95 protein-coding genes and 1 pseudogene (1 of these 96 running past the window's edge) are annotated in these 104,284 nt (G+C 61.8%); 47 read left to right on the forward strand and 49 right to left on the reverse strand.

Annotation, left to right across the window (positions count from 1 at the left end):
* On the forward strand, positions 1-1,937 hold the 3' portion of the coding sequence (locus V8J82_RS15910; RefSeq protein WP_339976447.1) for a VWA domain-containing protein. It extends 2,473 nt beyond the left edge of the window; only the last 1,937 of its 4,410 coding nucleotides appear in the window; the start codon falls outside the window, past its left edge; its stop codon occupies positions 1,935-1,937.
* Between the two features lie 606 nt (positions 1,938-2,543).
* Here the strand turns inward: V8J82_RS15910 and lpdA are convergent.
* The 5 genes from lpdA to V8J82_RS15935 form a co-directional block, all read right to left on the reverse strand.
* On the reverse strand, positions 2,544-3,941 hold the full coding sequence (gene lpdA / locus V8J82_RS15915; protein ID WP_339976449.1) for a dihydrolipoyl dehydrogenase: 1,398 nt from the start codon (positions 3,939-3,941) through the stop codon (positions 2,544-2,546).
* Positions 3,942-4,066: 125 nt separating this feature from the next.
* Entirely contained in the window at positions 4,067-4,639 is a 573-nt protein-coding gene (locus V8J82_RS15920) for a DUF924 family protein (protein WP_339976451.1), read from the reverse strand.
* Positions 4,636-5,955 carry an MFS transporter gene (locus V8J82_RS15925; protein ID WP_339976453.1) on the reverse strand — a complete coding sequence of 440 codons (1,320 nt, stop codon included), beginning with the start codon at positions 5,953-5,955 and terminating at the stop codon, positions 4,636-4,638. Before V8J82_RS15925 ends, V8J82_RS15920 begins: the two co-directional genes overlap by 4 nt.
* Before the next feature lie 63 nt (positions 5,956-6,018).
* The gene (queA, locus tag V8J82_RS15930) at positions 6,019-7,074 is read right to left on the reverse strand and encodes a tRNA preQ1(34) S-adenosylmethionine ribosyltransferase-isomerase QueA (protein WP_339976455.1); all 1,056 of its coding nucleotides are present in this window, start codon (positions 7,072-7,074) and stop codon (positions 6,019-6,021) included.
* Positions 7,074-10,367, reverse strand: coding sequence for a YhdP family protein (locus tag V8J82_RS15935; protein ID WP_339976457.1), 3,294 nt, complete (start codon positions 10,365-10,367; stop codon positions 7,074-7,076). The genes queA and V8J82_RS15935 overlap by 1 nt, the downstream gene beginning before the upstream one ends.
* 103 nt (positions 10,368-10,470) lie before the next feature.
* On the opposite strand from V8J82_RS15935, the gene bcp reads away from it, so the two are divergent.
* The 4 genes from bcp to V8J82_RS15955 all read left to right on the forward strand — a co-directional run bounded on the left by bcp (position 10,471) and on the right by V8J82_RS15955 (position 14,062).
* Complete coding sequence (gene bcp / locus V8J82_RS15940) at positions 10,471-10,935, forward strand: thioredoxin-dependent thiol peroxidase (RefSeq protein ID WP_339976459.1); 465 nt, start codon at positions 10,471-10,473, stop codon at positions 10,933-10,935.
* Between the two features lie 152 nt (positions 10,936-11,087).
* Positions 11,088-11,912: a ferritin-like domain-containing protein gene (locus V8J82_RS15945; RefSeq protein WP_339976461.1), complete on the forward strand. Its 825-nt coding sequence runs from the start codon at positions 11,088-11,090 to the stop codon at positions 11,910-11,912.
* Between the two features lie 196 nt (positions 11,913-12,108).
* Positions 12,109-13,446 (forward strand): DUF5930 domain-containing protein, encoded by a 1,338-nt coding sequence (locus V8J82_RS15950; protein ID WP_339976463.1) that lies wholly within the window; start codon positions 12,109-12,111, stop codon positions 13,444-13,446.
* Entirely contained in the window at positions 13,436-14,062 is a 627-nt protein-coding gene (locus V8J82_RS15955; RefSeq protein ID WP_339976465.1) for a bactofilin family protein, read from the forward strand. Before V8J82_RS15950 ends, V8J82_RS15955 begins: the two co-directional genes overlap by 11 nt.
* Positions 14,063-14,117: 55 nt before the next feature.
* Here V8J82_RS15955 and V8J82_RS15960 read toward each other — a convergent pair whose 3' ends face one another.
* The 3 genes from V8J82_RS15960 to V8J82_RS15970 all read right to left on the reverse strand — a co-directional run bounded on the left by V8J82_RS15960 (position 14,118) and on the right by V8J82_RS15970 (position 18,826).
* Entirely contained in the window at positions 14,118-14,912 is a 795-nt protein-coding gene (locus tag V8J82_RS15960) for a DUF2189 domain-containing protein (protein WP_339976467.1), read from the reverse strand.
* 141 nt (positions 14,913-15,053) lie between these two features.
* Positions 15,054-16,181, reverse strand: coding sequence for a peptide chain release factor 2 (prfB, locus tag V8J82_RS15965; protein WP_339976469.1), 1,128 nt, complete (start codon positions 16,179-16,181; stop codon positions 15,054-15,056).
* A 77-nt stretch (positions 16,182-16,258) separates the two neighbouring features.
* On the reverse strand, positions 16,259-18,826 hold the full coding sequence (locus V8J82_RS15970; protein WP_439650082.1) for a penicillin-binding protein 1A: 2,568 nt from the start codon (positions 18,824-18,826) through the stop codon (positions 16,259-16,261).
* A gap of 110 nt (positions 18,827-18,936) precedes the next feature.
* On the opposite strand from V8J82_RS15970, the gene V8J82_RS15975 reads away from it, so the two are divergent.
* Positions 18,937-19,533 (forward strand): class I SAM-dependent methyltransferase, encoded by a 597-nt coding sequence (locus tag V8J82_RS15975; RefSeq protein ID WP_339976473.1) that lies wholly within the window; start codon positions 18,937-18,939, stop codon positions 19,531-19,533.
* Here V8J82_RS15975 and V8J82_RS15980 read toward each other — a convergent pair.
* Together V8J82_RS15980 and V8J82_RS15985 are read right to left on the reverse strand one after the other, a co-directional pair.
* Complete coding sequence (locus V8J82_RS15980) at positions 19,527-20,735, reverse strand: N-acetylmuramoyl-L-alanine amidase (protein ID WP_339976475.1); 1,209 nt, start codon at positions 20,733-20,735, stop codon at positions 19,527-19,529. The two genes, V8J82_RS15975 and V8J82_RS15980, sit on opposite strands and share 7 nt — an antisense overlap.
* Complete coding sequence (locus tag V8J82_RS15985; protein WP_339976477.1) at positions 20,728-21,879, reverse strand: aminotransferase class I/II-fold pyridoxal phosphate-dependent enzyme; 1,152 nt, start codon at positions 21,877-21,879, stop codon at positions 20,728-20,730. The genes V8J82_RS15980 and V8J82_RS15985 overlap by 8 nt, the downstream gene beginning before the upstream one ends.
* Positions 21,880-22,006: 127 nt before the next feature.
* Between V8J82_RS15985 and V8J82_RS15990 the strand changes: the two genes are divergently transcribed.
* Positions 22,007-22,759 carry a DsbA family protein gene (locus V8J82_RS15990; protein WP_339976479.1) on the forward strand — a complete coding sequence of 251 codons (753 nt, stop codon included), beginning with the start codon at positions 22,007-22,009 and terminating at the stop codon, positions 22,757-22,759.
* A gap of 67 nt (positions 22,760-22,826) precedes the next feature.
* Here V8J82_RS15990 and V8J82_RS15995 read toward each other — a convergent pair whose 3' ends face one another.
* The 10 genes from V8J82_RS15995 to V8J82_RS16040 all read right to left on the reverse strand — a co-directional run bounded on the left by V8J82_RS15995 (position 22,827) and on the right by V8J82_RS16040 (position 33,705).
* Complete coding sequence (locus tag V8J82_RS15995; protein WP_339976481.1) at positions 22,827-25,475, reverse strand: Rne/Rng family ribonuclease; 2,649 nt, start codon at positions 25,473-25,475, stop codon at positions 22,827-22,829.
* Positions 25,476-26,128: 653 nt separating this feature from the next.
* Complete coding sequence (locus V8J82_RS16000) at positions 26,129-26,455, reverse strand: NIPSNAP family protein (protein WP_339976483.1); 327 nt, start codon at positions 26,453-26,455, stop codon at positions 26,129-26,131.
* 330 nt (positions 26,456-26,785) lie between these two features.
* Positions 26,786-28,102, reverse strand: a complete 1,317-nt coding sequence (locus V8J82_RS16005; RefSeq protein ID WP_339976485.1) for a sigma-54-dependent transcriptional regulator — start codon at positions 28,100-28,102, stop codon at positions 26,786-26,788.
* A 21-nt stretch (positions 28,103-28,123) separates the two neighbouring features.
* Positions 28,124-29,914, reverse strand: coding sequence for a sensor histidine kinase (locus V8J82_RS16010; protein ID WP_439650078.1), 1,791 nt, complete (start codon positions 29,912-29,914; stop codon positions 28,124-28,126).
* A 50-nt stretch (positions 29,915-29,964) separates the two neighbouring features.
* The gene (gene purQ / locus V8J82_RS16015; protein WP_339976489.1) at positions 29,965-30,633 is read right to left on the reverse strand and encodes a phosphoribosylformylglycinamidine synthase subunit PurQ; all 669 of its coding nucleotides are present in this window, start codon (positions 30,631-30,633) and stop codon (positions 29,965-29,967) included.
* Entirely contained in the window at positions 30,630-31,136 is a 507-nt protein-coding gene (locus tag V8J82_RS16020; protein WP_339976491.1) for a hypothetical protein, read from the reverse strand. The genes purQ and V8J82_RS16020 overlap by 4 nt, the downstream gene beginning before the upstream one ends.
* Before the next feature lies 1 nt (position 31,137).
* On the reverse strand, positions 31,138-31,368 hold the full coding sequence (gene purS / locus V8J82_RS16025) for a phosphoribosylformylglycinamidine synthase subunit PurS (RefSeq protein ID WP_339976493.1): 231 nt from the start codon (positions 31,366-31,368) through the stop codon (positions 31,138-31,140).
* Between the two features lie 22 nt (positions 31,369-31,390).
* Positions 31,391-32,152 carry a phosphoribosylaminoimidazolesuccinocarboxamide synthase gene (gene purC / locus V8J82_RS16030; protein ID WP_339976495.1) on the reverse strand — a complete coding sequence of 254 codons (762 nt, stop codon included), beginning with the start codon at positions 32,150-32,152 and terminating at the stop codon, positions 31,391-31,393.
* An 81-nt stretch (positions 32,153-32,233) separates the two neighbouring features.
* Positions 32,234-33,241, reverse strand: coding sequence for a hypothetical protein (locus tag V8J82_RS16035; RefSeq protein ID WP_339976497.1), 1,008 nt, complete (start codon positions 33,239-33,241; stop codon positions 32,234-32,236).
* Positions 33,238-33,705, reverse strand: coding sequence for a TerB family tellurite resistance protein (locus V8J82_RS16040; protein ID WP_339976499.1), 468 nt, complete (start codon positions 33,703-33,705; stop codon positions 33,238-33,240). The genes V8J82_RS16035 and V8J82_RS16040 overlap by 4 nt, the downstream gene beginning before the upstream one ends.
* A 185-nt stretch (positions 33,706-33,890) precedes the next feature.
* On the opposite strand from V8J82_RS16040, the gene V8J82_RS16045 reads away from it, so the two are divergent.
* The 3 genes from V8J82_RS16045 (at position 33,891) to V8J82_RS16055 (ending at position 35,840) form a co-directional block, all read left to right on the forward strand.
* Entirely contained in the window at positions 33,891-34,205 is a 315-nt protein-coding gene (locus V8J82_RS16045) for a DUF1476 domain-containing protein (protein ID WP_339976501.1), read from the forward strand.
* 103 nt (positions 34,206-34,308) lie between these two features.
* On the forward strand, positions 34,309-35,331 hold the full coding sequence (bmt, locus tag V8J82_RS16050) for a betaine--homocysteine S-methyltransferase (protein ID WP_339976503.1): 1,023 nt from the start codon (positions 34,309-34,311) through the stop codon (positions 35,329-35,331).
* Positions 35,331-35,840, forward strand: a complete 510-nt coding sequence (locus V8J82_RS16055; protein WP_339976505.1) for a DUF1697 domain-containing protein — start codon at positions 35,331-35,333, stop codon at positions 35,838-35,840. The genes bmt and V8J82_RS16055 overlap by 1 nt, the downstream gene beginning before the upstream one ends.
* Before the next feature lie 5 nt (positions 35,841-35,845).
* On the opposite strand, the gene V8J82_RS16060 is transcribed toward V8J82_RS16055, so the two are convergent.
* Positions 35,846-36,928 carry a PA0069 family radical SAM protein gene (locus V8J82_RS16060; protein ID WP_339976507.1) on the reverse strand — a complete coding sequence of 361 codons (1,083 nt, stop codon included), beginning with the start codon at positions 36,926-36,928 and terminating at the stop codon, positions 35,846-35,848.
* A 111-nt stretch (positions 36,929-37,039) separates the two neighbouring features.
* Between V8J82_RS16060 and V8J82_RS16065 the strand changes: the two genes are divergently transcribed.
* The 5 genes from V8J82_RS16065 (at position 37,040) to V8J82_RS16085 (ending at position 40,409) form a co-directional block, all read left to right on the forward strand.
* Positions 37,040-37,963, forward strand: coding sequence for an SGNH/GDSL hydrolase family protein (locus V8J82_RS16065; protein ID WP_339976509.1), 924 nt, complete (start codon positions 37,040-37,042; stop codon positions 37,961-37,963).
* Positions 37,964-38,081: 118 nt separating this feature from the next.
* Complete coding sequence (locus tag V8J82_RS16070; RefSeq protein ID WP_339976511.1) at positions 38,082-38,789, forward strand: corrinoid protein; 708 nt, start codon at positions 38,082-38,084, stop codon at positions 38,787-38,789.
* Positions 38,790-38,804: 15 nt separating this feature from the next.
* Complete coding sequence (locus V8J82_RS16075) at positions 38,805-39,230, forward strand: GNAT family N-acetyltransferase (RefSeq protein ID WP_339976513.1); 426 nt, start codon at positions 38,805-38,807, stop codon at positions 39,228-39,230.
* A gap of 54 nt (positions 39,231-39,284) precedes the next feature.
* Complete coding sequence (locus V8J82_RS16080; RefSeq protein ID WP_339976515.1) at positions 39,285-40,145, forward strand: EamA family transporter; 861 nt, start codon at positions 39,285-39,287, stop codon at positions 40,143-40,145.
* Positions 40,146-40,214: 69 nt separating this feature from the next.
* On the forward strand, positions 40,215-40,409 hold the full coding sequence (locus tag V8J82_RS16085; protein ID WP_339976517.1) for a hypothetical protein: 195 nt from the start codon (positions 40,215-40,217) through the stop codon (positions 40,407-40,409).
* A 55-nt stretch (positions 40,410-40,464) separates the two neighbouring features.
* Here V8J82_RS16085 and V8J82_RS16090 read toward each other — a convergent pair whose 3' ends face one another.
* Positions 40,465-40,971 (reverse strand): hypothetical protein, encoded by a 507-nt coding sequence (locus V8J82_RS16090; protein ID WP_339976519.1) that lies wholly within the window; start codon positions 40,969-40,971, stop codon positions 40,465-40,467.
* 138 nt (positions 40,972-41,109) lie between these two features.
* Between V8J82_RS16090 and V8J82_RS16095 the strand changes: the two genes are divergently transcribed.
* The gene (locus tag V8J82_RS16095) at positions 41,110-41,736 is read left to right on the forward strand and encodes a DUF1638 domain-containing protein (protein ID WP_339976521.1); all 627 of its coding nucleotides are present in this window, start codon (positions 41,110-41,112) and stop codon (positions 41,734-41,736) included.
* A 200-nt stretch (positions 41,737-41,936) separates the two neighbouring features.
* On the opposite strand, the gene V8J82_RS16100 is transcribed toward V8J82_RS16095, so the two are convergent.
* From V8J82_RS16100 to V8J82_RS16130, 7 genes are all read right to left on the reverse strand, one after another.
* Positions 41,937-43,706: an IlvD/Edd family dehydratase gene (locus V8J82_RS16100; RefSeq protein ID WP_339976523.1), complete on the reverse strand. Its 1,770-nt coding sequence runs from the start codon at positions 43,704-43,706 to the stop codon at positions 41,937-41,939.
* A 279-nt stretch (positions 43,707-43,985) separates the two neighbouring features.
* A complete protein-coding gene (locus tag V8J82_RS16105) occupies positions 43,986-44,189 on the reverse strand; it encodes a formate dehydrogenase subunit delta (RefSeq protein WP_339976525.1) in 204 nt (67 codons plus the stop codon).
* Positions 44,179-44,988, reverse strand: a complete 810-nt coding sequence (gene fdhD / locus V8J82_RS16110) for a formate dehydrogenase accessory sulfurtransferase FdhD (protein WP_339976527.1) — start codon at positions 44,986-44,988, stop codon at positions 44,179-44,181. Before fdhD ends, V8J82_RS16105 begins: the two co-directional genes overlap by 11 nt.
* Entirely contained in the window at positions 44,985-47,882 is a 2,898-nt protein-coding gene (gene fdhF / locus V8J82_RS16115; protein ID WP_339976529.1) for a formate dehydrogenase subunit alpha, read from the reverse strand. Before fdhF ends, fdhD begins: the two co-directional genes overlap by 4 nt.
* Before the next feature lie 106 nt (positions 47,883-47,988).
* Positions 47,989-49,485 (reverse strand): NADH-ubiquinone oxidoreductase-F iron-sulfur binding region domain-containing protein, encoded by a 1,497-nt coding sequence (locus V8J82_RS16120; protein WP_339976531.1) that lies wholly within the window; start codon positions 49,483-49,485, stop codon positions 47,989-47,991.
* Positions 49,482-49,940: a formate dehydrogenase subunit gamma gene (locus V8J82_RS16125; protein WP_339976533.1), complete on the reverse strand. Its 459-nt coding sequence runs from the start codon at positions 49,938-49,940 to the stop codon at positions 49,482-49,484. Before V8J82_RS16125 ends, V8J82_RS16120 begins: the two co-directional genes overlap by 4 nt.
* An 84-nt stretch (positions 49,941-50,024) precedes the next feature.
* Positions 50,025-50,909, reverse strand: coding sequence for a LysR family transcriptional regulator (locus V8J82_RS16130; protein ID WP_339976535.1), 885 nt, complete (start codon positions 50,907-50,909; stop codon positions 50,025-50,027).
* A 189-nt stretch (positions 50,910-51,098) separates the two neighbouring features.
* Between V8J82_RS16130 and V8J82_RS16135 the strand changes: the two genes are divergently transcribed.
* The 3 genes from V8J82_RS16135 to V8J82_RS16145 are packed head-to-tail and all read left to right on the forward strand — an operon-like array spanning position 51,099 to position 54,345.
* The gene (locus tag V8J82_RS16135; RefSeq protein ID WP_339976537.1) at positions 51,099-53,147 is read left to right on the forward strand and encodes an MMPL family transporter; all 2,049 of its coding nucleotides are present in this window, start codon (positions 51,099-51,101) and stop codon (positions 53,145-53,147) included.
* Positions 53,144-53,593 (forward strand): hypothetical protein, encoded by a 450-nt coding sequence (locus V8J82_RS16140; RefSeq protein ID WP_339976539.1) that lies wholly within the window; start codon positions 53,144-53,146, stop codon positions 53,591-53,593. The genes V8J82_RS16135 and V8J82_RS16140 overlap by 4 nt, the downstream gene beginning before the upstream one ends.
* On the forward strand, positions 53,593-54,345 hold the full coding sequence (locus V8J82_RS16145; RefSeq protein ID WP_339976541.1) for a hydroxypyruvate isomerase family protein: 753 nt from the start codon (positions 53,593-53,595) through the stop codon (positions 54,343-54,345). The genes V8J82_RS16140 and V8J82_RS16145 overlap by 1 nt, the downstream gene beginning before the upstream one ends.
* 26 nt (positions 54,346-54,371) lie before the next feature.
* On the opposite strand, the gene otnK is transcribed toward V8J82_RS16145, so the two are convergent.
* The 3 genes from otnK to V8J82_RS16160 are packed head-to-tail and all read right to left on the reverse strand — an operon-like array spanning position 54,372 to position 56,673.
* Entirely contained in the window at positions 54,372-55,586 is a 1,215-nt protein-coding gene (gene otnK, locus V8J82_RS16150; RefSeq protein ID WP_339976543.1) for a 3-oxo-tetronate kinase, read from the reverse strand.
* The gene (locus tag V8J82_RS16155) at positions 55,583-56,386 is read right to left on the reverse strand and encodes an N-acyl homoserine lactonase family protein (RefSeq protein ID WP_339976545.1); all 804 of its coding nucleotides are present in this window, start codon (positions 56,384-56,386) and stop codon (positions 55,583-55,585) included. Before V8J82_RS16155 ends, otnK begins: the two co-directional genes overlap by 4 nt.
* Positions 56,383-56,673: a putative quinol monooxygenase gene (locus V8J82_RS16160; RefSeq protein ID WP_339976547.1), complete on the reverse strand. Its 291-nt coding sequence runs from the start codon at positions 56,671-56,673 to the stop codon at positions 56,383-56,385. The genes V8J82_RS16155 and V8J82_RS16160 overlap by 4 nt, the downstream gene beginning before the upstream one ends.
* Positions 56,674-56,805: 132 nt before the next feature.
* Here V8J82_RS16160 and V8J82_RS16165 point away from each other — a divergent pair, with 132 nt between their 5' ends.
* From V8J82_RS16165 to V8J82_RS16195, 7 genes are all read left to right on the forward strand, one after another.
* Entirely contained in the window at positions 56,806-57,900 is a 1,095-nt protein-coding gene (locus V8J82_RS16165; RefSeq protein ID WP_339976549.1) for an isocitrate/isopropylmalate dehydrogenase family protein, read from the forward strand.
* The gene (locus V8J82_RS16170) at positions 57,897-58,952 is read left to right on the forward strand and encodes a Gfo/Idh/MocA family protein (RefSeq protein ID WP_339976551.1); all 1,056 of its coding nucleotides are present in this window, start codon (positions 57,897-57,899) and stop codon (positions 58,950-58,952) included. Before V8J82_RS16165 ends, V8J82_RS16170 begins: the two co-directional genes overlap by 4 nt.
* Positions 58,949-59,632: a GntR family transcriptional regulator gene (locus V8J82_RS16175; RefSeq protein ID WP_339976553.1), complete on the forward strand. Its 684-nt coding sequence runs from the start codon at positions 58,949-58,951 to the stop codon at positions 59,630-59,632. Before V8J82_RS16170 ends, V8J82_RS16175 begins: the two co-directional genes overlap by 4 nt.
* 428 nt (positions 59,633-60,060) lie before the next feature.
* Positions 60,061-61,113 (forward strand): TRAP transporter substrate-binding protein, encoded by a 1,053-nt coding sequence (locus V8J82_RS16180; RefSeq protein WP_339976555.1) that lies wholly within the window; start codon positions 60,061-60,063, stop codon positions 61,111-61,113.
* A 125-nt stretch (positions 61,114-61,238) separates the two neighbouring features.
* Positions 61,239-62,048 (forward strand): TRAP transporter small permease subunit, encoded by an 810-nt coding sequence (locus tag V8J82_RS16185; protein WP_339976557.1) that lies wholly within the window; start codon positions 61,239-61,241, stop codon positions 62,046-62,048.
* Position 62,049: 1 nt separating this feature from the next.
* Positions 62,050-63,483 carry a TRAP transporter large permease gene (locus V8J82_RS16190; RefSeq protein WP_339976559.1) on the forward strand — a complete coding sequence of 478 codons (1,434 nt, stop codon included), beginning with the start codon at positions 62,050-62,052 and terminating at the stop codon, positions 63,481-63,483.
* Positions 63,473-64,933, forward strand: a complete 1,461-nt coding sequence (locus V8J82_RS16195; RefSeq protein ID WP_339976561.1) for an aldehyde dehydrogenase family protein — start codon at positions 63,473-63,475, stop codon at positions 64,931-64,933. The genes V8J82_RS16190 and V8J82_RS16195 overlap by 11 nt, the downstream gene beginning before the upstream one ends.
* 126 nt (positions 64,934-65,059) lie before the next feature.
* Here V8J82_RS16195 and V8J82_RS16200 read toward each other — a convergent pair whose 3' ends face one another.
* Together V8J82_RS16200 and V8J82_RS16205 are read right to left on the reverse strand one after the other, a co-directional pair.
* A complete protein-coding gene (locus V8J82_RS16200) occupies positions 65,060-65,335 on the reverse strand; it encodes an amphi-Trp domain-containing protein (protein WP_339976563.1) in 276 nt (91 codons plus the stop codon).
* Positions 65,336-65,517: 182 nt separating this feature from the next.
* A complete protein-coding gene (locus tag V8J82_RS16205) occupies positions 65,518-66,267 on the reverse strand; it encodes a sulfite exporter TauE/SafE family protein (protein ID WP_339976565.1) in 750 nt (249 codons plus the stop codon).
* Positions 66,268-66,432: 165 nt separating this feature from the next.
* On the opposite strand from V8J82_RS16205, the gene V8J82_RS16210 reads away from it, so the two are divergent.
* The 3 genes from V8J82_RS16210 to V8J82_RS16220 all read left to right on the forward strand — a co-directional run bounded on the left by V8J82_RS16210 (position 66,433) and on the right by V8J82_RS16220 (position 73,670).
* The gene (locus V8J82_RS16210; protein WP_339976567.1) at positions 66,433-66,894 is read left to right on the forward strand and encodes a (2Fe-2S)-binding protein; all 462 of its coding nucleotides are present in this window, start codon (positions 66,433-66,435) and stop codon (positions 66,892-66,894) included.
* A 3-nt stretch (positions 66,895-66,897) separates the two neighbouring features.
* Positions 66,898-69,138 (forward strand): xanthine dehydrogenase family protein molybdopterin-binding subunit, encoded by a 2,241-nt coding sequence (locus V8J82_RS16215; protein WP_339976569.1) that lies wholly within the window; start codon positions 66,898-66,900, stop codon positions 69,136-69,138.
* A gap of 185 nt (positions 69,139-69,323) precedes the next feature.
* Positions 69,324-73,670 carry an ExeM/NucH family extracellular endonuclease gene (locus V8J82_RS16220; protein ID WP_339976571.1) on the forward strand — a complete coding sequence of 1,449 codons (4,347 nt, stop codon included), beginning with the start codon at positions 69,324-69,326 and terminating at the stop codon, positions 73,668-73,670.
* A gap of 43 nt (positions 73,671-73,713) precedes the next feature.
* Here V8J82_RS16220 and V8J82_RS16225 read toward each other — a convergent pair whose 3' ends face one another.
* Complete coding sequence (locus tag V8J82_RS16225; RefSeq protein ID WP_339976573.1) at positions 73,714-74,910, reverse strand: ROK family transcriptional regulator; 1,197 nt, start codon at positions 74,908-74,910, stop codon at positions 73,714-73,716.
* A 139-nt stretch (positions 74,911-75,049) separates the two neighbouring features.
* On the opposite strand from V8J82_RS16225, the gene V8J82_RS16230 reads away from it, so the two are divergent.
* From V8J82_RS16230 to V8J82_RS16245, 4 genes are all read left to right on the forward strand, one after another.
* Positions 75,050-76,081: a sugar ABC transporter substrate-binding protein gene (locus tag V8J82_RS16230; RefSeq protein WP_339976575.1), complete on the forward strand. Its 1,032-nt coding sequence runs from the start codon at positions 75,050-75,052 to the stop codon at positions 76,079-76,081.
* A 67-nt stretch (positions 76,082-76,148) separates the two neighbouring features.
* Positions 76,149-77,219: an ABC transporter permease gene (locus V8J82_RS16235; protein WP_339976577.1), complete on the forward strand. Its 1,071-nt coding sequence runs from the start codon at positions 76,149-76,151 to the stop codon at positions 77,217-77,219.
* A 109-nt stretch (positions 77,220-77,328) separates the two neighbouring features.
* Entirely contained in the window at positions 77,329-78,105 is a 777-nt protein-coding gene (locus V8J82_RS16240; protein WP_339976579.1) for an ATP-binding cassette domain-containing protein, read from the forward strand.
* On the forward strand, positions 78,089-78,742 hold the full coding sequence (locus tag V8J82_RS16245; protein WP_339976581.1) for a nucleoside/nucleotide kinase family protein: 654 nt from the start codon (positions 78,089-78,091) through the stop codon (positions 78,740-78,742). The genes V8J82_RS16240 and V8J82_RS16245 overlap by 17 nt, the downstream gene beginning before the upstream one ends.
* Here the strand turns inward: V8J82_RS16245 and V8J82_RS16250 are convergent.
* The 5 genes from V8J82_RS16250 to V8J82_RS16270 form a co-directional block, all read right to left on the reverse strand.
* A complete protein-coding gene (locus V8J82_RS16250) occupies positions 78,723-80,000 on the reverse strand; it encodes an FGGY-family carbohydrate kinase (protein ID WP_339976583.1) in 1,278 nt (425 codons plus the stop codon). The genes V8J82_RS16245 and V8J82_RS16250 overlap by 20 nt on opposite strands.
* The gene (locus tag V8J82_RS16255) at positions 79,997-80,959 is read right to left on the reverse strand and encodes a class II aldolase/adducin family protein (protein WP_339976585.1); all 963 of its coding nucleotides are present in this window, start codon (positions 80,957-80,959) and stop codon (positions 79,997-79,999) included. The genes V8J82_RS16250 and V8J82_RS16255 overlap by 4 nt, the downstream gene beginning before the upstream one ends.
* Positions 80,960-80,963: 4 nt before the next feature.
* Positions 80,964-81,770: a TIGR01459 family HAD-type hydrolase gene (locus V8J82_RS16260; protein WP_339976587.1), complete on the reverse strand. Its 807-nt coding sequence runs from the start codon at positions 81,768-81,770 to the stop codon at positions 80,964-80,966.
* Position 81,771: 1 nt separating this feature from the next.
* Positions 81,772-82,707, reverse strand: coding sequence for an N-acyl homoserine lactonase family protein (locus tag V8J82_RS16265; protein WP_339976589.1), 936 nt, complete (start codon positions 82,705-82,707; stop codon positions 81,772-81,774).
* A gap of 84 nt (positions 82,708-82,791) precedes the next feature.
* A complete protein-coding gene (locus V8J82_RS16270; protein WP_339976591.1) occupies positions 82,792-83,460 on the reverse strand; it encodes a GntR family transcriptional regulator in 669 nt (222 codons plus the stop codon).
* A 128-nt stretch (positions 83,461-83,588) separates the two neighbouring features.
* Between V8J82_RS16270 and V8J82_RS16275 the strand changes: the two genes are divergently transcribed.
* The 7 genes from V8J82_RS16275 to V8J82_RS16305 all read left to right on the forward strand — a co-directional run bounded on the left by V8J82_RS16275 (position 83,589) and on the right by V8J82_RS16305 (position 90,544).
* Entirely contained in the window at positions 83,589-84,677 is a 1,089-nt protein-coding gene (locus V8J82_RS16275) for an ABC transporter ATP-binding protein (RefSeq protein ID WP_339976593.1), read from the forward strand.
* A gap of 33 nt (positions 84,678-84,710) precedes the next feature.
* Entirely contained in the window at positions 84,711-86,045 is a 1,335-nt protein-coding gene (locus tag V8J82_RS16280) for an extracellular solute-binding protein (RefSeq protein ID WP_339976595.1), read from the forward strand.
* Between the two features lie 120 nt (positions 86,046-86,165).
* Entirely contained in the window at positions 86,166-87,080 is a 915-nt protein-coding gene (locus tag V8J82_RS16285; RefSeq protein WP_339976597.1) for a carbohydrate ABC transporter permease, read from the forward strand.
* Positions 87,081-87,082: 2 nt separating this feature from the next.
* Positions 87,083-88,018 carry a carbohydrate ABC transporter permease gene (locus tag V8J82_RS16290; protein ID WP_339976599.1) on the forward strand — a complete coding sequence of 312 codons (936 nt, stop codon included), beginning with the start codon at positions 87,083-87,085 and terminating at the stop codon, positions 88,016-88,018.
* Positions 88,019-88,023: 5 nt separating this feature from the next.
* Positions 88,024-89,160, forward strand: coding sequence for a Tm-1-like ATP-binding domain-containing protein (locus V8J82_RS16295; protein WP_339976601.1), 1,137 nt, complete (start codon positions 88,024-88,026; stop codon positions 89,158-89,160).
* A 35-nt stretch (positions 89,161-89,195) separates the two neighbouring features.
* The gene (locus V8J82_RS16300) at positions 89,196-89,831 is read left to right on the forward strand and encodes a class II aldolase/adducin family protein (RefSeq protein ID WP_339976603.1); all 636 of its coding nucleotides are present in this window, start codon (positions 89,196-89,198) and stop codon (positions 89,829-89,831) included.
* 149 nt (positions 89,832-89,980) lie between these two features.
* Positions 89,981-90,544: a TetR/AcrR family transcriptional regulator gene (locus V8J82_RS16305; RefSeq protein WP_339976605.1), complete on the forward strand. Its 564-nt coding sequence runs from the start codon at positions 89,981-89,983 to the stop codon at positions 90,542-90,544.
* A gap of 38 nt (positions 90,545-90,582) precedes the next feature.
* Here V8J82_RS16305 and V8J82_RS16310 read toward each other — a convergent pair whose 3' ends face one another.
* From V8J82_RS16310 to V8J82_RS16330, 5 genes are all read right to left on the reverse strand, one after another.
* A complete protein-coding gene (locus tag V8J82_RS16310; RefSeq protein ID WP_339976607.1) occupies positions 90,583-91,137 on the reverse strand; it encodes a PqiC family protein in 555 nt (184 codons plus the stop codon).
* Position 91,138: 1 nt separating this feature from the next.
* Positions 91,139-93,214, reverse strand: a complete 2,076-nt coding sequence (locus tag V8J82_RS16315; RefSeq protein ID WP_339976609.1) for a PqiB family protein — start codon at positions 93,212-93,214, stop codon at positions 91,139-91,141.
* A complete protein-coding gene (locus V8J82_RS16320) occupies positions 93,207-93,821 on the reverse strand; it encodes a paraquat-inducible protein A (RefSeq protein ID WP_339976611.1) in 615 nt (204 codons plus the stop codon). Before V8J82_RS16320 ends, V8J82_RS16315 begins: the two co-directional genes overlap by 8 nt.
* Positions 93,818-94,465 carry a paraquat-inducible protein A gene (locus V8J82_RS16325; protein WP_339976613.1) on the reverse strand — a complete coding sequence of 216 codons (648 nt, stop codon included), beginning with the start codon at positions 94,463-94,465 and terminating at the stop codon, positions 93,818-93,820. Before V8J82_RS16325 ends, V8J82_RS16320 begins: the two co-directional genes overlap by 4 nt.
* 339 nt (positions 94,466-94,804) lie before the next feature.
* A complete protein-coding gene (locus V8J82_RS16330) occupies positions 94,805-95,110 on the reverse strand; it encodes a DUF2218 domain-containing protein (RefSeq protein WP_339976615.1) in 306 nt (101 codons plus the stop codon).
* Between the two features lie 137 nt (positions 95,111-95,247).
* Between V8J82_RS16330 and V8J82_RS16335 the strand changes: the two genes are divergently transcribed.
* The 5 genes from V8J82_RS16335 (at position 95,248) to V8J82_RS16355 (ending at position 99,305) form a co-directional block, all read left to right on the forward strand.
* Positions 95,248-96,147: a siderophore ABC transporter substrate-binding protein gene (locus tag V8J82_RS16335; protein ID WP_339976617.1), complete on the forward strand. Its 900-nt coding sequence runs from the start codon at positions 95,248-95,250 to the stop codon at positions 96,145-96,147.
* Between the two features lie 4 nt (positions 96,148-96,151).
* Positions 96,152-97,096, forward strand: a complete 945-nt coding sequence (locus V8J82_RS16340) for an ABC transporter permease (protein WP_339976619.1) — start codon at positions 96,152-96,154, stop codon at positions 97,094-97,096.
* A complete protein-coding gene (locus V8J82_RS16345) occupies positions 97,089-98,030 on the forward strand; it encodes an iron chelate uptake ABC transporter family permease subunit (RefSeq protein ID WP_339976621.1) in 942 nt (313 codons plus the stop codon). Before V8J82_RS16340 ends, V8J82_RS16345 begins: the two co-directional genes overlap by 8 nt.
* Entirely contained in the window at positions 98,027-98,788 is a 762-nt protein-coding gene (locus V8J82_RS16350; protein WP_339976623.1) for an ATP-binding cassette domain-containing protein, read from the forward strand. The genes V8J82_RS16345 and V8J82_RS16350 overlap by 4 nt, the downstream gene beginning before the upstream one ends.
* A gap of 208 nt (positions 98,789-98,996) precedes the next feature.
* Positions 98,997-99,305, forward strand: coding sequence for a hypothetical protein (locus V8J82_RS16355; protein ID WP_339976625.1), 309 nt, complete (start codon positions 98,997-98,999; stop codon positions 99,303-99,305).
* A gap of 86 nt (positions 99,306-99,391) precedes the next feature.
* On the opposite strand, the gene V8J82_RS16360 is transcribed toward V8J82_RS16355, so the two are convergent.
* Entirely contained in the window at positions 99,392-100,822 is a 1,431-nt protein-coding gene (locus tag V8J82_RS16360; protein WP_339976627.1) for an HTTM domain-containing protein, read from the reverse strand.
* Positions 100,823-100,944: 122 nt separating this feature from the next.
* On the opposite strand from V8J82_RS16360, the gene V8J82_RS16365 reads away from it, so the two are divergent.
* On the forward strand, positions 100,945-101,322 hold the full coding sequence (locus V8J82_RS16365) for a DCC1-like thiol-disulfide oxidoreductase family protein (RefSeq protein WP_339976630.1): 378 nt from the start codon (positions 100,945-100,947) through the stop codon (positions 101,320-101,322).
* Here V8J82_RS16365 and V8J82_RS16370 read toward each other — a convergent pair.
* Both V8J82_RS16370 and V8J82_RS16375 read right to left on the reverse strand, forming a co-directional pair.
* Complete coding sequence (locus V8J82_RS16370) at positions 101,312-102,040, reverse strand: anti-sigma factor (RefSeq protein WP_339976632.1); 729 nt, start codon at positions 102,038-102,040, stop codon at positions 101,312-101,314. The genes V8J82_RS16365 and V8J82_RS16370 overlap by 11 nt on opposite strands.
* Complete coding sequence (locus V8J82_RS16375) at positions 102,037-102,585, reverse strand: RNA polymerase sigma factor (protein ID WP_339976634.1); 549 nt, start codon at positions 102,583-102,585, stop codon at positions 102,037-102,039. Before V8J82_RS16375 ends, V8J82_RS16370 begins: the two co-directional genes overlap by 4 nt.
* 78 nt (positions 102,586-102,663) lie before the next feature.
* On the opposite strand from V8J82_RS16375, the gene V8J82_RS16380 reads away from it, so the two are divergent.
* Positions 102,664-103,938, forward strand: a complete 1,275-nt coding sequence (locus V8J82_RS16380; RefSeq protein ID WP_339976636.1) for a S8 family serine peptidase — start codon at positions 102,664-102,666, stop codon at positions 103,936-103,938.
* A gap of 235 nt (positions 103,939-104,173) precedes the next feature.
* Here the strand turns inward: V8J82_RS16380 and V8J82_RS16385 are convergent.
* Positions 104,174-104,284, reverse strand: a pseudogene (locus V8J82_RS16385) (IS5/IS1182 family transposase); the annotation flags it as partial.

The raw sequence follows: 104,284 nt of genomic DNA on the forward strand, positions 1-104,284 counted from the left end.
AGGATCGGCGTGTGATCGGACGCCAGACGATTGAAGTGCTGCCTGTCGGTGCTTCGCTAACCGTTGCGCCCGGCACGGCAGGGGCCGAGGCCGAAGTGGGCTGGACAGGCCCCGCCAATCCCCGCGATTGGATCGGCTTCTACCCGGTCGAGAACCGCTCGAATCACAGCTACGAGGCCATCAGCCGTGTCGAGGTTATTGCCGGTGAGTCGCTGGCCCGCCTGCGCTATCCGCCCGAACCCGGCACCTATGAGCTGCGCTACGTGATGAACCAAGGCCGAACCGTTCTGGCCAGCGAAACGGTCGAGGTGCAACCGGTCACCGCCACGCTCACTGTCGCCGAAACCGCTGTGGCAGGCTCCATGGCCGAGGTGGGCTGGACCGGCCCAGCAAATCCGCGCGATTGGATCGGCTTCTACGCCCCCGATGACCGCACGAGCCACAGTTATGACGCTGTCAGCCGTGTCGAAGTCGAACGCGGTGTTCCCACGGCTCAATTGCGGTTCCCGCCCCGCGCGGGCACCTATGAGTTGCGCTATGTGATGGCCCAGGGTCGCACCGTTCTGGCGCGCGCTACAATTGTCATCACACCCGCCCAGGCCAGCCTGATCGTGCCTGACCGCCTGGATGCGGCCACGGAGGTGAGCTTCGGCTGGACCGGCCCCGCCTATCCGCGGGACTGGATCGGGATCTACGCAACCGATGACCGTACCAGCCACGGCTACGATGCATTTGTGCGCGCCGAAGTCGACGCTAATACGCCGGATATCACCCTGCGCTTGCCCGCCGAGCCCGGGACGTATGAGCTGCGCTATGTGATGAACCAGGGCCGCGAAGTGATCGCGCGGGAAACCATCGTTGTGACCGAAAGCGAGGCCTCGGTCACAGCGCCCACCAATGCGCCCGCGGGCTCAGTGATCGAAGTGGTGTGGTCGGCGCCTGCAACGGGTCGTGATTTCATCGGCATCGGTCGTGTCGGCGCCGAAGGCTCCGCCCGGTGGGAAAATTATGTCCGTGCGAGCGATGGCAACCCGGCGGAACTGCTGTTGCCCGCAGCCCCCGGCACCTACCAGATCAGCTTCTTCGAATCCGCGGGCAACACGCCCCTGGCGAGCACTCAGATCGAGGTGACCGATGTGGCCGCCAGCATCACCGCCCCGGCCACTTCTGTCGCTGGGTCGACCATCGATGTGGGGTGGACCGGGCCGGGCTATCCGCGCGACTTCATCGGCGTCGGCCTGGTCGGCGCCGAAGGCAGTGCGCGTTGGGACAATTACATCGCCGTCGATCAAGGCAACCCGCTACGGCTGCAAACTCCGCCGCGCGCTGGCACCTATGAGATCACCTATTTCATTGATCAGGACAGACGAGATATAGCGACCGCCGTGATCGAGTTGAGCCCACCCGCGGCCAGCCTCACCCTGCCCAGCACCGCGGTGGCCGGATCGACCATCGATGTGGGCTGGACCGGGCCGGGCTATCCGCGCGACTTCATCGGTATCGGCCTGGTCGGCGCCGAAGGCAGCGCACACTGGGACAATTACATCGCCGTCGATCAAGGCAACCCGGTGCGGCTTCTGACCCCGCCGCGGCCTGGCACCTATGAGGTGACGTATTTCATCGATCAGGACCGCGTGGATGTGGAGACGGTCACGCTGGACTTGACCGAGATCCCCGCCACTCTCTCCGCCCCGGCAAGTGCAGAAGCGGGCAGTGTGGTGGATGTGGCCTGGACTGGACCCAACTACGATGGGGATTTTATCGCGATTGGTCGGGCTGGCGCTGATGGCAGCGCCCGGTGGGAAAGCTACAGCGATACCGAAGCCGGATCGCCCGCGGCGTTGACCATGCCCGACAGCCCCGGCGCGTATGTGATCCGGTACTTCGTCGATCAGGATCGCGTGGTGATTGCCGAGACACCGATTACGGTGAACTGAGCAATCACCTCCCGATTTATGGCCGGCGCCGAGGAGATCTCGGCGCCGGTATTTTTTACCCGTGAGTGTAGCGAATGGCGGCAGAGCCAGGCCCCACATTGGCCGCGCGGTCAAATCCAGCGCGATCAAACGATCGGCGATGATGCAGCGTGCCGACAACCGGTTGGTTCAATGCCATATCCGATGGCGGACGCGTAGCCCTTCTCTGCCCCCCGCGATCAGTCACCTGATCCCGAGGCCTTGCGTGCCAGCGCCAGCCCTGTTGCACGGCGCGTGCGTGGTCGCGTGCGCAACCAAGCTCAAACGCAGCTTCATAGGCATAGTCCTACATGTACAATGGAGGGCCGTGAGTGAAACGACCAGCCGCGGGCTGACCCCGTAAAATCAGAACACCTAAAAGAATGCCCTCACCGGTGATCGAAATTGTTAACGCCCCCATTTCAGCGGAAAACCGCCAAAAGAAGGCGAGATCGCCCTAAAATTGTGCTTAAAAAAGCGCCGCAGGCGTCCAATGAACCGACAATGGCCAGAATACCGGCGGGCATATACCGGAATGGATGCAGGCGCTCCGATCACGGGCGCCCGCATTCCTGAATTTTTCGAAGGTTAGATGTGGATGACGCGGTCGTAGGCGTCGAGCACGGACTCGTGCATCATTTCGCTGAGGGTGGGATGTGGGAAGACCGTTTCCATCAAGTCTTCTTCGGTCGTCTCAAGCTTCTGACCAACCACGTAGCCTTGGATCAGCTCGGTCACTTCAGCGCCGATCATATGGGCGCCCAGAAGCTCGCCGGTTTTCTCATCGAAGACCGTCTTCACCAGACCCTCGGGCTCACCCAAGGCAATCGCCTTGCCATTGCCGATAAAGGGGAAGCGACCAACCTTGACCTTATACCCCTTCTCTTTCGCCTTGGCCTCGCTGAGGCCGACGGACGCGACCTGCGGATGGCAATAGGTACAGCCCGCAATGCTTTCGGGTTTGATCGGGTGGACATTGTTCTTGCCCGCGATCAGCTCGGCGACCATTACGCCTTCATGCGACGCCTTATGGGCCAGCCAGGGCGCACCGGCTATGTCACCAATCGCGTAAAGCCCCTCAACCCCCGTGCGGCAGAATTCATCGGTGACCACATGGCTCCGGTCGACCTTAACACCCAGCGCCTCAAGCCCCAGATTCTCGACATTGCCCACAATCCCGACGGCGGAGATCACGGTATCGAAGTCCTGTGTCTCGACCTTGCCGCCAATTTCGATATGCGCCGTCACTTTGTCCGCGGCACGGTCGAGCTTTTTGACCATCGCCTTTTGGAGGATTTTCATACCCTGCTTTTCAAATGCCTTCTTGGCGAAAGCCGAAATCTCTTCATCTTCAACAGGCAGAACACGGTCCATCACCTCGACCACCGTCGTATCGGCACCGAGCGTATTATAGAAACTGGCAAATTCGATTCCGATGGCGCCCGAGCCGATGACCAGCAGCTTCTTCGGCATATGCGGAGGGGTCAGCGCGGCCTTGTAGGTCCAGACGCGTTTGCCATCGGCCTCCAGCCCCGGCAATTCGCGGGCCCGCGCGCCGGTGGCCAGGATGATATTCTTGGCCGTCAGCTCTTCGGTGCCCTTATCTGTCTTGACCGACACTTTGCCTTTGGCGGGGATCGTAGCCGCCCCCATGAATGTGGTGACTTTGTTCTTCTTCATCAGGTGCGTCACACCGCCCGAAAGCTGCTTGGCCACTTTGCGGGACCGATCCACCACCTTGTCCAGATCGTAGCCGATGCCATCGGCGCTGAGGCCAAATTCCTTGGCCCGATGCATCAAATGAAAGACCTCAGAGGACCGAAGCATTGCTTTTGTCGGAATGCAGCCCCAGTTGAGGCAAATGCCCCCCATATGTTCACGCTCGACGATCGCCGTTTTCAGGCCCAATTGGCTGGCGCGGATCGCCGCCACGTATCCGCCGGGGCCTGCGCCGATTACGATAACGTCAAAATTCTGTGCTGCCATTGGGGGGTTCCTCCTACCGGGCACGGTCTCATCTCGAATTTGTTCAACGTTAAACTACTTTCCAAAGCGCGACAATTGACGCTAGGTCGCAGTCGGGGTTGCACGGAACGCATGGCATCGAAACGCTACGCCGTCTTTCGCTGCAATTGGCGTAAAATGCCTGCATACCCGCCCTCGTCCATAAACCGACGCTCGGCAGGTGTGGTCTCACGCCCCAAAGCATCGTTGCGATAAGGAAACCGCCCGAATTGGTCGATGATCATCCGGTGAGCATGGGCGTGCAGCGCGTTGTTGCCGATTTCCATCCGGGTTTCCATCAAGGCGCAACACAGATCCTGATGGGCGGGCAATTCGGAATGCATGAAAGGCATGTAGACGAATTGGCGCATGGGCTCGTCCACCTCCTGATCCCAGCCCTCATCCAGCATATGCTGGGCTACGGCGATGCCTTGGTCATCGGTTGCGAAGGCCGTCGCATCCCCCCGAAACATGTTCCGCGGGAATTGATCAAACAGCAGGATCAGCGCCAACGCCCCTTCGGCGCTTGCGGACCAATCGTCATATTCCCCGGCCCGGGCGCGCTCCCAATCCTGGCCAAATCGATCTCGGATGGTTTGGTCGAAGGCGTCATCCTGTGTGTACCAGGCGTCAGGTCCGGCCTGATCCCAGAATGCAACAATCTCGGCAGCTTTGGTCATATACGTGCCCCTTCCGGGCTTGAAGTGTCGTCCCCATCGATCTCTTCTGCGTCGCTGGCCATCTCCTCCGCTGCCTCAACATAAAGCTCTTGCGCCGCCTCAACCGCCACCGGCGAGGCCGTGCCCGGCATCACCAAGGCGTAGGGAACGGCATCGTAATCCGATTCTTCCGCATAGACCGATTGGCGCTGGCTCATCCGGAACATACCATAAACTGCCACGCAGCCTAGGACGACTGCCAAAAACAACCAAAAGCCGCCCGGCCCCATCCACCCCATCAGCAGACCCATCACCGGCGGGCCCGCAATCGCGCCGATCCCGTTGACGAAGATCAGGCCCCCGGACGCGGCGGGCATATCCTCAATCTCTAGGTAGTCATTGGTGTAGGCGATCAGCAGCGCATAAAGCGGCTGCGCAAGGCCGCCGGACAGTGCCGCCAGGATCAGCAGAGCGATATAGCTCTGCGCCAGAAAGACGCCGCCAAGCGCGGCCAAGGCGCCCAAGGCCGAGGCGCTGATGATCAGCAATCGCCGGTCGATCCGGTCCGACAGCCAGCCGATGGGGTACTGAAACACAATCGCCCCAATAAAGAACGACGAGATGAAGGCCGACAATTGCGCCAGCGATAGCCCAACCTCGGTCGCATAGACCGCAGCCATGGCAAATTGGCCCGCAAACACGCCGCCCATGAACAACATCCCGATCACGCCGAAGGGTGATTTGTCATAAAGCGCGCGCAGCGACATCGGCCGGGTCGTCTCAGCCGTGGGTGTGGGCGCCGCCGACAGAAGGATCGGCGCGAAGCTGAGCGAAACGCAGATCGACGGGATCACAAACAGCAGCCAGCCCGACGGATCGCCCGCCGCCAGGATGCCCTGCCCGGCCACCAGGCCAAACATCTGCATCAGCATGTAGGCGCTCAACGATTGGCCGCGGGTCTCGTTGGTCGAGGAATTGTTCAGCCAGCTTTCCGCAGTGACATAAACGCCCGACAGGCTGAATCCGATGGCCACCCGCAGTGCCATCCAAGCGTAGGGATCGGTGATGATCGGGTAGGAGATCACGATGGCCGAGATGAACGAGCCGAGCGCCGCGAAGACCCGCACATGGCCCACCCGCGCAATAAAGCGGGGCGCCACGCGCGATCCCCCCAGGAAGCCGACGAAATAGGCCGAGCCGATCAGCGACAATTCGAAGGTTGAAAAGCCTTCGATTGCACCGCGCACGCCCATCAAAGAGCCCTGCAAACCGTTGCCAATCTGCAGAAGAAACATGCCCAGCAAAAGCGCCCATGCGCTGCGGAATACGGTGATCATCGCGCACCTCAGTTCAGTTTACCCGTCAGGGCCGCTGGTGTCAGGGAGTCGGGCGTCGGTCTGTCAGATTCGCGACGGAATTAGCAAAGACGCGTCACCATAGGAAAAAAATCGGTAATTCTCCGCCACGGCGTGGTCGTAGATCTCGCGGATGCGATCCGCTCCCATCAGGGCGGAGACCAGCATCAGAAGCGTCGATTTCGGCAGGTGGAAATTGGTCATCAACGCGTCGGTGATTTTCCAACGATAGCCGGGATAGATGAAGATGTCGGTGGTGCCCTCAAAGGCGCGCATCGTGCCGTTCTCCTGCGCTGCCGACTCGATCAGGCGCAGGGCAGTGGTGCCCACAGGAATGATCCGCCCCCCTGCGGCCCGCGCGGCGTTCATCGCCTGCGCGGCGGCCTCGGTGACCTCTCCCCATTCGGCGTGCATACGATGGGTGGTGACGTCATGGACGGTGACCGGCAGGAACGTGCCCGCCCCCACATGCAGCGTCACGAAGCAGGTCCGAACACCCCGCGCGATCAGCGCTGCCATCAGATCTTCGTCGAAATGCAGGCTGGCGGTGGGTGCCGCAACGGCCCCGGCGCGTTTCGCCCAGATTGTCTGGTAATCCTCATTGTCCTGTGCGTCGGGCGCGCGTTTGGCGGCGATATAGGGCGGCAACGGCATCGCTCCGGCATCAGCCAATGCGACATCAAAGTCGTCGCCCGTCAGGTTGAATGCCAGGCGCAAGCCACCGTCGAGAACTTTAATATCAGCCTGTAGGCCACTGGAAAATATGATTTTCTCATCCAGCTTGAGCTTGCGCATCGGTTTTGCCAATGCCGACCAAGTGCCATCGGCCTGCGGCTCCATCAGGGTCACTTCGATCTTGGCGCGCACCTCACCGTCAGGTGTCTGCCGCGGACGGTGCCCGGTCAAACGCGCGGGAATGACACGCGTATCGTTCAAGACCAACAGATCGCCAGGGCGTAGGACCGAGGGCAGATCCGCAACGCGCAGATCCCGCGTTTCGGCACCTTCGGCCAGCAACAGTTTCGCCGAAGACCGCGGCTTTGCAGGCCGGGTCGCAATCAAACGCTCCGGCAGATCGAAATCAAAATCGCTCAGCTGCATCAGCCGTCCCCAGCACTCGCGCCGCCTTCGAAATTGGGCGGCGGGGCGCGGAAAATCTCGCGGAAAATACCGGGCGTCAAGATCGATAACGGGTTAACGGTGACCTGCGTCTGATCCCCAGCGCCAATCAAGCGGTAGTTGAAGCCAAACAGCCCCTCGCGGCGCGGCGCAAACAGTGCCCCGAAGACACCGTTCACCAGGTAGAGCGGCGACACTACGCCTTGCATTTCATAGCGCGCGGTGGCGACATCATAGACGCCATCCATCGAGATCCCCATCGAGGGGCCCACGGCGGCGCCCTCGGTCAGGACGATGCGTTCAGGCGTGATACGAAACTGCGCATCGACCTCGCCCATATTAATCCCCTCGCCGCTGAGTTGTTCCAGCAGACCGACAACCGAGATCACATTCAACAACTCGGCCATCACCGGCGCATCCCGCAGGCGCGGGTTAGTCACGGTCAATCGCCCGTCATATTGCCCCCGGTCAGGCAAAGCGGCAAGCAACAGGCTCATCTGACCCTGATACATGTTCTCGAAAATCCCGGCCGCTCGCATCACCGCGCCGCCATCGTTCGAAATCAGGCGCACCGAGGGGCCATTGGGGCCAGGGATCAGTTGGCCGGCGACAGGCGCCTCGCCATTGACGCTGCCGCGGAACTCTCCGCTCATCGAGGCGCCATCAAGTGCCGCGCGCAGACCGGTCAGGGCGATGCCTTCGGTGATCTGCAATCGGTCGAGCGCGATATCGAGCGGACCAACAGAGCCGTTGCTTGCCCCACCGGTGCCAGCCAGTGACGGCATGGTGCGGAAATCCAGCGTGCCGTCGATCACCTCGATCGCGGGTGTATCGGCACCGCGTCCGATCAAGCCGCCGCGTACATCCAGCCATTGCCCCAATTGGAAACGGGCGGCGGACAGCCGGTTCAGCGTGCCGTTATCGGTGAAATTGACGGCGCCTTCCAGCGCCAGACCGGCGCCATCGATCCGCAGATCCGTCACTTCGGGGCGCGGACCGAGCGTTATATCGGCACTGAGGCGACCGGTTTGGGCGGGCGCCATGCGCCAGGCCAGCGCCGGGATCGCCAGGCCCAATCCGTCGAGATCGGATTGCACATTCAATTGCGCCGGCTGCCCTGCCTGCAGGGCAACGCGCAAATCGGCGGGCGCTGCGCCGGAGACCAGCCAATCGGGCAATGTCACGCCGAACCGGGCGAGGCTGTCACGGTCCAAGGTCGCGCGCGCCTCCACCACGCTTCCGGGCGGCGCGTCGGGGGCCAGCAGAACGCTCCATTGCCCGGTTAGCGGCACCTCGTCCAAGGCGGCTTGCCCACCGACAGAGAGCTGGTCCGGCGTCAGCGTGACGAGGATGCGGTCGCCGGTCAGGCGGCGTTCAGGCACCAGATCGGTCGCCACGAAATCAGTCACAACGGCGTCGGCCCAGACCTCGAGCCCGGCCATCCCTTCCGCAGGAGGCCGGTTCAGCAACCGAGTGGACAGATTCACCTCGCCCGTGATCCGTCCGTCGCCAATCTCGTCAGGGCCAAAGTCGCTATCGGCCAAGACAGCGAAGGGCGGGCCATCCAGCAGATGCATCAAATCCGGCAGAGCACCCGCCAGATCCAGATCGAAGGTTGCCAATGGGCCGCGGACCGAAACATCCTCGATCACCATGCGACTGCCCGCCAAAGCGATCGGACGCCGCCCTTCGGCAGCGATGCCGCCACCATCCAGACCAACCAACAGGCGTTGGTTCAGCAGGTTGAGGAACCCCGATGCGCTTCGGATCGGCGGGGCGGCTGGCAGCGCCTGGATCTCTGCACCGCTGAAATCAAACGACAATTCGTAGTTCGGCGCTGCTGCCGGGGCCTTGCGAAACGCGAAATCCACACCCGCGACATTGGCCTGGCGCAGCCTGTCAGCCACCCACCACCTCGTATTTGGGATCGCGGTTTCGGGCCAATAGGACAGCACGGTCGCAACATCGCTTTGCGGGATGTGCGCATCCAGTGCAAGGTTCAAGCCATCGCTCCCAAAACGGATATCACCGCTGAGCATGGCGCGCATGTCACCATCGAAGATCACCGCCTGACCGATTTCGAGTTCAACCGTCTCGCCCAACGACAAACGCAGATCCAGCGCCGCCCCATCGAACACCAGTGGCGCGTCGAACAGACCTTCGGGATCCGCCATGACCTCACTGAACGCAAGTTGCGCCGTCACCAGGGCCCCATCGGCGGAGATATCGGCATGGCCGCCTGCTTCGAACGCCGCTTGCTCCGCCTGCAGCGCGATACGGTCGAACCGCGCGCGGCGCGTCTCCGGGTCGTAGTCCAGGTCCGCAGCGATCCGCGAAAAACTCAGCGGCGCCTCGCGCCCCGGCAAAGCAAGCTCACCCGCGCCCAAAATAGCCCAAGCGGAGACTTGTCCGATCGTGCCATCATCGGCCAGCCTGGCCGACATCGCGCCATCGACGGGCGCGCGGATCAGGTTCAGAAAGGCCAGGTTCGGGCTTAACGTCGCCACATCGCGCGCCGACAACGTATCGAAATCCAGTGACAGGTCCGTCACCCCACCGGTCGCACCGCGCACCATGGCGATTTCGATGCGTGCGTTTCGCCTGCCTTCAATCTGACCGCCAACATCCAAGCTGAGCTGACCGCTGTCCCGCACCAGTCGCATCTCTGCGCCGTGCAGACGCATCGCCCGCCCGCTGGTGAAATCCGACAATGTGACTTCCAGATCCTCACCGCTCACCTCTTCCAGATTGGCAAAGATCGGATTGTCGAACATCTGGTCCAAACGGGCCATCGTATCGGCCAAGCTCAGATCTGCGGCATCTTGCTCGCCCGCGAAGTCCAGATCGATCCGTCCATCTGCATCGCGCCGCAGGTTCAGGCCCGCACCTCGAATGACCACACGCTTGATGCGCATCTGTCCGCTCACCAAGGGACCAGGCGCAAGGCGGATCTGCAAGGCGGGCAAGATGGCGCGCAACTCTCCGTCCGGCGCCGTTAAGGCCACGTCGCGAAACTCCAAAGCGGGCGCTCGGCCCCCTTCAGGCAGCGCTAGAAGCATCTCACCGATCTCGATGTCGCTGGCCACCATGGCGTTGTCGATGCGCGCCTCGATACGCGCCTGCATCCCGTCAGGCAGGTGCAAGGGGGCCAAATAGAGCCGCAGCCAAGTCAGAGCCGGCAAAAGAACACACAGCGCCACACCCGCCAGTAAGGGCCAAAGCCAACGGCGGCGTCGCGCCGATGGCGCGCGCGGATCCTCTGCAGTATCGCTCACATTCTGGCCTGTTCGATTGCCTGCATCCTTACCCTTTATTCTCGCCACAAAGCGCCTAGCTTGCAAACCCGACCGAAGACATAGCACGCGAAAGGACCTGTTCATGCCCGATATCGGCCAACCCGCCCCCGACTTCACCTTGCCCCGCGATGGCGGCGGCACACTCACCCTCTCGGATCTGCGGGGAAAAGCGGTGGTGCTGTATTTCTATCCCAAGGACGACACGCCCGGCTGCACCAAAGAGGCCATCGCATTCACAGGCGCCGCCGACGCGTTCGAGACGGCCAATACGATGATTGTTGGCATCTCGAAAGACACGGCGGCAAAACACGACAAGTTCATCGCCAAACATGATTTGGGGATCGCGCTGGTCTCAGATGCCGATACCGACATCTGCGAGCAATATGGCGTTTGGGTCGAAAAAAATATGTATGGCAAGAAGTATATGGGGATCGAGCGTGCAACCTACCTGATCGATGCCGAGGGCACGATTGCGCAGATCTGGCGCAAGGTGAAAGTGCCTGGCCATGCGGAGGCTGTTTTGGAAGCGGCCCAGGCGCTGGGGTGATCCAAGCGCATCCAGTGGAACATGTCCGGTCCCGAGGCGATGCCTCGGGCCTGCGTGGCAACGCGAAAAACACGTATGCGGCGGAGCCGCGCAATTTGATGGTTGGGGGCGGCGCTTGACGGCGGCGCACCCGTCGGGCCACACCGCTGAGTATGACACCACTCGCTCAGATGGCCGACCAAGTGCTGCGCACAGCCGACGCACGCGAGAAAACCGCCCTATCACGGCGGTTCGCCGCCGAATGGCAGGCCGCGCGCGAAAACGGTGAGACGCCCCAGATCGGCACCGCGCAGCCGCCGCTCCGCCCTGCCCGACCCGACGCGCCCGAATTGCTACATCCGCGCGACGTTCCGCGCCGCAAACCCGGCACTCCGGCTGGGCGCCGCGCCATCCTCCATGCGGTGGCCCATATCGAATTGAACGCCGTCGACCTGCATTGGGATATCATCGCCCGGTTCAGTGCCACACCGCTGCCAATCGGGTTTTTCGATGATTGGGTCCGTGCCGCCGATGAGGAATCGAAGCATTTCAATCTGATGGCCGATTGTCTGGAGTCGATGGACAGCCATTACGGCGCCTTGCCCGCCCATGCCGGCATGTGGCGCGCGGCGGAAGATACGGTGGATGATCTGATGGGCCGTCTCGCCGTTGTCCCCATGGTGCTCGAAGCCCGTGGTCTGGATGTCACACCCGGCATGGTCGCCCTGTTCGAGAAAGCCGCGCCCCAAGACCCAACCGCGGCTCAGGCCGTCGAGGCGCTTCAAGTGATCTATGCCGAAGAAGTGCACCATGTCGCCTATGGCTCAAAATGGTTCCATTTCCTGTGCGGACGCCATGATCTTGACCCGAAAGAGGCCTTTCACGGACTTGTGGATAAGTATTTCCACGGCGCCCTTAAGCCCCCGTTTAACGAAGAGAAACGCGCCGAGGCCGGATTGCCGCCGGACTTTTACTGGCCCCTTGCCGAGCGCGCATAGGGATCATCTACAAGAATACTAGGCCCCATCGGCGGTTTTCTGCCGGATTTCAACGATTTTTCAGTGCGTTTTAACTGTTGGCTGTCTAATGTATTGAGCGATGAACCAGTGTCCCTTATCCCCAAGGGCGCTGGACCGACCCTAGGGGACATAATGGGTCGGACAAAAACACGTTGGGGAAGTGAGGCATAGGACAGTGACAGCTCGCTTTTTGAGCCGCTTGAATGCGGCGCTTGAACGGCACTTGCCAGAACAACGCCTGTTTCTGAAGTCCGAAGAGGGCACGCGGTTCATCCGCCTACGCCCGGCGACTCAAGCAGGCATGATTTTAGGCGGCGCAACGCTTTTGGGATGGACCGTGATCGTCACATCCTTTTTCTTGATCGATACGATTTCGGCTGGGAATGCCCGCGACTTGGCGGCGCGCGAACAGCAGATGTACCAGGAACGGCTGAACGACCTGGCGCTGGAACGCGATGCCCGCGCCGCCGCCGCAGCCGCCGCGCAGGATCGGTTTGCGCTGGCGATGGATCAGATCTCGGTCATGCAGACACGGCTGCTGGACAGCGAGGAGCGACGGCGTGAATTGGAAACCGCGGTCGATGTGATCCAAACGACCTTGCGCCGCACGATCGATGAACGCGACGACGCGCGGCTGACTGTCGTCACCCTGCGCAATGAGCTTGAGGCCGATACCGGCACCGTCCAGACCGCGGCTGCCCGCGAACGCGAGTTGGAACAGACCCTCGCCTTCCTTACCCAAGCGCTGGAATTCACCGCCCAGGAACGGGATACCGGCAATGTCTTGATTGCCGCGGCCGAAGGCGAAATCAACCGCCTTAACTTCGACGCCGCGCTGATGGAGGAGCGTCAGGATCGCGTATTCCGGCAGTTGGAAGAGGCCGTCGCCGTTTCGATGGAACCGCTGGACGAGATGTTCAGAGCGGCAGGCCTGTCCACCGACGATCTGATCGAGAGTGTGCGGCAAGGCTATTCCGGTCAGGGTGGCCCGCTGACACCGATCGTGTCGACCTCGGGCGATACACCCGATGCCCTGTCGATCCGCGCCAACAACCTGTTGGGCGCGTTGGATGAGATCAACCTGCACCGCATCGCTGCCGAGCGCCTGCCCTTCGCCTTCCCGGTCGAAGGCACCTATCGCTCGACCTCGGGTTTCGGCAACCGCCGTCATCCGATCAGCGGCACCTGGCGGCACCATGACGGGCATGATTTCGCAGGGTCCACCGGTACGCCAATTGTTGCCACCGGCGCAGGCACGGTGGTTTTCGCTGGGCGCCAAAGCGGCTATGGTAATATGGTTGAAATCAGACATAGCCATGGGTTCACCACACGATATGCCCACCTTCACCGAATTCGCGTCAGCGAGGGGGAAAGGGTCTCGCGCGGGGAGCTCATCGGTGATATGGGCAATACCGGTCGGTCCACTGGGACGCATTTGCACTATGAAGTGCGACTGAATGGAGAGCCGTTGAACCCCATGACGTTTATAAGGGCAGGACGCGATGTTTTCTAAATCCAAAATCAATGAACCCGGACCCAAACAGGGCGGCTCGTCCGATGGGTCCTCCGGTGACGGTTCGACATCCGCGTCGGGCTCAACCACGGGAGACACCATGAACAAACCCAATACTTCCTCGGCATCGGGCAGCAAATCCAAGCCGCAGCCCTCGATGCTGAGCTCGGACCTGACCATCGTGGGCAACCTACGCACCACCGGTGATATTCAGGTCGAAGGCACCGTGCAGGGCGATATCCGCGCCCATCTTCTGACGGTTGGCGAAAGCGCCAATATAGAGGGTGAGATTGTCGCCGATGACATCGTGGTCACTGGCCGTGTCGTCGGCCGTGTGCGCGGCCTGAAAGTGCGCCTAACCTCCACTGCGCGGGTCGAAGGCGACATCATCCACAAGACCATTGCAATCGAATCCGGCGCCCATTTCGAAGGCTCGGTGCAGCGCGCCGAAGATCCGCTCTCGACCGGCGCCAACAACCCTTCTCCGCGCACGCCGATCACAACCGGCGGTATGGGCGGCGGAAGCTCTGCACCCGAAACGCCCGCGGCGCCGACCGTGCCCCGCCCCGCAGCGGCGGGACCCGTGCCGACCTCCGGATCGAAATCCGACAGCTAAGCCACGGCGCGCTTCACGACATTCAAAAAACCGGGCCTTGCGCCCGGTTTTTTCATCAGGGTCGCTCAGAGACCGTTGCCAATCGATAGATATGCCACGTGGCATGGCCCAAGATCGGCAAGACCACGTAAAGGCCCAGCAGTCCCGGTAGCATCGCCAGGAAGGTCAGCCCCGCGATCACCACGGCCCAAATCCCCATGACCTTCGGATTTTGCCGCACAACAGCGACCGAGGTGATCATCGCGGTCACAAAATCGACCTCCCGGTCGAGCAAAAGCGGCAGTGACACCACCGTCAGCGAGAACAACACAAAGGCGAAAACCGCGCCAATCGCGCTGCCCACCAGCAACATGCTGATGCCTTCGGGCTGCAAAAGATACGCATAGGAGGTTGTGACATTCACCAAGGCGGACGGCCCGAGGAACAGGGCAAACAGCATGTGGGCAAAAAAAGACCAGAACAGGAAGTAGACGATCACCACCCAGGCCATGGACGGCAATTGCCGTAAGCGCTGGCGCCAGATGACCCCGAGGATCGCATTCCGCTCCCACTCGGTTTCCCCCACCTCCAACCGGCGCGATACCTCATAAAGACCAACCGCCAAAAACGGCCCCAAGAGCGGGAAGCCAACGGTGATCGGCAAAGCCCACCAGATCTGTTCGGTCACGAAGAAGAAGATGTATAGCAGCCAGCCGCCGATCACATAGACGTTGGCAAAGAACAGCCCCATCATGGGCTTGGCGCGGAAATCACGCAGGCCAAGCCGCAGGGCGGTCAGCACATCGCCGGGGCTCATCTCGCGCAAGAGAGGCGCGCCTTCTCCCACCGGATGGACGGATTGGTCGCTCATGGCAGATCCTCCCGCCAGAAGCGTACCTCACCAAAGCGAATCCCGTAAAGAGTGTGTGCGGCCTCGCAACCCGCGCCCATCGTCCGATCGATGGCTGCCCCAACGGGGTGGCTTGAGGGCGGGCGAGCCCACTCCCCTCGCTTAGTCTTCGCCCTGCGCCTCGGCGCGGCTTTTGCCGGATACATCCATCGCCAAGACCGACGCCATCAGGCCGTCCAGATTGCCATCCAAAACGCCCTGCGTATCCGAGGTCTCGAACGAAGTCCGAAGATCCTTCACCATCTGATACGGCTGCAGCACATAGGATCGGATCTGGTTCCCCCACCCCGCATCTCCAGCATTCTCATGGGCCTCGTTCACCAGGGCTGAACGCTTGTCCAGTTCCAACTGATAGAGCCGCGACTTCAGCGCCTTCATCGCGATATCGCGGTTCTGGTGCTGCGACTTCTCGGACGAGGTCACCACAATCCCTGTCGGGTGGTGGGTGATGCGCACCGCGGAATCAGTCGTATTCACGTGCTGCCCGCCCGCGCCCGAGGACCGGTACGTATCGATGCGAATGTCGGACGGGTTCACCTCGATCTCGATATTGTCGTCCACAACCGGGTAGACCTTCACCGAGGTAAACGACGTGTGCCGTTTCGCAGCCGAATCGAACGGCGAAATCCGCACCAGCCGATGCACGCCCGATTCCGACTTCAACCAGCCATAGGCGTTGTGCCCACTGATCTTGTAGACAGCGGATTTGATTCCTGCCTCCTCGCCGGGGCTGTAGCTTTGCAGATCGACCTCATAGCCCTGCTTCTCGGCCCAGCGCGTGTACATCCGCGCCAGCATACTGGCCCAGTCGCAGCTTTCGGTGCCGCCCGCACCCGAATTGATCTCCAGAAAGGTATCGTTGCTATCCGCTTCACCGTCCAGCAGCGCCTCCAGCTCTTTCGCGGCGGCATCCTCGACCAGCGCCGTCAGGGCAGCCTCGGCCTCGGCGACAACCTCGTCATCACCTTCCATCTCGCCCAACTCGATCAACTCGGCATTGTCATCGACGCCTTGCCGGATCGCTTCATAGGTCTGCATCTTGTCGACCAGGATCTGCCGGTCGCGCATCAGCTTCTGCGCCTTTTCGGGATTGTCCCACAGGTTCGGATCCTCGACCATCGCGTTGAATTCCTCCAACCGATGGGGGGCGGTGTCGATATCCATCCGCTGCCCCAGCAGGGTCAGGGAGTTGCGGATTTTTTCGATATTGGCTTGCGTCTCAGCCCGCATGGCGCATGTCTCCGGGATCACGTCCGAGGAGGCATAGACCACCCGCGCGCGACCCTCAAGCCAGGCCGCGCATCAGGTTAGTAAAGCCCACCCGAAGAGAGCGTGCCAAATCCTGTATTGGTCGGCACCTCGACTGTCTCGCCCGTCGCGGTGATCACCTGCTGACCATCGCCGCCGCCGCCATTGGCCTCGTCGGGGCGCGCAAAGATCGGGATATCAGATGACATCGCCCAGCCGCCATCGATCACCGACAAGAGCCCTTCAAACGGCGCCTCGCCAGCGCGGAACAGCTCATAGACGACATTCCCGCCCGAGGCGCCTGCGGGCAGACGCGCGCCGGAATACCGATCGATGGGATAGAATTCACCACCCTCGGGGATCGGGAATTCGCCGCCGCCATATTCCTCGATCGCCTCCAGCATGAAGCGCTGAAAGACCGGGCCGCACATGCCACCGCCGGAGGCGCCCCGGCCCAGGGTTTCGGGCTGGTCATAGCCGATATAGCAGCCCGCCACGATGTTCGAGGTAAAGCCCACAAACCAGACGTCGCGCGCATCATTGGTGGTGCCGGTCTTGCCTGCGGTCGGCACTGGTAGGTTCACCGAGCCCGAGGCCGTGCCGCGCTGCACCACACCGCGCATCATCGAGGTCAGCTGATATGCCGTGATCGGATCGATCACCCGTTCGCGCGTCGACAACACCCGGGGCGCAAAGCCCGGATCAAGCGAGGCGAGGTCACAATCAGGGCATAGTCGCTGATCGTGGCGATAGACCGTTTCTCCATAGCGGTTCTGGATCCGGTCCACCAAGGTCGGCTCCACCCGTTCACCGCCATTGGCGAACATGCCATAGGCCGCAACCATCCGGTAAAGCGTGGTTTCCTGCGCGCCGAGCGAATTGGCCAGGAACGGTGTCATGTCGTCGTAGACGCCGAACCGCTCGGCATAGCGCGCCACCGTATCCATGCCGACATCCTGCGCCAGACGCACGGTCATGAGGTTCCGCGACAACTCGATCCCTGTGCGCAGCGGCGACGGCCCATAGAATTGATTGGACGCATTGCTCGGGCGCCAGATCCCCTGTGCGGTCTCAAGCTCAATCGGCGCATCGATCACGATCGTATTCGGTGAGTACCCCGAATCCAGCGCTGCCGCATAGACGAAGGGTTTGAAGGATGAGCCCGGCTGCCGTGTTGCCTGGGTCGCGCGGTTGAACGAGGAATGCTGGTAGGAAAAGCCGCCCTGCATCGCCAGGACACGGCCCGTATGCACGTCCATGGCCATGAAAGCGCCCTGCACTTCGGGCACCTGCCGCAGGGTCCAGCGCAGGAAGCTGCCGTCGCTGTCGCGCGTCATGCGGCGCACATGGACCACGTCGCCGACGCTCAGCAGATCACCTGCCACACGCGCTTGGGACCCGCGGCTGCCATCTTCGTTCAGGGGTCTCGCCCAGGTGACGTCTTCGGCGGGGATAAAATGACCATCCTCATCGTCTTCGACGCCTTCGATCCCGATCCGGGCGGAGCTATCGCCGACCTCAAGCACCACGGCGGGGAACCAGCCTTCGATATCGCGCGGGATGCGCACACTGGCCAGAGCCTGGCGCCAGGAGCCTTCATCGCCCAAGAGGCTGGGATCAATCGTTTCGACCGCGCCGTGCCAGATACCGCGGTCGCGGTCATAGCGCTCCAACGCGCGGCGCAAAGACGCCTCCGCCACCTGTTGCAGGCTTTCATCCATCGTCGATCGGACCGCATAGCCACCGGCGAAAAATTCATCAGCACCGTATTCCGCACTCAGCTGGCGGCGAATTTCGTCGGTGAAGTAGTTGCGCGGCGGACGGTTCAGGCGGAACGGCTCGATATGGCCGCCCTGCACCGTTTCCAGCTGCGCGGCCTGGGCCTCCTCCATCTGCCGTTCGGAGATATAGCCGTTCTCATACATCTCACGCAGCACGTAGTTCCGGCGCGTGATGGCGCGGTCATAATCGGTCACGGGATGAAAATTCGACGGCGCCTGGGGCAAGGCCGCCAGATAGGCCACCTGCTCCAAAGTCAGCTCTTCGAGCGTCGCATTGAAGTAGGTCTGCGCGGCGGCAGCCACCCCATAGGAGTTCTGACCCAGGAAAATCTCGTTCAGATAGAGTTCAAGGATGCGATCCTTGCTGAGCGTGCGCTCGATGCGGGCAGCCAGAATGATCTCGCGCACCTTGCGTTCGACCGTGCGCGACCCATCCAGAAGGAAGTTCTTCATCACCTGTTGGGTGATGGTCGAGGCGCCGCGCACATCCTGCCCACGGGAGCGCACCGCATCCACGAAAGCGGCTGCAATCGCGCGCGGGTCATAGCCCGCATGGTCGTAGAAATTGCGGTCTTCGGCAGAGATAAAGGCCTGGGCGAGCAGATCCGGGATCTCGTCTGCGGGGGTGAACAGGCGGCGTTCGGTGGCAAATTCATCCACCACCATGCCCTGGCGCGAATAGATGCGGCTGATCGTGGGCGGCGCATAGTTCGACAGCGTCTCATGGTCGGGCAAACCGCGCGAATACATGAACAGCAAACCGCCGATCCCCGCCGCGGCGAACACCAAACTAAGGGTCGTCGCGGTAAAGACGATCCCAAGGAAACCAAGAATCAAACGCATAATGCCGCCCGTAGGAACCTCTAAACTGATCCCATGTTATAAAGCTCACCGTTAAGGGGGTCAAAACACGAAGGCGGCTTTCTGCCTTGGATTGAGTGCGGTAGTTTGCCTCCATGGGACCCGATGACATTCTTCCGGCCTATCGGCGCGAGGCCAGTTTCTGGGCAGAGCGGCGCAATCTGTCACTGTGGGAACGTCCGGCGCTGGAGGCTTGCGTCGCGAATCGCGCGCCGGGATTGCGCGTTTTGGATCTGGGATGTGGATCCGGTCAGCCGATTGCGGAGTGGTTCACAGCGCGCGGCGACACGGTGACCGGCGTGGATGGCGCACCAGAGATGATTGCAGAGATGCGGGCCCGGGTCCCCGCGGCGGAAGGGATCTGCGGCGATATGCGGGGCCTGACCCTGGGGCGCCGGTTCGACATCCTGATCGCCTTCAACTCGTTCTTTCATCTCAGCCCTGACGATCAGCGTGCGATGTTTCCCGTCTTTGCCGCCCATGCCGCCCCAAATGCGCGATTGCTGTTCACCACAGGCCCCAAAGCCGATGAGCGGGTCGGACAGGTCGGGCAATCGCCCGTCTATCACGCCAGCCTCGACCCGTCGGAATACCGCGATCTCTTGGTCGATCACGGCTTTGAACTGATCTGGTTTCGGCCCGAAGACCCGGAATTGAAGGGCCATTCCGTCTGGCTGGCGCGCGCCTATTGACGGCGCAACGCGTCGCGTGCGGCTTCAGCCTCGGCCCAGCTCAAGATCGCTTGCGTGATGGCACCCTGCATGCGCGCGCGCCACGCCTCATCCAGGATGTTGTCCAGATCGCCGCCCTCCGACAGGAACCCGATTTCCAGCAGGACGGAAGGGAAATCTGCCGCCTTCAGCACCGAAAAGGCGCCCTGCCCGTGCGGTCGGGAATGAAGCTCTAGCCCCTCCTCGCGGATCGCATCGACCAAAGCCGTCGCGAATCTGTCCCCGCGCGGGGCGTTTTCGGCACGCACCAGATCCATCAGCACACCCACCACCTCATCATCGGCGCCGGTCAGGTCGATGCCCTGTACCAGATCCGCGCGGTCATGCTGTTCGGCCAAGGCAGCCGTTGCGAGATCGGTCGCCTCCTCGGCCAGGGTATAGACGGTCGCCCCCCTGGCGCGGCCTTCCAAAAGCGCATCGGCATGGAGCGAAATCATCAGATCGGCATCCGCGGCACGGGCCAGCGTGACCCGCGTGGGCAAGGGCACGAACACATCAGCATCGCGGGTCATCACCACGTCAATCTGGCCCGTTCGGCGCAGCATATCTCGCAGCTCACGCGCAAAGGTCAGGATCAACTCCGCCTCGCTGTACCCTTCCCGCAACGCCCCTGGATCGACACCGCCATGGCCGGGGTCGAGCATGATCACCAACGCCCCATCATCGGGCGGCGCCTGCGCTTCGGTCACCACCGGCAGCAAGATCGCGTCCAAGCCCGGCGGCGCCCCGGCATCGGCGGCGAAACTGGCCGCATTCACAGGATCGAGCCGCAGACGCACCATCGCCGCGGCGCTGCTGTCATCCACTTCCATCGCGGCGATCATCGGCAAGAACGGCGCGTCCAGCGTCAGCACCATACGCGACCAGCCCGGTGTCGTGGCGCCGCCCACATCCACTTGGGTCACCGTCTCAGCCCGGTCGAACTCCGCAGGCAAGCCGGCAAAATCGACGGTTCGGAAATCCAAAACCACCCGTGCCGGATTGTCCAAGGTAAACACGCGGAACGGCACCGGCTGGCTCAGCGCCAGGGCGACATCCACCGCTTCGCCTGTTTGCGTCACAGCACTGTTCTCCGGCAGGACCCGCGCCAGGGCGCCGAGACCTTGGGCCGCGATAGGGCTGGCCATGCAGAGGGCCAGGAATAGTGCCAGTAACCTAACCATGCCGTGCCTCCATAAAGCGGATCAGCCGCGCGACGCCTTCTTCGATATCCGCCGTCGCCCGCGCATAAGACAGGCGCAGTGTGCCCCCGCCCCGCGCCTTGTCGAAATCGAGCCCCGGGGTCACGGCAACATCCGCCTGGGCCAGGATCTCCGCCGCGAAGGCGCGAGAATCATTGGTGAAATCGCTCACATCGACATAGACGTAAAACGCCCCGTCGGCGGGTGCGCTGCCGGATAGGCCAGCTTTGGCCAGGCCCGGCAGCAAGATGTCTCGGTTCCGGGTATAAACGGCGCGATGGGCGTCCAGTTCGGCGCGGCCTTCGGGGCTAAGCGCGCCCAAAGCCGCGATCTGGGCGGCATGGGGCGGGCAGATGAACATGTTTTGAGCCAGACGCTCGACGATCCGCACATGCTCGGGCGGTACCACCATCCAGCCCAAGCGCCATCCGGTCATCGAGAAATACTTGGAGAACGAGTTGATCACATAGACCTGATCCGTAACCTCAAGCGCCGAAACCGCTCGCGGACCATATTGCAGGCCATGGTAAATCTCGTCTGAGATCAAAGAGATACCCCGCGCAGTACAAGCGTCACTTAAGGCGCGCAGCTCCGGCTCGAATAGCATCGTGCCGGTCGGGTTGGCGGGGCTGGCCACGATCAGACCGTCCAGATCATCACTCAGATGGTCGGGTGTCGGCTGATAGCGTGTGTCGGCATGGGTTTGCAGCCCGACGGGGTTGAGCGACAGCGCGGTGAGGATCTGCCGGTAAGACGGATAGCAGGGCTCCCCCAACCCTACGCGCGCGCCTGCATCGAAGAGCGCCGTGAAGGCCAAGAGGAACGCGCCGGAGGCTCCGGCGGTCAGAACGATCCGCTCCGCAGGTATATCAATGCTATACCAATCCATGTAGAGCGCCGCGATGGCGGCTCGCAAATCGGGGCGTCCGAGCGCGACGGTGTAGCCGAGCGGCTCGGCCTCCATCTCGGCCGCCAAACGGTCACGCGCGGCCTGCGGCGCGCCGGTCCCGGGTTGCCCGACCTCCATATGGATCACATGGCGACCGGCCTCTTCGGCGGCCCGCGCGGCCTCCATCACATCCATCACGATAAACGGATCAACCAAAGCCCGGTTGGAATGTCGCATAGCGTCCCCTTATGCTGCTTGTATGGTGAAATCAGCCGACGCGCCGGGCGTCAATGGCCTGACGGGTGGCAGGGCGCGCGCGATGTGGTAAGTCAGCCCGAAGCCCGCAATTTCAGGGATCGTTAGAATGAGAAACCTATTGTTGAGCACCGGCCTGGCCGCCCTTTTGGCCCTGCCCGCCGGTGCGACCGATGTCACCGATTTGTCGGCCAGCGAACGTGACGCGTTCCGCGAGGAAGTGCGTGCCTATCTGCTGGAAAACCCTGAAGTGTTGATGGAAGCCATCGCCGTCCTGGAAGAACGCCAAGCCGCCGTCGAAGCCGAGGCGCAGGCCCTGGCCGTGGTGGAAAACGCCGATGCACTCTTCAACTCGGCCTTCGATCATGTGGGCGGCAATCCCGACGGCGATGTGACCATCGTCGAATTCCTCGATTATCGGTGTGGCTTTTGCCGCCGCGCCCACCCCGAGGTCACGGAACTGGTCGAAGGCGATGGCAATATCCGCATCATCACCAAGGAATTCCCGATCCTGGGCGAGCAATCCGTATTGGCCAGCCGCTTTGCCATTGCCACGCGCATCGCCTTGGGCGGGCAGGCCTATGAACAGATGAACGACGCCTTGATCACCATGCGCGCCGATGTGACCGAACTGTCGCTGGCGCGTCTGGCAGATGATCTGGGCCTGGACAGCGAGGCGATTTTCACCGCGATGGATGATCCGCTGGTCGAGACCACGATCAACTACAATCGCCAGTTGGGGCAGCGAATGGGCATCACCGGCACACCGAGTTTCGTGTTCGGCGATCAATTGGTGCAAGGCTACGTGCCACTGCCGAATATGCTGGAAATTGTTGACGTTCTGCGAACGGCTTCGCAGTAAGCGTTTCGAGTTTTCCACGCAAAAAGGGCGCCCCGTGAGGCGCCCTTTTTTGATATATCCTGTCCGACTAACCGCGCGACCACCAGCCGCGCCGCTTGGGCTTGGCGGGTTCCTCGGGCGCGGGCGCCGGATCCGCCGCCAAGGGCTCAGGTTCTGGTTCGGGCTGCGGTTCAGGCTCAGAGACCAGCTCGGGCTCGGGGGCCGGTTCAGGTGCGGCATTGGCCATGTCCTCAGCCACCATTGGTTCGGATTCGATCACGGGATCGGCCTCAACCGCTTGAGCCACAGGCGCCGGTTCGGGCTCAGCTGCGGGTTCGGACGCTGTCTCTGCGGCCACCTCCACAGGCGCGGCATCGTCATTGGCACCATTTTCGGCAGATGTCTCTGCTTCCGTCTCAGCGGATTTCCGGCCTCGCCCGCCACGGCGCGAGCGGCGACGTTTCTTCGGCTGCTCATCAGTCGTCTCAGCCTCGGCCTCGGGCGCGTCGCCTTCTTTCTGCGCCTCGCCGGTCTCAGCGTCAGTTGCGGGTTCGGCGTCTGCCTCCGCCGATGTCTCGTCATTGGCGCCGTTTTCGCCATTACTCCGACGGCGACCGCGCCCACCGCGACGACGACGACGGCGCTTTTTCGGCTGTTCATCGTCATCCGTCACGTCGGGGGCATCGACCACATCCTCTTCGGTCGTGTCATCGTCAATATCGTCCATCAACGCCGCATCCATCGAGATCACGGGCGCCACCGCGGTGATCTTGCGGGTCGCCGTCTTGAACTTCTCGATCTTGTAATCCGGCACGATCATCGCGGCATCGGCCTCAATCCGAATCGCCATGCCGGTGCGCGCCTCAATCGCATCGAGATAATCGCGCTTGTGATTGATCAGGAAGTTCACGATGCCGACCGGCGCGGTCAGCAGCACCTCTTTCGAGCGGCCCCGGGTCGCCTCTTCCTCAAGTTGGCGAATGATCGACAGGGCCAGGCTGTCATCGGACCGCACAAGGCCGGTGCCATGGCAATGGTGGCAGGATTGCGTGGTGGCTTCCAACATGCCGGGCCGCAGGCGCTGCCGGGACATTTCCATCAGGCCAAAGGAAGAAATCCGGCCCACCTGAATGCGCGCGCGGTCGGTCTTCAACCGATCCTTCATGCGCTTTTCGACGGCGTTGTTGTTGCGCCGTTCATCCATATCGATGAAGTCGATCACGATCAGACCGGCCAGGTCGCGCAAGCGCAATTGGCGCGCGACCTCTTCGGCGGCCTCAAGGTTGGTCTTGAGCGCGGTTTCCTCGATTGAGCCCTCTTTTGTGGCCCGGCCCGAGTTCACATCAATCGCCACGAGCGCTTCGGTGATGCCGATCACGATATAGCCGCCTGATTTCAGTTGAACCGTGGGGTTGAACATGTCGGCGAGGTAGCCTTCGACCTTGTGCTTGGCGAAAACCGGCATCGGATCGGTATGCTGTTTTACGTTTTTGGCGTGCGACGGCATGATCATTTTCATGAAGTTCTTGGCGTGCTTGTAGCCCGCCTCACCTTCGACCACGACTTCGGAGATATCGCGGTTATAAAGGTCGCGGATCGTGCGGTGGATCAGGTCACCTTCCTGATAGATCGGCGCGGGTGCGATGCTTTTCAGAGTCAATTCGCGGATCTGTTCCCATTGACGCTGCAGATATTCGTAATCGCGCTTGATCTCGGTCTTGGTGCGCTGCGCACCCGCTGTGCGCACGATCAGGCCCGCGCCCTGGGGCACGTCCAGCGCCGTCGCAATTTCCTTCAGCTTCTTACGATCAGACGCGTTGGTAATCTTGCGGCTGATCCCGCCGCCTCGTGCGGTGTTCGGCATCAGGACGCAGTACCGCCCGGCCAGCGACAGATAGGTGGTCAGGGCCGCGCCTTTGTTGCCGCGTTCTTCCTTGACGACCTGCACGAGCAGGATCTGGCGGACCTTGACGACCTCCTGGATCTTGTATTTGCGCGGACGCGGCTTGCGCGCCGGACGGATATCGTCCTGATCGTCATCATCGGCCACGGTTTCGGCGGCATCATCATCGTCATCGTCACCATCATCGGTGTCGGCGTCGGAATCGTCATCCTCAGCAGCGTCGCCCGACATATCCGGAGCCTCGTCAGATGCGTTTGCCTCGGGCGTCTCCGCATCATCCGCTTCGGGTTCGGCAACCGGCGCTTCCGCGACCAATTCCATGGGCGACAGACCTTCGACAGGGTCAGTCGTTTCTACTTCGGTCGACGGATCTTCAGCAGCCTCGCCTTGATCCAAATCCACCACATCCATACCCGAGGGCGCCTCGGCCGTTGTCACGGCATCGGTGCCATTCGACGCAGCTTTCGTCTCAGAGGATTTCCGACGGCGACGACGGCGCTTGGGTTTGGCCACCTCTTCCTCGGCCTCGGCGGCCATCGCTTCGGCATAGGCGCGTTCTTCCGCCAGCAGCGCCTCGCGATCGGCGACGGGGATTTGGTAGTAATCGGGGTGAATTTCGGAAAAGGCCAGAAAGCCGTGGCGATTGCCACCGTAATCCACAAAAGCGGCCTGGAGCGAGGGTTCGACCCGCGTGACCTTTGCCAGATATATGTTTCCTGCCAGCTGCCGCTTGTTCAGCGACTCAAAGTCGAATTCCTCAACCTTGGATCCATCTGCCACCACAACGCGGGTTTCCTCCGCGTGGGTGGCATCGATAAGCATCTTCTTTGCCATTTTATCCTTGCCCGTGACAGCCCCTGACGCGCAACGAGGCCTGGGCCTGGCGGTGCGGCGGATCGGATGTCACGTTGTCTTGCTAAGGCAATGCCCCCGGGGCAGCGGACGGCCAAGACCCTGGGTCTTGCGAGTGTCTGCGTCTGTGCACCTAAGGCGGGCATCGCATTTATCTCCGACAGGATGGGCCGTTGGGCCGCCTGTCCATTCAAGCCCCAACTCTGGGGCGGTTCGGGCGGGCCGCGCGCAGCACTTGCAGCGCGGTCCAAGTGACCTGCGCCCCCGCCCCAGCGGCGTCATCGCGCGGCGTTCGGGATCGGGGGGCAGAGAAACTGTTACATCTGACCCTGGGCCAGTTCCTTCACATTAAGGGGAGGTGACGCGGGAAGACAATGGGCAAAACGGAGATGCCCGACAGAAAGGCAGAAATGAACCGTCAGATGCAATTGTCACCTCTGGCGAATGGTGTGGACGGGGATGCCGGTGCGCAGGCCCACGCTAGATCGGCAAGGGGCCCAAAGTGACGGATGCGGCGCCCGTACTGGATGTCGAGTTCGGCGCCGTTGTCGGAGCGTCTTTGGGATCAGCCCCATGCGCGTGACGCTCGCCCTGCTCTTATTGACATGGAAGAGCCTGAGACTGCGTCGATCGCTTCAGAGGGCTTTTGAGAACGTTACCGGATCGAGTTGCAGATCGAGGATGTTGCCGACGATCGGTCCAGCGCCAGGATCACGCTGCGCCTTGATGCTCTGCCATTCTTCGTCCGCCATAAATCGAGACCAACCCTCCGCCATCGCCGTCTCACTACGCCAGCTAAGCAGGTATGCGAAAGCAGGCTTTTCGTCATGGGTCGTGGTCCACATGGCTAAGATTTTGAAGTCGTGGCTGCGCATGATCCGGGCGGCATGATCACGAAACCGATCCAAAAACTCGGGCTGGGTTTCTGGGAATAGTTCATAGATGCGCAATTGATTGATCATTCGCTTCATTTCTCCTGGCCTGATTTTATTGGATTTAAGAGCACGCTCAGCGACTAGTGCGCCCCGGAAGGTGGCTTGTCGCCGCCGCGAAGCGCTTGACGGGGTCAACGGAACGATGCGCGCGTAAATCGGGTGTCGAGGATCAACGGGCGGTGGGTGGTAGCGGGGTGGCCGGCATATCGCTTCTTGTCGCGCCAATCCACGGCTTGGGCGCCAACCGGGCCGTTCCGCCATTGGCGTGCAAGCTGACGATGCGCAGCGGATGGGCATGTGCAGAATGGTCTGTAATCTGCGCGGGGCGGTCCGCTTTGGTCCGCCCCGCCCAATGGATCAGAGGTAATCCGAGCGGCTGAGCCCGTATTTGGCCATCTTCTCGTTCAGCGTTCGGCGTGGCAGGCAAAGCTCTTCCATGACCGACGCGATGGAGCCGCGATGGCGGCGCATCGTGTTGTCGATCAACATCCGCTCAAAGGCCTCGACATATTCCTTCAACGGCTTGCCCTCGCCGATGGCTTGCGGCGCGATCTGGGTGTTGTCGGACATCAGAAGCGATGCGATGGAGCCCGAGCCGCGGCGCTGCTGCAGGATCGCGCGTTCGGCGATGTTGATCAGCTGACGCACATTGCCGGGCCAAGGCGCTTGCAGAAGCTGCGCGGCCTCTTGCGCGGTGACCTGGGGCGCGTCGGTGCCGTATTCCTCGGCGAATTGCTCCCCAAAGCGGGTGAACAGCGTCAGAATATCCTCGCCGCGCTGGCGCAGGGGTGGCAGATCGATCCGCATCGCCGCGAGGCGGTAGAACAGATCGGGCCGCAGCGCGCCTTCGCATTGGTCTGGCTCCGGCGCGTTGCAAATCGCCACGATCCGTGTCTCTGCCGGGGTGCCTTGATCGTTGATGAAGGTCAAAAGCCGCGCTTGCAGCCCTTGGCTGAGCCCTTCGACATCCTCCAAGACAAGCGTCCCGCCGCGCGCCTGTTCGACCAGGGGCTTGTCCTGATCTTCGCCCACCGGGCCGAACAGCATCGCCGCGAGGGTTTCTTCCTCATGGGCGGCACAGGAGAGCGTCACGAAATGTTTGCCCGCCCGCGGCCCCACGGCATGGAGCGCGTGAGCCACAAGGGTTTTGCCGGTCCCGGTTTCACCGGTGATCAGCACATGGCCGTCGGCCTGGCCCAGATCCAGAATATCCTCGCGCAGACGCTCCATCACCGGGCTGGACCCGATCAGCTTGCGCATCAGGACGGTGCCGTCGCTGAGTTCCTTGCGCAGCGCCCGATTGTCGAGCGTCAGGCGCCGCTGCTGACCGGCGCGCTTGGCCAGATCGGTCATCCGATCCGGATTGAAGGGCTTTTCCAGGAAGTCATAGGCGCCGATCCGCATCGCCTCGACCGCCATGGGCACATCGCCATGGCCGGTGATCACGATGACCGGAATGCCGCTATCCACGCCCATCAGACGCTTCAAAAAGGCCATCCCGTCCATGCCGGGCATCTTCACATCCGTGACGATCACGCCGGGAAAATCCGGGCCGATGCCCTTCAGCGCATCTTCGGCCGAGGCATATGTTTCGGTATCAAATCCCGACAAGGCCAGCCATTGGCTGATCGATTGCCGCATATCCTGCTCGTCATCTACGATCGCGATCTTCATGTCGCCCCGCCTTTCCCGTATCTATTCCGCGGCCTCAGGCCGCTCACCGTCAATATCGTCCCCCTGCCCCATTCCCAGGGCGGGGAGCCGCACTTCAAATACTGCGCCCGACCCATCGCCGTTGCGCGCCGTCAATCGCCCACCCAGATCATTTACGATACCGGATGAGATCGCCAAACCCAGGCCGACACCGTCGCCGGGCTTTTTGGTCGTATAAAAGGGCTCGAACAAAGCCTCCAAGTCGTCAATCCCCGGTCCAGAGTCGCGAACCGTCAAAACAACCTCGTCGCCTTCGACGATCATCAGGTCCAATTCCCGCTCATCCGCCCCCCCCATCGCATCGAGCGCGTTGCGCAGCAAATTGATGATCACCTGTTCTAGCCGCAGCCGGTCAGCCATGACCATGGCGGGCTTGCGCGGCAGGCTTTGGGTGATGTCGACCGTATCGGTGCGCAGCTGTGGCTCCATCATGGTCAAAGCGCCCTTCAGCGCTTCGCGCATATCCACCGGCTCAAGCGCGTCTCCGCCCTTTCTTGCATAGGATTTTAGCTGCCGCGTGATGGCGCCCATCCGCTCGATCAAATCGTCGATCCGCTGGAAGCTCGACGCCGCCTCATCGGTCCGGCGGCGCTGCAGCAATAGCCGCGCACCGGCGAGATAAGTCTTCATCGCCGCCAGCGGTTGGTTCAGCTCATGGCTGACCGCCGCTGACATCTCGCCCAAGGCGGCGAGTTTCTGGCTTTGCTGCAGGCTTTGTTCCGCCTCTTCCAGGGTCCGCTCGACCCGCTGACGCTCAGCGATTTCCCGCTGCAAGCGGCCATTGAGGCGGCGAAGCTCCGCCGACTCGCGCGCCAAGACCGCACTTTGCATCCGGGCGCGGCGGCTTAGAACATAGAACGCGCCCGCCAAAGCCAGCGCGAATCCCATGATTTGCAGCGCCAGAACCGAGTTTACCCGTTCCCGTACCGACGCATAAGCGGTGTAGCTAACGATCCGCCAGCCGCGAAACGGGATACGGTTTTCCAAGCGGATCGTGGCATCGCCGAAGAAGCTGGGGCTGGGATCGCCAAAGGCCCAATCACCGGTCGCCTCCAGCGCGCGCTGGATGGCGTTAGGCGGTGTGCGCAGCGCCATCGCCTCGGTCTCGGTCCGGCCGCGCCAGCGTGGCTCGGTGGACAGAATGATCTCACCCTGGGAATTGGCCAGGAACACAGCCTCGGAGGTGCCGCGCCACCGGTCGACCAGACGCGCAAGGTCGATTTCAACCAGGATCACCCCCAAAAGTCCGTCGCCGTTTTCGATCCGCCGCGAAAACGTGAAATCGAAGCGGCCTGTCTCGGGCTCGTTTGAAGTAAACATCGTATCGGGGGACCGCGTCGCCTCCACAAAGAACGGGTCGCTGTCGCGCCGTTCACTGATCCGCTGGCGGTCGGTAGCGGCCACGACACGGCCCTCGCGGTCGAGCAACAGGATCGACGCCGCGCCGATATCATCGACGTAAGAGATCAGATATTGCGACGTGTTGGTGTAGTCATTGGCCTCCAGCGAGCGGATCAGAACCGGATCGCGGGACAACAGCAAGGGCACGACCTGATGGCGTTGGATCTCCGACAGCACAGAGCCGGAGTAAATCGTCAGGCGCAGCTCGGCTCGGTTGCGGGTGGTTTCTGTGAACCGCTCGGTCAACCAAATGTTCGACACCCAGATGATCGCGATGGCGCCGCCCAAGAAAACGACCATCAGCGCCCGCAGCACCCATGGTCGCCAAATCCCCCGACGCGGCGGGGACATGGGGCGCTTGGCAAAAGTCATGCGCGAAAACTACGGCGCACGGAGGCGCGGCTCAAGAGCAGAGTAACCGATTAAGCGGCAATCAGCGCATCGGCCAGTGCGGCGAACATCGCAGCGCCATCCGTTCCGCCATGGGCAGCGTCCACGGCGCGTTCCGGATGCGGCATCAAGCCAAGCACCCGGCGGTTCGCGCTGAGCACACCGGCGATGTCGGCGCGTGAGCCGTTGGGATTGTCGCGATAGGTGAAGGCGATACGATCTTCGTCCCGCAGACGCGCGAGCCCATCGTCATCAATTTGGTAATTGCCGTCGTGATGGGCGATGGGGATATCGATATGGTCCCCCGCAGAATAGCCTGACGTGAACGGGCTCTGCGCGGTTGCAACCTGCAAAGGCTCCGCCCGGCAAACGAATTTCAGCTTGGCGTTGCGCATCAGCACGCCCGGCAGGATCTGGGTTTCGCACAGAACTTGAAATCCGTTGCACACACCCAGGACATGGCCGCCGCTTTCCGCAAAGCCAGCGACCGCGCGCATGATCGGCGATTGCGCGGCAATCGCACCGCAGCGCAGGTAATCGCCGTAGGAGAACCCGCCCGGCACGCCGACCACATCCAGCCCTTGTGGCAAACTGCTGTCTTTGTGCCAGACCATGGAAACGTCAAAGCCCGCGCTGCGGAAGCCTTCGGCCAAGTCGCGGTCGCAATTCGACCCGGGAAACACCAGCACCGCTGCCTTCATGGCCGCCGCCTCCTTGTTTTGAGCCAATCCTGCGTGCCCCCGATGGCAAACATTCCGGTCGCGAACGCCAAAGCGAGGCAGGCCAGTGTCATGGCAAAGTCACGCGGTGCTGCCTCCACGCCCCAAGCCGCTGAGCTTTGGCCGCGCAAGCGTACCTCGACTTGATCGCCTTCTCGCGGCCCGCCATGGACGGGCACGCCGTCGACACGCAGATAATCGCCCGCCCGCGGACCGCTATCGATCCTCAACAAGGCGCGCCGATTGAGGTCACCATTCGTCTGGTCAAACACCGCCCGATCGCTCAGCCAATCATCACGCTCCTGCGGCTCCATCAACCCGACAATCGTACCGGAGGCGCGGTCGTTGACCAGCGTATCGGTAAAGGACCATGCCGCGATCGCGATCGCCAGGATCGTGACAAAAGCCGAAAACCGCACGCTGATCGGGCTCAGGACCAGCCAAGCCCGCCAAGCGGGCAAGGTCGGATGGGACGCCGCCGACATCTTAGGCCAGCTCCACCCGGTAACTTTCGATCACGGTGTTCGCCAACAGCTTTTCACACATCTCGGTCACCTGCGCTTCGCTGGTGCCATCGGCCAGATCCAGCTCGATCACCTTGCCCTGGCGGACAGTGCCGACACCGTCAAATCCCATCGAACCAAGCGCCGAGCGCACGGCCTCACCCTGGGGGTCCAAAACCCCTGGCTTCAACATCACGGTCACAATCGCCTTCATACGCTTGCCCCTTTGCGTCGGCTCAATTGATCAGCGTCGGTTTCGATACGCCCGACGGCCCTTGCGGCATGACGCCAAGACGCCTGGCCACCTCTGTATATGCGTCCGCCAAATCGCCCAGGTCCCGGCGGAACACATCCTTATCGAGCTTCTTGCCCGTTTCGATATCCCACAACCGGCACGAATCCGGCGAAATCTCATCGGCCACGATCAACCGCATGAAATCGCCATCCCAGATCCGGCCAATTTCAATCTTAAAGTCCACAAGTTTGATGCCGACAGCTAACATCAAACCACTAAGGAAATCGTTAACGCGCAAGGCCAACGACACCATGTCATCCAGATCCTGCTGGGCGGCCCATTGAAATGCGATGATGTGTTCTTCAGACACGATGGGATCGCCAAGGTCGTCGTTCTTGAAATAGAACTCGACGATGGGCCGCGGCATGGGTGTGCCCTCTTCGATGCCCAGGCGCGTACAGATCGATCCGGCGGCCACATTGCGCACCACGACTTCCAGCGGAATGATCTCGACAGCGCGGATCAGCTGCTCGCGCATATTGATGCGTTTGATGAAATGTGTGGGCACACCAACGCCATTCAGGCCGGTCATGAAGAATTCGCTCAAACGGTTGTTCAGCACGCCTTTACCGTCAATCACATCGCGCTTTTCGGCGTTGAAGGCGGTGGCATCATCCTTGAAATACTGCACCAGCGTTCCGGGTTCAGGGCCTTCATAGAGGATCTTGGCCTTGCCTTCGTAGACCTTTTTGCGCCGTGCCATTGGGTGTCCTGTTCCAGTCGGTGCATATCCCCACACCGCCCCGGCGCTATAAGCCAATCGGATCAGCCCCGCAAGGCAGGCTTAGGCGTGACCGCGGCCCATCATCCGTTTGAAGAAATTCGGACGCGGCGCTTGCGTGATCACCTGTTTGCGACGCGACCGCCCCCAGCGCTTGCCGAAATACGCGGCTTCGTCAAACGGGCTTTCAGGATGGATGGCAATGAATGTGTCGAACGGGAGTGGATCCGATTTGACGCGTTTTGAGGTAGCCCCTTTCGGCAGCCATCGCAGGCGCAGCTTGTCTTCCTCTGCGCCGCCTTCGTCGCCAATTGTGTGACCTTCAGCAAACTGGTTGCCAGACACCAGCGGCAGCCACGCCATGCCCCAAAGCGTTGAACAGGACCGGTCAAGATCGTAAGGCGCCGCAACAAGCTGCATCTCGTAGCCGGTGAAATACCGCAACCCCAAGGTGCTGCCCGTCGACCAGGGGCGCCCTCGCGGATCTGCGGCCTGAAGAGAAGCAAGGCTGACGCCAACCCAGCTTCGCACGGGCCATCCATCCTCCATCGCCGTTTGGGCCATCTCGCGGACACCCTGTGGCGAGAGAAAATGATCCGCCGGTTCCCAATAAGCGCCAAGACAAATGGGCAATTCCGCGAACAGCGCCCCGACGCAAGAGGCCAGCCGTGCGGCACGAAACCGATCTTCCAATGTGTTCGATTTGGCATCGACCGACACGCACAAGTAGGACCGGTTCCGGGTGAGCGCGCCCTTGAGATCATAGTCGGCGCAGGCGAGCAACTGGCGCGGTTGCACAGCTTTAGGATCCCATATCCCATATCCCGGCAGCCGCATCATATTGACCATGATAGCATCGGCACCTCGCGCGCCCATCAAGATCGGTGCCATCGGAATGGCCTGATCGGTGTCGCAGGCGGCCGGAAAATCCATGTTTTGCGTGACATCAATGTCCAAGTCGGGGAAATCCTCCAGCAAGGCAGTCTGGATCTGGCTTGTGGTGAATTGGAGACCTTCCGAAAAGATCAGGTAGAGCGAGAAGTTCGACGCGTCGGGTGTTTTGTTGGTCATTGGACGGCCCCCGATCGCGCTTGCAGCATCTTGTTAATCTGCGCGGGACTGACGCCGCACATCTTGGCCAATCCCAGCAGCGTGCCCTGTTCCTCGGCATCGAAATCGCCGTCCGCATTGGCGATGCGGAGGGCATAGGAAATCGACTTTACCCGTTCCTCGGCGTTCAGAAAGTCGATCACCTCCGAGATCAGGTCTTCCGGATCGGCATAGCACACTTGGTCTTGAAGGGCTTCGATCAGATTGATGATATCTGTTTCTTCCGCCGCAACTGCCTTGAGAAGACTGTCGTCGGCGATGATAGCGACAAATTCTTTCGCCTCCGCCGGTTGCAACTCACCATTGGCCATTGCGACAAAGACAGACGGGATCAGCAAGGCGCGCGCCCGAGCCGCGCCCTCGCTTAGTGCAGGTCGGGGCGCCAAGGCCTTCACCTGCGCGCGCACTTGCAAAAACTGAACCACCGACGCTTTCCCTACTACTCTATGAAACCTGAAGCCTGTAGCATCACAATGAACGCGCTGGCTGGACGCACATATGACCCCTTCGCGGCCAGATCGTGGCAATTTGCCCGCCCGGCCCCTTGCCCCCGCCGCCGATGCGCGATCTAAGGGTTCATAACTGTCACACCGCCACCGGGAGGCCGATCATGTCGAGTTTCGACGACCGCGAAAACGCTTTCGAAAACAAGTACGCCCATGATGCCGAGATGCAGTTCAAGGCCGAGGCGCGCCGCAACAAGTTGATGGGTCTTTGGGTGGCCGAGGCCTTGGGCAAATCCGGCGATGACGCCACCGCCTATGCCGCCGAGGTGGTCAAAGCCGATTTCGAGGAGGCTGGACACGAAGACGTCATGCGCAAGGTGCTGGGCGATCTGGGCGGTAAGATCCCCGAAGCCGAGGTGCGCGCCAAATACGACGCCCTTCTGCCGATCGCAAAAGCACAGCTGATGGACGAGGCCTGACTCGGCCTTCTTGAACCTAGCTCATAAAAAACATGCAGATTTTCGGGATTGCTCATAATAGAGTGTCCCTGCATCTGTGGCGCATCGAAAAAGGTGCGCGCCCATGTCGAATATCCTGTCCACACTGCTGCAATCCCGCGACTGGCTTTTGGCCGACGGCGCGACAGGCACGACCCTGTTCAATATGGGGCTGCAATCGGGCGATGCGCCGGAGCTATGGAACATCGATCACCCGGACCGCATCCATGCGCTTTACAAAGGCGCGGTCGATGCCGGGTCTGACCTGTTCCTGACCAATTCCTTCGGCGGCACTGCGGCGCGACTGAAACTGCATGACGCGCAGGACCGTGTCTTCGAGCTCAACAAAGCCGCCGCCGAGATTGGCCGTGACGTCGCGGATGCGACGGGGCGGCAGGTTGTGGTTGCCGGATCCGTCGGCCCGACCGGCGAGATCATGGCGCCGATGGGCGCGCTGACCCACGACTTGGCCGTCGAAATGTTCCATGAGCAAGCCGAGGGCCTGAAAGCGGGTGGCGCCGATGTGCTATGGGTCGAGACGATCTCGGCGCCCGAAGAATACAAGGCCGCCGCCGAAGCCGCGGCGCTGGCTCAGATGCCGTGGTGTGGCACGATGAGCTTCGACACCGCTGGCCGCACGATGATGGGGGTGACCTCAGCCGAGATGGCGCGGATGGTTGAACGCCTCGCGCATCCGCCGCTGGCCTATGGCGCCAATTGCGGTGTTGGCGCATCGGATCTGTTGCGCACGGTGCTCGGCTTTCGCGCTGCGGGCAGCGAACGGCCTGTTATCGCTAAGGGCAATGCGGGCATTCCGAAATATGTCGACGGGCACATCCACTATGACGGCACGCCCGAATTGATGGCGCAATATGCGATCCTGGCGCGGAATGCGGGCGCGACGATCATCGGCGGCTGCTGTGGCACGACGCCAGAGCATCTGAGCCAGATGCGCCGCGCCTTGGAAACCACACCCCGCGCCGAAGCACCCAGCTTGGACGATATCACCGCGGCCATGGGCGGCTTCTCTTCGGCCTCTGACGGGACCGGCGATACCGCCTCCGCCCCGGCGCGCGAACGCCGAGGACGCCGCCGTGCGCGTGCCTAATGACCCGGCGCGTTGCGTTTCTGCGTGCGGTGAATGTGGGCGGCACCGGCAAGCTGCCGATGGCCGATCTGCGCGCGCTGGCCGCTGAGATCGGATTTGATGCGCCAGAGACGCATCTGGCGAGCGGCAACCTGTTATTTGGCTCAGACCTCGACGATGACATGGCGACAGCGCATCTCGAAACCGCGTTGCAGGCGCATATGGGCGCGCCCTGCCCCGTTTTCCTGCGCGATGCACAGACCTTGACCGAGATCCTGGACCAACTGCCCTTTGAGGGCGCCGAGGGCAGCCGGGTCGGCATTCTGTTCGGGTCTGAGCGCGCCATTAGCGATGATCTGGCCGCCCCGAAGCACCAAACCAGTGAAGAGTTGGCGATTGTGGCTAGGCATCTGGCCGTGCATTTCCCGGATGGGATGGGCAAATCGAAACTGGCCTTGCCGATCTTCCACCGCGCGACGATGCGGAACCGGAACACCGTCGCGGCCATCGCCAAAAAGCTCAGCCCATGAGAGCTTTAGAACAACGCCAATTGATCGCCTTTGGCCAGCGGCACCTGGAACAGGTCGGTGCGCAGGGGCGGCAATTCCACCTCCAACCCCGCGGCGCGGCGCGCGCGGGCGAAACGCTTTTGCAACAGATCGGCCCAGAGCCCCTGCCCCGTCATACGCTTGCCCCATTCGGCATCGTAATCCTGCCCGCCATGCATATCGCGGATCTTGGACATCACCTTTTCCAACCGGTGCGGATAATGCTCGGCCAGCCAATCGCGCCAAAGGCCCGCCACCTCTCGCGGAAGGCGCAAGGGGATCATGCTGACGGCCACGGCGCCCGCATCGCGCGCGGCAATCACAAGTGCCTCAATCTCATGGTCGGTCAGGCCCGGCACGATGGGCGAGATCATCACCCGCACCGGCACCCCGGCGTTCGACAGCCGCTCGACCGCCTGCAAGCGGCGCTTGGGCGATGGCACCCGCGGCTCCATCTTGCGCGCCAAGTCACCTTGAAGCGTGGTGACCGACAGTCCAACCCGCGCCAGGCCATCGCCCGCCATCTCAGACAGGATATCGATGTCACGTTCCACCAACGTGCCCTTCGTGACGATGCCTACCGGGTGGCGAAAGGCCTGCAGCACCTGCAAGATGCCGCGCATGATCTTCCGGTCACGCTCAATCGGTTGATAGGCGTCGGTATTGGTCCCGATGGCAATCACGTCGCAGCGATAGGATTTGCGGCGCAGTTCGGTTTCCAAAACAGCGGGCGCATCGGGGCGCGCCACCAGCCGGGTTTCGAAATCGAGCCCCGGCGACAGGCCGAGAAAGGCGTGGGTGGGCCGCGCGAAGCAATAGATGCAGCCATGCTCACACCCGCGATAGGGATTGATCGAGCGATCAAACGCGATATCGGGCGAGGTGTTGCGCGTGATGACGCGCCGCGGCACCTTAACACTCACCTCGGTGCGCAACGGTGGCAGATCGTCGGGCAAACCCCACCCGTCATCGACAAGCTCAGCCGACAGCCGTTCGAACCGCCCCGCGTGATTGCTGGACGCGGCCCGCGCACGGGGGCGCGGCAGCCCGGATATAGAATTCTGCGCCATGCTCAAAATGTAGAACAAAGTGCGAACATTGTCGAGAGCACGCAAGGTAAAGCTAGACAGGCTACGCCAATGTCCCTTCGCTGGCGCCACATCGATTTGGGAGGAACATTGATGAAACACCTTGCACTTGCAGCCGCCCTGGCCCTTGCGCCCATGACGGCCCATGCAGTCTCGATTGGCGCATTCACCGATCTTTACGTCTTTGGCGACAGCCTCAGCGATCCAGGCAATTTGTCGGGCGGATTTGGCAATGCCCTCTATCCCAGTGGGCAGGCCACCAATGGCGATGTCTGGGCCGCACAAGTCGGAGCCGACCTGGGGTCGGGCACCAATTACGCCGTCGGCGGGGCGACGGCGGTCGGCAACCCGACGCGGTCGGACTTCGCGGAACAGGCGCAAGCCTTCCTGGACGACGACCCGACCCTGGGCGCCAATCCCTTGGCCGCGGTCTGGTTCGGCGGCAACGATCTGCGCGTGGCGACGCCCGCGACCGCGCAAACCATTATCCAAAACGCTGTCGGCAGCATCGTGGCGAATGTTACCACCCTGATCGGCGCGGGCTTCGATTCGATCATCGTTTTCGGTTTGCCGGATCTGGGTCAATTGCCCGGCGTGAACAGCGATCCCTTCGCCTCTGCCGCCGCGCGACAGGCATCGGAAGGGTTCAACACCGCCCTGCTCGGTGGATTGGCGACGCTGGCCCCAACCGGAGCCGACATCCAGTATTTCGACACGTTCAGTTTGTTCGATCAGGTTCTCAGCAATGCGGGTGCCCTTGGCTTCACTAACGTGATGGATGCCTGCGTGACCTTCAATGCGGACGGATCAATCGCAAGCTCCTGCGCGGCAATCGATCCGGCCATCGCCAATACATATATCAACTATGACGGCCTGCACCCGACAGAGGCTGTTCATACCATCCTGGCCGACGCCTTCGTGGCGCAGATCGCGCCGGTGCCCCTTCCAGCCGGGGCGCTGCTGATGCTGACCGGCCTGGGGGGTTTGGCGCTCGCCCGGCGGCGGCGGGCCGCGTAAGGCATGATCAGGGCACCGAAGGTCGCAAGCGGTTGGAACGGCGTCGCAATTTGCCAAGTCTTTCGGTGCCTTTGCCACAAAGACTATTTCAACCACACGGCGGCGGAGGTCTGTCACAATGTCCGATGAAGAAGACGATATCATCCTATCTGAGCTGAATGACGAAGACCTCGTCGCGCAGATGTTCGACGACCTCTATGACGGTCTGAAAGAAGAGATCGAGGAGGGGGTGAACATCCTGCTGGAGCGTGGATGGGAACCTTACCGCATCCTGACCGAGGCGCTGGTGGGCGGCATGACCATCGTCGGCAATGATTTCCGCGATGGCATCCTGTTCGTGCCCGAAGTCTTGATGGCCGCCAACGCGATGAAGGGCGGCATGGCGATCCTGAAACCCCTGCTCATCGAAACCGGCGCCCCCCGCGTCGGCAAGATGGTGATCGGCACGGTCAAGGGCGACATCCACGATATCGGCAAGAACCTTGTGTCGATGATGATGGAGGGCGCCGGGTTCGAGGTTGTCGATCTGGGCATCAACAATGCCGTCGAAAGCTACCTGGAAGCGCTAGAGGCCGAACAGCCGGATATCCTGGGTATGTCCGCGCTTTTGACCACCACGATGCCCTACATGAAAGTCGTGATCGACACGCTGAACGAAAAAGGTATCCGCGACGATTACATCGTGCTGGTGGGTGGCGCGCCGTTGAACGAGGAATTCGGCAAGGCGATCGGCGCCGATGCCTATTGCCGGGACGCCGCCGTGGCGGTGGAAACGGCGAAAGACTTTGTGAAGCGCAAGCATAACCAGATGGCTGCGAGCGCCTGAGGCGGAGGCGGGTCGATGGATGTCACGATCCATCTGACCGGTCCGGATGACGCGCCCCTATTCGATTCAGTGCACGGCGATGTCTTCGACGGCCCCTTGCAGCCCGATCTGCTGGAAAGCTACCTCGCCGATCCGCGGCTACACTTGGCGATGGCCCGAACGCGGGGGCAGATCGTCGGTATGATCTCTGGCATGCACTACCACCACCCCGATAAACCGCCGCAAATGTGGATCAACGAGCTGGGCGTGGCAGGTCCGTTTCGGCGTCGCGGATTGGCCACACAATTGGTGGCGCGGTTTTGGAGCCTGGCCCGCGATTTGTCCTGTTCCGAGATCTGGGTGGTCGCAGATCCTACCGATGCGGCAGAAGGGTTCTACACAAGCCTGGGCTGGACCAGGATGGGGGAGCGATTGGCGATGTTCACAGATAGTCTGGACTAAATCGGCCGGAGGCGGCTTAGCTGCCCCCATGACTTTATCGTCCCGATCCAGATGATGCCGCCCCGCGATCTTGCGCTGGTTTTGCTGGTGGTATTTGCCTGGGGGACGAATTTCTCGGCCATGAAGCTGGCATTGGAGGATTTGCCGCCGCTGCTATTCGTGGGCCTGCGCTTCGCCATTCTGGTGCCGTTCCTGCTGCTCTTTGCGCGCCCGGCCCCTTGGACAGCGATCATCGCGGTGGGGGTGTTGATCAATTCAGGGCAATTCGGGTTCCTATTTTCCGCCATGCGCGCGGATGTGACGGCAGGCTTGGCCTCATTGATCCTGCAAAGTCAGGCGCCGCTGACAATCCTTTTGGCCAGTCTGGTCTATAAGGAAAGGGTGACGCCGACCCAGATGGCCGGGATCGCCCTGGCTTGCGCGGGCCTGATCGCCATCGGTCTCGCCAGCGGTGGCAACATCACCGCATTGGGCCTGGCGCTTGTGTTGTGCGGCGCGTTGTCGTGGGCCGTGGGCAATCTGGTGTTGCGGCGCCTTCCGGGCGTCAACATGCTGGCGCTGTTTCTTTGGGCAAGCCTTGTGCCGCCGCCCCTGATGCTGGCGCTGTCGCTCGCCTTCGAAGGCCCTACCCCGATCAGCACAATCGCGCAGATGAGTCTTCAAGGCTGGGTCAGCGTGACCTATGTGGCGGTGATTTCGACCGTCGTGGGCTACTCGATCTGGGGCTGGCTTTTGTCGCGTCATCCCGCGGCGCTGATCACGCCATTCGCGCTACTGATCCCTGTGGTGGGGATTGTCACGGCTGCATTGGTTTTGGGCGAAGGCGTGACCCTGACAGAGGCGCTGGCGGGCCTTGTCATCCTTGCGGGGATCACCCTGACAATTTTCGGGCGCCGACCAAACCAACCGCGATGATCCGTCGCGCTTGGCAGATCCATATGCCGCGCCACGTCTCGGCCTGAGACAAAACCGACGGAGCCGAGCATGTTGTCCATTCAAGCCAAGATCATCCTTGGGTTTTTCGCGTTCATTCTGGTCGGTTCGGGCCTGGCCATCTGGTTTGTCCTGGCCATCGGGAACGGGCTGATTGCGATTCTGGCGCCACTGGCCGTCGGCGGGCTGGTGACAGCGGCGAGTTTTGTCGCGCTACGCAACCGCGATGCCGGGCCATCGGAGTGACGACCCGGCATAAGATGTCCCCGCGCGATCTGCGCGCACGGGGATGTTTTGGGATCTAGCCCTGGCGTTTTTCCATATAGGCAATTGTTGCGGCAGCGACGATGGCGTAGATCACGTGGCCTGCCAGAGCGACCCAAGCGATGCGCGCAAAGCCGAGGAAGGCAGGGTTGCCCGCAAAAGCCGCGATGCCGCCGATGGCGAAGATCCAGAGCGCCACGCCATAAATCGCTGAACTGATTGACCAATGCAGGCCGGGCATGACCTTGGCAAAGATTGGCCGCGCAATATAGAGCCAGCCAACCGGATAGGCGACAAGACCAACAGCGAACAGGTGCATGGCATTGCCCCAAGGCGCGCCGTTGGGCAGACCCAGCGCCCCCAGGAACCCTCGGGCCAGCCCAACCGGCGCCAAACCGCCCAGACCCAGCAGCGGCGCAATCGCTTTGCCCCAGAGATCGAACGCCAACGTCCCGGCGGCGCCGGACAACAACAGCAGAACAAGTGTATCAAAAGAAATGGTTGGCACCGAGAAGCTGCGGGTGTTTGTGGTTGTGCTTGCCATGATCGTGGTATCCCTTATGCGTATGGTCATGTGAGTGATGGCGCGACGGCCCTAGAGTGTTGGTGTGAAAATCCGCTTAAAATCACCTCCGCTCAAGTGACGGGTGCGTGAGCGCACAGCGGAGTGAAGTCTGTTTCAATGCACACCCAAGATGACGATCTGTTCGAACACGGCATGATCACCCCACAAAAGGGGCGCATCCTGCTGCTGGCCTGTGGGGCTTTGGCCCATGAAATCCTGGCACTGATCCGCCTAAACCATTGGGATCACATGGACCTTCACTGTCTGCCCGCGAAACTTCACAACACACCGGATAGAATTCCCAACGCCGTCGAGACCGCGGTCACGGCGAAGCGCGCGGAGTATGACCGCATCTTTGTCGTCTATGCCGATTGCGGCACAGGTGGATTGTTACAAAGCCGCTGTGCTGACCTGGGCGTCGAGATGCTGGCAGGCCCGCATTGTTACGCGTTCTTCGAGGGCAACGACGCCTTTGCCTCAAGGGATGAAATGACGGCGTTCTACCTGACGGACTTTCTGGTCCGGCAATTCGACGCCTTCGTGACCCGCCCCTTGGGCCTGGATCGCCACCCGGAACTGCGCGACATGTATTTCGGCAATTACGAGAAACTCGTTTATCAAGCGCAGGTGGAGGATCCTGCGCTGACTGAGCTGGCCCGCGGTCACGCGCGCGCCCTGGGACTTCGGTTCGAGCGCCGCTTCACGGGATACGGGGATTTGTCCGTCGCTTTGAAACAGCTTTAGGGATTGCGCCGCCTTCGGCGTCGCCGGGGGGCGGGCGCCCTCGCCTACGGCTCGGGCGCCCGCCCCGCATTGTCCATAGGCCTTGCAAGGGGTGGAGATGTGTGAGGGGCTCTGCCCCCGGCTACGCCTCCCCCGGAGTTTCTTGGCCAAGATGAAAGAGGGAATTTAGAGTTGGGGGTACGAACCGGGCCCGACGCGATTTAGTGATTGTCGCGTGGCAGATCCTTGGCGATGCGCTGATAGGCGGTCGCGAGTTCCAGGCAGCCGCCATCGGCCAATTGCCCCACATGTCTGCGATAAAGCTCTTGCCAGGGGGTTTGGTGGTGGATCTCCGGCGGAGTCCAGGCGGCGATACGGGCCTGCCATTCCGCCTCGGGGACAAGCGCATTCAAGGTGCCTTCGTTCAGATCGAGCCGCACGCGATCTCCGGTTTGCAGATAGGCAAGGCCGCCACCGACCACGGATTCGGGGGAGGCGTTCAGAATGGACGGGCTTTCAGAGGTGCCGGACTGGCGGCCATCTCCTACGGTGGGCAGGTGCTTGATCCCGTCTTTGATCAGTGCATCGGGCGGCTGCATGTTCACGACTTCGGCCGAGCCGGGATAGCCGACGCACCCCACACCGCGGATGAACAAGATACAATCCTCGCCGATCTCCAGATCCGGATCGTTGACCCGGTCGTGGTAATCCTCCGGACCTTCAAACACGATGGCGCGGCCTTCAAAGGCATTGTCTTTCAGGAAGCGCGTGCGGAACTCCTCGGAGATCACCGAGGTTTTCATCAGCGCGCTGTCGAAGAGATTGCCGGAGAGCACGGCGAAGCCCGCCTCTGCGCGCATCGGGTTGGCGACGGGGCGAATGACGTCCTGATCCAGGGAGCGCGCCTGTCCCAGCGCCTCGGCGAGCGGCTTGCCCGAAGCCGTCATGACGCTGCCGTCGAGATAGCCTTCGGCCAGTAATTCCCCCATCACCGCTGGCACGCCACCCGCGCGGAAAAAGCTTTCGCCCAGATATTCACCGGCGGGCTGCATATTCACCAACAGGGGCAGCGCGTGGCCGATCTTTTCCCAATCCGTCACGTTCAGGTCCACACCGGCATGGCGCGCTAAAGCCTGCAGATGCGGCGGCGCATTGGTGGAGCCACCGATGGCCGTGTTCACCTTGATCGCATTTTCAAACGCCGCGCGGGTCAGGATGTCGGACGGTTTCAGGTCGTCTTCCACCATCTCAACGGCGCGGCGGCCGGTCAGGTAGGCCATCTCCATCCGCTCGCGGAAGGGCGCGGGGATGGCAGCCGCCCCCGGCAATGTCATGCCAAGTGCCTCTGCCAGGGCGTTCATCGTCGAGGCCGTGCCCATTGTGTTGCAATGGCCCAAGCTTGGGGACGAGGCGCAGGCCAGTTCCATGAAGTCCTTGTAGTCGATCTCACCCTTGGCAAGCAGGCGCCGCCCCTCCCAGATCGACGTGCCGGATCCGGCGCGCTTGCCTTTGTACCAGCCATCCAGCATCGGCCCGCCATTCAGCGCAATGGCTGGCAGATCGACCGTGGCCGCGCCCATCAGCATGGCAGGTGTGGTCTTGTCGCAGCCCGTGGTCAGAACGACCCCATCAACGGGATAGCCGTGCAGCACCTCGACCAGCGAGAGATATTGCAGGTTCCGGTCCAACGCCGCGGTGGGCCGTTTGCCCGTCTCCTGGATCGGATGCACTGGGAATTCCAACGGGATGCCGCCCGCATCGCGGATGCCCGCCTTGATCCGGTCCATGAGAAAGACGTGGATTTTGTTGCACGGCACCAGATCAGAGCCGGTCTGGGCGATCCCGACGATGGGCTTTTCAGCCTGCAACTCGCCCTGGGTGAAGGCCTGGTTCTGATACCGCTCCAGATACAGCGCGGTCATGCCCGGATTGTTGGGATTGTCGAACCATTCCTGCGAACGGTAACGGCGATTGGCGCGGGTATCGGACATGTCTGGTTCCATTATGTGAAACTGGGGGCCGGATGTTGGAACCTTTCTAGCCGCAACTCGCCGTGATCCTCAAGCGCTGCTGGCATCAGCGGGTCCAAAGGCGGCCATCGATGCCCAGCAGCGGGAGTGAAGCGCAACCGCCGAGGCGGGCACCGGGCCGAAGGCACGCGGCCGCCTCGGCCACGCCCAACAGGCGACCGCAGGCTTTGCCTGCGTGTCACTGGCGGGAGAGCCTGGCGTTTTCGAACAAACGCTCAGCAGCGCTCACAACAGAGAAATCTAAATAAGTGGCAGCGCATCTCGCACCAGCGGGGCCAGATCGCTATCATCCTCGGCCGCCTGCGCCTTCAATTCCGCGCGCATCTCAGGGCCCCAAAAGTCGTTCAGATGCGCCGCGACGCGCTCAGCCTGGTCGGCGCCGGGCTGCGTGGCGAAAAACGAGGCGATTTGATTGGCCATGCGGGCCAGCTTGTCATGCGACATCGATGTGACTCCGGTCGATACGGGACGGATGGGTGAAGGCCTCAAGGCGGCCCGCACGGGCAAAAGCAGCAACCGTCACGCCCGCAGCATCCGCAAGCCGCACCGCATGGGCCGTGGGCGCCGACACTGCGATCAGGATGGGGCAGCCCGCGAGCACGGTCTTTTGAACCATCTCAACCGACACACGGCTGGTCAGCACCACGGCGCCTTCGGACATGTCGAGATCTGCGCGCCCGCAGGCGCCGATCAGTTTGTCCAGTGCATTGTGACGGCCCACATCCTCGCGCGCCATGACGATCCCACGCCCCGGCATCAGCAGACCGGCTGCGTGAACCGCATGGGTCAAATCATGCATGGGTTGATGGGCGCGCAGCACATCGGGGGCAGCTGCAGCATCCGCCAGATCAATCGACCCGCTCTGCCCCAGAACCGGAAGATCGCGCAGCGCCTGCTCTAACGAGTCGATCCCGCAGAGCCCGCAGCCCACCGGCCCCATCGATGCGCGACGGCGCGCACCCAGGGCATCCGCGGCCTCTTCGGCAATCCAAAGCCGCGCCTCGATCCCGGCCTCTAACTCGATAATCTCAACGCTCTCGATCTGCTCACGCCGCGCGAACCCTTCCGTCAGAGCAAACCCAACAGCAAAATCTTCCAGATCCGTCGGAGAGCACATCATCACAGCCTGGGTCGACCCGTTGCAGGTCACCGCAACCGGCACTTCCTCGGGCAAGGAACGCGCGACATCCCGCGCGCCCTCGGGGCCAAAGGCGCCCGCGGATATGGACCGGGTCGGTGTCACTCTGCCGCCGGCAGGATGCGCCGCGACTGTTCGGCCTGGGCGTTGTAATCCTTCTGCCACTCGGTCGGGCCATTCGACAGCCCCACCTGCACCGCCGTCACCTTGTATTCCGGGCAATTCGTGGCCCAATCGGAATAGTCGGTGGTGATGACATTGGCTTGCGTATCGGGGTGGTGGAAGGTGGTGTAGACCACGCCGGGGCTGACCCGGTCGGTGATCGTGGCGCGCAAAGATGTCTCGCCCGACCGCGAGGCCAGCTTGACCCAATCGCCCTCTTTCACGCCGCGCACTTCGGCGTCATGGGGGTGGATTTCCAGAAGATCCTCGTTGTGCCAGACCGAATTCTCCGTCCGCCGCGTCTGGGCGCCCACATTATACTGCGACAGGATCCGGCCCGTCGTCAGCAGCAACGGGAAGCGAGGGCCCGAGCGTTCGTCGGTTGCGATATATTCGGTCACGATAAACCGACCCTTGCCGCGCACAAACCCATCCACATGCATGATGGGTGAGCCTTCGGGCGCCGCATCATTGCACGGCCACTGGACCGATCCGCGCTCTTCCAGCATTTCGTAATTCACATTGGCAAAGCCGGGTGTGGTGGCCGCGATCTCATCCATGATCTGGCTGGGATGCGTGTAATGCCAACCCGCGCCCATCGCATTGGCAAGCAATTGGGTCACCTCCCAATCCTCATAGCCGTTTTTCGGCTTCATCACCTGGCGTACGCGGTTGATGCGGCGTTCGGCATTGGTGAAGGTCCCGTCCTTTTCCAGGAAGGTCGAGCCGGGCAGGAAGACATGGGCGTAATTCGCGGTCTCGTTCAAGAACAGGTCGTGGACGATCACACATTCCATCGCCGCCAGACCCGCCGCCACATGTTTCGTGTCGGGGTCCGATTGCAGGATGTCTTCACCTTGGCAATAGAGCGCCTTGAACGTGCCCGCCACCGCGGCATCCAGCATGTTCGGGATGCGCAGGCCGGGCTCTGGGTCGATCTCCACCGCCCAGGCATTTTCAAAGATCTCGCGCACATCGGCGTTTTTCACATGGCGATAGCCGGGCAATTCATGGGGGAAAGACCCCATGTCGCATGAGCCTTGCACGTTGTTCTGCCCGCGCAACGGGTTCACCCCCACGCCCTCGCGCCCGATATTGCCGGTCATCATGGCCAGGTTGGCGATGCCCATCACGGTGGTGGAGCCTTGGCTGTGCTCGGTCACGCCCAGACCGTAATAGATCGCACCGTTTCCGCCGGTGGCAAACAGACGGGCCGCCGCCCGCAGCTCTTCTGCGGGCACACCGGTCAGCATTTCGGTCATTTCCGGCGAATGGCGCACATCGCTGACGAATTCGGCATATTCCTGGAATTCCTCCCAGTCGCACCGGGTGCGGATGAAGTCCTCATCGTAGAGCTTCTCATCCACGATCACATGGGCCAGCGCCGTCACCACGGCCACATTGGTGCCGGGCCGCAGCGGCAAGTGATGGGAGGCCTCGATATGGGCCGAACGCACGATATCGGTGCGCCGCGGATCAATCACGATCAGCTTCGCCCCTTGGCGCAGGCGCTTTTTCAGGCGGCTGGCAAAAACAGGGTGACCGTCGGTGGGGTTGGCCCCGATGATCACCGCGACATCGGTATGCATCACGCTGTCGAAATTCTGCGTGCCCGCGCTGGTCCCAAAGGTCTGGCCAAGGCCATAGCCGGTTGGTGAGTGACAAACCCGCGCGCAGGTATCGGTGTTGTTGTTCTGGAACACCGCCCGCGTCAGTTTTTGCACCAGATAGGTTTCTTCGTTGGTGCAGCGGCTGGACGTGATCACGCCCATTGACTTGCGGCCATATGTCTCGCGGATCGATTTCAGGCGACCCGCCGTGAAGTCCAGCGCCTCTTGCCACGACACTTCGCGCCACGGTTGGTCGATGCTGTCGCGGATCATCGGGTTCAGGATCCGGTCCTGGTGGTCGGCATACCCCCAGGCAAAGCGCCCCTTGACGCAGGAATGGCCGCGGTTCGCCTCGCCATGCTTATAAGGTGTCATCCGCACCAACTCATCGCCGTTCAACTCGGCCTTGAACGAGCATCCCACCCCGCAATAGGCGCAGGTCGTGATGACCGATCGTTCGGGCGTGCCCAATTCAATTACCGATTTCTCCTGCAGAGTCGCGGTCGGGCAGGCCTGCACGCAGGCGCCGCAGGACACACAATCAGAGCCCAGGAAATCATCGCTCGGGCCGCCAGCGCTGACCCGGCTGTCAAAGCCCCGGCCTTCGATGGTCAGTGCGAAGGTCCCCTGCACTTCCTCGCAGGCCCGCACGCAACGCGAGCAGACGATGCATTTCGACGGATCATAGGTAAAATACGGGTTGCTGTCGTCTTTCGGCAGCCATTCGGGGTTGGCTTCACCACCGGTCCGCTGTTCGAAATGGTTGGCCAGGCCGCCATTTTCAGGCGCCTCATAGCGCACGTCGCGCAGGCCAACCATCCCGGCCATATCCTGCAATTCGCAATCGCCATTGGCCGCGCAGGTCAGGCAATCCAGCGGGTGGTCGGAGATATAAAGCTCCATCACGCCGGTGCGGATCTTCTTGACCTTCTCCGATTGGGTGCGGACGACCATACCCTCAGCCACCGGTGTGGTGCAGGAGGCTGGCGTGCCGCGCCGACCTTCGATTTCAACCACACACAGACGACAGGACCCGAACGCCTCAACGCTGTCGGTCGCGCACAGTTTGGGGATCTGCAGACCCGCCTCGGCGGCGGCGCGCATGACGCTTGTGCCCTCAGGCACGGTCACCGCGAACCCATCCACCGTCAGTGTAACAGGCGCACCCACTTTGGCAGGCGTGCCCATATCACGGTCGTCGTCCCAGGGAATGATGAAATCTTTCATTGGCCTAACGCTCCGCGCATCTTCTTTGTTTCAAAAATATCCCGGGGGAGCGCGAGGGGGCTGGCCCCCTCGCTCGGGTCGCTCGGCGATTGTCGAGCGAAACCCTTCATTCCGCCGCCTCCCGCGTGACGGCAAATTCCTCTGGGAATTGTTCCAACGCGCTCATCACCGGATAAGGCGTGAAGCCGCCCAGCGCGCAGAGCGAGCCGTCTTTCATCGTTTCACACAGATCGACCAATAGCGGGATCGCCGAGGCGTCGCCCTGACCGATGCGGTCGATGGTTTCGACCCCGCGTCGCGCGCCGATGCGGCACGGCGTGCATTTTCCGCAGCTTTCCACCGCGCAGAATTCCATCGCAAAGCGCGCCATGCCCAACATATCCGCGCTATCATCGAACACGACGATCCCCGCATGGCCAATCAGACCACCCTCGCCATCGAATTCCTCATAGCCAAACGGCGTGTCGAACTTTTCCGGAGCAAAATACGCGCCGAGCGGTCCACCGACCTGCACGGCTTTTACGGGCCGTCCGCTGGCCGAGCCGCCCGCGATGTCATTCACCAAATCACCCAGCGGCATCCCGAAGGCGGTCTCGAACAGGCCACCATATTTCACATTGCCCGCGATCTGGATCGGCATCGTCCCTTTCGAGCGCCCCAACCCGAAACTGGCATAATGCGCGGCGCCTTTCTCGAAGATCACCGGAACCGTCGCCAGCGAGATCACATTGTTCACGACCGTTGGGCGCCCCAGAAAGCCCTCCAAGGCGGGCAGAGGTGGCTTGGCGCGGACGACGCCGCGTTTGCCTTCCAGGGAGTTCAGAAGCGAAGTTTCTTCCCCACACACATAGGCCCCGGCACCGACCCGCACTTCGATATCAAAGTGCTGACCGGATTGAAGAACGTCGCCCAAGACATTGTTTTCGCGTGCAATCTCAATGGCGGCATTCATCACTTCAATCGCATCGGGATATTCCGAGCGCAGATAGATGTAGCCCTTCGTGGCTCCAACCCCGAGGCCCGCAATCGCCATGCCTTCGATCAGGCAGAAGGGATCGCCTTCCATGATCATCCTATCGGCAAAGGTCCCGCTGTCGCCCTCATCGGCATTGCAGACGATGTATTTCTGCGGCCCATCGGCCTGGCGCACGGTGTTCCACTTGATCCCCGTCGGGAACCCCGCACCGCCACGACCGCGCAGGCCCGAGGTTGTGACCTCTTCGACAATTTGTTCCGCCGACATCGCCACTGCCCGGCGCAAACCGGCCAGGCCGCCATGGGCCTCATAATCGATGAGCGACAGCGGATCGGTGAGACCGCAGCGCTGGAAGGTCAGCCGGTTCTGACGCGCAAAAAATGGGATGTCCTCTACATTGCCTAGGCTCTCCGCCGATCCGTCCAAGATGCCAGCAACCGTGGCGGGCGTGACATTGCCGTACCCAATACGCGCGCCATCGCGCTCAACCTCGACCAACGGCTCCAGCCAAATCATGCCGCGGGTCCCGTTGCGAACGACCTCAACACCAGAAGCCTTGAAGGCGGCGGCGACAGCATCGGCGCCGAGTGCTTTTGCGGCGGCATCGCGGGGAACATAGACCTTCATAGCGCTACCTCTGCCAACAGATCTTCGGCAGTCGCGCGGCCTCTCAATTGTCCGTCAACCATCGCGGCGGGTCCGCAAGCACACAGGCCCAGACAATAGACCGGCTCGACCGTCAGGCGCCCATCGGCACTGGTCTGCCCCCAGGTCAGACCCAGCTTGTCCAGCACCTGCGCGCTCATCGCACTGGCACCAACGGCCTGACAGGCTTCAGCGCGGCAAATCTTCAGCACATGTTTGCCAGCGGGGTCGCGGCGAAAGTCGTGATAAAACGAAATCACGCCATGCAACTCCGCCTCGGTGATGTTCAGCGCATGGGCAATCGGCGCCCGGGCAGCGTCGGGAATACATCCAAACTCGGCCTGTACATCATGCAGGATCGGCAGGAGTGGCCCTTCAAGATCCTGATTTCTAGAGAGAATTTCTGAAACGATGGTGTCGGTTTGATCCGATGACATAGCTGGCTCCGCAGGCTGACACGTCCAGGTTGCATGCGGAGCATTGCGATTCAATATCGCAGTCCCGTTGGGCGATTGATGTTTTCAATCGGCGAGCGCGGCCGCGCGCGCAAGCAACGCCTTGAGAACCGGCGTGTGCGGTTCACGATGCGGGGCCACCAAACCGACCACGTGGCCCGGCCCTGCGCCCGAGATCTGACGGATCACCAATTCGGGTTTCCCGGCGGACAGGAATTGCGCCAGATTTTCCGGCAAAACCGTAATCCAATCGCCCGCCATGACATGTGCGGCCAGAACGACGGTGGAGTTGCTTTCCACCTGAGCTTGGGGCGCGATGCCGGCCTCCATAAAGAACTCGTTGATAATGCGGCGATTTTGCATGTCAGGGGTCAGAAGGCATAGGTTTTCGCCCTCCAGATCGGCCCAGGCAATCTCGGATTGCAGCGCAAGCGCTGAATCGCGATGGGCGACAATTGTATAGCGCTCGCGGTAAATGGCCTGCGTCGTCACCCGCCCCAATGGCTCGTTGTCGAGATAGGATAGCCCCGCCTCAACCTCTAAATTCTCCAACATAGACAGGATTTCGGACGAGGTGCGGCTGAGGATGGTGAAGCGGATATTGGGATGCACGCGAGAGAAATCGGCCGATAGCTTTGCGGCCCAGGTCAGCGCGGTGGGGATCACCGCCAAGCGCACGATCCCAGACAGTCCATGGCGCGCCGTGCGCATTTCCTGGCGGAACGTGCGGGTATCGGCCACGATCTGCCGGGCCCAGACCAGCGCGCGCTGGCCTTCCGGTGTCAGCCCCCCAAAACGTGAGCCCCGAAAAATCAGCTGCACGCCCAGCGTATCTTCCAGCTGCTTGATCCCGGTCGACAGGGTCGGTTGTGTCAGGCCGAGGCTTTCTGCGGCGCGGCCAAAATGGCCCTCCCGGGCCACGGCGATGAACATTTCGAGTTTGTTGATCATGTCGCGCAGGATAACCGAATGACTAAGAGGTTTTCAATTGAAGAACTCAATCGTTTGAAATGCGATACGCCGTCGGCAGCCGCGCCAAGCCAGCCCAGATCGATCTGAAGCAAGAGGCAACGCGCCCTTTTGCCCCCTCCGTTCGATGCGCTATCTTGCACGCCACATCAAAGAGGCGCCCGAGCAGACATGACGACAGCCCCGACCCGATCCAGCGGCCCTTTTGCCGTTTGGGCCGCTGCGCTCATTGCGCTGTGTGTGACAATCGTTGCGCTTCTGGGCGCCCAGCGGATGCAGGTCGAGGCAGACGTGGTGGCTGCCTTGCGCGGCAATTCGGATGGCTATCTGGCTTATGCCGCCTTCCAAGACCGCTTTGCCCTGGGCCAATCCGACGAGGCGCTGTTGATCCAGGCCGAAGATCTGGCCGATCCCAACACCTTCGCCGCGTTGGAAGATTTGGTGCTGGATCTGCAATTCAGCGACGGCGTCGCCGAAGTTGTCAGCCTGTTTTCGATCCCAACGCCCGGCACCACGACGCCGCAAATCCTCAGCCCGCCCGACGCTCCGCTGGATGACCGGTTCGAGGCCGTCCTGCAAACCGGGGCCGCGGCGCGCGCCTTGGTGACCGAGGATCGCAGTGCCGCGCTGTTGCATGTGATCGCCACCGATGACGCCGAGGCGGGCCAGATCGCTGCCGCCCTGCCCGCCTTGGCCGAGGCCGCCGCCCCGTTAGAGGTGCGCGCAGTGGGTCAGCAGGCAGTGGAACGGCAGATCAGTTTTGCGTTGGTCCGCGACCAGGCGGTGGTCACCCCACTGGCAATCTTGATCTGCCTGGTGGCAGGCGCATTGATCCTGCGCTCGATCCCCGCGGTTATTGTCTGCGCGGTGCCTGCGATCTGCGGGGTGTTGTGGTTCACAGGTTTGCTCGGCTGGCTGGGTCGGCCGCTGGACCCCTGGCTCGCGACCCTGCCGACGCTGGTCATGGTGCTCGCCTTTGCCGATACGCTACACCTGTTTTACGCCGCCCGGGACACCGGCCTGCGCGAGGCGATCCGCACGGTCCTACCGGCGGCGGCGATGACCTCGCTGACCTCGGCCCTTGCCTTGGCGAGCTTCGCATTTGCGGGAACGGAAGCGTTGTGGGCCCTTGCGATCTGGGGACCGGTCTCGATGCTCTGCGCCTTCGGAGCCGTGGCACTGACCTTTCCGATCCTCGCGCGCGTGTTGATGAAAGATCCGATGGCGCGTCCGGCGGGTTTTGACGGTGTGATCCGCCCGGCTTTGGCCGGGCTGCGCGCCCCGAAGGCGATTGCCGCCGCGGCGATCCTGGTGGCTCTGGTCTTGGTGCCAGCGCTGAACCGGGCGGTGCCGACATTCTCCTTGTCTGAGCACATCCGCGAAAGCAGCCCACTTGGCCAAGACTTGGCCTATATGGCGGAGGTCGGCCTGGGCTCGGCGAGCCTGTTCGTTGAAATCGCCGATGCCGATGGCGAGGCGGGCCTGAGCGATGCCGATCTTGAGCGGGTCGGCGCGGTGGCCCGGATCGTGTTGGAGGGCACCAATACCGACGACATGGCGCAGGTACCCGACCGCTTCCGCGCCGAAGATGGCCTATCCGTGGCGCTGCCGATCCTGCTGCCGCTCGATACCGATCCTGTGGCGTTTGGCGCCGCCCTGACCGATTTGCAGACCGGGCTGCAGGCGGCAGGTCTCTCCGATGTGACCGAATTGGCGGGGCAATCGCTCTTGGCCCATGAGGTTGTGCCCGACACCGTCGCTGCGATGCGGATGTCGTTCTACTTCGCGCTGGCAGCGATTGCGCTGGTTGTGGCGATTGCGCTGCGGTCCATCCCCCTGGCGCTGCTGGCCACGGCGATCAGCGCGCTGCCGATGATGGCAATTGAGGCGGTGCTTGTGGTGACCGGTATGGGCATGTCGATGGCGGGCGCCTTCGCGCTGACCGTGGCGTTCGGGATTGCGGTGGATGACACGATCCACTTCCTGAACCGCTGGCGCAGATCCCCGGCCACAGACCGATTGGCCGATGCGTTGGCCCATGCCGGGCCGCCGATGGTCGCCTCGACGCTGTTGATGACATTGGGGTTTGTGGCCACGGTGTTCAGCGCGACGGCCAGCCTGCCGGAATTTGGCGCATTCGTGATCTTGGCCTTGTGGATGGCCCTGCTGGCCGATCTAGGATTACTCCCCGGTCTGATGAAATGGATGAGGCGCGTATGAGAGCATTGGTTTTAGCGGCTTCTCTGCTGGCGGCTGGCCCCGTCGCGGCGGAGGTTCCGGGCTGGATGTCGGGCGCATGGGCGACCAATGCCCGGCTGACGGCCCCAGATGGCGCGCGGCTGCGCATCCGCTGCAGCCTGGATGCGGCATCCGAGGGCACGACTTGGTCGGGCGTTTTGGGATGCGCAACGGTGCAAGGCCGGTTCGAAGGGCGTTGGACCGTCGCGATATCGGGCGGCAGCGCCGCGGGCCAAGTGCAATTCACCGGCCCGTCCGAGGATCTGTTGCAGGTCAGCGGCGATGCCGCAGCCGATGCGGTTGCGCTGGCCTCAGGTGACGGGCAATCGGTGCGTTTTTCGCCTGGCGCAGATGGTGCGTTGGTGGTGGAGATGAACGCGCTCGGCCCGCAACGGCTCACCGGCGCGCTAACCTTCGAGGCGCGATGATGCCCCGCTTTTCCGCCAATCTCGGGTTTTTGTGGTCTGAACTGTCCCTGCCCGATGCGATCCGCGCTGCGAAAGCGGCAGGTTTCGATGCGGTCGAGGCCCATTGGCCCTATGCCCAGGATCCAGGGGCCGTGAAAGCGGCGCTGGACGACACGGGGTTGCCGATTCTGGGGATCAATACGATCCGCGGCGACAATGGGGAAAACGGGCTCAGCGCCCTGCCTGGTCGTGAGCCCGAGGCCCGCGCCGCGATTGACCAAGCGCTGATCTATGCGCGCGCGATTGGGGCGCAAAACGTCCATGTGATGGCTGGGTTCGCCGCGGGGCCGCAGGCCCACGAGGCCTTCATCCGCAACCTGCGCTATGCCTGCGAGATGGCGGATGGCATCGGCCTGCTGATCGAGCCGCTGAACCGTCACGACGCGCCGGGCTACTTTCTAACCACTACCGATCAGGCGCGCGAGATCATCTCCGAGATCGCCCACCCCGCCCTACGGCTGATGTTCGACTGCTATCATGTGGGCCGGACTGAAGGCGACGTGATCACCCGTGCGCGGGATCTGTTTCCGATCATTGGCCACGTTCAATTCGCCGGTGTGCCTACGCGCGGGCGCCCCGATGAAGGTGAGTTGAATTACAGCGCGATTTTCGCGGCATTGGCCGAGATGGGGTGGGATACGCCCTTGGGCGCCGAATACAAACCCGGCGGGTCAACCGAGCAGAGCCTGGGCTGGATGGAAGCATATCGCTAGGCCTATCCCCTCGAAGGATACGGCCTTTAAGTCCGCGAACCGCTTTCCATCATGGCCAGGGCTTCGGCGAAGAAATCGGGGCCGCCGAAATTGCCGGATTTCAGCGCCAATGCCACCCCATCGGCATGGACCAGCGGCACACCGGCGGCGATGCGGGGGCCGATGCTGAGGCTCTTGGCGTTCAGGCCGGACACAATGGCCCCCGATGTCTCGCCACCCGCCGCAACGATCCGGGTCACACCGTTTTCAGCCAACAAATGGGCCGTTTCGGAAAACAGCGCCTCGATCCGATCCGCGACGACCTCGCGCCCGAACCTCTCCTGCGCGGCACGCACGATGGCGGGATCGGCTGAGGAATAGACCAGCGGCGGCGTCTCCTGCGCCAAAACCCAATCGTCCAAGGCCTGGGCGGTGATGTCTCCGGCCATGACGGCTTCGGCGGTGATCTCTCGGCGCGGGCCGGTGAAGGCCGCAACCTGACCGCGTGTGGCGATTGAGCAGGACCCTGAGAGAACCACGCCAGGCCCCGTCACCGGCGGCAGGTTGGGCTGTGCGGCCTTGATGCCGAAATTCGCGGGTAATCCCAGCGCGATGCCAGACCCACCGCATAATAACGCCATGCCCTTGGCCGCTTGTCCGATGGCCACCAGATCCGCATCGTGGATCGCATCGACGATCACATGGCCCGCCTCCGGTAGCGCCGCGCAGATCGCATCAGGGCCTTCTGCCACGATACCCGCAGGCACATGACCAATCTCGCGCCCCGATTGCAGGCCGAGCCAGCGGCGCAGGTCGGGGTCGGTCATCGGCGTCAGCGGGTGATCTTGCATCCCTGACTCGTTCAGCAGCCGATCCCCCACAAAAAGATGCCCCATATAGACGGAGCGTCCGGTTTCCGGGAAAGCGGGGCAAACCAGTGTTCGCGCCGCGCCCAGCCGGTCGGCCAACGCATCCAGAACCGGGCCGATATTGCCCTCTGGCGTGCTGTCGAAGGTCGAGCAGACCTTGAAGACGATCTGCTGCGCGCCCTGCCCGATCAGCCAATCGCAGACTGCTAGGCTGTCGGCCACGGCCTCGGGCACCGGCGCCGTGCGGGATTTCAGCGCGACAACCGCGGCATCGACCTCTGCCGAACCGCTCGGCACGCCAATGTATTGCGTTGTGCGCGCGCCCGCCTCGGCCAGGGTCAGGGCGATGTCGGAGGCACCCGTGAAATCATCTGCGATGACACCTATCTTCATGGGGTGATGTCCTTTTGGGGGCCAAGATCAAGCCGCACGATATGGGCCGCGGGCCCTTCCGGAAAATGCTGCATCACAAGCGGATCATGGCCCGGTACGATCAGCGCGGGGCGCGTGGCCAGACGGTCGAGCGTCTCGAACCCGTCGAGCATATCCTGCAAATCCACCACGATGGGGAACGGTTTGCGGGCCTGGAAATTCTCGTAGAAATGCGCCGCATCGGAGGCGAGCATCAGATAACCCGCCTGGGTGAGCACGCGCACGGCCTGTAGACCACGCGAATGACCGCCGATGCGGTGCACGGTGACGCCCTCGGCGACCTGCGCGTCCCCGTCGTGAAAGATGACCTTGCCGGAATAGACCCGGCGCACGGCCTCGCAGATATGATCCGCCGTGAATGGCGCCTGAAGCGTGCCATGGCACATGCACGGGCCCGTCGCATAGGCCATTTCTGCCGCCTGCAGATGGATCTGCGCGTTCGGAAACAGATGCAGCCCGCCCGCATGGTCGTAATGCAAATGGGTGATGATCAACTGCGTGATATCGTCAGGTCGCACGCCCAAAGGTGCCAGCGCCGCGCCCGGATCCATCAGGATCGGACGCCCGCGTGTGGCCCCCTCGGCATCATCATAGCCGGTATCGACCAGGATCGTCTGATCCCCACGCCGCAACAGCCACATGAAGTAGTCCATCGGATGCGGCGCGTCATGGGCGTCATCGAAGATGAAGCTATCCCCGCGCACCCGCGCATTCCGGTCGGCATATTTGACCGCAAAGACCTGCCAATATGCGTCGCTCACACCGCGACCTCGCTATAGGTTTTGATCCGTTTGGAGATCACCATGTCGGCGCTGGCCTCATCGAAGGTCTTGAAATGCTTGCTCTGCAGATGGGCCTTGAACGCGCCTTCATCCCTGTAGATCTCATATAAGAAGATCTCATCAGGCGTCGACGGATCAGTGCAGACATCAAAGCGCAGGCAATCGGGCTCTTCCGCCAGTGAGGTCGCCGCATTGGTGCGCATCAAGGCTGCGAATAAGGGCAGCTGCGGCGGATCGATACGCAGCGTAACCGTAACAACAAACATGGACTTCCCCTTCGGACTTTTTTGCGCCCCACCGCATTTTGGCTTTGCCTTTTTGTAAGTATTCTTTAATGTATACGTTAGTCAATACGAACACCCGATCCAAACGGGTAAAGCTACCGGGACGATCATACTATGAGCCACACATTCCAGATAGCCGTGTTTCACGGCGATGGAATCGGCCCCGAAATCATGGGGCCCACACTAGATATTGTAAAAGAACTGGCGGGCTCGTCGGATGCCTATGGGTTTCGCTTCATTGATGCCCCCGCAGGTGCGCAGCATTATGCGAAGACCGGTATCGCGCTGCCCGACGACTCGCTGAAGATCGCAGGCGAAGCCGACGCGATCCTGCTCTCGGCGATGGGCCTGCCCGATGTGCGCTATGCCGACGGGACCGAAATTTCACCGCAGATCGACCTGCGCAAGGCGTTCAACCTGTTCGCGGGCGTGCGGCCCGTGCGGGTGGCGCCGCGCCTGCCCACGCCGCTGGCCTTGCCGGAGGGGCGCGATATCGACCTCTTGCTGATCCGCGAAAGCACGGAGGGGCTGTTTCACACCCAAGGCAGCGGTGAGGTGACTGAGGACTGGGCACAAGAAACGCTGCGGATCACGCGCGAGACCTCTGAACATCTGTTCCGGTTCGCCTTCGACCTGGCCGCCGATCGCAAGGCGGCAGGCGATGGGCCGGGCCGGGTGACCTGCGTGGACAAGGCCAATGTGTTCCGCGCCTTTGCCTTCTTCCGCGCGATTTTCGATGCCGAAGCCGCGCGCCATCCGGACCTAGCCGCCGATCACGCCTATGTGGACGCGATGGCCCTGTGGATGGTGCAAAAGCCATGGGAATTCGACGTCCTGGTCACCGAGAACATGTTCGGCGACATCCTGTCGGATCTGGGCGCGGGGCTGATGGGCGGCCTTGGCCTCGCCCCCTCGGCCGATATCGGGCTGAACCAAGCGGTGTTTCAGCCCTGCCACGGATCTGCACCGGACATTGCCGGCCAAGGCGTCGCAAACCCGTTTGCAATGATCCTGTCGGCGGCGATGATGTTGGATTGGCTGGGCGGCAAGCACGGAATCGATGCAATGCGCGTCGATGGACGGCGCCTGCGGGCCGCGGTCTACGACGTGGTGGCCAGGGGCGGTTCCGGGCTGACACGTGATCTGGGGGGCCAGGCCGGAACCCGCGCCGCGGCCGAGGCCGTGCTGGCCGAACTGGTCGACGGATGAGCGGCGGCGCGCCATATCGGGTCGCCTGCGTCGGCGCGGGCTATTTCAGCCAATTCCATTATGGATCTTGGGCGCGGCTTGATCGGGCGGAGCTGGTGGCGTCGTGCAACCGCGACCTGGCCAAGGCCCAGGCGACCGGCCTGCCCGCCTATGACGATCTGCCGACAATGCTGCACGAACAGCGCCCCGATCTGCTGGACATCATCCTGCCGCCCGTCGCCCATGCCGACACGATCCGCATTGCGCTCGCCCACGACCTGAAATGGATCATCTGCCAGAAACCATTCTGCCAGAACCTCGACGAGGCACGCGCCATCACGGCAGAGGCCGCGGCTGCGGGCGCAACCTTGGTCGTGCACGAGAACTTTCGGTTCCAGCCCTGGTTCCGCGCCATCAAGCGCGCCGTAGATGACGAGTTGATCGGCCAAGTCATGCAGGCGACCTTCCGTCTGCGCCCCGGTGACGGCCAGGGCCCGGATGCCTACTTGGATCGACAACCCTATTTTCAGACAATGCCGCGGTTCCTCGTCCATGAAACGGCGATGCATTACGTGGATACGTTCCGCTTCATCCTGGGCGAGCCTACGGCAATCTATGCCGATCTGCGCCGGGTGAACCCGGTGATTGCGGGCGAAGATGCGGGGTATATCCTGGCCGACCATCCCGGTGGGGCCCGCACCTTGATCGACGGCAATCGCAACCTCGATCACGCCGCGGCCAATCTGCGCTGCACCATGGGAGAAGCCTTGATTGAAGGTGTCGCGGGCACGTTGACATTGAAGGGCGATGGCAGCGTGTGGCTGCGCAGCTTCGGCGATCAGGAGCCTGAGCGTTTGCTGCCGCCCAACCAAGCAGAGACGTTTGGCGGCGATTGCGTGCACGCACTGCAAGATCACGTTCTGTCGGCGATGGCGGGTGAGCGCGATCCGGAAAACCGGGCCGCCGATTATCTGCGGATCCTTGAAATCGAAGAGGCGATCTATGCTTCGGCAGAGAGCGGCCAGAAAATCGCGCTCTCCCCCTACCTGTCGCGTGGAGGCCCGCATTCATGACGCCCGCCCCCGACAAAACCAAGACGCTCTCCAACACGCATCGCGCCGCCGAGGCGATCCGGCAGCGGATCTTTTCGGGTGATTTGCCGCCTGGCTCGGACCATCTGGAGACGGAATTGGCCGATGAGCTGGGCATGTCGCGCACACCCGTCCGCGAGGCGGTTCTAGTCTTGGAAACCCAGGGGCTGCTGACGGTGCGGCCCCGGAAAGGTGTGCGGATCCTGCCGGTGTCGCCCGATGACATGGAAGAGATCTACGAAGTGCTCACCGCGCTGGAAAGCCTGGCTGCAGGACGCGCCGCAGAGCGGGGCTACAGCGCGGAGGACTTGGCCGATCTGGCGCAGGCCATCGATGCCATGGATACCGCCATCGCCGCCAAGGACCGCGAGGCCTGGGCCAAGGCCGATGATGCGTTTCACCGCGAATTGGTGCGGCTGGGCGGCAATTCCCGCAGTATCGAGATCGTCGACCGATTGGCCGATCAGGTGCGTCGCGCCCGACTGGTCACGCTGAATGTCCGCCCCTTGCCGGTCAAATCCAACGAAGACCACCGCGCCGTCATGGAGGCCATTGCCCGCGGCGATGCAGAGGTCGCCGTGGCCCGCCATACCCGCCACCGTGACGAGGCGAGACAGGTTCTTGTGGCGCTTCTCAAACGTTTGGGGCTTCGAAAGATATGAGTGCTCTCCGCCCGTCACGGCACGAGTTCGCCGCAATCAGCGCAGTCGTTAGCGCAAACAGATGGCGTTCGCCCCTTGAAGTCATCGAAATTGGTAAGGAAACCATAGCAAAATACAGCTTTAGGCGAAATACTGTGTCCCACGATGATGGCGACTCACTTTTGGAGGACAGCGGAATTCGCCTGACATGGACCAGTGGTGGAGGCCATTGGCAGATGACACAGCCCGCGCTTATGGCGCGGCAAATGACAGCCCGGATCAACCGGGCCAGAAACATCCGGGGGGAGCCCCCCGGTGCAGAGGTTGGGGCCATCGGAGGAGGGCAAACACCGCGCCGCAACGCGCGGACCTGCCCGGCAAGGTGACCCGACGCAGCAACCCAAAGGGCAGATTGCCCGCATAACGAAAGTTCTTAGGGAGGACTACACATGAAAAAATTGATGACGGCGACCGCCATGGTCGGCGCCCTGGCCGCGACTGCCGGTGCAGTGCAGGCACAGGAAACGATCGAGATGACCTCGTCTTTCTCGCGCAACCTGCCGATCCTGGGCACCGCGGCGGTAAACTTCGTGGAAACGCTCAACAGCATCTCGACCACGGTGGAATTCGAGCATTTCGATCCCGGCGAATTGGTCCCGACGCTGGAAGCGCTTGATGCGGTTTCCAACGGCTCCGTCGATGCCTCCTTCGCCACCGCAGGGTACTGGCAGGGCAAGATCACAGCTGCCTCGCTTTTCGCCGCCGTGCCCTTTGGCCCGGAAGCGGGTGAGTTCCTGGCCTGGATGTTCTACGATGACGGTCTGGAACTGTTCCAGCGCATGTATGACGAGAACGATTACGACGTGCATGTGATCCCCTGCGGCATCATCGCGCCGGAAACCTCGGGCTGGTTCCGCACCGAGATCACCTCGCTCGACGATCTGGAAGGTCTGAACATGCGCTTCTTCGGCCTCGGCGCCGAGGTGATGCAGCGTCTGGGCGTCTCGACCTCGCTTCTGGCCGCGGGTGATATCTTCCCCGCGCTTGAGCGTGGCGCCATCGACGCAACCGAGTTCTCCATGCCGCTGATCGACCAGCGCCTGGGTTTCTACAACATCGCGTCCTACAATTACTTCCCCGGCTGGCACCAGCCCGCAACGATGTTCGAACTGCTCGTCAACAACGACGTCTGGGATGATCTGGACGAGATCAGCCAGAACCAGATCGAAACCGCCTGCATGGCCAACATCACCTCGAACTATGCCGAGGGGGAAGCGGTCAACTACGCGGCCATGATCCAGAACACCGAAGAACACGGTGTGACCATCGCCCAATGGCCGCCAGAGATGCTGGACGCCTTCGAGTCCGCTTGGAACGAGGTTGCAGCAGAGCTCGCCGCCGAAGATGAATTCTTCAACGAGGTCTGGACCGATCTGCAGGAATTCCGCGAAGGCTATGAGGTCTGGTCGAACAACATCTACCTGCCTCGCCCGCGCAACTGATCGCGGCGGATCAGGTCCGATGCGACCTTAACAAGTCACGGGGCGCGGCCAGACTTGGACCGCGCCCCGATTTCGGCCACGATGCCATGGAATTGGCCGGGCCGTGTGTGGGAGGATGACACGTCATGGACACCGAGCAGCAGGCCGTCGCCATCTCCGATCCCGGAGAGATCGGGCGCGCCTATCACAATATCGGCGACCGGTTGGTCGTTGCGATCAGCAACCTCGCCGCCTGGATCTTTCCGATCCTGATGGTCGCCATCGTCTCGCAGGTGCTGATGCGCAATCTGGGCCAGAACCAAGCCTGGCTCGACGATCTGCAATGGTGGCTCTATGGCGTCGCGGTTCTGGCCGGTGTGGCCTATGCCGTCACCACCAACAGCCATGTGCGGGTGGACATCTTCTATGACAATTACCCACGGCCCAGGCAGGTCAGAGTGAACCTCTTTGCCTTGGGCTGGCTGTTTTTGCCATTCATCATCCTGGCTTGGGACGTGACGGTGGGCTATGCGCTGCAATCCGTCGTCTCTGACGAAGGCTCGGACAGTCCCAATGGATTGCACAATCTGTGGATCCTGAAGATCCTGATGAATGTCAGCTTCATCCTGATCGCGCTGGCCTGTTGGTCGGCCTTGATCCGCAACCTCAAGGAAATTTCCGAACTGAAGCTGTGGCGCATCCTGTGGGCGGCTCTGCCAGCGACGTTTTTCACCATCAATCTGCTGATTTACTATGGGCTTTTGGGGATCATCTGGCTGATCAGCCCGGCGGGCACATCGGGCCGTGAGATCAGCCGCCACGCGGTCTTCGACGAGGTCGAGATCGGCAATATCGAAAGCTCTTGGACGATCATCGCTGGCCTCGTCGTGACCGCGCTTGTGGTTGGCGGCCTCAGAATGCTTCAGGGCCCCGCAGCGCCGGTCGAGGGGCAATAAGATGGAATGGCTCACTTTGAATGAGATCGCCGTTTTGGCGATGTTCCTGGGCTTTATCTGGATGCTCTTTCGCGGCATCCCGGTCGCCATGGCGCTGGTCGGCATCAGCCTGATCTTCGTGCTGGTGGCAGAGCTATTCCTGGACCCCAATCGCAGCTTCTTCCGCGACATTATCGAGTTCGACCGGACAGGCATCAATTATCAGCGCCTGAACGTGTTATCGGGTCGGATCTTTGGCCAAACGATCAAGAACCCGGTTCTGGTCGCACTGCCGATGTTCATCTTCATGGGGTTGATGCTGGATCAGTCCGGTGTGGCGCAGCGAATGATGAATTCGATGCAGAAGCTGTTCGGCGGATTGCGGGGCGGTCTGTCGCTGACGGTTCTGATCATCGGGATCATCCTGGCGGCCTCCACCGGTGTGATCGGCGCCTCCGTCACTCTGCTTGGCGTGATGGCCCTGCCCGCGATGATGGCGCAGAATTATTCCAAACCCATCGCCACCGGCACAATCGCCTCGGCGGGCACGTTGGGCATCCTGATCCCGCCGTCGATCATGCTGGTGATCATGTCGGATCAATTGGCGATCAGCCTGGGCGATCTGTTTATGGGCGCGCTGTTTCCGGGGCTGATCCTGGGCGGGCTCTACATCGCCTTCATCGTGATCTACGGATTGCTGAAACCCGACGCGATGCCCGCGCCGGACCGCACCGAAGAGGTCGGCTGGCCGGTGATCAAAGAGGTCTTGCTGGCCGTGATCCCGCCGATGATCCTGATCCTGCTGGTACTCGGCTCGATCTTTGCCGGCATCGCCACGCCCACTGAAGCCTCTGGCCTGGGCGCGCTTGGCGCAACCCTGCTGGCGCTGGCCAATGGGCGGCTGAACATGAAGGTTCTGAAAGATGTCAGCCGGTCCACGCTGAACACATCGGGTTATATCGTAGGCATCTTTCTGGCGGCGAACTTCTTCGCCCTGATCCTGCGCCGCTATGGCGGGGATGAGATCATCGAAGGCCTGGTGCTGAGCACCTTTGACGATCCCTACATGATCATCGTCTTCATCCTGTTCATCGTGTTCCTGTTGGGCTTCCTGCTGGATTGGATCGAAATCACCATCATCATCATGCCCCTGATGTTGCCGATCATCGCGGGCCTGGGGCTGGAGGGCGACATACCCGGCTATGACCAAGTGGCCGAGCCGGTGGTGACGTGGTTTGCGATTCTGGTCGCGGTGACGTTACAAACGTCATTCCTAACGCCACCTGTGGGCTTTGCGCTATTTTATCTGAAAGGCGTATGCCCGCCGGGCGTGACCATTGGCGATATCTATAAGGGTGTGATCCCGTTTGTGATGCTGCAATTGACAGGGCTGTTCATCGTGTTCGAGTTCCCGTGGCTGGTCACCTGGCTGCCCTCGGTGGCCTATGGCGGGTGATCTGAAACCGCTAGGGTTAGATCCCGCCTGCATCTTTGTGGGCGGGCAATGGCGGGCGCCCGAAAGCGGCGAAAGCCTGCCCCTTATTGACCCGTCCGACGGGACGGAGATTTGCCGGATCGCACGCGGCGGCGCGGCGGATGTGGAGGCCGCCATCGCTGCGGCCGAGGTCGCCTTGGCCGGGGAATGGGGCCGGGCCACCGCAGCGGAACGCGGGCGGCTTTTGGCCACGATCGGTCGCGCCGTGTTGGAGCATGTCGATGAACTGGCCCGCCTTGAGGCCCAAGATGTCGGCAAGCCCCTGACCCAGGCCCGCAACGATGTGATCGCTTTGGCGCGCTACCTGGAATTCTACGGTGGCGCCGCCGACAAGATCCATGGCGAGACGATCCCTTATCTGGATGGCTACACGGTCTACACCTTGCGCGAACCGCACGGCGTTACGGGCCACATCATCCCATGGAATTACCCGATGCAGATCATCGGGCGCTCGATCGGGGCGGCTTTGGCGATGGGCAATGCCTGCGTGCTGAAACCGGCGGAAGAGGCCTGCCTGACCGCACTGGCCTTTGCCGAGATCGCCCATCGCGCGGGCCTGCCGGCGGGCGCGCTGAACGTTGTGCCGGGCCTCGGGGCGGAGGCCGGGGCCGCGCTGGCGGGCCATCCTGGCATCCGACACATGTCCTTTACCGGCTCGGTCGGGGTGGGCAAGTTGATCCAGAAAGCCGCCGCCGAGAATGTGGTGCCGGTCACGCTGGAGCTTGGGGGCAAGTCGCCTCAGCTGGTCTTCGACGATGCCGATATCGACGCCGCCCTGCCCTTTCTGGTGAATGCAGGGATCCAGAATGCGGGGCAGACCTGTTCGGCCTCCTCCCGAATTCTCGTGCAACGCGGGGTCTATGACCGTGTGGTGGACGCCATGGCCGCAAAATATCGCGGGTTGCGCGCCGGGCCCGCCATGATCGACCTTGAGGTCGGGCCGCTTGTCTCCGCCCGCCAAAAAGAGATTGTAGAAGGCTTTTTGGCCAAGGGCGCGGACCTGACCGTTGCGGCCCGCGGGTTTGTCATGGATGAGGCGCCTGTGGGCGGCGCCTATGTGGCGCCTGTGCTGTTTACAGCCGTAAACTCGACCCACATCCTGGCACAGAACGAGATCTTTGGCCCGGTCCAAGTGATCATTCCCTTCGACACCGAGGAAGAGGCGCTCGCGATCGCCAATGGCACCGATTACGGGCTGGTCGCCTCTGTCTGGTCCGAAAGTGGCGCGCGGCAGATGCGGCTGGCCAAACGCCTGCGCGCGGGCCAGGTTTTCGTGAACAATTACGGCGCAGGCGGTGGTGTCGAATTGCCCTTTGGCGGCACGGGTATTTCGGGACATGGCCGCGAGAAAGGGTTCGAGGCGCTCTACGGGTTCTCAAGCCTGAAAACCGTGGCGGCCAAACACGATTAAGGCGCCGAAAGGCATCCGGCGCCAGTTAGGGGCTGCTAGGAAGATGTCGCGCTCTACGCCGAAAGCGTTGGTCGCAACGGCTCAGCGCTGGATTGAAACGCCCGCCCGGCAAGCCCGGTTTACGCGTCAGCCCAGGCTAAGTGGCCCACCAGGCGCGTCACCGTCATACCATTTCAATTCGACCTCAAGGCTGTGCTGCGTGCCTTTGCTGCGCTTTTCCTCATCTTCAACCTTCACTTCGAGCGTGATCTGCTCGGGCAGCGTCAAAACGATCTCATCCTGACCCTGCCTCAGAACAACCTCAGCCGTGTCGAGGCGATCCGCAAGATTGCGCAGAAAGGCGGCGACTTCGCTGCGAGTCTTTGGTTCTTTGGTGCTGAAAAGCGTGAGTTCACGCCCCATTCTGGCCTCCTGTCAAAAACTGTGTGAGAAGCGAAGATCTCGGGCGTTTGCCGACCCTCTTCGCCTAAAATGAGGCATGTGCTAAGTTGCCTATTTCATTCAATATTTGGGTATTGAGCCCCATCGATTCAAGCCGTGCAAGGTGCGACACTTTGCGAGTGACCGGATGAAAGGCAGCCTGATCAATTCAGAAGGCCGGTGACACCTTCGACCAGCAATTTCACCGACACCACCGCCAGCGCCAATTCGATCAACGCGAAGAAAACCTTATCAGGGAGCCAACGGCTGATCTTCGCGCCACTAAAGGCACCGGCCAAAGCGAAGGGTGCAAGCCAGGCGGCCTGCGCGACCGACGCCCAATCAAGCTGGTCGGCAAGGATATAGGCGGGCAGTTTCATCAGGTTGACGGCAGCAAAGAAGATCGCCGTGGTGCCCAGATAGACCATTTTGTCGAGCTTTTGCGGCAGCACATAGGTCTGGTAAGGCGGCCCACCGGCATGGGCGATGTAGCTGGTCAGCCCCGCCACCGCGCCCCAGATCACACCGCGCGGCACATCGGCGGGCCGGGCTGGCACGGTGCGGCTGCGCAACCGGTTGGTTACCGAGCGGGCAATATAGCTCAGCCCGATTGCGGCCAACAAAAGCTTGGTGGCGTCGGTCGACACGACCGTCACCGCGAAATAGCCCCCCAACACGCCGAGCGGCGCCGCCGGAAGCAAAATCGCCAAGTTGCGGACCGAAAAGTCACGGCGGAACAGATAGATCGCATAGACATCCGCCACCAAATAGAGCGGCAGAAGCAGCCCGGCGGCCAAAGCAGGGTCCATATAAAGGGACATCAACGGCACCGATAGGATCGCGACCACAGGCATGCCGCCCTTCGACAGGCCCAGAACAAAGGCCGCGAGCCCCGCGATAATCCAAAACCCCAAAGCCGCCCCCTGTACCGCTTCACCCGTCCTAGACCATCCACCGCAGGGACGCGAGGGGCACCGCGTGGCGCGCGGCGGCGCAAGATCTGATAAGGTGACGTTAAGTGACTCTTTCACCCAACCGGCCACATCCCCATCTTATGGGTACGCTAGCGGAGGCCAGCCATGCGATTGACCGTCAATGGGACCGAGCACGAGGTGGATGTCGAAGAGGACATGCCGCTGTTATGGGTGTTACGGGACGAGCTTGGGATCACCGGGCCAAAATATGGTTGCGGTATCGCGCAATGCGGCGCCTGCACGGTGCATATTGACGGAATTGCCGCGCGGTCCTGCCAAACCTTTGCGGGTGATGTCGCGGGCGCAGAGATCACAACGATTGAAGGGCTTGGCACGCCCGATGCCCTGCACGCGGTGCAAGCGGCGTGGATTGAACATCAGGTGGCCCAATGCGGCTATTGCCAGGCCGGGCAGATCATGCAGGCCGCCGATCTACTGTCGGTCACACCAGAGCCCAGCGATGACGATATCGATCAGGCGATGGGTGGCAATCTGTGCCGCTGTGGCACCTATACCCGTATCCGCGCCGCGATCCACACCGCCGCCGCCAATCTGCGGGGGGCTTGAGCCATGTCGCGCGCCGGAAAAATCGCCCGCCGAACCTTTCTGATCGGCTCTGCCGCGATTGCGGGCGGTGTCGCCTTTGGGATCTATGCGGTGCGCCGCCCCCATGACAATCCGCTCGCCGACGGGCTGGCCGAGGGGGAGGCCACGTTTAACCCTTGGGTAAAGATCAGTTCCGATGGGATTACGCTGATCACGCCCCATGTCGATGTCGGTCAGGGCGTCGCCTCCGCCCAGGCGCTGCTGATCGCCGAAGAAATGGATCTGGACATGGATCAGTTCCAGATCAGCTTTGGCCGCCCCGCCGCCGCCTATTACAACACGGCTCTCGCAGCCGAGGCTGTGCCGTTCATGGCAACTGACGAAGGCCGCGCGGCGGAGACGATGCGCAGTGTGATGAACGCCGCGATGAAGGTCATGGGGATGCAGACGACCGGCGGGTCCACCACAATCCCCGACAGTTTCGACAAGCTGCGCCAGGCGGGTGCCGTCGCGCGCGAGACACTGAAACTGGCAGCCGCCCAACAGGAAGGCGTCGATGTTGCCGCGTTGCGCACTGAGGGCGGCGCCGTGATCCTGCCCGATGGCCGCGCCCTGCCCTATACCGATCTGGCGGAAGTCGCCGCGACGATTGAGCCGGTCGCAGAGGTGGCATTGCGCGATCCCTCGGATTGGCGGCTGATCGGCCAACCGATACCGCGCCTGGATATGGTCGCGAAATCCACGGGCACCCAAGACTTTGGCATCGATCTGCGCGTGGATGGGATGGTCCATGCGGCTGTGCGCATCAATCCGCGTCAGGGTGGCGAGATGCTGGGGTTCGAGGCCAGTGCCGCGCGTGAGATGCGCGGGGTCGTCGATGTGCTGGAGATCCCTGGCGGCATCGCGGTGATCGCCGACAATACCTGGCGCGCCATGCGGGCCGCAGACGCGGTCGAGATCGAATGGGGCCCCGCCCCCTACCCGGCTGAGCAAGACGCCCATTGGGATGCGCTATCAAACAGCTTCACCGACGACAAACTGGACCAAACCTGGCGTGACGATGGCGATGTCGAGAGCGCGCTGGATGGCGCCGAGACCATCGAGGCCGAATACCGCTCCCCCTATGTCGCCCATGCGCCTCTGGAACCGCTCAATGCGCTGATCCGGGTCGATCCGGAGGGGGTGGAAGTTTGGACCGGTCACCAAATGCCGCGGCTGGTGCAAACGATTGTGGGCCGGATCACCGGCCACGACGCCGATCAGGTCACATTGCACAACCAGTTCACCGGCGGCTCCTTCGGGCACCGTTTGGAGTTGGAATACCTCAAACATGCGGCCCATATCGCGCGGCAACTGCCCGGCACACCGGTGAAGCTGACCTATAGCCGCGAAGAGGATTTCGCCCATGATTTCCCGCGCCATATCGCCATGGGTCGTGGGCGCGGCAGCGTTGCCAACGGACAGGTGCAAGCCATGGATCTGGCGATTGCGGCGCCATCGGTCATGGCGTCTCAACTCAGCCGCGCCGATCTGCCTGTGGTTGGGCCGGATCTGCAAATCGCAGCGGGCGCGTGGAACAACCCCTACGCCTTACCGCATTACCGAATGCGGGCCTACCGCGCGGCAGAGCTTGCGCCGGTTTCGTCTTGGCGCGCCGTCGGGTCGCCGGGCGCGGGGTTTGTCTTCGATTCATTCTTGGATGAGCTGATCCATGCCGCGGGCGCGGATCCTTTAGAAGAACGCATTCGCCTAATGGATCACCAGGTCTCGCGCCAGGTGCTGGAACGCGTCGGCGAGATCGCCAATTGGACCGGCCCTCGCGGCGACGGCCAAGGACGCGGCGTCGCCTTTGTGGAAAGCTTCGGCGTGCCGTTTGCGCAAATCATCGACGTGACCGCAACCGATCGGGGCATTCGCATTGACCATGTCTTTGCCTCTTGCGACGCGGGCACCATCGTTGACCCGGTCAATTTCGAAAGTCAGGTCCAGGGCGGTATTGTCTGGGCGCTTGGCCACGCGATGAATTGCGAGATCACCTATTCCGACGGTATGGCGGAGCAATCCAATTACCATGCCCATGAGGGGATGCGGATCTGGCAGGTGCCGCAGATCACGCTGCAGGCGCTGCAAAACAATTCCCAGATCCGCGGCTTGGGCGAGCCGATGGTGCCACCCGCAGCCCCGGCCCTGGCCAACGCGATTTTCGCCGCCACGGGGCAGCGGATCCGCGAAATGCCGTTCAACCGGCATATCGATTTCATCTGATCCATTCAGCCGCGCTTTGCCCGTAAAACATGCCTGACCGAGACAAACCGGCGCCGAATTGGGCGCTGACGCAGGGGAAGCCTTTGGCCTTTCCACAGCTTTGTGTCCCAAGGGCAAAATAAGAAACAAATTTGATACAAACCGATGCAATATGGGCAACAATTCTTCTGACCGGGGGGCACGGCATGGGCTGGCACGCGCGTAATTTCATTTTTGGCAGCTTTGGATCGGACGAGATCGAGGGCACGGATCGACGGGACACCGTCTTTGGCCTTTGGGGCGATGACACGATCTCGACCGGTGCCGGATCGGACCTGATCTTTGCGGGATGGGGCGACGACACGATCAATGCAGGCGCGGGCGATGATCGGATCTTTGGCGGGCGCGGCTTTGACACAGCGGTGTATGAAGGCGGGATTGATCAATACGAAATCTCCCTGGGGAATTGGTTTCGCCCGACCACGGTGACCTCATCGGCGGACGCGCCGGATGCCGGAACGGATCGCCTGACCTCGGTCGAGGCGCTGTATTTCAAGGCCGACGATTACACGCTGTTCCTGGATGGGACGAATAACGCGGTCCTGGCCCGCGATGATCAGGCGACGGTCTCCGAGGATGGCGGCAGCATCGAAGCGGCCGCTTTGCTGGCCAATGATCAGGAATTCGACGGCGATACGATCACCATCATCTCGGTAGATGCGACCTCCGAAAGCGGCGCGAGTGTCAGCCTGGTGGATGGTCAGATCGTCTACAATCCCGGTGACAGCTTTGACAGCCTGGCCGAAGGTGAAACGGCCACCGACACGTTCACCTATCTGGTCGATGACGGCAAAGGCGGCACCGATACCGCTACGGTGACCGTCACAATCGTGGGTCAGAACGATGCGCCTGCGCTGTTTGCACTGGACCGCGCGACGCTGAAAGAGGGCAACGCGGATGTGGCGGTCGTGATCGCCGCCCAGGATGCGGATGGCGATACGCTGACCTATTCGATCAGCGGTGGCGCCGATGCCGGGCTGTTCACCATCGACGCGGAAACAGGCCTGCTGAGCTTCATCGATACGCCCGACTTCGCCGCCCCCGTCGATGCCGGGACGGACAACACCTATGATGTGGAAATCAAGCTCAGCGATGGGAATGGCGGTGTCGTCACCAAGGATATCGCCATCGATGTGGCCCGCGCGGGCGAGCCGATCGCACCACGGATCAACGAGATCCATTACGACAATGACAGAGGCGATGTTGGCGAATTTGTCGAGATCCGGGTTGAGGCTGGCACCAATGTCTCCGACCTGACGTTGGAACTCTACAATGGCTCCAATGGCCAGCGCTACAACAGTTTTGAGCTGGGCGACACGCCAAGCGGCAGCGATGACATGTTCGACTATTACGTTGTCCCCACGCCCGGCATTCAAAATGGCGGGCCAGACGGGCTGGCCCTGATCCGCGATGGCGAGGTGGTCGTCGAATTCCTCAGCTATGAGGGCACCATGACCGCAAGCAACGGCACCGCATCTGGCCTGACCTCAACCGATATCGGCGTCAGCGAGCCATCGAACGCGCCCATCGGCGTGTCGCTGCAACGTGGTGAGGGCGACACCTGGACCGGCCCGATTGCCGAGACCCGCGGCACAGCGAACACCGCCCCGCCAGAGCCCGCATTGCAATCCGTCGATGGTGTCGGCATCAGCGAGTTGGCTGTCAGTACGACGGGCTTCCCGGACTGGGAGTTCATCGAATTGATGGGCGTCGCCGGAACCGGGCTGGACGGTTATGCGCTGCTGCAACTGGACGGTGACGGTGAAATCCGCTCCATCGTCGATTTCACCGGGTTGAGCATCGGCGATAACGGCTTTGTCTTGGCGGCCAGTCCCGCGGCGCAAATAGTGTTCGGCGTGACGCCCGACCTGGAGATTGCCGATAATATCTTCACCAATACGCAATCGACCTTTCTGTTGGTGGATGGGTTCACCGGCGCGGCACAGTTCGATGATTTGGACACCGACGATGACGGCGCGCTGGATGTTACCCCCTTTGCAAACGTCCTGGACTCGGTCGCCTTTGTCGAAGGGGATCGACCCGCGCCGCTGCTGTATTCCGACAACGTCCTGGAAGATCCGATGTTCCTGCCATCGGGCGCGGAAAGTGACGGCGCAGGCGGCTTCACCCCCACGTCGTTCAATGACCCAACGTCTTATTCGCCAACGGCGGCTGAAAGCGCCGTAGAGTCCGGAAGCTACAGCATCGCCGCCGAGACAGACGTCGTTTTCGAAGGCGATGCGGGTCTAACGGGCGTCAGTTTCACGATCACCCGCAGCGGAGATGTAACCGAGGCGGGTAGCGTCGATTTCACTCTGAGCGGTGAGCTATCCGACGACGAAATTGCCACCATCGTCGATGCCGGTACAGTGGAGTTTGCCGCGGGCCAAAGCTCGGCCACGTTTACCATCGAGGTCAATGCAGACGTTATCATCGAAGATGACGAGACCCTGACCATCACGCTCAGCAATCCGGTCGGCGGTGAGATTGGCACGGTGGAGGCCTCGGTCGAAATTCTGGACGACGACGATCTGACCCTGATTTCCGATATCCAGGGCTCAGGCGCCGAAAGCGCCTTGGTCGATCAGGATGTGACCGTGAAGGCCATCGTCACCTATGTGGTCAGCAACGGTTTCTTCCTGCAGGAAGAAGACGCCGACAATGACGGCGATGCCGCAACGTCCGAGGGGATCTTTGTCTTCACCGGCGACGATGCCACCCCGCCCGCCGTGGGCGATCAGGTGGTCGTGCGCGGGTCGGTCGGAGAATTCCGCGGCGAGACGCAACTTGATCTGACGGCGATGCGTGTCGTGTCCTCGGACAATCCGCTGCCGACGGCGGCGAGCGTTTTGCTGGATGGCACGGCACTGGACCTTGAAGCGGTCGAGGGGATGCGGATCAGCCTCGATAGCGGGATCGCCGATGAGCGCATCACGGTGATCGAGAACTTCAACCTCGATCGGTTTGGCGAAATCACCGTCTCGGCCGGGCGTCAGACCCAGCCGACACAATTATTCGACGCCCAAGACGAGGCCGCCGACGTGGCCGCCTTGCAGGAGTTCAACGCCAACAACCGGCTGATCATCGATGATGGCCTGGCCGAACAGAACCCCGATGAATTCCGCTTCATCGCCAATGATACTGCGGGCGACAACGGCAACGGGTTCCTGGATGCCGGCGATACCTTCACCGAAGACGGTCCCACCCTGCGCCTGGGCGCTGAAATCGACGGCGCGACCGAAGGCGTGCTGCGCTTTGCCTTCGGGGAATATCGGATGCTGGTCGATGATCAGCTAAATATTGACGAGGCCACCAATTCCGGCGCACGTCCCGACACGCCAGACGAGGTCGGTGGCGATATCCAGGTCGCCTCAGTCAACGTGCTGAACTACTTCACCACGTTGCGAGGCGACGGCGGCTCGGGCCCCAACAACCTCGATCCGCGCGGCGCCGGCTCAGACAGCGATCTGGCGCGCCAGACCGAAAAACTGGTCGATGCTTTCCTGGACACCAAAGCCGAGATCTTCGCTGTGCAAGAGGTGGAGAATGGCGGCTTTGGGGCGGATTCGGCCATCGGCGCATTAGTCGATGCCCTGACTGCCGAAGCGACGGATCAGGGCACGGGCGCCGATTTTGCCTTTGTCGATCCGACCGAGGATGCCGGGTTCATCGGCACCGATGCGATCACGACCGGCATCATCTATGACAAGAACGCCGTCACGCTGCTGCATGCGGATTTTCTGGTCTTCGATGAAAGCTCTGCCGCGACGACCTTCGCATTGGCCGATGTACTGAATGCGGTGACCCCGAGCGACGATCAGGTCGGGGATTTTCAGCGCAACCGTCCCGCCGTCGCCGCAACGTTCCAAGACAACGTGTCGGGCGAGACCTTCACCGTGGTCTCCAACCACTTCAAGTCGAAGGGCCCCAGCAATCTGGATGCAGTGGTCGAGGCCGCTCAAGCGCATATCGCGGGCGGTGGAACGCAGGTCACCCAGGCCGATATCGATGCGCTGTTGGCCGATCCGAACTACGATCAAGACGACGGCCAGGCCTTCTGGAATCAGGTGCGCACCGATGCGGCGGCCGAGCTTAAGACCTGGATCGAGACCGTCTATAACGGTGGCGGGGTCGATGATTATCTGTTGCTCGGCGATCTGAATGCCTATGCCAAGGAAGATCCGGTACAGACGCTGACCGATGACGACAATCTGCGCGATCTGATCGAAGAGTTCATCGGCCAGGATGAAGCCTATAGCTTTGTCTTCGACGGCCAACAGGGCGCGTTGGATCACGCGATTGCCTCGAATGGCGTGGCGGATCTGGTCACCGGGGTCACCGAATGGCACATCAATGCCGATGAGCCCGACCTGCTGAGCTACAACTCCGCCTTCAACGATGCGGGTTTCTTCGAGGGCAGCCAGTTTGCCTCCTCGGACCACGATCCGCTGATCATCGGGTTGGACACGCAGCCCGATAGCCTGCTGAGCTAGCCCCCCCTCGGGGCCGCCGCCATGACAGACCCTCGGCGGCGGCCTAGACCATCAGAAACCGGTGGCCCAGGGGTAGGCTTGCGGCGCCAATGGCGCGGGCGTCCTTGCCGATGGTTCCTGCCTTGATCTCGGGGCGTTCCAACCCGGTCAGATCCAGACCTGCCAATTCGCCCCGCACCCGCGCGGTCAGATCGGCTACGACATCGCGGGGCATCCATCCGTCGATCAAAATGGCCTCAAGATCCAACAGCGTTTGGACGCTGCAAATCGCCCGCGCCATGGCCACGGCACATTGCCCCAGCCAGGCCTCGACGATGGGCGCGGGGAAGGTCCAGGCCTCGGGGTCGACCCACATCTGCCGCGCGTCATGTCCCTGCTCCACCAGGCTTTTCTCCAATACCGAGAGCGAGGCAAGATCGATCAAAGGCCGCACCTGACCGTCCCGATCCGGCACCTGCAGGGGGCCCAAACCCGCCGCATTGCCGGTCGAGCCGGAATAAAGCGTGTTGTTGATGACCAACCCGCCGCCGATGAAAAACGCCAGGAAAAAGCAGAGCGCATTGGCGGGCATCGGCGCTGCGCCAAACACCATTTCGGCGCTGCAGGCCGAGGTCGCATCGTTCTGAAGGAAAACCGGGATGTCCAGCGCCCCGGCCACTTCCGCCTGCAGATCGCGGCGCTCCCAATCGGCCATCAGGGCAGCGTCCACGCCGATATGCTGCGCCCAGTTCCAAAGGTGGAACGGCATTGCGATACCAAGACCGCCAACGCGATCTTGAAGCCCATCGGGCAGACGCGCGCGCAATTGCGCGGCCGCGGCATTGGCGAAGTCTCGCACCACAGCAAAATCCGGGTAATCATACAGGTGTTGTTCGCGGTCCAGAACCCTGCCCACGAAGTCGATCACGACCATCTCGACCGACCGCCGACCGACTTTCATGCCCAGGAACAAGGCGCCAAGCGGATCGAGCGATAGCGGCGTAGACGGCTGGCCGATACGCCCCTTTTTCGGCGTACCGCGGGCGATCAGCCCTTCGTCTTCCAGCGCCCCGATCAGACGCGCAACCGTCTGGGCCGAAAGGCCCGTGGCGCGGGCGATATCGGCCTTTGCCATCGGCGCATTGCGCCGCAAGACGGTCAATAACAGCCGTTCATTGGCCTCGCGCATGCCGCCTTGGTTGGTGCCGCGACCAATCCCCTGCCCCGGCGCCTCGTCACCTGTATGTCGATTTTGGCGCATCCAGCATATCCCAGTGATCCGACCGGCATATGCGGGGATAGCCTAATTAATAACTCTTTGGAAGTTAGTTATTGACTCACACCCCACGTCGCGCAATGTCCAACGGGAGACGACCAAACGCGACATTCGGGAGGATACGATGTTCAAGACAACCAAGACGGCCCTTTTGGGCGGTGCTATCGCGGTGGCAAGCAGTGGCATGGCCATGGCGGACGGACACGCTGACGTGTCGGCGTGCCTGATCACAAAGACGGACACCAACCCGTTTTTCGTGAAGATGCGTGAAGGCGCCACCGCCGCCGCGGAAGAGTTGGGGATCACGCTGAACAGCTATGCCGGCCAGGTCGATGGCGACCACGAGACCCAGGTTGCGGCCATCGAGACCTGCATCGCCAATGGTGCCGCGGGCATCTTGATCACGGCCTCCGACACCTCATCCATTGTGTCGGCGGTCGAGCAGGCGCGCGAGGCGGGGCTGCTGGTGATTGCGCTCGACACGCCGCTGGAGCCCATTGATTCCGCCGATGCGACCTTTGCCACCGACAATTTCGAAGCCGGTCGCCTGATCGGCGCCTGGGCGGCGGCGCAACTGGGCGATGAGGCCGCGAATGCCCGCATCGCAATGCTGGACCTGGCCGTCAGCCAGCCCTCGGTGGGTGTGTTGCGCGACCAGGGCTTCATGACCGGCTTCGGTATCGACATTGCCGACCCCAACCGCTGGGGGGACGAGGATGACGACCGCATCGTCGGCCATGCCGTGACCGCCGGGAACGAGGAAGGCGGCCGCCGCGCCATGGAGGAATTGCTGGCCATCGATCCGATGATCAACGTGGTCTATACGATCAACGAACCGGCCGCCGCAGGCGCCTATGAGGCCTTGCGCGCCATCGGACGCGAGGAAGACGTGCTGATCGTGTCGGTCGATGGCGGCTGCCCTGGCGTCCAGAACATCGCCGACGGTGTGATCGGTGCCACGGCGCAGCAATATCCGCTGTTGATGGCCTCACTTGGGGTCGAGGCGATTGCGCAATTTGCAGCGGACGGCACGGTGCCGGAGCCATCCGAAGGGCTCGACTTTTTCAATACCGGCGTTGCACTTGTGACCGGTGAACCCGTCGATGGGATCGAGTCGATCTCGGTCGAAGAAGGGTTGGAATTGTGCTGGGGCTAAATCCAGGCCACGCATAAACACCGTTCACCGCCCTGCCCTACGGGCCCAGGGCGGTGACATATCATCCATGGGGAAGACAACCTCGATGTCCGAGAATTACGAGAATGCGGCCAACTCAACCGAACGCGTCGCGGAATTCGACGACGAACGGCGGGGCCTGATCCACAAAATCCAGCATGCCTTCCATGTGCAACCGGCGCTGGTCCCGATGGTGGTCTTGGTCGCGTCGATTGCCATCTTCGGGATGCTCTTGGGGCAGCGTTTTTTCTCGCCCTTCACGCTGACGCTGATCCTGCAACAGGTACAGATCGTCGGCATCGTCGCCGCGGCGCAAAGCCTGGTGATCCTGACCGCGGGCATCGACCTGAGCGTCGGCGCGATCATGGTACTCAGCTCGGTCGTGATGGGACAATTCACGTTTCGATACGGCCTGCCGCCGGAACTGGCGGTTTTGTGCGGATTGGCCTTCGGCGCGCTGATGGGATCGATCAACGGGTTTCTCGTGGCGTATATAAAGCTGCCGCCTTTCATCGTGACGCTGGGGATGTGGCAGATCGTTCTGGCCTCCAACTTCCTCTATTCCCGCAATGAGACCATCCGCGCCCAGGACATCGAGGCCAATGCGCCGATCCTGCAATTCTTTGGCGAGCGGATCGAGATCGGGGGCGCGATCTTCACCTATGGCGTGATTTTCATGATCATTCTGTTCATCGTACTGGGCTATTGCCTGCGGCAGACCGCCTGGGGGCGCCACGTCTATGCGGTGGGCGACGATCCCGAAGCGGCGGAGCTGTCGGGCGTGAACGTCAAGCGCACGCTTGTGTCAGTCTACCTGGTCGCCGGGCTGATCTGTGCCTTTGCGGGCTGGGCCTTGATCGGACGGATCGGCTCGGTCTCGCCCACATCCGGGCAATTGGCCAATATCGAAAGCATCACCGCCGTGGTGATCGGAGGCATCTCGCTCTTCGGCGGGCGCGGCTCGATCATGGGGGCCTTGTTCGGCGCGCTGATCGTGGGGGTGTTCACGCTCGGCCTGCGCTTGGCCGGCGCCGATGCGCAATGGACAACGCTGCTGATCGGGGTGCTGATCATCGCCGCTGTCGCCGTGGATCAGTGGATCAGAAAGGTCTCGGTATGATCCAGTTGTCCCGATCCCTCCCAGCGGCGAAGCCGCTTGCCGGGGATGCGCGTCGCCCAAACCGGCGCTGCGCGGCAGAGCCGCACTTGATCAGAAAGGTCTCGATCTGATGTCTGTCGAACCCATCCTCAAGGCGCGCAATCTCGTCAAACGCTATGGCCGGGTGACAGCCATTGATCATTGTGATTTCGAATTGATGCCGGGCGAGATCCTGGCTGTGATCGGCGACAATGGCGCCGGGAAATCCAGCCTGATCAAGGCGGTCTCCGGTGCGGTCATTCCAGATCAAGGCGAGGTTTGGCTAGAAGGCCGACAGGTGCATTTCCACTCGCCCAACGATGCGCGCGACGCCGGGATCGAAACGGTCTATCAGCAACTTGCGATGAGCCCGGCCTTGTCCATCGCAGACAATATGTTCATGGGGCGCGAGCTGCGCCGCCCCGGATTTCTGGGCACATATCTGCGGATGCTCGACAAGCCCAAGATGCAGAAGATCGCCCGCGATAAGCTGAGTGAGCTGGGCCTGATGACGATCCAGAACATCAATCAGGCGGTCGAAACGCTCTCGGGCGGCCAGCGCCAGGGCGTCGCCGTGGCCCGCGCCGCTGCCTTTGGGTCCAAGGTGATCATCTTGGACGAACCCACCGCCGCCCTGGGCGTCAAGGAAAGCCGTAAGGTGCTCGAACTGATCCAGGACGTGAAATCGCGCGGCATTCCGATCATCTTGATCAGCCACAACATGCCCCATGTATTCGAGGTGGCCGACCGCATCCACATCCACCGACTGGGCAAGCGGCTTTGCGTTGTGAACCCCTCCGATGTCTCCATGTCCGACGCCGTGGCGCTGATGACCGGTGCGATGAGCCCCGATGACGTTGCCGCCTGAGGCATTGGCAGAGATTGCCCTGCGGGCTGTGCTGCCGCTACCTGGCGCGCGTAAACTGATCGCACTGGCCGGTCCGCCGGGTGCCGGAAAGACGACGATGGCCGCGCATTTGGCCAAGGCCCTGCAAGGCGCCGGGCGCGGCGCCGTTGTGGTTCCGATGGACGGGTTTCACCTGGACAATCGCGTGCTCAACGCCCGTGGCCTGTCCGACCGCAAAGGCGCGCCAGAGACCTTCGATGCGGCTGGGTTCTGCCATCTTGTGGCGCGCATCGCTGCTGGAGAGGCCGACATCGCCTACCCCATCTTCGACCGGACCCGCGATATTGCCATTGCCGGGGCGGCCTGCCTGTCGGCCGAGACCGAATTTGTTCTGTTCGAGGGCAATTATCTGCTGCTGGACGCCGCACCCTGGCGGGATCTGGCACGGCATTGGACCTATACTATCTGGATTGGCACCGATCTTACGGATCTGGATGCGCGGTTGATGCGTCGATGGCGGGATGAAGGCCTGTCAGACCACAGCGCGCGGCTCAAACTCGATGGCAATGACCTGCCCAATATCCGCCTGGTCCTGGACCACAGCGTTGCCGCCGATCTCGACCTGTCGGCAACCGGGTCTAGGCCGCCGGATGGATAAGCCGGGCGACCCCAATCGCGGCCTCGGTATGGGTCGCGGACTGGCAAGATATGCCGAGCACCCGTTCACGGATCTGGGTCCAAACACTATTCGCAGCGCCACCGCCCGCCGTATAAAGCGGGCTGGGCGTCGGAGCGCCACGCTCGGCCATCGCCGCGTAGCACCGCGCCTCGATCCGGGCGATGCTTTCCAACAGACCATGAAGATATAAGGCGTCGTCCGCCGGGCGCGGGCTCAACCGCGGCGCAAGATGCGGATCATTGACCGGAAAGCGTTCGCCCGGTTTTGACAACGGATAGTAATCCAGGTCGCTTGGGATCGTCGGATCAATCTGCGCCGAGAGCGCTTGCAGCGCTTCGGTCGAGAAAAACTGCCGCAACACGCCGCCGCCGGTATTCGAAGCGCCGCCGACAAGCCAGCCATCGCCAAGCCGATGGGAATAAAGCCCAATCCCCGGATCATCGATGCGCTGATCGCTCAGCATTTTGACCGCCAATGTGGTCCCCAGCGAGGTAACCGCCGCCCCAATTTGCAGCGGCGCGGCAGCAAGGAAAGCTGCAATGCTATCGGTCGTGCCCAAATGCACCATCACATCGGGCGACAGACCGAATTCGGCCGCGATCTGCGGGGAAATCGTCGCGCCGATCGCGCCAGCAGGCCGAACTTCGGGCAGCAGCCGCTCAGGAAGGCCTAACGGTTCAAACCAATCGGGCCACACGCCGTCATCGGGGTCAAAGCCGGTTTTCAGCGCGTTGTTATGATCCGAGATGCCGCCGCGCCCACTCAGCCGCGCCGCAATGAAATCCGCTTGGTGCAGCAGATGCACCGCGTTGCGGTCGCGGTCTTCGTCCATCAGGCGGAGCACCCTGGCAAGCGACGAATTCGGTCCCTGAGTGATATGCGACGCCGGCGCATGGATTGCGATCCGCGCAGCCTCATCGGCAAAACCGCCATCATTATACATCAACGCCCGGGTCACCGGCCTAAGCCCCGCATCGGTCAAGACCAGGCTGCCCGATGTGCCGTCCACCGCAATCCGCGCGATCCGTTGCGGATCAATCCCCTGCTCGTTCAGAATATCGATCTGGGCCGAAAGACACGCGGCAACGCCCGCCCACCAGGCCATCGCATCGACGCGATCGGGATTGATGGGCGCATAGTTGCCGCGCGCCGTCGAAATCACCTGGCCATCTTCGCCAAGCACAGCCGAACGGATACCCGACGTCCCCAGATCGACGCCAAGCGACAGGCCCGTCATGTGCGCGCCGCCAAGGCCTGGCGATACTTCTCCGCATCCCAGTTCAACAACTCCGCCTCGGCTTCGGGGCCAATCGCCTCGGGCGCCCACCCCTCCGGAAGCCGCGCCAGCAGATCGGACAAACAGCGCAACATGGCGAGCTGGGACCCGGTGGCACCATCACGGATCAAAACGCCCCGTCCTTCCACAAGAATTGCGGGTGGCGCGCCGTCATGATCGGCCCGCGGCAGCGCAGGGCCAAGGAACACGACATGATCCGGGTAGTAGGACCCCGCTGTCGCCAAAGCTGTCGTCTTGGCGTCTGTGGCCATCCACCCATATTCTGACCAGACAAACCCCTCTGGCGCTGCGCCAGGATCGGAGGTGACAGTCTCCCGCGCGGACATCTGCAACCGCTGCTCAACCTCAGACAAGATCGCCTCGGTCTCAGACACATCCTGCCCGCAACAGATCAGGCCGTGGTTTTCCAGGACGATGATCTGGGTCGCGGAAGATATGCGCGACAGGATCTCTCCGGTCAGCGGAAGGCCAGGCTTGGCATAGGGCACGAAAACGACGGGGAGCCCCTCAAGCTTTTTCGCCGCCGCCGCGCGCCCCTGGACGCTGACGCCGTGGGTCAAGGTCGCGATGGAATGCGTATGCGCAACGACGGGCCAGTCAAGCGCCGCGTGAAATGTCGTTTCGATGGACGGACGCAGCCCGCGGGACTGATCCAGCACCGTTGCCTTGCACGATCCATCACCGGCGCCTTGGGCCTCTGCCAGCGCCGCTGCACGATCCACCGCGACGAAAATATCCGTATCCAAAGCCTGGGCCAATTCGGTGCCCGAGGCTTTGATCCACATCGTGTCGCCCTGTTTGATCGACGTGTTGCCACCCGGCCCCTGCACTTGCAACGGGTCTACGCCCAGCTTGGCGGACAAAGCGCGAAAGACGTCAAAATCGTTCGGAAGATCCATGGCTCTACCCCAGATGCTGCAGCGTATAGGTCGGCATCGGCGCCAGCTCGGCCCCTGCCAAGGCGGTCAGATCGGTCAGAACATCGCCCGTGAAGGCACCGGCATGGAGGCCACCACGGACAAAACATGTGTCCCATCCGGCGCCCTGACCGCCCGCGATATCATGTTCCAAACTGTCGCCCACCATCAGCAGCGAGGTTGTTCCAAGCGCCGCCTCGACCGCGCGAAATATCGGCACATGGGGCTTGCCGTAGAAGGTCACATCGCCACCATTCTCTTGATGCGCATGGGCCAGTGCCCCCGGCGAGATAACGGTGACCCCACCCGCGCGTGGCGAGGCGCGGTCGGGATTAGTGCAATAGACCGGTAAAGCGGGTAACGGCCGCATCCCCTCCCCGTCCGGCAAGCCCATCAGCAGCACGGCTTCGGCGGCGTTTTCCTCTGCCAGTTCCACATTCAGCCCGTCAGCCCAGGCTTGTGCATCGCCGTCGTCCCGGGTGATCGGGTGAAACACGCGGTGCGGCACGCGCCCTTCGGCAATGTCGCGCCACAGCGCCTCGCCAGACGTCATGACCAGATCGAACAGATCCACATCGAACCCCATCGCCGCGATCCGCGCTGCATTGGGCGCCGCACGCTTGCCGGAATTCGACAGAACCGCAAGCCGCCGCCCCTGCGCCTTGAGCCGTGCAACCGCATCGATCGCGCCGGGATAGGGCGTCGTGCCATCATGCAGAACGCCCCATTGATCCAAGACGATGGCGTCATAGGCCTCGGCCACATCCAGCAGGCTGTCGACGGACTGTGTCACGTCAATACTCGGCCAGATCCTTAGGATCGACCAAGGATGCCAGATAGGTCTCGGCCTCTTCCTTGGTCATCGCCGGGGCGGATTTTTCAGTGGCCCCCGCGGGCATATCGCCGAAATAGAACTGATAGCCCGGGATCACCTGACGACGTTTGCGAAGCGGCATGCCGTCATAAGGGAACACATCCGAGCGCGCATTTGCGGTCTCATCGTGGCATGGCAGGATGTAGTCGGCGCGCTTGTCGAGTTCTTCGACCGATTTCCACCCTTCATAGGAGTTCACGAACCGCGCGGGCACCCAATGGCGCCAACCTTCGCTGGGGTTCGGCTCCAAATTCCGCTCGCAGAAAATAGCGTCGCCCGCAACCACGATATCGCCTGCCGAGGTCGCAACCGTCACTGCCATATGGCCGACGGAATGCCCGGGCGTGTGGAACATGGTGATGCCGGGCAGGACCTCACATTCATCCGCGACCGCTTCGAACACGCAACCCGCATAGGCCGGCTCGATGCCCAGATATCCGGACTCGTACGTCCTGTAGTAAAGCGGCAGCGGATTGTAGGCCATTTCGATCTCGGCCTTCGGCGCGATGTAGCGCGCATTCTTGAACATTTTCATATTCTGCACGTGATCCCAGTGCAGATGCGTGAAGACGATGGCGTCGATCTCGTCGGGATGCACACCAAGCTTCTGCTCCAGATGCTCATGCACCTGTAAACAGCCGCGCTTGTCGCATTTATGGTGGTACTTCGTGGCGCGCTCTTCATCGCAGAGGCCGGTATCGATCAGGATCTTATGCTCGCCGGTATCGACATAATGGCAGTAGACAGGGTTCCAATACTTCTTTCCAGCCGGACCTTTCCAGAAAATATAGGTTCCCAGATCCGCCTCCAACCAACCGGTATTGATCGGGTAGATTTTGGTTTCCTGTACGCCCATCCGGCTCTCCATTCGCTACGACTCAAGTTTGTATACAAATGAACCGCCTTGCGTACGAAAGCAAGGTCAAAAACCCAAAATCAGCTAGTTGGCGGCCAGAGTCTGCTTGAAACTGGCCGCCATATGGGCGCGCATTCCGTCAGAGGCCGCATCCGAATCCTCAGAGAAAATCGACGCGATCAGTTTTTCGTGGCTTTGGGCCGAGGCGACGAGTTCGGCCTTGGTGGAGAACTTTTTGGCGCGAAAGGGCCCCGTGCGGCGACGGAACTCGCTGGCAATCTCGGCCATGTATGGATTGCCCGTGGCTTTATAGATCGCAGCATGCAGGTCTTCGTTTGCGCGCAGATAGCTGGCCCGGTCACCCGAATCCGCCGCCGCAATACAAGCCGCCTGGGCTGCTTCGATCTCAACCCGCGACAGCAATGTCAGGCGCTGCGCCGCGATCCTGGCACATGCGGCCTCGATTTCGTGCATAGCTTCAAAGATTTGCGCCAATTCCTCGCGCGTATATTGCGCCACACGCACACCACGCTTTTCGCCTGGAATCAGAATACCCTGCGCCACCAAACGCGACAGCGCCTCTCGCACGGGTGTGCGCGAGACACCGAAGCGTTCGGTCAACTTCACCTCGTCCAACCGCTCACCGGGCGCCAACACGCCTGCGGCGATGTCTTCCATCAACGCGGCCTCGATCAGTTTCACCGCCCCGCCCCGCGGGGTGACATTCGGTTTCTGAGCGGTGGATTTGGTCATGGCGGGTCGTCTCTTTGTCGTGTCTTCGCCTAGAGCCATACTATATTGCATCTTCAATGGCAATTTTGGATATTTACTTTTAAGTTTGTATACACAATGCTGTGTGAGCGACGAACATGAGGGATTCGATGCCGAATATCCGCCTGGAAAAGCTGGTGAAGCGCTACGGCGCCGTGGATGTCCTGCATGGGATCGACCTGGATATGGCCGAGCATGAATTCACCGTGCTGGTCGGTCCCTCGGGCTGCGGCAAATCTACCACCCTGCGGATGCTGGCCGGGCTGGAAAGCGTGTCGGAAGGCGAGATCTATATGGGCGACCGCGCGATCAGCGGTTTGGACCCGAAGGATCGCGATATCGCCATGGTGTTCCAGGATTATGCGCTCTACCCCCACATGAATGTCGCACGGAATATGTCGTTCTCGCTGCGGCTCCAGAAAACACCGCAGGCGCAGATCGACAAAAAGGTCAAAGACGTGGCCGAGATGCTGGGCCTCGCCCAGTTCCTTGACCGCAAGCCGGGCGAGCTTAGCGGCGGCCAGCGCCAGCGCGTCGCCATGGGCCGGGCACTGTGCCGTGACGCGGGCACCTTCCTGTTCGATGAACCACTCTCGAACCTTGACGCCAAGCTGCGCGGCCAGATGCGCGCCGAGCTGGCGTTGATGCGCCAGAACGTGAAGAAGAACATGGTCTACGTGACCCATGATCAGATCGAGGCCATGACCCTCGCTGACCGGATCGTCGTCATGCATGGCGGCTACATTCAGCAACAAGGCACGCCGACCGAGTTGTTCAAGAATCCCAGCAACAAGTTTGTGGCGGGGTTCCTGGGCTCACCGCCGATGAATTTCCTGGATGCAGATCTTTTCGAAGAAGATGGCGCGCTGAAAGCACGGGGCGCAGGCTTTGCGATCCGGCTGCCTGACGCATTGGCCGGACGCGCCAGACAGAAAGCCGTGCACAAGGCCACCTTGGGCGTGCGCCCTTCGGATCTGGAATTCGATGCCGACGCCCCTACCGATCAAAGCGTCGACCTGAATGTGGTCGTCTCGGAATATATCGGCGCCCAATCGGTTCTGATCTGCGATTGCGGCAAGGCCAAGGTTACGGTCGAGCTGAAATCCGAAACCCCGATCGCTTTGGGCGAGACCCTGCGATTTGGTGTGCGGCCGGAGGGGCTGCACCTGTTCGACACGACAACAGAAGCGGCGATCTAGCGCCGCGACGACTCAGCAACTGGGAGGATGAGGATGCTGAAGATACTCAAGACAACCACGATGGTCGCCGGGGTCGCCCTGACCGGCGCGGCCTATGCGGATGGGCATAACAATCCCTATGCGGAATATGAGGGCACGACGCTGATCGTGAACTTCCCCGCCCACCCCCATTACAACGCCGTGATGGAGGTTCTGCCGCAATTCACCGAAGAAACCGGGATCGAGGTTGAGGTGGATATGCTGCCCTATCTCGATATGCGCGAACGGCAGACACTGGAGCTGGCGCTGGATGAAGGCGCCTACGACCTGATCGCCTATGTGGTCTTCTCGAAGGCCGACTATGTCTATGCCGACCAGATCTACAACCTGGCGCAGTTCTTCATGAACCCGCGTCTGGCCAATCCGAATTACGATGCCGAGGATCTGATCGACGGCTACGTTCAGAATATCGGTGTCGCGGGGGGTGAGCGTGGTTATCTGCCCGGCCCCACTGGCTCGCTATACGGCCTGCCCTTCGGCTCCGAAACCTCGGTGCTCTATTACCGCACCGACGTGTTCGAAGAGCACGGGCTTGAGGTTCCCGAAACCTATGACGAGTTCTTGGAACTGGCCTGCGCCATCCCTGAGCTTGAGCCCGGCATGGGCGGTGTCGCGTCCCGCGCGGCGTCCGGTCACCAGGCCAGCCACGCCTTCCTGCTGCACCTCGCGCCGCTGGGTGGGAGGGTCTTTGGCGAAGGTTGGGAGCCGACAATCAATTCACCCGAAGGTGTCGCCGCCGCTGAGGCCCTGCGGACTATTGTGGAATGCGGCCCCGAAGGCTCAAGCGCCTTTGGTCCGGCCGAGGCGGCAAACGCATTCGCCCAGGGCCAAGCGGCCATGTTCCTCGACTCCATCGCCTTCGCGCCGACATTCGAGGATGAAAGCCGCAGCCAGGTGGTCGGCAATGTCGGCTGGGCCGCGCATCCCGTTGGAGAGCGGGCCGCATCCCAGACGGGCGGCTTTGGCCTTGCCATCCCGCGCAACGGCGCCAACCCCGAAGCGGCATTCTTGCTGATGCAATGGCTGACCAGCCGCGAAGGCGATCTGGCCGTGGCCATGGCGGGCGGCAACCCGTCGCGCTTCTCGACCTATGCGGATGAGGCCCTGAATGAGCGGTATCCCTGGTCGGCAACCTTTGGCGAGGCGCTTGAAAATGCCGATCCGGATTGGCGTCCGATCATCCCGCCATGGGGCCGCATCAATGCCGATATCGGCACCACGATGAGCCAGGTTCTGACCGAGGGACTGGACCCGCAGGAGGCGCTGGATGGCATCGCCGAGCGCACCCGGACCCTGATGGAAGAAGAAGGCTACTACGTCTGGCAATAAACCACGGATCGGGCGCGCGGCCCTCACCGGTTGCGCGCCCCCTCCCGGCCCCCGGACGCCGCCTTTGCGCCCGGGGGTTCGGCCACAAAGCAACCTACCACCCATAGGGACCAACGCCCCGTGTCACAGCGCCAGAGTGTCAGCCGCCTAACGCCCTACATGTTCATCGCGCCCGCTGCGCTGGTCATGATACTCGCGCTGTTCTACCCGATTGGCTACATGGTCTGGGGCAGCTTCCGCGATTGGGACCCCAGCCAGAATATCTCTGAAACCGAATTTGTCGGACTGGCGAATTATGCGCGCCTTCTGGTCGATCCGGCCTTTCACGAAAGCTTCTGGGTCACATTGATCTTCGCCTTCACCGTGGTGGTCGCGGAAATGGTGATCGGCGTCGGCTTGGCCTTGCTGTTGGATCGCAATATCCGCGGCATGTCGGTGCTGCGCACGTTGTTCATCCTGCCGATGATGATCGCACCCGTCGTGGTGGGCCTGGTCTGGCGCTATATGTTCCACCAGACCTACGGCACCTTTAACCGCTTTCTCGAAGCCATTGGCCTGCCCAGCGTCGATTGGCTGGGCCAGAACCCGCTTCTGTCGGTGATCATCGCCGATATCTGGCAATGGACCCCGTTCATCTTCATCCTGTCGCTGGCTGCGCTGCAATCCCTGCCCCGCTCGGCCCTGGAGGCTGCGCGGATCGACGGCGCCACCGCCTGGCAGCAGATCTGGTACATCAAATTGCCCCTAATGGCGCCGGTTTTGGTGGTGACGATGCTGCTGCGCCTGATCGACGCGTTCAAGGTGCTGGAGGTTATCCTAGTTATGACCGGCGGCGGGCCGGGCCTGTCGACCGAGATCCTGGCGCTCCGCATCGCCCGGACCGCCCGCGAATTCCGCGAATTGGGTGAGGCCGCGGCCATGTCGAATTACCTGCTAATGCTGTTGATGGTGCTGACCCTGGGGATGTTCGCCTTCACCCGCTGGCAAGAGGCCCGCTCGCGCCGCCTGAAATTCGCCGCCGAAGAGGAAGGCTGACCATGGCCGACACATCTTACGACCGTCAGAACCCCGCCTTTTATGCGCTGATCGCTTTGCTCATTTTCATGAGCGTCGGGCCCGTCCTGCTGCTGCTGGTCAATTCGCTGAAGCTGGACGTCGATATCACCTCGGGCGTCGGCGGGCTGATCTTCATGCCGACGATCCGCAACTACGAGACCGCTTTGTGCGACATCCTGTGGTACGAGCCCGAACATCTGCGGTTCTGCTCGATCCGGTTTGGTGGCGCCTTTATCAACTCGATCATCATTGCGTTGGTCTCGACGGCGCTGACCCTGGTGTTTGGCTGCATGGCGGCCTATGCGCTGGTGCGGTTCCGGTTCTTGGGCCGCGACTCGATCTCGCTCAGCACGCTGGCGGTGCGGATGATCCCACCCGCCGTGTTGCTGGTGCCGGTCTTCGGCCTGTGGAACAACGCCTTCTGCCTCGACAATGATTACGGCCTGGGTCAGTGGATCCGCGAGATGGTCGGCGGGCGCGGTGATGTCTGCCTGGCGGGCACGCATTCCGGCATTATCCTGGTCTATGTGGCGATGAACCTGCCTTTCGTGATCTGGATCTTGCAAAGCTTCATCGTGCAGGTCCCCCGCAGCCTGGAAGAGGCCGCGCGCGTCGATGGCGCAGGGCCGTTCCAGGTGTTTTTTCTTGTGGTGCTGCCGCTAATCAAACCCGGCCTCGCCGCGGCGTCGATTTTCACCTTCCGCATCGCATGGAACGAATACCTGCTGGCCAGCGCCCTCGCCGATCGCGACACGATGACGGTGCCGATCCTGATCGTGAACAACGCCTCGGAATTCGACGGGCTGGGCACGATCTTTGCCACCGGAATGCTTTTGGCGATCCCGCCCATTCTGTTCACATTGTTCGCGTCCCGCCAGATCATCACCGGCATGACCGCCGGTGCCGTGAAAGGGTAGCCCCGATGCGAGTGCTGCTGATCGGCACGTTTGAAACCAAGGGCGAGGAGTTGCGCTACCTTGCCCAGGCGATGGAGCGGCACGGCCTCGCCATAGAAATGGTCGATGTCTCGCTTGGCGCAGGTGGTACCGTCCTATCGGGTGCGCAAAAGCTGGCGCGGATGGCCGAACGCGCCGAAACCGCGGCGCGCAACATGGCCGAGCGGTGCGAGGATTGCGGTGTTGCCGTGGGATTGGGCGGCGGCACAGGCGGTGAGATCGTTTTGCAGGCGCTCAAGGGTCTGCCCGCCGTGTTCCCGAAATTCCTAGTGACGACCATGGCCTTCGACCCGCGGGAGGCCGTGGCCGACACCGCCATCACTTTGATCCCGACGCTCTGCGATATCGAGGGGTTAAACGCTTCCCTCCGGCAAGTGTTCGAGAATGCCGCAGGCATGGTGGCCGGTCTCTATAAGTCCCATATCGTGGCGCGCAGCGACAAACTGTCGGTCGCCATCACCACGCTCGGCGCCACAGGTCCGGCGGGGTCCGGCGTGGTCCGCGCGCTGGCGGACCATGGCTGCGAGGCCACGGTGTTCCACGCCAATGGCTATGGCGGCGCTGCCTTTGCCCGATTTGTGGCCGAGGCCCGCGTGGATGCGGTGGTTGACCTCAACGTTCACGAGCTGGGGCGCCAGCGGCTTGCCGGAGCCCATGTGCCGATGCCCACGCGGTTTTCCTGCGCCCGTGACGTACCGCGCGTGGTGCTGCCCGGCGGGTTGAATTTCATCGGATTGGGCCGGATCGAAACCGTGGAGCCATCGCATCTGGCCCGACCCCATTACCGGCATTCGCGCCTGTTCACCCATGTGAAGCTGACCGCCGACGAAATGGCAGGCCAAGCCGCTTGGCTGGCCGATGAGTTGAACCAATCCACCGCGCCCTGCCACGTGATACTGCCCATGGGCGGCTTCAGCCACGAAGATCGCGCCGGTGGGGCCATCGAAGACCCCGAATTGCGTGAGATCGCGGCTGAGATCCTGACCCGCGTCGCACGCGCCTATAGCGTCGAACCGTTGCCTGATCACATCAACGCACCGCCCGTGTCCCAGGCCGTCGCCGCACGCCTGATGGCCGCCTTGCACCAAAAGGAATCCGCATGAATATCGCTGCACAATACACTGATTTGCATGATAAAATGGATGATCTCATCGCCACCGCCAAACGCTGCTTCACCGGCGGGCTGCAGACCAATGCGGGCGGCAATTTGTCGGTCCGGCTCAATGCGCGGGACGCCATTGTGATCAAGCCTTCGGGGGTCGGGTTCAACGAATGCACCCGGGACAATCTGCAGGTGGTGCAGTTGGACGGGACGATCCTGCCGGGCTCCGAAGGGTTGAAGCCCTCGAAGGACCTGGATTTCCACCTCGACCTCTACCGTATCCGCGACGACATCAACGCCATCGTGCATTGCCACAGCCCCTGGGCCACCGGCTATGCCAGCGCGGGGATCGAGATTCCGTGTCTGACCGTCCAGACCATTGAAAAGATCGGACGGATGCCTCTGATCCCGCTTTCGACCAATGGCGGGCCGCAAACAGAGGTGGAGATCAGCCCGGTCTTTGCCGATCCCAACATTCGCGCCGCCGTGCTGGCCAATCATGGCACAATCGGCGCGGGCAAGACTCTGATGGCGGCGCAATATCTGGCGGAGATCATCGAAGAAACTGCGCATATCGCCTATGTCCGCGACACGCTGATGGCCGCCCATGGCAAGACCAAGGCCGACCTGCCGACCTACGGCACGGCGATGGAAGCGCGCGCGGCAGAGTGACGGGCGCCCGACAATCCGGCCTTTCCAATCGGGCTCCAAACTCCGATACACATCGCTATATACCTACCATTAGGTAGTCGCAGCAGTCAGACCCGTCGGTTCAGCGGACCATCGGATCACATCGTTGCACGCGAAAGGGCCGAAAACACATGACGCAAGAGACAAGGACCGCGTTGCTGGACGCTGCCGAACAGGCCGCCCGCGCGCGGGGATTTGACGGCTTCAGCTATGCAGATCTGGCCGAAGCGGTGGGTATCCGCAAAGCATCGATCCACTATCACTTCCCCAGCAAGGCGGATCTGTCGGCCGCGCTGATGGATCGCTACCATGCCGTGATGCAGCAGGCCTGCGCCGACATCGACGCGCAGAACGACGTGAGCGCAGGGCGATTGCGGGCCCTGATCGCCCTCTACCGCGCGGCGCTCAATGAGGGCACAACGATGTGTCTCTGCGTGGTCTTTGTCACGGGCCGCGAAAGCCTCTCACCCGATGTCACTGCCAAGATCACTGCCTTCCGCGCGATGATGACGGCTTGGTTGACCAAAGTGTTCGAGCGTGCCGCAAAGGATCGCGGCATCATTGGCGTGGCTCACCCCCAGCACGAGGCGCGCGCGACCCTAGCGCTGTTGGAAGGCGCCCATATCGCCGCGCGTGCGGAAGAAGATGTGGCGCAGTTCGATGAGGCCGTCGCGCTATTGCAGGCCCGCTGCTAGCTATTCATGGCCACGGCACCCAATATGGTGTGACGCGATCAAAGCTGCCGGGCGATCTGTTCGGCCAGTTGGCGCCAGGCCACCGCATGCGCATCGGCCAAGTCTGGCAGATTTTGCCCCGTTGTCGGCACCGCAATCTCAAATGTCCGCAACCGCTCGCCCCACGGCCCATCGTCGCGCCGTACGGCGAATTGCCCGCTGAGGGAAAGCTGCCCGTCAAACCGCACCAGCATCTGCTCCACACGCACCGTCAGTTCCGCATCGGGCAGGTTGGCAAGCGGCCATGGCGCACGGGCTACCGAGGCATTGGTGATCTGTGACAGGTTACGCACCAGCGCATTGGCCATCGCATCTTCGGGAATGTCCGCCCAGATCACGCCGGGAACCGCCTCGATCAGCCCGTCTTCGCTTTGGCGCACCACCTCTTGTGCATTGGCATATTCGGGAAGCGCAATCTCTCCGACCAAAATGGACCGCACGGCCACACGAACGCTCATCTCGGAGGGCGCCGCCGTCACAGACAGGCGCGAGGGATCACCGGCGCATCCAGCAAGACCCAGGGCCAAAGCAATGAAAAGAGGGATGAATTTCATATTAGCGCCCCGAAATGATGGAACTTGGATTGCGTTCGATGGCACGGGCCAGCGACCGGAACGCATCGGCAGCTTGCGAGATATCGGAAATCGCAGTGCGGATTTCGCGGTAGACGACCGAGCTGTCGTCGTAATCGCCCGAGATCCCCTCAAGCGAAGAGACAAGCCCGTTCAATCGCGTGACAATCGTGGGCACCTGTTCGGCCGCAGATTGCAGCGCCGCAAAGGTCGCCTGGGAGGAGGCGAGAGTGGCATTCAGGTTTTCCGTGGCCCCGCTTTCGCGTAGTTCGCCGAGGATTGCGGATAACTCCACAAGCGAGGCATCGAGTGAGTTGGGCAGGTTTTCGGCCCCCTCTTCATTCAGGATCACCTCGATCCGGCTCAGAACACGATCCGCCGAGGCCGCTGCCGATGAGACCGGTGCAGCGCTGAGATCTTCGACGAGCGCTTCGACGGAGGTCAGGATGTCGGGCAGACCCGCGGTGAAGGTTTCAAGGTTTTCCAGCACAACATCCGAGCCTTCCAAGGCGGTCAGGGTCGTGGCCAGGCCCTCGCTGTCTGAGACGCTGGTGATCAGACTATCCAACGCCTCTGCCGCACCGGACAGATCGGCCAACGTCGTCTGGATCTCTTCCGCCGTCACAACGGTGCGCGCCTCCTCAATGAGGGCGTTCAAATTCGCAGGCAGCGCCCGGATATCCTCGCCCGTCGACAGCAACGTGACCCCATCCAACGCATCGATCGCCGAATTCATCAGATCCTCGATGGGCAGCGCCGCCACGCGATCCACGATGGCATCCAGATCGGCGGAGGCCTCGGTCACATTCGCTGGCGCGCGCGGCATCAGGGGCGTTTCGACCAGACCCGTCGTCAGGCTGCGCTCATCCGTGGTATCCTCCTCGATCAGTTCCAAGATCAAGGACGTGCCCAGCAAACCTTCAGACGCGACACGCACCCTCAGACCGTCGCGCACACGCTGATCCAAATCGACCAGCAGAGCGTCATAGGTCGCAGCGTCGCGCAACCCGATCCGCGCCGGTGAGATTGAGAATGTGACCAAGATCTGCACACCGTCCTCAGGTGCGCGCGGATCGGTGTAGCCAATGATATTCGTCACCTCGCCTACCCGCAGGCCGCCGAAACGCACCACCGCCCCCAGGGCAAGCCGCAGATCATCGGCGGGCAACAGAACCGACAACGCCATGTCCTGATCCAGCGGGGCTTCGAAGACACTGCGTTGCGCCTCATTGCGGCTGCTAAACACGTCAAATTCGTGGCCAGGCTGGATCGGCTCACCGCCGGTGACCAGCGCTTCGAAGGCCACGCCACCTTCGACCAGTGAGGCGAGGCTTTCGAAATTCACCGACAGACCCGACGCGTTCAGATCGACCGAGATCCCGGAAATATCCCAAAACCGCGTCGTGCTGGACAGGCGCGTGTCATGGGGCGCCTCGATAAACGCCTCCATCGTCACGCTGGACCCATCGTCGGACAATTCCGGCACGCCAAGCCGCCCCACCTCGATCCCGTTGAACAGGACGGGGGCGCCTGCCGCCAATTGCCCGCCATCGCGCGAGGTCAGAACAACACGTGTGCCCTCTTCACCCGGCAAGGTAAGGGGCGTGCCCTGCATGGCGTTGAAGTGATCCTCAGGCTCGCCCTGCTCTCCATCCCAGGTGCCTTCGATATAGACACCCGACAGAACCGTCGACAGGCCGGTTACCCCGCGGGCGGTCACCTGTGGCTCCACCAGCCAGAATTGCGCCTGCGCGTCGACGAAATCCGCGATGCTGCGGTCAATTCGAATATGCGCCTCGACAGCGCGAAACCCTTCCGAGAATTCAAGGCTTTCCACAAGTCCGACCTGTACATCGCGGAACCGAAGCGGCGTCTCGCCCGCCTCGATGCCGGAGGCCAGCGGAAAGGTCACCACGATGATCGGGCCCTGATTGCGGTACATCTGAACCACCGCCACGACCGAAATCACCACCGCCAAAAGCGGCATCAACCAGACCCAGGAGATGCCTCGTTTCTTGGGGCCGTTCACCTCGGGTTCGGGGAAATCGGCATCAGCCATGGGGAGATCGTCCTTCTAATCGATCCCAAATCAACCGCGAATCGAAGCTTTGCGCCGCCAGCATGGTAAACACCACCGACAGGGCGAAACACACAGCCGCCAGCCCCGGATTGATCGCCGCGAGCACGTCGAATTGCACCAGAGCGGTTAGAATAGCAACAACAAAGACATCGATCATCGACCAGCGGCCGATGAATTCCACCACTTCGTGCAGGATCAGAAGCGTATGCGGATCGCTGCGGTGGGGCCGCGCCGTCAGGATCGCCAAATAGGCGATGACAATGAACTTTCCGACGGGGATCACAATGCTCGCAACAAAGACGATCGCCGCAATCCCATAGGCTTCGTGGTGCATCAGGTCGATCACACCGCCGATGATCGTGCTCTCCTCGGTTCGGAAACTCTGCGTCGTGCGCAGCATCGGGTAAATGTTGGCGGGGATGTAGGCGATGAGGCCGACGATCATCCAGGCCCAGACCTTTTGCAGGCTTTGATGATCGCGGCTTTGCAGGCGATCCGAACAGCGCGGGCAGCGCCCGGAGGCGCTGCGAGCGACCAGGCCACAGCTGCGGCAGATGACGCGCCCAGCCTCCAATGCGGTGATCATGCGTTGCCTTTCAAAGCGGTCCAAAGCGTGTGCCGGCACATGAACGAGTCTTGATACGCGTTCAACACGACGATCAGAGCAAAGATCCAAAACGCGGGGCCAATCGCAATCGTGGCCAAATCCGACAGCTTCACCAGAGCCACCGCGACACCGACCATGAAGATCTCGGCCATGGCCCAGGGCTTGAGTTTGAAGGCGAAACGCAAGGCGCGCTCGGCCTGCGGCAGGTTTCGCATCCCCGCAGAAATCGGGCCCAGCGCATAGATCAGCAACAAAAACCGGCTGAGCGGCAGCATCAGGATGAAGGCCAGAACCGCAAGGGCCAGCGGCACCATGATGCCTGAACTGAACCCAAGCACGACATCGATGACCGAAGCCTGGTTGTCGAACTGCCCCGCTTTCAGCTCGAGAAACGGTAGAAAGAGGACAAGGGACAGAAGCGCGACATTGGTGGCCGACAGGCTCACAAGCCGCGCCACGGCCGCCGTTTTGCCCAGACTGATCCGGTGGCCGCAACGCCGACATCGGGTCGCCTGCCCCGACACGTCCGGTGTCAGTTTATAGACCGCATCGCAAACCGGGCAGCCGATCAGGTCCGACGCCGGAGCGCCCTGCATGGTCGTGTGAGCGGAACTGTCCGACAAAGCTGATGCCCCCTGATCCAGATTATGGGTCGCAAGCCGTCAAAATGCGAGTGTCTCGGCGCCGTTTCAAGGATTTAACAGAGCGGCGCCGCACTCCAAAGACGTCAGAAGGCCCCATGCGGCGATCAGAGACCTGTGTTGATCTGGAAATCGCGGTCAGGTGCGAGACACAGCCATTCGAATGGCCTTGCGACGCAATCCCGTCGGGCGGGGCGATGCAGAAGCGACCCCGAACACGAAGCGGCAAACAAACGGCCCGGCGATCAGCTTCGTGACGTGGTTTGGCCCCTTGCAACCGGATCGCCACGCGTGACCCATGCTTGACCCGGGATCCCAATCCTATTCCGCGGCGTCGGAGGTGGCCGTTTGCCAATCCATAGCCTCAAACCCCTCCCGAAATGCGAACCGTTTCAGGTGACTGTCAATGATATGCCGCGATGCCTCCAGGCCCTCGGAATCCGCGCCGCTGACCGAGACAACAAGATGATCTTCAGTGGCCCTCATCTCCGCGGGGCCTGGCGGAAGCGTCGCCAAGCCCTTCGCGCCCGAGACCTCGACAGCAACCTTATGGGCAAAGTGCTTGCACAATTGCTGGATATAACGGCCCGCGTTTCTGGTCGGAAAAGTACCAATTTGGGTCAGCATGGCGCACGAAATCCCCGCATTGTTTCGGCGCGAGGTTGCAATACCTCCTCGGTCTCGTCTACCCCATATCCAAGAAGGAAGCCGCCCTCTCCCGGGCCCGCCACCTGCACCTTGTCTCGACCGCAGGAGGAGCATGCATGGCTTTCCGTATTCCTTTGACATTCACCGCAATGATGTTGATCGCCCCGATGGCAATTGCCGACGACATCACAATCGGCACTTATGCGGGCGATGTCACGCTCTCGGATACGCCGGATGTCGTCGCCGTTTTGGACGCAGCCGCGATCGATACCATCACCGCCCTCGGCGTCGAGGTGGACGCGGTGCCAGACATGCCGCCCCTGGATTACCTGACCGAGGCGATGGCAGAGGCAGAGCGGGTCGGCAGCCTGTTCGAACCCGATTTCGAAGCGCTTGCCGCATTGGGGCCGGATCTGATCATCGCGGGCGGGCGATCCTCACGCCAGGTCGCGCCATTGTCGGAGATCGCGCCAACCGTCGATATGACGATCTGGGGAGACGACCTAATCGGGCAGACCCATGCCCGCTTGGCAGCCTATGGTGAGATCTTTGACCGCGCGGCGCAGGCCGAGGCCCTGTCCCGGATGCTGAACACACGTCTGACAGAGGCCGCCGCAGCCGTCGAAGGCCAGGGCAACGCGCTGATTCTGCTGGCAAATGGCGGGAACGTGTCCGCCTATGGCGACGATAGCCGCTTTGGCTGGCTGCACACCGCAATCGGCCTGCCGGAAGCGTTTGAGGCGCTGAGCGCAGAGACCCATGGCGAAGCCGTGTCGTTCGAATTCATTGCCGATGTGAATCCCGATTGGATCCTTGTCATTGATCGGGCCGCCGCGATCGGACAGAACGGCGAGGCCGCGGCGGCCACGCTCGACAATCCACTGGTCGCCAGCACGACAGCCGCCCAGACCGGACAAATCCTCTATCTCGATTCTGGCCCGCTTTATCTGGCTGGCGGTGGCGTACAGTCGATGATGATGACGCTCGATGAGGTGATCGAAGGATTTGGCGGCTAAATCGGTGATCCGCTGGCTCGTCATATGCGGGGGCGTGATTTGTCTGATCACAGCAAGCCTGCTTATCGGTGCCGCATCACTCTGGTCGGGTGACTTTGAAGCGCGCTGGCTGATCATGGTCAGCCGGCTTCCACGAACAGCCGCCGCCATGCTGACCGGCGCTGGCCTGGCGCTGGCCGGGGTCGTCATGCAGCAGGTTGTACAGAATCGGTTGGTCGAACCCGGCCTGACCGGCACGCCCGAAGCAGCGATGTTGGGTCTGTTGGGGATCACCTTGATCGCCCCTGGCGCCGCCATCTTCGCAAAGATGTGTGTCGCCGGTGTGACCGCGATGGCCGGGACGCTTGGATTTCTGACACTCTCTCGCTTCGTCCCAAGGGGCGACCCGATGCTGTTGCCTTTGGTCGGGATCATCTATGCGGGCATTCTGGGCGCGATCGCCCTTTGGTTCGCCTGGACGACAGATCTTGTGCAATTTCTCGGTATCGCGCTGCTGGGCGATTTTTCGGGCATTGTTCAGGGGCGATACGAATTGCTCTGGATCATTGCAGCTCTGGCCGCGCTGCTGGTCTTGATCGCCGACCGCATCACGATCCTTGGCTTGGGCGAGACCTACGCCCGATCCCTGGGCTTGGATTATCGCCAGACCCAGACCATCGGCTTGGTGATTGTCGCACTCACCATGGCGGCAGTGGTTGTGACCGTCGGGGCGATGCCTTTCGTTGGACTGATCGTGCCCAATCTGGTCTCGCGCTGGCGAGGTGACAATCTGCGCGCCAATCTCTGGGTCGTAGCGTTATCCGGCGCGACCCTGGTCCTGGCGGCGGATGTTTTGGGCCGGATCCTTCGCTCTCCCTATGAGATCCCGGCAGCCACCATCTTCGCCGTCTTTGGCGCGGGTGTATTCCTGTGGCTGCTTTATGCGCGTCCGGCGGTCCGGCATGATTAAGACGCGCCTTTTGTCTCTGACGGCACTATTGGTGGCGTTCTCGATCCTGTTTCTGGTCTGGAACCTCAGACAACCCATCCCATTTATTCTGTCCTTGAGGGCTGAAAAGCTTGCCGCATTGATCATGGTCGGCGCGGCGACGGGGATCGCAACCACTCTTTTTCAGACGATAGCGCAGACCCGCTTGCTGACGCCCGGCATCGTGGGTTTCGACGCCCTGTTCATCTTCCTGCAAACGCTGCTGGTCCTGACATTGGGGGGCGTGGGCTACGTGACCCTGCCAGCCTTCGGGGCATTTCTGATGGAAACGGCAACGCTGATCGTGGCGGCCGTGGCGCTCTTTGGCATCATCCTGCGAAAGGGCGCGTCGGATCTTGTGCGCATCGTGCTGACCGGCGTGATTTTGGGGATCCTGCTGCGGGGGCTCACCAGCTTTTTCCAACGCATCCTGGACCCATCGGAATTTGCCATCGTTCAACAGGCGATGTTTGCCACCTTCGCCTCGGTCGAGGCCGATCAACTCGCCGTCGCATCTATCATCCTGATCTGTGCGTTTGCGGCGGCCCTTTGGATGGCGCCAAAGCTCGACGTGGCGGCCCTGGGCCGCGATCCGGCACGGTCCCTTGGGCTGAACTATGATCGCTTTGTGCTGGGCGTTCTGGCCCTGGTCGCCGCGCTGGTGGCGGTATCGACCGCCCTTGTCGGTCCGATAACCTTTCTGGGTCTGTTGGCCGCCAGCCTGGCCCACGCGTTGATACCGTCCCATCGCCATGCCGCCCTGCTGCCCGCCTCGGGGGCCATCGGGGCGGTGATATTGCTGTCGGGCCAGTTCATCTTCGAGCGAGTGTTGTCCGTCACCTCGACCCTGACCGTCATCATCGAATTTCTGGGCGGGCTCTTGTTCCTGGTGCTTGTCCTGCGGAGGCGCACATGATCCAGGTCGATAAGTTGCGGCTCTCCCTCGGCGGAACGCCCATTCTGAAGGGCATCACCGCGTCAATGCCGGATACTGGGATCACCGCCATTATCGGCCCCAACGGGTCTGGCAAATCGACTTTCCTGCATACGGTCGCGGGCCTACTGACGCCCGATATCGGCACCGTTCGGATCGAGGGGCACGATGTCCATGCCATGGCGCTTGCCGACCGTGCGAAGCTCTTCGCGATCCTGACCCAATCGCAGCCCCATCTTCCCCGGCTTACCGTTGCCGATCTGGTGGCGTTCGGGCGGTGGCCCTACCATCGCGGGCGGCCATCCGAAGAGGACTCAGTGATCGTGCAGCAAACGCTGGATCGGTTCGAGCTGGGCGCGTTGGCCCGCGCTCCTTTGGATACGCTGTCCGGCGGGCAACGCCAACGGGCCTATATCGCCATGGCCTGCGCCCAGACGACCCCGTATTTGTTTCTGGATGAGCCGCTCAGCGCGTTGGACCCCCGCATCAGCAAGCTTATCCTGTCGCAACTTCTTGCGCTTACCCGCGACAAGCGCCACAGCTGTCGGATCGTGATCGTGCTCCATGATTTGCAGCTTGTCGCGCAATGGGCGGATCATGTGATCGCCATCAAGGACGGTGTGACCTTCGCCGATGGCCCCGCTGCTGAGGTCATGCAAAACACCCGGCTCAGCGCGCTTTACGAGACGGAGATATCCGTGCGCCCCCAGGATGACGGACGCGTGGCCATTTTGTTGTAGGCAGCCCTGCCCCCTAGCACGCGCCAGCCATACAGACCCGATACCGCAACCTTGCGCGAGACGGATAGCCCGCGGGGGCGCTAAAGGATCCGATGCTTTGTCTGCCGCCTCGCAAGTCGGGCGACATATCCGGAATAAACCTCTTTGCCGGTCCGTAGACCTTTCGAGAGCAGCGGGACGCTGTTCGCAAAACCGAAAGGAGAAGACCATGACCAACCTCACTTCGATTGCTTTAAGCGCAAGCGTCGCCTTGGGCGTGTTCTCTGGGCCCGCGATTGCCAACGATCTCGATACCGAGTTCTCAATCCGCGGACACCTGGTCCCGGCGCAATACAGCCATCGTATCTGGGTCTGCGAAGACGACGATGATGATGGGGGGCGCGAATGCTTCTACATCCGGCGTGGATATCCCGCCCCGCTCCACGGCTATCGCTACGGAGACGACGACGATGACGGCATTCGCTGGCACGGCTACGACGACGATGATGGCGGTCGTTGGCATGACGATGACGACTGACATCGATGTATCTGACAAAAAAGAAAGGGCCCGGCTGTCTATGCCGGGCCCAATTGCTTTGACGGTGTATGATGGCGCATATCTGATCAGGGGCCCTCGGGCAGCCTGCTGCCTTGCAGAGGGCGCACAAGGCTCCACTCCGATATCTGGCCGCCCGGGGCACGAAACTGATTGGGCCGGATCCAGGCAGCGGGCCGCGCCCAATCCCACGATATCGCGGTCAGGTCCTGATCGGGATCGATGAATTGCTGCATCGGGCGCCCGTTCAGCGATTTCCGGACATCCGCATAGACGGCGACATCCGGATAGCCACGCTCGGCCCAGGCGGTCTCGAGCATTTGGGCAAAATCATAGATGATGTCGGGCCGTGCCAAAACGTTACGGGCCTGCCGGAAGCTCATCACCTGATGTGGATCGACCTCCCAGCTTTGCTGACCGTCGGACGACACGATGCGAAACACCCCTTCGCTCTGCCGGTCGTAAATCCGCATCCGCCAGGAAAAGCGATGCCCGTCGCCTGTCCAGCCGACGAGGTTGTCGAAAAATATCTGGCGCTGCGGCACCACGATCTGAACCGAGAACCACACCGCAAGCGCGATCAATGCCACCGGCGCCAACCGGAACTTGGCCTGTGGAAGGTCCGGCATTTCAGGCAGGCTTTCGAACCGGCCCAACCCCGCACGCAGCAGCCGCTGCGGCCAATCCGGGGCGAAGAAAATCGTCGACAGCGCGATCGTGATCCAAGGGAAGATACCGATGTTGAACAATTGCGCATTCGACCAATGGAAAAAGACATAGACGAGGAACACCGCCAGCCGGGTCCGATGCCACAACAAAAGCGGTGCGCCCACGACATGCAGCACGATCACACCCCAGGACGCGAGCACGAATGAGATGTCATATTGAAACAGCGCGCCGAAAAACACGGCGTCTTCCCGCCCGCTCAGCCAGGTGCGCAGGGGCTCGCCACGCAACCAATCATCGGTGATTTTCACAATTCCGGCATAGATCAGGATGATTTCGAGCTGGACTTTGAGAACCGCCACCGGCCAACGCGGGATCACCTCGCTGCGCCACCGCGGCCACAGCCACGCATCCACCGAAAACGCGCGATTGGCTGGCATGAAAACAAGCAAGAGGCCGAAGAGAATGACCATATAATTATGGTTCAGGTACTGCGTCCGGTCGAGCAGGAAGAAATACGCGAAAATGCCTGTCAGTGCGACTATCGACACCCGGTAAAACGCCCCCACCGCGACAAGCAGACCAAACAGACCAATCCCACCCCACAGAATATGGATCCACGGATCCGGTAAGGGGTGAACGAAGTCGAAGAAGGGAAAGTTGAAATCTGGCTCGACGTAATACCGGTGAATCCGGTCGTAATTAACGTAGCGCCACCAATCCCAGGCCAGGATCAAGCCAAAGGCGATGCGGATCACGACAAGCGATTGGATGCTGATCGGCGCCTCAAGATATGTGCGCAGACCACGCAAAGCGGTTGAAGACGTCGTCATTGGGCTCTCCTTCGACATGCGGTTCGAAGGGAATACGAAACAGCCGCGCCACGTATTCCACACAGAGGCCCAGCGTCTGAACTTGCCCAAGAGCGCCCCACATGTATCTCAGGAGTATGAGCATGTCCGACCCGATCCAGATCGTCTATGATGGCGAATGCCCCTTCTGTTCGGCTTATATCAACATGATACGGCTGCGCGAGGCGGCGGGCCACGTGGAATTGATCGATGCTCGGGCGCCCCATCCGATCCTGAACAGGATCAGTGCCGAGGGCCTGGATCTTGACGATGGCATGGTGGTTCAGATCAGCGGCCAGCTCTACCATGGCGATGCCGCGATGACCGCCCTGGCCGCGATGACAACGCGGAATGGGATGTTCAATCGGATTGTCCGCTTGCTGTTCTCGCGCCCTTATGTCGCCCGCGTTCTTTATCCGCCCCTGAAACTGGGACGTGCGATCACTTTGCGTCTGTTGGGGCGCTCTAAGATCAACGGGTAGCCCCGGACAAACGCGCCGCTTCGTCTTCGATGGACAGGACCGGACCCGCGCCCGTGCTGCGCATCCAGGCATCCAAGCTATCCAGGGCCCCGGCGGGGACAAATTCATCATCTCCAGGCAATTCCGTTACGGCGGCGAAGCGCAATTCCCACCCGGATTCTGTCCGGCATCCGACGCCGATCAAATCGGTCCGGTCCGGAAACCTGGCCTCGAATTCGCGGCAAAATGCGCCATCTGCCGCATCGAAGGACGCGACTACGCGGGTTTCGATTCCGGCATTCTCCGCAACGGCGCCGGATGGCACGGTGTCGAGCGCCGATACAAACGGGGCCAGATCGAAGGCCACGGGATCAACCGCATCCCGAGTGATCATCGTCGAGCCCAGCCCAAATCCCAGCACGACACTTGCCGCGAGGGCGCCGATCCACAGGACATTTCGCGATCGGCTGGGTGGCACGGCCAGTGAAATCGATGGGTCGTCCGCATCGGAGATATCGTCCGCCGCCGCGTCAATCGTCGCTTGGATACGCTGCTGAAGCGCGTCGGGCACGTCTTCCAATGGCATCGCCGCCTGCGCCAGATCCCTGCTGCGGTTGAAGGCCTCCAGACGCGCCCGAAGGTCTGGATCCTGCAGCACCGCCGCGGCAATTCGGGCGCGCTCCGCCTCTGGCAAGGCATTGTCGGCATAGGCCATCAGATCTTCGTCGGAGATTGTCATCTCTCTGGTGTTCCGGTCTTGTTTGTGGGGTGTGGTGGATACGTGGCGACAGGGCGATCTATTCCAACCTTCGCGACAAGGGCCAGTCGGCCACGGGCGAGCCTGGACATGACGGTTCCCACCGCAACCCCCATCACCTCTGCCGCCTCGCGGTAGCTCAATCCCTCGATACAGACCAACACCATCGCGTCGCGTTGGCCCTCCGGCAGCGCATATATGGCGGCCAATGTCTGCTGCACTTCCAACCGCATCTCCGGCCCGGCTTCCCGTTCGGCGACAAGGTCCGATGCCACATCTTCAATGGCGCTCTGCTGGCCGCGCGCATTCTGCCGCCGCGTCTCGTCGATCCATGCATTGCGCAGAATTCTCAAGAGCCACGGAGCAAGCTTTTGCCGGGGATCGTATTGCCGCCTTTGCTTCAGTGCCTTTTCGACCGTAATTTGCACAAGATCATCCGCCACATCCGGTTTCCGCGCGAGGGAGATGGCGTAGCGGCGCAGGTTCGGAAGCAGGTCAATCACCTGATTTGCGAATGGATCGGACATCACAGGCCCAACGTGCCGGGAAGCTTGGAATAAAACCGCGCCATGGCCGTAACCTAGGTGAAGCTCGGAGGGAAAACCATGTCATACGGCGCCCATATTGCAATTCGCATCTTCCTGCTGGCCATGATCTTTGCCCTCACGCCGATGTCGGAGATCCTCCTTGGGGCGTCCATGACGGCCTATGCCGATGAGGATGACGACGATGACGACAGCGATGATGATGATGATGATGATGACGACGATGATGATGACGGCGGCTTTGCCCCGGCTGCTGTGCCGACGCTCGACGCCGCACCGGACGAAATCATTGCAACCGGACTGTCCGAGGCTGATCTCGCGCAGTTGATCGGCGAAGGTTTTGAATTGCTGCAGCAATTCGATACCGTCCCCACGCTCATCCGCCTCCGCATCCCACAAACCTTGTCGCTGGATGCGGCCAGAACCCGGGTCAGAACTTTGCCAACGGGCACGTCGGCTGATTTCAACCACTATTACCGGGCGTCCACCAATGGCTGCAACGGGCCGTCCTGCCCTGCACTTGAACTGGTCGGATACCCGTCCGACGGCATCTGCGCCCTGGGCGACATGCGTATCGGGATGGTGGATACTGGCATCAACAGCACACATGAGGTGTTCGATGGCCGCGATCTGACGGTGCACCGGATTTCCGATGACGCACAGGCGCCGTCCCGCGCCATCCACGGCACGTCCGTTGCCGCCATTCTCATCGGATCGCCCGACAGTCGCGCACCCGGATTGTTGCCCGACGCAACACTCCTCGCGGTCGATGCGTTTTATCGCGACGGCGCGGATGAAAGAGCCGATGCATTCTCCATCGCTGCTGGCCTCGATTGGCTCCGGGCGAGAGAGGTCGAGGTGGTGAATCTGTCTCTGTCGGGCCCGGGCAATGTCGTGCTCGAAGACGCGATCAATCGCATCGTGGCCGAGGATGTCATCGTGATCGCCGCGGTTGGCAATAATGGCCCCCGGAGCGCCCCGGCCTACCCCGCCGCCTATGAAAACACGCTTGGCGTCACAGCCGTTGATGTGCGCGGGGCGATCTACCGCCGCGCAGGCCAGGGCTCACATGTCGATTTGGCAGCCCCCGGAGTGGATATCTGGACCGCGGCGTCGGTGTCAGGCGCGCGTTGGCGAACCGGCACCTCTTTTGCAGCGCCTTTTGTCACGGCCGCAGCGGCACAATTGCGAAGCATTGACCCCGGCAGATCCGCCGCCGAGACCCGCGAACACTTGATCGCGGCGGCGCGTGACATGGGTGCCCCGGGCAGAGACAGCGTTTTCGGCGCAGGACTCTTGCAGATGCAGGACCGGTGTACGGGATTGCCCCGATGAATAGTGTTGCGCCGGTTGCTTCGGCGGCCCTGCAATCCGATTGAGCCGGTCACACTGGACAGAACATCCACGTCAAACGGCTGAGCTGTCTTCGCAGACAGTTTGATGTGTGCAAGTTGTGTATCGGTTAAGCGCGTTGCCAAGGGACGCACCGCTCAGGTCGAAACATCTGCGGTCAGCGGGGAGAACGACGGTGGTAGATCTCTACGATTATCCAAGAATTTAGGTTCAGGACTCATAGCCAGTAAATGACAATTGCCGCGAGAGCGATGGCTGACAGGAAAACCTTTGGGCACCTATCGTAACGGGTCGCAACACGCCGCCAATCCTTGAGCTTGCCGAACAT

Origin of the sequence: Gymnodinialimonas mytili, assembly GCF_037544085.1 — a bacterium.
Lineage (GTDB): Bacteria > Pseudomonadota > Alphaproteobacteria > Rhodobacterales > Rhodobacteraceae > Gymnodinialimonas > Gymnodinialimonas mytili.

Excerpts from the sequence above, each read along its gene's own strand:
- V8J82_RS16195 (WP_339976561.1), top strand. The coding sequence starts at position 63,473 with ATGGCGGGTGATCTGAAACCGCTAGGGTTAGATCCCGCCTGCATCTTT.
- V8J82_RS16090 (WP_339976519.1), bottom strand. The coding sequence starts at position 40,971 with ATGGCAAGCACAACCACAAACACCCGCAGCTTCTCGGTGCCAACCATT.
- bcp (WP_339976459.1), top strand. The coding sequence starts at position 10,471 with ATGCCCGATATCGGCCAACCCGCCCCCGACTTCACCTTGCCCCGCGAT.
- V8J82_RS16120 (WP_339976531.1), bottom strand. The coding sequence starts at position 49,485 with ATGAAGGTCTATGTTCCCCGCGATGCCGCCGCAAAAGCACTCGGCGCC.
- V8J82_RS16160 (WP_339976547.1), bottom strand. The coding sequence starts at position 56,673 with ATGTTTGTTGTTACGGTTACGCTGCGTATCGATCCGCCGCAGCTGCCC.
- bmt (WP_339976503.1), top strand. The coding sequence starts at position 34,309 with ATGTCGAATATCCTGTCCACACTGCTGCAATCCCGCGACTGGCTTTTG.
- V8J82_RS16375 (WP_339976634.1), bottom strand. The coding sequence starts at position 102,585 with ATGTCCGATCCATTCGCAAATCAGGTGATTGACCTGCTTCCGAACCTG.
- V8J82_RS16055 (WP_339976505.1), top strand. The coding sequence starts at position 35,331 with ATGACCCGGCGCGTTGCGTTTCTGCGTGCGGTGAATGTGGGCGGCACC.
- purC (WP_339976495.1), bottom strand. The coding sequence starts at position 32,152 with ATGGCACGGCGCAAAAAGGTCTACGAAGGCAAGGCCAAGATCCTCTAT.
- V8J82_RS16300 (WP_339976603.1), top strand. The coding sequence starts at position 89,196 with ATGGATGATCTCATCGCCACCGCCAAACGCTGCTTCACCGGCGGGCTG.
- V8J82_RS16175 (WP_339976553.1), top strand. The coding sequence starts at position 58,949 with ATGACGCCCGCCCCCGACAAAACCAAGACGCTCTCCAACACGCATCGC.
- V8J82_RS15980 (WP_339976475.1), bottom strand. The coding sequence starts at position 20,735 with ATGGTTAGGTTACTGGCACTATTCCTGGCCCTCTGCATGGCCAGCCCT.
- V8J82_RS15955 (WP_339976465.1), top strand. The coding sequence starts at position 13,436 with ATGTTTTCTAAATCCAAAATCAATGAACCCGGACCCAAACAGGGCGGC.
- V8J82_RS16165 (WP_339976549.1), top strand. The coding sequence starts at position 56,806 with ATGAGCCACACATTCCAGATAGCCGTGTTTCACGGCGATGGAATCGGC.
- V8J82_RS16080 (WP_339976515.1), top strand. The coding sequence starts at position 39,285 with ATGCCGCCCCGCGATCTTGCGCTGGTTTTGCTGGTGGTATTTGCCTGG.
- V8J82_RS16000 (WP_339976483.1), bottom strand. The coding sequence starts at position 26,455 with ATGATCAATCAATTGCGCATCTATGAACTATTCCCAGAAACCCAGCCC.
- V8J82_RS16270 (WP_339976591.1), bottom strand. The coding sequence starts at position 83,460 with ATGACCAAATCCACCGCTCAGAAACCGAATGTCACCCCGCGGGGCGGG.
- V8J82_RS16245 (WP_339976581.1), top strand. The coding sequence starts at position 78,089 with ATGACGTTGCCGCCTGAGGCATTGGCAGAGATTGCCCTGCGGGCTGTG.
- V8J82_RS16230 (WP_339976575.1), top strand. The coding sequence starts at position 75,050 with ATGTTCAAGACAACCAAGACGGCCCTTTTGGGCGGTGCTATCGCGGTG.
- V8J82_RS16365 (WP_339976630.1), top strand. The coding sequence starts at position 100,945 with ATGTCCGACCCGATCCAGATCGTCTATGATGGCGAATGCCCCTTCTGT.
- V8J82_RS16060 (WP_339976507.1), bottom strand. The coding sequence starts at position 36,928 with ATGGCGCAGAATTCTATATCCGGGCTGCCGCGCCCCCGTGCGCGGGCC.
- V8J82_RS15925 (WP_339976453.1), bottom strand. The coding sequence starts at position 5,955 with ATGATCACCGTATTCCGCAGCGCATGGGCGCTTTTGCTGGGCATGTTT.
- V8J82_RS16005 (WP_339976485.1), bottom strand. The coding sequence starts at position 28,102 with ATGAAGATCGCGATCGTAGATGACGAGCAGGATATGCGGCAATCGATC.
- V8J82_RS16075 (WP_339976513.1), top strand. The coding sequence starts at position 38,805 with ATGGATGTCACGATCCATCTGACCGGTCCGGATGACGCGCCCCTATTC.
- V8J82_RS16370 (WP_339976632.1), bottom strand. The coding sequence starts at position 102,040 with ATGACAATCTCCGACGAAGATCTGATGGCCTATGCCGACAATGCCTTG.
- V8J82_RS15920 (WP_339976451.1), bottom strand. The coding sequence starts at position 4,639 with ATGACCAAAGCTGCCGAGATTGTTGCATTCTGGGATCAGGCCGGACCT.
- V8J82_RS16215 (WP_339976569.1), top strand. The coding sequence starts at position 66,898 with ATGTCGCGCGCCGGAAAAATCGCCCGCCGAACCTTTCTGATCGGCTCT.
- V8J82_RS16250 (WP_339976583.1), bottom strand. The coding sequence starts at position 80,000 with ATGACGGGCCTGTCGCTTGGCGTCGATCTGGGGACGTCGGGTATCCGT.
- V8J82_RS16295 (WP_339976601.1), top strand. The coding sequence starts at position 88,024 with ATGCGAGTGCTGCTGATCGGCACGTTTGAAACCAAGGGCGAGGAGTTG.
- V8J82_RS15990 (WP_339976479.1), top strand. The coding sequence starts at position 22,007 with ATGAGAAACCTATTGTTGAGCACCGGCCTGGCCGCCCTTTTGGCCCTG.
- V8J82_RS15995 (WP_339976481.1), bottom strand. The coding sequence starts at position 25,475 with ATGGCAAAGAAGATGCTTATCGATGCCACCCACGCGGAGGAAACCCGC.
- V8J82_RS16095 (WP_339976521.1), top strand. The coding sequence starts at position 41,110 with ATGCACACCCAAGATGACGATCTGTTCGAACACGGCATGATCACCCCA.
- V8J82_RS15960 (WP_339976467.1), bottom strand. The coding sequence starts at position 14,912 with ATGAGCGACCAATCCGTCCATCCGGTGGGAGAAGGCGCGCCTCTCTTG.
- V8J82_RS16125 (WP_339976533.1), bottom strand. The coding sequence starts at position 49,940 with ATGTCATCGGATCAAACCGACACCATCGTTTCAGAAATTCTCTCTAGA.
- V8J82_RS16035 (WP_339976497.1), bottom strand. The coding sequence starts at position 33,241 with ATGACCAACAAAACACCCGACGCGTCGAACTTCTCGCTCTACCTGATC.
- queA (WP_339976455.1), bottom strand. The coding sequence starts at position 7,074 with ATGCAGCTGAGCGATTTTGATTTCGATCTGCCGGAGCGTTTGATTGCG.
- V8J82_RS16280 (WP_339976595.1), top strand. The coding sequence starts at position 84,711 with ATGCTGAAGATACTCAAGACAACCACGATGGTCGCCGGGGTCGCCCTG.
- V8J82_RS16305 (WP_339976605.1), top strand. The coding sequence starts at position 89,981 with ATGACGCAAGAGACAAGGACCGCGTTGCTGGACGCTGCCGAACAGGCC.
- V8J82_RS16135 (WP_339976537.1), top strand. The coding sequence starts at position 51,099 with ATGACGACAGCCCCGACCCGATCCAGCGGCCCTTTTGCCGTTTGGGCC.
- V8J82_RS16315 (WP_339976609.1), bottom strand. The coding sequence starts at position 93,214 with ATGGCTGATGCCGATTTCCCCGAACCCGAGGTGAACGGCCCCAAGAAA.
- V8J82_RS16290 (WP_339976599.1), top strand. The coding sequence starts at position 87,083 with ATGGCCGACACATCTTACGACCGTCAGAACCCCGCCTTTTATGCGCTG.
- V8J82_RS16020 (WP_339976491.1), bottom strand. The coding sequence starts at position 31,136 with ATGTCGGCGGCGTCCCATCCGACCTTGCCCGCTTGGCGGGCTTGGCTG.
- V8J82_RS16210 (WP_339976567.1), top strand. The coding sequence starts at position 66,433 with ATGCGATTGACCGTCAATGGGACCGAGCACGAGGTGGATGTCGAAGAG.
- V8J82_RS16010 (WP_439650078.1), bottom strand. The coding sequence starts at position 29,914 with ATGACTTTTGCCAAGCGCCCCATGTCCCCGCCGCGTCGGGGGATTTGG.
- V8J82_RS15985 (WP_339976477.1), bottom strand. The coding sequence starts at position 21,879 with ATGCGACATTCCAACCGGGCTTTGGTTGATCCGTTTATCGTGATGGAT.
- V8J82_RS16380 (WP_339976636.1), top strand. The coding sequence starts at position 102,664 with ATGTCATACGGCGCCCATATTGCAATTCGCATCTTCCTGCTGGCCATG.
- V8J82_RS16255 (WP_339976585.1), bottom strand. The coding sequence starts at position 80,959 with ATGGATCTTCCGAACGATTTTGACGTCTTTCGCGCTTTGTCCGCCAAG.
- V8J82_RS16170 (WP_339976551.1), top strand. The coding sequence starts at position 57,897 with ATGAGCGGCGGCGCGCCATATCGGGTCGCCTGCGTCGGCGCGGGCTAT.
- otnK (WP_339976543.1), bottom strand. The coding sequence starts at position 55,586 with ATGAAGATAGGTGTCATCGCAGATGATTTCACGGGTGCCTCCGACATC.
- V8J82_RS16185 (WP_339976557.1), top strand. The coding sequence starts at position 61,239 with ATGGACACCGAGCAGCAGGCCGTCGCCATCTCCGATCCCGGAGAGATC.
- V8J82_RS16350 (WP_339976623.1), top strand. The coding sequence starts at position 98,027 with ATGATCCAGGTCGATAAGTTGCGGCTCTCCCTCGGCGGAACGCCCATT.
- purS (WP_339976493.1), bottom strand. The coding sequence starts at position 31,368 with ATGAAGGCGATTGTGACCGTGATGTTGAAGCCAGGGGTTTTGGACCCC.
- V8J82_RS16180 (WP_339976555.1), top strand. The coding sequence starts at position 60,061 with ATGAAAAAATTGATGACGGCGACCGCCATGGTCGGCGCCCTGGCCGCG.
- V8J82_RS16240 (WP_339976579.1), top strand. The coding sequence starts at position 77,329 with ATGTCTGTCGAACCCATCCTCAAGGCGCGCAATCTCGTCAAACGCTAT.
- V8J82_RS16310 (WP_339976607.1), bottom strand. The coding sequence starts at position 91,137 with ATGAAATTCATCCCTCTTTTCATTGCTTTGGCCCTGGGTCTTGCTGGA.
- V8J82_RS16085 (WP_339976517.1), top strand. The coding sequence starts at position 40,215 with ATGTTGTCCATTCAAGCCAAGATCATCCTTGGGTTTTTCGCGTTCATT.
- V8J82_RS16065 (WP_339976509.1), top strand. The coding sequence starts at position 37,040 with ATGAAACACCTTGCACTTGCAGCCGCCCTGGCCCTTGCGCCCATGACG.
- V8J82_RS16330 (WP_339976615.1), bottom strand. The coding sequence starts at position 95,110 with ATGCTGACCCAAATTGGTACTTTTCCGACCAGAAACGCGGGCCGTTAT.
- V8J82_RS16100 (WP_339976523.1), bottom strand. The coding sequence starts at position 43,706 with ATGTCCGATACCCGCGCCAATCGCCGTTACCGTTCGCAGGAATGGTTC.
- V8J82_RS16360 (WP_339976627.1), bottom strand. The coding sequence starts at position 100,822 with ATGACGACGTCTTCAACCGCTTTGCGTGGTCTGCGCACATATCTTGAG.
- V8J82_RS16225 (WP_339976573.1), bottom strand. The coding sequence starts at position 74,910 with ATGCGCCAAAATCGACATACAGGTGACGAGGCGCCGGGGCAGGGGATT.
- V8J82_RS16275 (WP_339976593.1), top strand. The coding sequence starts at position 83,589 with ATGCCGAATATCCGCCTGGAAAAGCTGGTGAAGCGCTACGGCGCCGTG.
- V8J82_RS16220 (WP_339976571.1), top strand. The coding sequence starts at position 69,324 with ATGGGCTGGCACGCGCGTAATTTCATTTTTGGCAGCTTTGGATCGGAC.
- V8J82_RS16140 (WP_339976539.1), top strand. The coding sequence starts at position 53,144 with ATGAGAGCATTGGTTTTAGCGGCTTCTCTGCTGGCGGCTGGCCCCGTC.
- lpdA (WP_339976449.1), bottom strand. The coding sequence starts at position 3,941 with ATGGCAGCACAGAATTTTGACGTTATCGTAATCGGCGCAGGCCCCGGC.
- prfB (WP_339976469.1), bottom strand. The coding sequence starts at position 16,181 with ATGCGGGCTGAGACGCAAGCCAATATCGAAAAAATCCGCAACTCCCTG.
- V8J82_RS16070 (WP_339976511.1), top strand. The coding sequence starts at position 38,082 with ATGTCCGATGAAGAAGACGATATCATCCTATCTGAGCTGAATGACGAA.
- V8J82_RS16320 (WP_339976611.1), bottom strand. The coding sequence starts at position 93,821 with ATGATCACCGCATTGGAGGCTGGGCGCGTCATCTGCCGCAGCTGTGGC.
- V8J82_RS15975 (WP_339976473.1), top strand. The coding sequence starts at position 18,937 with ATGGGACCCGATGACATTCTTCCGGCCTATCGGCGCGAGGCCAGTTTC.
- purQ (WP_339976489.1), bottom strand. The coding sequence starts at position 30,633 with ATGAAGGCAGCGGTGCTGGTGTTTCCCGGGTCGAATTGCGACCGCGAC.
- V8J82_RS16105 (WP_339976525.1), bottom strand. The coding sequence starts at position 44,189 with ATGTCGCATGACAAGCTGGCCCGCATGGCCAATCAAATCGCCTCGTTT.
- V8J82_RS16190 (WP_339976559.1), top strand. The coding sequence starts at position 62,050 with ATGGAATGGCTCACTTTGAATGAGATCGCCGTTTTGGCGATGTTCCTG.
- V8J82_RS16130 (WP_339976535.1), bottom strand. The coding sequence starts at position 50,909 with ATGATCAACAAACTCGAAATGTTCATCGCCGTGGCCCGGGAGGGCCAT.
- V8J82_RS16345 (WP_339976621.1), top strand. The coding sequence starts at position 97,089 with ATGATTAAGACGCGCCTTTTGTCTCTGACGGCACTATTGGTGGCGTTC.
- V8J82_RS16235 (WP_339976577.1), top strand. The coding sequence starts at position 76,149 with ATGGGGAAGACAACCTCGATGTCCGAGAATTACGAGAATGCGGCCAAC.
- V8J82_RS16265 (WP_339976589.1), bottom strand. The coding sequence starts at position 82,707 with ATGGGCGTACAGGAAACCAAAATCTACCCGATCAATACCGGTTGGTTG.
- V8J82_RS15945 (WP_339976461.1), top strand. The coding sequence starts at position 11,088 with ATGACACCACTCGCTCAGATGGCCGACCAAGTGCTGCGCACAGCCGAC.
- V8J82_RS16045 (WP_339976501.1), top strand. The coding sequence starts at position 33,891 with ATGTCGAGTTTCGACGACCGCGAAAACGCTTTCGAAAACAAGTACGCC.
- fdhF (WP_339976529.1), bottom strand. The coding sequence starts at position 47,882 with ATGAAAGATTTCATCATTCCCTGGGACGACGACCGTGATATGGGCACG.
- V8J82_RS16200 (WP_339976563.1), bottom strand. The coding sequence starts at position 65,335 with ATGGGGCGTGAACTCACGCTTTTCAGCACCAAAGAACCAAAGACTCGC.
- V8J82_RS16355 (WP_339976625.1), top strand. The coding sequence starts at position 98,997 with ATGACCAACCTCACTTCGATTGCTTTAAGCGCAAGCGTCGCCTTGGGC.
- V8J82_RS16335 (WP_339976617.1), top strand. The coding sequence starts at position 95,248 with ATGGCTTTCCGTATTCCTTTGACATTCACCGCAATGATGTTGATCGCC.
- V8J82_RS16145 (WP_339976541.1), top strand. The coding sequence starts at position 53,593 with ATGCCCCGCTTTTCCGCCAATCTCGGGTTTTTGTGGTCTGAACTGTCC.